This window comes from Lutibacter sp. HS1-25, from assembly GCF_004121075.1.
Taxonomy (GTDB): domain Bacteria; phylum Bacteroidota; class Bacteroidia; order Flavobacteriales; family Flavobacteriaceae; genus Lutibacter.
The window spans coordinates 1-115343 of sequence record NZ_RHLN01000004.1 but is presented as its reverse complement, the minus strand read 5'-3'; the positions used below and the strand labels follow the sequence as shown (position 1 = coordinate 115343).

Sequence of the window (115343 nt, the reverse complement as noted above, 5' to 3'; positions counted from 1 at the left end):
CCTAACTCTGGATTGTAACCAATGTAGTTTGTCCAAGTTAATACATTGTTAACAGCTAAACTTAAAGAAACTTTCTCTAAACCTTTTACACTAGCAATAACATCTTTAGGTAAGCTATAGTCTAGTTTAATATATCTTAATTTGATATAATCACCCGATGTAACATAGAAACTATTAGGCGCTTCTCTATTTTGAGTAACTCTTGTTAATCTTGGATAAACTGTAATATCACCTGGGTTTTTCCATGCACCTTCAATACGGTCTGGACCTGGAGTTTCACCTGATGAGTTTAAATCATTTCTACTTTCATCCCATCTTCTATATAAATCATTTCCAAAGTTATAGTCAAAAAGTAAACCTAATCTAAAATTCTTATATCTAAAATCGTTAGAAAAACCACCAAAGTATTTAGCAAGACCATTACCAATAACTTGTCTATCAACAGCAGTAATATCAAAGTTACCATCTACATCTTCCCAAATAATATCACCACCTTGTAGTGTTTGTCCGGCATTTTTCATTTTATTAACAGTACCTGTATATTCTGCACCGTTTAATGTATAATTTACAAAAGTTCCTTCTTCAAAATTAGGTGTTAATCTAACCCCTTCATTTGAATATGCATTTGACTCATCATATTGGTAAATTCCTAAATTTTTAAATCCATATATGTTACCAATTGGTTGTCCTTCTTCAATATAATATGGACCTGATTCAAATGGTGTATGACCATCTAATTTTGTAACTTTATTTTTTAAGAAAGAGATATTAAAACTACTGTTCCAAGAGAAATCTTTAGCTTTAAGAATTGTTCCACTAACTGAAACATCAAGACCTTTATTATCTACAGACCCTACATTTTTACGAATGCTTCCAAAACCAGATTCTTCAGGTAATGGTACATTTGCCAAAAGATCTGTAGTTGTTTTTTGCCAAGCATCTATATTTACATTTAATCTACGTTCAAACATAGATACATCTATACCAATATTTGCTGAAGCTGTATTTTCCCAACTTAAATCTGGGTTTCCTAAACGAACTGGATACACACCATTTACACCATTATAAACAGCACCAGGTAAGAAAGCACCAGTAAAATCATAATCACCAATACGTTCATTACCTGTTACACCGTAACTTGCTCTAATTAATAAGTTGTTAACTAATTGGCTGTTCTCTAAAAATGATTCATTACTCATTCTCCACCCAATAGTTGCAGATGGAAAATATCCGTATTTGTTATTTTCACCAAATCTTGATGAACCATCTCTACGCATAGTACCTCCTACCAAATATTTATTTTTATAATCGTAGTTAAAACCACCAAATAATGAAAATAATGAATTTGAGCTATTTGTACCGTTTACAATAATTAAAGTAGTTGGATCAATATTGTTAAAAGTATGAATATCATCAGAAACAAAATCGGCTCTTGAATCAAATCTTTCATCATCGTATTTTTGAACTTGCATACCTCCAAACGCTGCAAAAGTATGGTCTCCCCAAGTATTTGCATAGTTCATGAAAGTTTCTTGTTGAATATCATACGACAATGTAAATCTTTCACGTCCTGTTGGACCACTACTTGGATTTACAGTAATTTTTGGGTTAAACTCGTTGTATTTATTTAATCTAAAGTTAACACCTAATGTAGCTTTAATTGTAAGCTTAGGTACTATCTCAAACTGAAGATAACTAAATGATTGTGCTCTGTAATCTCTAGTTTTGCGTGTAGCTGTTGTTTCTGCTAATGGATTTTGTCTTCCACCATACTCTGGAGAATAATCTCCATTAGGCTCAAAAGCAGGATAATATGGTATACGTTCTACCAACTGTTGAAAAACCTGAGATTCACTTAATCCTCTTTGATCTTCAAAAGTTGCATTCAATTTGGTTCCTGCAGTAAATTTTTTAGAAAATTTAGCATCAATTTTAAGCAACGAGTTAAATCTCTTATAACTACTATTTAAAACAAGACCACTTTCATCAAAATATCCAGTATTCCAGTAAAAGTTACCTTTTTCTCCACCACCACTAAGTGATAAGTTTATTTGCTGTCTTATACCACTTTTTGTGATTAAATCTTGTAAATCATACGAGTTTTTATTAAGTAAACTCAAAGAATCTCTTTCTTGAGCCGTTAAGTTACCTGTATTATCTTGACGCAATTTTTCGTATAAAATTCTTTGACGTGTATTTGCTACACGTAAATCACCAACAAGCGATGTATAACCTGTAACGCTACTAACATCAACCTTAAGCTCTCCTGCTTTACCAGATTTAGTAGTAATTAAAACAACACCATTTGCTGCTTTAGAACCATAGATAGCTGCAGTAGCACCATCTTTTAAAACCTCCATAGATTCAATGTCATTAGGATCTAAGTTGTCAATATCATCTAATTGTTGACCATCAACAACATATAATGGCGCTGTTCCACCACCAAAAGTTGACACCCCTCTAACTCTAATATCAAATCCTCCACCAGGACCACCGTTTGTTAAAATCTGAACACCCGACATTTTACCTTGAATACCATCAAGAGCACTAGTTGGTGTCGCTTGCTCAAGTGCATCAGATTTTACTGTTGCCATTGCACCCAATACTTTCTCTCTAGCGACTGGTGCATAACCAATAACCACTACTTCTTGTAAACTTTCAACATCAACATCTAAAACCACATTGATTTTAGTTTGCTTATTAACCGCGATTTCTTTTGTTTTAAATCCTACATAAGAAAACACCAAGTTTTTTTGACCTGAAGTTAACGTAATTGCATAGTTACCATCAAAATCGGTAACCGCCCCTTTACTTGTTCCTTTTTGCAACACAGATACACCAGGTAATGGAACCCCATCTGTACCAGATACTACTCCTGTAATCGTTTCTTGAGCATTCATAGCTGTAAAACTAGAAAACAGAATTGCCAGTATTAACACCATTCCTGAGAAAGTGCCTTTTCTTTCAAATTTTTGTTTCATCTTGAGTTTTAATTTTAACATATAAATTAATTTTAAGTTCGTTTGATACTACTAAAAAAAAAATTCTATAGCTTTTCAAACTTAGAGCAATTTTGAAAACATTAGAACCAAATATTAGTAATATGATAACAACTTTACGACATAAAAAAAATCTCAGTATCCTGCACAATACTGCATTTTATTTGAAAACATAATATTTCTTATAATCATAACATTAAAAGGAAGAATAAGGTAATTAAAACGCTGTAATTCAAGATATTAAGTTTTTTATTTTTTTTACAAAACAACAGGCAAAAACTTGATTTTAGACGCTATATTTATTTTCTGAATTTTGAAAAAAAAATATACAATTGCTAACTAAAAATTGAATATTCTAATAATAATTTTAAAAAAGATATCCATTTACATTTTAACTTGATTTTAATGCAAAATTTATGTTTTTAACAATGAGCTTAAAACAAAAATTAACACCTCTTAAAATAACTTACAAAGCATAAATTAAAATTAAAATTTGATCTGAATTTGGAAAAACAGATGCAATTATTATGTGAAAAATTCATTCGTATAAATTAAATTTAACATCCTAGTCCGTTAAATGATCACAAAAAACAAAAAAGTTAATGCTAAAAATTATTGAATTTTAAAAAATCAACTACTTGTGTTGCTCATGAAATTCATGATTCTTAAAATTAAGATTGATAAAAAAGGGAGGATTGCTAATTTCAATTTAAAAAAAGCTACATAACTTTAATAAAAAAATATACAATTACAGATGCAACATTATCCATTTTAAGAAACCTTCTGAATAGACTTTTTATTTTCCAGTAAATTTCACCTTAGAAATCAGACTTTTTCACCAAAAAAGAACAATTATTTTTAGTATTTATCTAAAGAACAAAATATTTCAGTAAATTTGGAAGAATCCGTTAAAAGCTAAAATATTATTTAAACAGTTGCAATACAGTATTTTAAAACACAAAAACACACCTATTCAACCTTGTTAAAATTATCTTTTTTAGGATCAACTAACGTTAGTTATTAAAAGTGTACATAAAATAACACACAATTACAACTGAAAAATATCTAAATGGTTATTGAAAGTTATTTTGAATTGATTTTACTTATGGCAGGGGTTTTATCCTTTTTACTGTCTATGTATCTGATTTTTTACCCTGGGAATTTTTTTCCGAATAGAATTTTAGGCGCTTTGGTATTATCATGGACCATTACAGTTTTTGTTTTTATACTTTATTCAACAGATTTTTATACAAAGTATGTGCATTTATATGCAGTGCTCGATGTTTTTACCCTCACTTTTTTTCCGTTGATGTATTTGTATTTAAGAAATTACCTATACCGAGATATTAAAAATCCAGCACGGCAGTTTTTACATTTTATACCAGCAATACTATACTTATTAGTATTAACTCCATTTTTTATCAAGTCTGGAGATGTAAAACTTAAAATGATACAAGATGGTTTTCCGTTATGGTATAGAGTTACACAATCTGTTTTTAATATTATAATTATTCTTCAAGGGGTATTTTACAGTATTTTTTGTTTAAGTACCATTCACCGTTTTCAATATTTTCGCAAAAAGCATCTTTCAAAATTTCAATTATCTACGCTTGTGTGGTTAAGAACATTTGTTTTTATAAATGTAATTCTTTGGATGTTTGGTACAACCGGAGCTATTTTAGATTTAATGGGAATTAGCTTATTTATAGACCTTTTTAAAATATTTTATGCAGGTTTAAGTTTGTTTACAATTGTACTTGCAATTTTTACAATAAAAAGACCAGAGTTATTTTCAGAATCTGAAGACATTATCAACTTGGTTCGCTTTAACAAAACACCAGAACAAAAAACCATATCCGATCAAAATAATGAAGATTTTGAAATTATATCTCAGTTTATTGAACGCGAAAAACCATATTTAAAAAATGATCTTAAAATGCAAGATCTTGTAGATTCAACAGGTATCACTTACAAAAGAATTTCAGAAGTCTTCAACAAAAATTTCAACAAGACCTTTTATGAAGTTATGAATGAATACAGATTGGAAGAAGCCAAGGTTTTAATTAATAACGGATTTCATAGAGAGTATACCATAAGTCATTTAGCCGAAAAAGCAGGATTCAATTCTAAAACGACTTTTAATAGAATTTTTAAAAAATATACCGACCAAACTCCAAGTGATTATATCAAAGATTTAGATGAAACTTCAATCTAAAATATAGTACCTGCTTTTTATTTTTCATTTTATATATATCGTTTTTACATATAATTTCAATTAAATGTTTTCTAATTTGGGTTTCATTAAATTCATATTTACCTATAACAGCCCAATTACAAACCCTATCTAATTTCATTTTTTTTAATCAAAACGCCTTTTTCTTACAAATAACCCAAACATTCTTTAAGTCTCTATCATTCAATTCATTGTTACGGTTCTTTCATTAAGAACTTCGTATCAATACATGCAATGATACCTATAAATACTTAACGGTACTTTAAAATTTAAGTAAATAATTAATTATGCAGAAGCGAATAATATTTTTAACAAAAAATTAAATAATAATTAACTTAAATCTTAGAAATTATGAGAATTAAAACCTTATCCGGTTTAATGTTAGCAGGGATGTTAACTTTTAGTAGTTGTGTTAACAATGGAGATATTGACGAATTACAAGATCAAATAGACAACTTGAATTCTACAGTAGAAGCCCTTAAAAAAACACAACAAGAAGCTTTATTAGCAGCAATTGCTAATTTAGAAGCAGACTTAGCAGGCTTAGAAGCTAGTTTAGGTGATTTAGAAACTGATTTAGGTGGTTTAGGAGCTGATTACGATGCTTTATTTGCAGATTTGGGTATGTTAGATCAAGAAGTAAAAAACAATGCAAATACTGTTTATTATGGTAACGTAATAACTGAAGCAGATTATACTGCGTTTGCTGCACAAGAAGGTGCTACTATTATTACTGGTAGAGTTGTTGTTAGTGGTAACGCACATGTTTCTGCACTTGCTAACATTAAATTAATTGGTAAAAGCCTTGAAATTAAAGGTGGTTCTACAATTACTTTCCCTGCTTTAAAAAGTGTTGGTGAAAACTTAATGGTTTCAGATTTAAGCTCTACTGCTACTCTAAACTTAGCTTCATTAGCTTCAATTGGTGGAGATGTAAAAGTTATGAATAATGAAGGACTTACCGAATTTATAGCTAATGAGCTATTGTTAATAGGTGGAGGTTTAAGTACTAAAGAAAATTCAACTTTAGCTACTTTAAGTTTTGCTAAACTAGACCAGGTAAGTGAAATTAATATTGATGAATTTTTAGCTAATGATCCAAATTATACAAATATAGGAAAGTTAACTACATTAAATTTATCTGGTGCAAATGTTAATGGCGATGTATTTATGACTCGTGTAGGTGATGTTGATATGCTTTCTTTAGGAAATATCAAAGGTGGCTTTACATTAACATATACATATATAAAAAACATTTCTATAAATGGTGAGTCTATTGGAGATGACTTTACAGTACAATACAATGCCAAATTGCAAACTATTGAAACGCCTAACTTAACTAGAATTGAAGGTGGTATAGATATTTCTGGAAATGTTGGTGATTCTTTTGCAGGATTTACTTCATTAACAGTTTTACCTTCTTTCTCAGCTTTAAAATATATTGGAGGAGATCTTACTATTCAAAGTAATAGTGATTTAACTTCTGCAGACTCTTTTAATGCTGTTACTGAAATTACTGGTAATATGATTAATATTACTGGAAACGGAAATTTTGAAAGTATGACTATCTTAAATGCTTTAACCAATGTTTATCACAATTACAACTATGCCTCAGTTAATTTAAGTGTTAAAACCAATTGGTTTAATGGGTTTGGAGAAGTAACACAATTGAACAATGTTAATGTTGAAATTAACACGCTATCAACAGATGATGGTGGTTTTGGAGGGTGGTCTTCAACAAATTCAGCTGCTAGTACTTTAGGTGATGTTGTGAAATTAGAAGGTTTTGGTAAATTAACTCAATCATATACGCTTCAATTACGTTTAGAAGACGTAACAGATTTTAGTGCTTTTGCATCTTATACAAATTTTACAGACTGGCAAGAAGGTTTATATATTCAAATGCCTGTTAATGGTGTAGGTTTGTGTTCAATGGCTGCATTTTTAACAAAAGTTAAAACAGGTGGAAATTTTGATAATAAACCAGTGAAGTTTGAAGAAATGGTACCTAATGAATGGGGATTTTCTAGCCCTGTAGAAGTAGATAGAGATACTGCTGTTGATCAATTACTTGCTCCTTGTGCAGTATAATTTAAAATCTAATTAAAATAGATTTATAAAAATCAATTTTTTAGCACCCCTATTATGGGGTGCTGAAAAATTAATTACACTTATGCCTTCATAATTAGAAGGTAATCCAACACAATTATAACATTATATTAATTCAATAAAGAATGAAAAGACTAAAAGGCTGCCTTATTTTATTGTTCCTTATGGGGGTAAATTTCACCTTTGCCCAGTCAATAACGGTAGAAGGCAATGTGAATGATGAAAACGGACAACCATTACCAGGGGTAACAATTGTTGTAGCAGGAACTAGCCAGGGATCATTAACAGATTTTAATGGTTACTATACAATTTCTGCACCTAGCGGAAATGCAAAGCTTGTCTTTTCGTATATCGGAATGCAAACGCTAACAGTGCCAATTAACAATAAGTTGGTTGTAAATGCTGTATTACGAGAAAATTTAGAGCAATTAGAAACCGTTATGATTGTTGCTTACGGTACTACAACAAAAGAAGCTTACACAGGAGCTGCTGCCATTGTAGATAATGAAATTATTGAAGACCGACCAGTTAGTTCGTTTGAAAAAGCGTTACAAGGTACAACTCCGGGACTTATGGTATCAAACAGTTCTGGGCAACCAGGTGCTGAAGCTACGGTAAGAATTAGAGGAATTGGTTCTTTAAGTGCAGGAAGTGCACCTTTATATGTTCTTGACGGAGTACCAATGTCAGGATCAATTTCAGATATCAATCCAAATGATATTGAAAGTGTTACAGTTCTAAAAGATGCAGCCGCATCATCACTATATGGTTCTAGAGCAGCCAATGGTGTGATCCTTATTACTACAAAACAAGGAAAAACGGGCTTTACTAAAATTAGTTTTAGTAGCCAATTGGGAGTTTCCCAAAGAATTTCAAAAGGGTATGATTTAATGAATTCAACCCAATTTTATGAACAATCTTGGATGGGACTTTACAATCAAGCAATCCTAGATGGTAAAACAGTAAATCAAGCGCAAGATTATGCGCACGAATCAGTTAAAGAAGTTGTAGGTTACAATCCGTTTGGTGTTGAAAACCCTTTAGACAGCAATGGTAAATTAATACCAGGCACTCAGGTGGTTACAAATACAGACTGGAGAGATGAAATCTACAAAACTGGTATCATTCAAACTTACAATTTAAATATTTCTGGAGGTTCAGAATCTACCAAAGTATTTATGTCTTTAGGTTATTTTAACGACTCAGGAACTACATTAGGATCTGATTTCTCGAGAATTACAAACAAAATAAATGTATCTCATAAAATAAACAACTTTTTAAACGCAGGTATCAATTCTCATTTATCTTATTCAAAAACAAACGCACCTCCAGGTGGTTCAGGTGGTGCCAATCCGGTAAGATCTGCTGAAGTAATTAACGCAGCATCTCCAGTTTATGACGGTGCAGGAAATTACGATTGGGGTAACAAAGCTATTTTTGACTTTAACCCAGTAGGTTTGGCTGCTTTAGATAAATATATTTATAAAACTAAAAGAGCCGTCGTAAATATTTATTTAGATGTGGATATTTCTCCATCTTTTAAATTCCGCACATCAGCAGGTATTGATGATAGTTTTGATGAAGGATTGAATTATTACAATCCAGACCATGGAAATGGTGCTGGTGTTAACGGGCGTAGTTCTGCCTCAAGATCAGACAATTTAGCTTGGAATATTTCAAATATTTTAACTTATTCTCATTCAAATGACATATCATTATTTGAAGTTTTAGTTGGACAAGAAGCTTTAGGTTCAGATTATTCGGTATTGTCTGCAGGTGTAACAGATTTTTCTGTTCCAGGTAAACCAGAATTGGTATGGGGAGCAAAACCAGAACAACCAGGAAGTCTTATTTCTTCATGGAATATGGCATCTTACTTATCACAAATAAAATACGATTATGATAGTCGTATTTATTTATCTGCAAGTGCACGTTTAGACGGTAGTTCACGTTTTGGAAAAAACAACAAATATGGTTTGTTTTATTCTGTTGGTGCCGGATGGAAATTATCAAGCGAAAGCTGGATGCCACAATGGTCTTGGCTTAACAACGCAAAGTTAAGAGCTAGTTATGGTACATCTGGTAATAATAATATTGGAAATTATGCTTCTTTAGGTTTGTACGGAAGTGGTGCAAACTACGGTGGGTTTCCAGGTCTTACACCTGTTCAATTAGCCAATGAAGATTTAAGTTGGGAAAAAATTCAAAGTTCAAACATTGGTTTAGATTTGACACTTTTTTCAAAATTAACAACTTCATTTGAATTTTATAACCGCAATTCTGATGGTTTGCTATTTGCAAGACCTTTATCAGCAGGTACAGGAATTGGCACAATTTTATCTAACCTAGGAGCGATGAAAAACATGGGTATTGAAGCTTCATTTAAATATAATTTAATTGATAATGATAACTTCTACAGTTCAATAGGATTGAATATTTCTACCAATTCAAATAGAATTTTAAAATTAACAACCGAAAAAATTGTATCTGGAACCAAATTATTAGAAGAAGGAAGCAGTATTTATCAATTTTATATGCGCGAATGGGCTGGTGTAAATCCAGATAATGGTAAACCAATGTGGTTTGTAAATGCAGACTCAGACGATAAAGATGAAAATACATTACCTGATTCGGCTTTTGAAGATCCTTTAGGTTCTGGAAAACAAGTTACCAGTGAATATACTGATGCTGAAAGAAAACGATTAGGAAACTCGCTTCCTAAAGTTTATGGTGGACTTAACTATGATTTAAGCTATAAAGATTTTGACCTTAACTTTTATTTATATTACAGTTATGGTGGTAAAGCATACAACGGTGATTATGTTGCAAATATGCACGACGGAACACAGTCTGGAACTAACTTAGCTGTAGATGCAGCAAATGCTTGGACTCCAAACAACAGGTATACAGATGTGCCAAGATATGTAATAAACAACACAGATCAGTCTGAACAAATGTCTTCAAGATTTATTGAAGATGCTTCATATATAAGATTGAAAAATATCAACTTTTCTTATCAGTTACCACAAAACATATGTGATTCATGGAAATTAAGTAGCCTTAGAGCCTATGTTTCTGCAGAAAACATATTAACATTTACAAAGTTCAAAGGATTTGATCCTGAAGTAGCTATCAACGGAACAACAAATAACAACATTCCAGGTGTTAAAGTTGTAACAGTAGGATTTAAAATAGAGTTATAGAAAAATGAAAATATTTGAAATGAAGACAAAATTAATAAATCTAATAAACGCTGCTTTTCTAGTATTGGTTTTAGCAGGATGTAGTAAAGACTTTTTAGACCTAGAACCAACAGATTCTATTTCTGAAGACGAAGTTTTCGGTTCTTATGTAACTGCTAATTCGGCATTAATGGGTGCTTACGACCAACTAAGTAGTTTTAGTTTTGGTGGACTTTACAACCCAATTATGGCTGATATTATGGGAGAAGATGTCATGATTAATTCAGTTAATAACTGGAATTGGTTTATTCCTGTTTACCAAATGAATGTATTGCCAAATTACACATATATTGACTCTCCTTGGTGGGCTGGATACAAATTAATTTATGATGCAAACAAAATCATCAACAACTCAATTTATATACCAGACGCAACACCTGAACAAATTACTAATTTAGTAGGACAAGCTCAAGTATTACGTGCTTATGCTATGTTAAAATTGGCAGAAATGTACAGTCCTGCTTATGCTAAAAATCCTGAAGCGCCTTCCATTTTATTAAATACAGATTCTGATAATTTAGACCTAGATTCGGGTTATAAACGTGCAAAATTATCGGAAGTGTATGCGCAAATTGAAAGTGATTTAATTGCAGCTGCAAGTCAGCTTAAAGAAAATGACGATAAAGGTTTTTTTGACAGCCGCTCTGCAAATGCACTTTTAGCCAGATTGTATTTAAATATGGGTAAATGGGAATTGGCAAGAGACCACGCAAAATTAGCAGCAAAAGACATAACTCTTATGGATGTAAATGGTTTGTTTACAGGTTTTAGCACAAGAAATTCTGAGACTATTTATGCCATTGCATATACGCAAGAAGATAACAATACATACTTATCATTACCTTCATTTTACTGGCCTGTTGGTGGTTATAGTTCAATGCGTGCAGATAAAGATTTTGTAAATAAATTTTCAAGATCAGATGCAAGAAAATCCCTTTTTCTAAAATTAGATGAAATAGATAAAGACCGCTACCTTATTGTAAAATTTGGACATAATAACGCAGTAGGAAACGCTGAAAGAATTTGTATTCGTGCTTCTGAAATGGTTTTAATTGAAGCTGAATGTGAAGCTGAATTAGGAAATTATACTGAAGCGCAAGATGCATTATATTTAATTCAAAAAAGAGCAAATCCAGGTGCTTCTAAAAGTACTGCTACAGATCAGGCATTAATCAATGAAGTTTTACTTGAAAGAAGAAAAGAGCTATTTGGCGAAGGCTTTAGATGGCAAGATATTAAAAGAAGACAATTGCCTTTTGTTAGAAATGGAGATCACTGGGTAAAGTTTTCGTTTACTGCTCAAGATCCAGATTATTTTAGATTAACATTTCCTATACCACAATCTGAAATTGATGCAAACCCTGCATTAACTAATTCAGATCAAAATATTGGGTACTAATACATATTAGAAAATGCTAAAAAATATAATAAAATATAAAATAACTAAAGAAATACCAAACTGGGGAATGCTGCTTTTGGTTGTGTTATTTCTTGCGCAAGCCTGCTCAAAAGACGAGGATGAGCCATTGAAGTTATTCCCCAATGCCGGACCTAGTTTTATAGATATTGAGAACGATGGTTATGTGGTGCAATTAAATGCAGTTCCTGTTAAGGCTCCGCTTATTGGAACTTGGCGAATTTATAATGGCGAAAATGGTTCTTTTGAAAATATAAATGACCCAAAAACAAAATTTTATGGTGAACCTGGAGAAACTTATACTTTAGGTTGGGAAATTGGCAATGGTAAAGATTATGGTGCAGCAAGTATCACGGTTTCTTTCATACCTCTTAATCCAATAATAGTAGCACCTACTGCTGCCGTAGATACCTTAAAAAAAAATGTATCAGCATACCTAAAAGCTGTAAAACCAAAATTTGGCGCAACAGGTAAATGGGAAATTGTGAGTGGAAACAACGGTAGAATTGAAAATAGCGACAATTTTAAAGCCGAATTTATAGGTAAAGAAAAATCGGAATACAAATTACGTTGGACACTTAAATATGGCTCAAAAGCTGTTTTTAAAGAAATTTCATTTGTTACGGATGTTTTAAATGCTGATGCTGGTCCAGATCAATTGGATGTGAAAAATCAAAAAGAAACAGTAGATAAATACTTTACTTTAGAAGCTTATTTACCTGCTGGAGCTTCTGCAAAATGGGAAGTTGTGGCAAATCAATCTTCAGCAACTATTTACGACAATAACAACCCTAATTCATTAATAAAAGGAATTGAAGATACCACTTATACCCTTACATGGAAAGTTGTTTTAGATGATTATACTTCAACAGATAGTGTAGACATTAGATTTAGAGGTAAATGGGGTGTTTGGAAAGATAGCAGAGACAACCAAACGTATAAGTTTACTGAAATGAATGGATTGGAATGGATGTCTGAAAATTACAACTATGCTGAAGCTCCAGGAGATGGTTCATGGTATTATGGAAGTGCTTATAGAAGTATTATTGAAGATGGTTATCCTTTAGAAACTGCTGAAGATCGCAAAAAATATGGGCGTGTTTATACCCAACAAACTGCAGCAAATTATGCTCCAGAAGGATGGAGATTACCTACAAGCAACGAAGTCTATGATTTAATTATTTCACAGGGTGGTTCATTGTATGCAAAAGATAAATTAACAACTGGTGGAAAAACAGGGTTTGACCTTAGTTTTCCGGGATATTTAGAATTTTCAAGTGGTTCAGATCCTGCTTTCAGAAATGTTTTTAGAGGGCAAGATATAACAGCTCAATACTGGACAAGCGATTATAATCCATCAAATGATGGTAGTATAGCATATGTAGCATCTGCAAATGGCGAGTCTATAGACTTAATTGTTTTATTTTCAAGTTACTACGCATTACCTGTACGTTATGTTAGAGCAATTCAAAAGTAATATTTCAATTTGTGTGATGCTAGATTAAAAAAATGACAAAAATGAAAAAAATAAAAATATACATGTTTCTTTTGGTGGGAATTCTTCACTTTGGTATTTTAAATGCCCAAGTTACAGATAACCCTGAAGATGATTTTGTTAAAGGTAAAATAAGACTTAAATTTAAGCAAGAATCTCTTATCAAAGCCAAAGGTGTAAAAGTTGTTGAAGGTAAAACTGAAACCAAAGAAGTTGGGTTGCAAAATGTAGATAAAGTTAGCAATCAAATTGGTATTTATAAAATAAAAAGGGTATTTCCTTTTTCTCCTAAATTTGAAGCAAAACATAGAAAATATGGACTTCATTTATGGTATGAAGTAGAGTTTGACAGCACCAAATCTGCAAACGAAGTTATGCGTCAGTATGAAGGTTTAAATGAAATAGAAATCATAAAACCTATTTACAAAAAAACAAGAATAGACGGCAATAAAAAACCCGTTATTTTTAAACCTGAACCTAAAAAAAACAGTGTAAATAATAGTCAAACCCTTTTAGAAACAGATGATCCTTATTTAAAAGATCAATGGCATTATGAGAGTAACGACCGTTTTGGAGAATTTAGTTCTGACATCAATTTATTTGAAGCTTGGGAAACAACAACAGGAAGTTCAAATATTATTGTTGCAGTTGTAGATCAAGGTATCGATTTTAACCACGAAGATTTAAAAGCCAATATGTGGACTAACGATGCTGAAATTAACGGTGAAGAAGGTGTTGATGATGATCAAAATGGCTATATAGACGATTTTTACGGAACAAATTTCAATGTTCCAGGTCCACTTACTCCTGGAGATCACGGTACGCACGTTGCAGGTACCGTTGGTGCTGTTGGTAATAACGGCATAGGTGTTTCGGGTGTTGCTGGTGGTGATGGTTCAGGAAATGGCGTTAAATTAATGTCTACTCAGGTATTTGATTATAGAAGTAGTGGTGGATTAAATTTTGCCGAAGCTATTGTTTATGGCGCAGATAATGGTGCCGTAATCTCTCAAAACTCTTGGGGATACAATAGAGATAATTACTATGAGCCTGAAGTACTTGATGCAATTAGATATTTTATAAAAGAAGCTGGTCAATATCCTGGTAGCCCTATGAAAGGTGGAATACTTTTTTTTGCTACTGGAAATGATGGTATAGAATCAACTCGTTACCCAGGTGCTTTTGAAGAAGTTATTGCGGTATCTTCAACTGGCCCTACAGGTTTACCTGCACCTTACACCAATTTTGGAGATTGGGTAGATATTGCTGCTCCGGGTGGTGATATGACAAACTTTGGAGAAGAAGGCGGAATTTTAAGTACGCTTACAGACAATCAGTATGGTTATATGGAAGGAACTTCAATGGCTTGTCCGCATGTTTCTGGGGTTGCAGCTTTAATTCTTTCTAAAATTGGAAATGAAAACCTTACTCCAGATGATTTAAGAAGAATCATTTTAAACTCTACAACACCTTTTAGATTTATACACAATAGCAAATATGGTAAAGGTATTTTAAATGCTGAAAAAGCACTTATTGATGACAACCGAATTCCGCCAGATGCTGTAACCGATTTAAGAGCTAGTGAAAATTTTCATAATGAAATTCGCTTGGCATGGACAGTACCAAATGATGAAGATGGTTTTAGCCCAAGTAGCTATTATTTGGCCATAGGTGAAGAACCTATAACTGCATCAAATTTTGAAAATCAAGGATTATTTTTAATTGATAATAACGTAGAAACTGGCGAAACTTTTAAAATTAATATTGGTGGCTTAATAAAAGAAACCAATTATTGGTTTGCAGTTAAATCTTTAGATCAGTTCGAAAATGTTTCAGATATTTCTAATGTGCTTGCTGTAACCACTTCTAAAGAACCTCATTTTATGGAATCAACTAGAAGTATTGAGTTAACAATCAATGTAAATGACAATCCGTTAGCCAATGTTCCTGTAACATTTTCAAATATTTCAGAAGGGATTATTTACTGGGAAAGTTTAATTTCAAACGAAACCTACTATAGAGAGCTTGAAGCAACTTCAACCGTTGCAAAATTAGATTACAAATCATTAAATCCTGAAACACCTTCAAACAATACCGATTTAGGTACTCCTTTTGAAGCGGTTAGATATTTAACAGATGCTGAATTGGCCGGAAGCTCAATATTGGCTAATGAACATTGGGAAAATGACACTACCGAATATGTAGCTGGTTTATCTTATGAAAATGAAACAGTTCCTGCATTTTTAGCTGGTACTGGTAACTCTAACGCTGGATTAATCTTTGCGACTAGATTTGACATTCCTTACGATTATTCATTTAATTTAACGCATCTTGAAGTTGCATTGTTGCCTGAAACAAAAGAATTTCATATTACAATTGAAGTTAAAAAGGGTTCTAGAAATGATATGCTAAAAGCCGAAACGGTTTATTTTCAAGAGTATTATCCTGATACAATTAATCAATTAAAATATTATAGAATTCCAGTTTACAAACCTCAAAAATTTCTGGATAACGAATCTTTTTGGGTCGTACTGCATTTTCCTAAAGAAATGCAAACACCTTTGTTGATGCAATTTGATAGCGGTGAATTTAATGATAGGTTTATCATGTCAAGAGACAACGGAAGAAGCTATGAACAAGCTGTAAATTTAGCACTTAGATCTGTTGTTCCAATGCTTAGAGCTTTTAGTACTGGAGAAGATGGTTCTTATGCTTTTTTAGATCCTAATAATGGTGAAATTCCCGAAAAATCAAATCAAAATGTAAATATAACTGTTGATGCAAATAATTTAACAAACGGAAATCATTTGGCTTCAATAGGTATTGTTACTAACGATATTCATAAACCAGTTGTAAATATTGAATTAAAATTAAAGGTTGAAGGACAAATTGCTGTTGTAGATAATACCACTTTAACCGAATTTGATGCATTTGCAAATGAAGAAAATAACTTAGAATTGGCAGTTAAAAATACAGGATTGGCAAACTTTGAAGTTTATGGATACACTGTTTTAAATGCTGGTAATACAGAAATATACACAGATACCTTAGTTGTAAAACCTACAGATTTTGGAAATATTCCATTTAAATATACTCCAAGTACTGAAGGAACTTTAAATGATAAGGTTGTACTAAATACCAATATTGGCGATTTACCATTTTCACTGCGTATTATTAGTGAAAAAAGTCCTAGTATGGACCTAAGTTTATCTTCAGCAAATATAACTGTAAATTATGGCGATAAAATCCCTGTTACTTTAACCATTGCTAACAATACTGATGGTGCTGCTTTAAACTATAACCTAAATCATTATAGTTTGGTTAACAAAGGAACTGGACTGCTTCCTAAAAAAATAAATTACACAATTAGTTCTTCTTTAGATCTAGGTGGACCAATTGCAAATGCTTGGGAAGATATTTCAACATTTGGAACTACAATCTCTAGAGAATCTTTAGGAAACACCATTCAACTTGGAATGAAATTTCCTTTTTTCAACCAGCTAATAGCATCTTTAAATATTGATTTACTGGGTAATATTGAATTGTATGGTTATAGAGCAATGACACCGCTTATTATACAAGGAGAGCCTTTAAACGTAAAAGAACTTACCTATCATACTTTTGGAGATAGAATGGTGTTTACTTTTAATTGTGATCTTTATAAATCTGGCTCAAAAGGCTTTGCTACCTATGGCGAAAGTGTAAAATATCAGGTGGTTTTATTTAAAGATGGAACTGTAGAATATCGTTATAAAGATGTCAATGTTTTAGCCAATGGAAAAGATTACAAAATCTTTATGCAAGGTATTGAAACTGCGGATAGTCTTATTTTTAGAGATTATGGTGACGCCCTTCAAATAAACAATGGATTTGTTGTGAGATTTACACCAGATCGTTCTATTTCTATGATTAGCGAAGCAAGTAAATTAAATGGTATTATTTTAAGTAACAATGCTGAAACGGTTAAATTAAATATTGACCCTAAATCATTTGGTTTTACAGCAGGAACTTATAAAGACACTATTTTGGTTTACAACAATACAATAAGCAAATCAAAAAGCATCCCATTAACTATCAATGTTTTAGGATCTTCTGAAATTACAGTTAAAGATTCTTTAAACTTTAAAGAACCTGTATTTATTGGACAATCTGAAACAAGGTATTTAAAAATTGAAAATAAAGGTGCAGAGACTATTAATTTAACTTCAGCTTCAGTGAATTTATCACAATTTACCGTAGATAATTCTTTGTTTCCAATAGCGGTAAAAGGCATATCTAATGTTATGATTCCTGTAAAATTTACACCTACTGCTTCCAATGAATTACTTGGTCAAATTTCTGTTGTTTTTCAAGATGGATCACTTTACAAAGCAATTGTTACTGCAAAAGGTTTAGAAGATGCTAAATATACGCTTGATTTAACGTTGCCAATTGCTGTAAATTTAGCTGGTGGAGAAAAAACAACAATTCCGTTTAACATAACCAATACAAGTAATACTGTTGGCTTAGAATATGTTTTTAAAAATAGCAAACACATTGCAGCTTCAAATAATGAATTTGGCTTAGCTATTGGAGAAAACAACAAAAAAGCCATTGATAATTATGGCTACACTTGGTCACTTAGTGATGCTTTAAAAATATTTCACAAATGGGAGGTTTTAAATTTAGAAGAAGGCAGATTAGAGTTAGCGCAAAACAAATACACTTCTGTTAAATTACCATTTGAGTTTCCTTATTACGGCAAGTCTTACAATACCATTTGGATTTCTTCAAAAGGATATATTTCAGTAATAGAACCAAAAAATGAACCTTTAGAATTTGAATTTAGGGTAGATGATAAATTTTATGGCGTTATAGCTCCTTTATGGTCAAGTATAAAAACCAACGACAATGGAGATGGTATTAACTATGAGATAAAAGACAATAAATTGATTGTTCAATGGTATGAAATGAAAGGACAAAATTCAAGTTCAGAACCTGGAACTTTATCATTTCAGGTTGAAATTGATGCAGATGGTTATATTAAATTTCATTACGGAGACATTGAAACTTGGGGCGGCTTGATAAAATATGGTATTAAAAGTCCAGATGGAACCGAGTTTATTGAAGAGCAAAAGGCTAATATAATGATGTGGGCAAATATTAAAAATAATACCTCAATTATAATAGCACCACCGCAACATGGAAATATTGAGACCACAAAAAAAACGGCTTTTAATTTAACGCTTTCTGCTGAAGATATTTTTTATCCAGGTAAATATCAAGATACTTTAATGCTTGTTACCAACAGTAAAAATCAAAAAACATTAGAAATTCCTGTTGAATTAAATGTTACTGGCACACCTGTTTTAGTTGCTACCGACACAATAGCTTGGAATGAAATTGTTTTTAGAACTAATTTAAAACTAAGAGAAAAAATTAGTTTATCAAACAAAGGGTATGCTAATTTACAAATAGCAACTATCAATGCTGAAGGATTAGAAAGTTTAACGTTATTTGATGAAGCTGGAAATAAAATTATACGTAACAGCTCGGGTGTATTGCTAAGTAAAATAAGTATTGATCCTTGGGATACATATACTATTTATGCCGAAATAACTGTTTCTGAAAATAAAAATCAAAACGGTGTAATAAACTTTATTGGAAATTTCCAAAGTATTAAAACTGTTGTTGAGGCTACAATTGTAGATTCTCCAGTTTTTAGTTGGGATGCACAAAATCAAGAATATACTTTAACAAATATTGAAAAAGAAGTTTATACTTTTAATATTGAAAACAAAGGCGAAACAAATCTACGTTATACTTTAGCACCTGCAACAGTACCTTATATAGATCCTACACCAGCACCTGTTTATATTTCAGATAAGGTTGGAGAGTACGAATTTGAAGATAGAGTTACTGTAGATTCACTAGCATTAGATACTAAAAATATAGGCGATGGTGTTTTTACACCTTGGACTTCAGGAACTGATTTGGCTTTTTCAAATAAATTTACTGCACCAGCAGGAGGTTTTAGCCTTACCCATATTAAAAGCTATTCGTATTTTGATAAAAAAGAAGAAATAATAACCATTATGGTTTATAAAGGTGGTGAACTGCCTCAAGATGGAGAAAAAGTTTATGAGCAACAATTTGTAATAAACAAAAAAGTAGATGAAGAGTGGATTTATTTTCCTTTAGAAAAACCATTTTTTATTCCTGAAGGAGAAGATTTCTATATCATCATAACACATCCTGTTACTAATAAATATTTAGGTTTTGATAATTCATATGATGAAAATATTTTAAAAAACTGTTTTAGTGGTGTTTATACCGGTAACGGTAATTACTACTGGTACCCAGGCTATACGCAAAGTGAATTTATGATATGGAAAATACGACCATTAACAGCTTCGGGCAAAAACCAATGGTTAACGCTAGACTCATTAGAAGGTGTAATACCAGCAGGTGCTACTGTAGCTGTAAATGCAACTATCAATCCTGAAATTGCAGGAAAAGGAACGCATATTGGAAAGATTATTGCAAAATCAAACGACATCAACAATTCAAAAGAAGAAGTTGCAATAACTTTAAACGTAAATGGAGCTCCAGAATTTAAGTTTTATCCTAATATTTATAATGATACTTTAAATATTGTTGAAACCGAATCTAAAGTTTTCAATTATTTATTTGAAGATATTGAAGGTGATGAAATAACGATTTCAATAGAAGAAAATATAAAGGGTATTGAATACGAGTTAACTCAAATTGGAAAAAATACAGCGCAAGTTTCGGTAAATACAGATTATGAAAGTGAAGGTTTTTATAAAATTCCGGTAGCGCTTAAAGATGCTGTTGGAAATATTACTAACGATACCATTGCCATTAAAGTGCTTAATAAAAATAGAGCGCCTGTATTTAATACAAAATACGAAGTAATTACACTTAATATGGCTTCCTCTAATAGTACTGTAACCATTGACCCGTTTGACATGTTTAATGATCCAGATGGTGATGCAATACAAGTATTGGCAGGTAATTACAATCCTGAAATTGTAGATATGGCATTGGGTAGCAATTATATCAATATCAATCCGCTAAAAGTAGGAACTGGTCAGTTAGTTTTTGGAGCCGATGATGGTAAAGAAGATGGTTTTGTAATATATCTAGTTTATGTAAATGTTATAGACGATTCAGAAACTGCAAGCGGGGTTCCAAATGGATTTTTCAATAAAATTAAATTCGATGATGCTGAAGTACCAGCAATATTTGCACCTAACCCTGTTGTAAATAATTCGGCAAAACTATATTACAAAATAGAGGAGCAAGCGAATGTTAATATTCAAATATTCAATTCATTTGGTCAATTACAATTTACAACAAGCAAGTCTAATGTAAAAGCAGGTGAACATGTTGAAGAATTGTCGTTTGAGCAAATGATACCAGGCTTTTATATCTGTGTTTTAAACGTAGATGACAAACCATATAAAAGTTTTAAAATAATTGTAAAATAATGTGGTAAAATAGATAGCCAGCGCAATATAAAAGCGCTGGCATTTCTAAAAATTAGGAATTAAATTTTCAACAAACAATTAACAACACATCAAACCGTATCTAATTTATGTCTTGGGATAATTTAAAAATAATAAGGAATATAATAAACTCTAATTCAATTTCATCTGATGATTTGAATAAGGAAGAGTATGATATCACCTGTGCTGAAGCCAAACTTTGTGATGGAGAAAATAAGATAAAAGGCGAATTAACAATTACAAATAAACGCATTGTTTTTTCAGCTAAAAACAGAGAAGACATTTCATTAGAATTGGATGAAATTGAACTGGTAAAATCCAACAAACACATTTTTTCAATTAAAGATAAACTTACAATTGTTGGTAAAAATAAAGAAAACGTATTTAGTTTAAATTATTCTGAAGATTGGGTTTCATTAATAGAACAGTTGTTAAAAACAAACACAAAGGGTTAAAAAATTATGAGTTTGATTATCCAAAATCTCATACTTATTAAAATGAATTTTATAAATCAATAAATTTCTTAGTGTTTTTTATTTTATTAATTCCTGTACACCATTTTCTGTTTGAATGACCTTTTTCATAGTACCGTCATTATTGTAATACAAGTAATCAACACAAACATTCCGTCTATAACCTCGCCCTTCTTCACCTAATTTATTTGTGTAATCTCCAACGTGATAAAAATAATACCATTGATTTTTAAATTCAATAATTGAATGATGATCCTGAGCTCCAGGAGCTTTAGCATTCACAGCCCCTTTGTATTTAAAAGGCCCATATGGGCTATTACCCATAGCATAATAACCTTGATCTACTTTATCTTTCCAGTCGGTCCAAGAATAGTAATAAACGTCCTCTCTTTTATGCATATAAGGTCCTTCTCTAAAATTGTCATGTCCATAATCAATTTTACGTGGCTCTTCGGCTAATGTTAACATATCATCAGAGAGTTTGGCAACCAGGGCATCTCCAAAATACAAATATGCCTGTCCGTCATCATCAATAAAACACATAGGGTCTATGCCACTTGTACCTTCCATATAAGTTGGTTCTGCAACAAAAGGACCTTGCGGATTTTTACTTGTAGCGACTCCAATTTTCCAAACCATTTCTTTATTCATACTTGGAAAATATAAATAGTAAATTCCGTTTTTATATGTAGCGCCAGGTGCCCACATCCAACCTCCATCATCACATCCCCAAGGCACATCCTTAGAGTGTAAAATCTCACCATAATCGGTCCAATCAACCATATTTTCAGTTGAAAACACATGGTATCCATCCATTTTAGAATAACCGTGACCTACCTTAGCTTTGGTCTCTGGATCAGAATCGTGATCTTGCGAGGTATATACCCAAAGTTTTCCATCTTTCCAAACATGACAATCTGGGTCAGCAGTTCGTATGTGTGTAAAAATTGGGTTACTTTCAGCCTTGAAAATATAAGGGTAAGTTATTTTATTAATTTCATTTTTGGTTTGAGCGCAAACAAAAGTGATTTGTATGACACATAAGAATATTGAGATATAATTAAGATTTTTCATTTATTGAAATGAATTTAAATTGAATGTATTTATAAATTTTTAAATAAAAAAAACGATGATTTCTTATGGATTTCCATCCAATTTACGAACCCAAATATTTCGATATTCTATTGGATCTCCGTGATATTGTAAAAAAATTGGTCCTTTTTCTGGATGTTCATTTGGGTAAGACGTAACTTCTTTATATTTAGTTGGCCCCTCAAATTCCTGATTATTTTGAACAACAATACCATTGTGTAAAACTGTAGCTGAAGCTTTCTCAATTAAAGTACCTTTAATGTAAACTGGTGCTTTAAAAATAATGTCGTAACTATTCCATTGTCCTTGAGGCAGAGAAGCATTTACTAAGGGTGGAAATTGACCATAAATTGCACCAGCCTGCCCATCGGCATAAGTTTCATTTAAATGACTTTCTAAAATTTGAATTTCATACAAATTCATTAAAAAAACGCCACTATTAACACCTTTTTGACCGTTAGCAATTAACGTATCGTTTATTTTCCACTCTAAATGCAACTGAATATCTCTAAATTTTTCTTTTGAAGTAAGCCCTCCTTTTTGAACAACAATATGATTATTATCTAACCTAAAATCACCTTCCCAAGCATCAAGATTAGTACCATTAAATAGCACTATTGCATCTGATGGTGGATCAATTGAAATACAACTTTTAGTCGTTATTTTTTTTGGTTTCACCCGCTCCAAACTATGAATACTATCTTTAAAGTAAACCCTCTTAACACTTTGTCCAACAATTACTTTATTGAACCCAACAACTACCAAAATCAATAAAAAATATCTGCTCATAAATTAATTTTGTAAATCTCCCAATTCTAAATAGTTTCCTCTATCTAATAACTCATAAAGTTGCGTTCTTTCTTTTTGGCCATTATTAGGTTGATGTAAGGCTATCATTAATTTTCCTTCAAAAGTTTTAAAAATCATTCCGTGCCCGCCATTTTCTTTAAAAATGAGTTTATCTATTTGTTTCCACGGCCCTTTTACACTTCCAGATTCTGAAATTAATTGACCTAATCCATAACCATTTTCTCCAAAGCTAGACCAAATCATTAATAATTTTCCAGTATTGGTTTTGTATATAAAACACCCATCGGTTACATACCCGTGGTATTTAAATCCAGTTGAAGATAAACTTTTTACCCATTTTGCATCGGTAGCATTAAAAAGAGTTTGTGGTTCTCCAACTGATTCAGACAAGTCATTTTTTAGTTCAATAATTTCCATTGTGCCGTCTTCTATTTGTGCCCATTCATGGCAAAATATCATATATGGAATTCCCTCTTCAACCCATAATGTTCCATCTAAACTCATCCAATTACCGGGTGTAGTTGGTTTATTTGAAAATGGTTCAAAAGGTCCTTCTGGATTGTTAGCAACTAAAATTTGAGTTCCTCTTTGATATTGTTCTGGTTTATTTGCTTCTTTTTCCTGCATTTCATCACCTGTAAAAGTTACAAACAAATAATACTTATTGTTGTAATAATGAACTTCGGGAGCCCAAATCATTCGCTTACCCCAATGATTTTCTGATGCTGAAAAAACTGTTTTTGGCCCCGTCCAATCCTTTAAATTTTTACTTTCATAAACTTCAACACCTTTAATAGTATCATTATCATCTAATCTATTTGCTGTTTGCACATATAAATAATACTTTTTGGCATTTACATCAGCTAAAATATAGGGATCTCTAACTCTAATTTCATCTAAAAATTTACTCTGTGCTTTACACGAAATGGTTACACTTAAAACTACTAGATATAGGTAAAAATATTTTTTCATAATGTCTTTATGAATAAAAAACCCGTAAGCTATAAATACAATAAACTAACGGGCTTTTAACTGAAAATCAAACTACATTTATTAACTTAAAACACAAACTATTCTATTATACTGGTTAGGCGAAATATTTTTGCTCCATGACTTTCGATTTTTGCAGAAAGTTCATCTTTTACAACACCAACATCTTTTTTCTCCCATAAATCACGGACTTTAAAACTACCTCTTAATGCTTCATCTTCTAATCGAAATTTTACATCGCGCTCTTTTTCACTTAAATTAAAAAGAGCTACAAATTTATCTCCATTTGCAGGGTCTGTAGCAATCCATATTGCCTGTCCATTTTCTTTCTTTACTTGTCTATTATCTACACTTTGTTGATTTACATAAAGTACTTCTTCATTTTTTAAAAACTGCATAGTACTTTCAGGAGTTGTTAATAAATCACCCCCCATCATTAAAGGTGATTTTGCAATTGACCATAAACTCATTAATGTGTAGTGTTCTGGAACTGTAAAATTTGACATTCTTTCAACACCATGCGGCCTGTCTTGAAGTGAAATTTTCCCAATAGGTAGCATATCGCCATCTGGCCAATGACCTTTACCAATAAAAGGAGACCAAGAATTTAATAAGTCGAAATTATGTTCTAAAGATTCCCAATTATCCCAAAAATCTCCCGAAACTCTCCACATATTTGAATTTTCAACCAAATGATCTGCTCTTGACAATGGTGCTTCTCCACAAGACAAACTTAAGACCATAGGTCTACCACACTGTGCTATTGCTTTGTGAATCATTTCAATTTCACCTGCATGGTACGGGTGAAACATTGTATCATCAGCTTTTATAAAATCCACTCCCCATTGAGCATATAAATTGAATAGTGAATTATAATATTCTTGTGCACCGTCTTTTGTTGCATCAACTCCATACATATGATTGCACCAGCCACAAGTATCAAAAGGTTCTGCAATGTCTTTTGCTGTAGCTGTACTTCCCATAATTTTAGTATCATTAAAAGTTGCTACTCTATGTATTCCACGCATAATATGAATCCCGAATTTCAATCCTTTTGCATGTACATAGTCAGAAATAGGTTTGAATCCTTTCCCCCCTGCTGCAGAAGGGAAACGCTCAACCGAAGGCAATAAACGACCATATTCATCCATAGTTGTATATTCTGGATATAATGGACTACCGTCTTCATTAAATCTAATATTTGGGTGTCCTTTTCTTCGTGGGGTATCCCAATTTCCAGGCTCTGGATGCCACCATATATAATCTATTACTGCATATTCCCAACCGTACTCTAACAGATTTTCTGCCATATAATCAACTGTAGCCTTAAATTCTTGCTCATTAATTCTGCAATCATAAGCATCAAAACTATTCCAACCCATTGGTGGTGTTTGCGCTACTAGTTCAAGAACATTTTGCTCATCGACTTTTACAGTACTTGATTCTGCTTGACTTGGCTTTGTATTACAGGATATAACAGTTAAGCATACAAAAGCATGTATTATTTTAGCTATTTTCATTATTCTTGAAATTTTGATTCGGCACTGATCTCATCAGAAAAAAGAGACAACATACGATGTTCTGTATGAGCATTTTCCATAGCTCTACTTAATTCTGTAACTTTTTCAGGATTTTCCTTAATAACATTATTAGTTTCTGAAGGATCTAATTTTATATTGTATAATTCTTCAACAACATCAACTGTATGGTCTCTTACATTTAATTTAATATACTTCCAATCACCAACTCTAATTGCCTGTCTTCCTCCTTGCTCATAGAATGCCCAATATAGGTACTCATGTTCTTTTTGCTCTTCAGTATTTCCTAACAGGGTAGGTAAAAATGAAACTCCATCTGTATTTTCAGGTGTATCTAAACCAACAACTTCAGCAAAAGTTGACATAAAATCCCATGTAGCTACCGGATTATTAGCAACACTTCCTGGTTTAATTTTTCCAGGCCATTTTACAATTAAAGGCACTCTAATTCCTCCTTCGTATAAATCTCTTTTATCACCACGATATATTCCGTTACTATCAAAGAATTTAGATACATGGCCACCTTCATTGTGAGGACCATTATCACTTACAAAAACAACAATTGTATTTTCTGCAATACCCAATTCATTTAATTTAGCTTCAATTTCGGCAACACTATTATCAATTATTCTAATGGTTGAAGCAAAACCTTTTTCTGGATTTGGCCAATCTTTGCTTTCGAACTCACCATAACTAGGTACTTCCATACCATCTCCTGTAAAATATCCTGCTTCATTATTTGCGTGTGGTATATTTAAACAGTAATATAAAAAGAAAGGATTGCTTTTATTATCTGCTATAAATTTTAATGCATCTTCTTGCAATTTATCAATTGCATAGGTTTCTTTAACTTTAGCTACACCAGTACCTTCTTTCATACCTTTTTCGTAATCATAAGACCAGTCTGTTTTATTTCCTTTTAGAATTTCTTTTACACCATCTCTATATAAAAATTCAGGATAGAAATTGTGCGCATGCCACATATTAACATAACCATAAGCATGTTCAAAACCATTACGAGCAGGATCATTTGGTTCTGGATGATTTCCAACACCCCATTTTCCAATTACAGCACTTTTATAACCTTCTGTATTCAACATTTTTGCAATTGTTATTTCATCATCTTCTAACAATTGTCCTTCAGGCTCATTTCCTCTTACAGAAGTATGTCCTGTATGTTTTCCTGTTAACAATGACGCTCTAGATGGAGCACAAACTGTAGATCCGGCATAATGCTGTGTAAACCGCATTCCTTCAGCCGCTAGCTTATCAATATTTGGAGTTGTTAGTGTTTCTTGACCATAACAACCTAAATCACCATACCCCATATCATCTACAAGAATAAAAACGATATTTGGTTTTTCATTAGCAGCTTCTTTTAAAGCAACTTCTTTCTTTGGATTTTCTTTACAACCTACCAATACTAAAAGTACAATAACGGCTGCTTTCATAAAATTTTGATATTTCATATTTAATGGATTCTTAATTTTGTTTCAAAAATAAAGATTGCTTGCGCAAAAAAACTTCTGATTTGTTCTTTATTGTTGCTCATTTATATAAAATCAACAGAAAAATGCTCAATTCTACTTTATTTTAATGTTTGACGTTGTTTTTTTGTCTACAATTAAAAAGTCATTTTCAATCAACATCTTTTTGCCATTTATTGTAATATTTTCAAAAGTTATATTATAAACAGGATGCTTTACATCGTGTCCCATTAGTAAGCTTGGTATCTTTTGCTCACCATAATATGTTATATTTTTAAATGTAAAATTGGAAAGAGAACCTAAATTTTGATCCCATTTACCCCACCTATTTGGACGCGTTACTAAATGAAACATGCGCCAATTAGCATTGTCTATTCTTACATCTTTTACTAAAAAATTACTAATATGTGCTTTACTTCCATGTATGGCTGCAAACACCGCTAAATTTTCGTTATCCCAATGATGTTCAACCCTAATAATATCAATATTTTGCACTTTAACATTACCAAAATTGGCACTTCCATTCCAGCTTATCATAAAAGCCGCTCCATTTTCTAATTGCCAAATAACACAATTTTTCACCTCCATATTGTTTCTGTATAACTTAACAGCATCATCATTTACTTTAAAAAAACAATTTTCAATTAAACTATTTTCACCTGATGAAATACCATCTGTACTAAACCACCAACCCATCATTTTTATATGATGAAAGTGATGTTTTATTCCACTAGAAGAAATCATATATCTTGGCGCATGGATAATTGTAACCCCTTCAATTTCAATATTTTCAGAATCATCAACACGAATCATGTGATTGTGAGTTCTTGCTTTATAAGCTTCGCCCGATAAAATTCCACGTCCTTTGATTTTGATGTTTTCAGCATTCTCAGCAAAAAATTGTCCTTTTAAATAGGCACCTCCTTCTAAATAGACTGTTTTATTTGAAGGAATCATATATTTATCTCCTATTTCGTGATATCCAGCTTCAAAATAAATAACGTTGGGATCATTTTTTTTGGGAACATCCTTTTCTAAAGGATTTGCAAAAATGAGCAAGGGGTGTTCTATAAAAATTCCTTTTTCAAATTCAACCGAATAATATCCATCTTTTGAAATTTCAAATTCAATTGAATTTTCTCCAATAATAGCAACGCTGATATTTGCCTTTCTCGGCAATACTTGTGCAAAATCAACATTTTTTTTCAAAACCGTAACTTTTACTTTTATGGTTCCTTCAAAAGAAAAATTAACCCAAGAAGTTGATTTAGAATTATTTGTAATATGCATTGCATTCATTGCATACACAAAAACATCTTTAATTTCATTATTCTGACTTATTTGAACTTTATAATATGGTGAAGAAAATATATAGGGATTATCATTACTTATATTTGAACTTGGTTGATAAGTGACTATTTGAGCATTTACAAAAAAACACCTTAGAATTATTACCAAAAAAATTAAAACTCTAATCATTTAAACTTATTTTTTGTTGTATATCTTTTGCTGTTGGAATCAACAATTTTTCATTTTCAATTGAAACAGGTTCAACACATAAATAAGGCTCTGAATATTTTTCAGAACTGTGATACGCAATAAAATACTGTCCAAACTCCCCTTTAAATAACTGATTACTAAAAACCACCTGTGTAGGCGGAGCATAACCGTGAGGTGTTGGATATTTATTTTTCACCACCTCATCAGCTTCCTCTTCTAAAAATGTATAGATCGGATTATTTGTATCCCAATGCCAAGTCTCAGTAGGGTGCTTGGCTGTCATATGATATATTTTCACTACATACCCACCATAAAATTGAGAAAACATCAAATGATAGGTATCGCCTATTTTTGTAATTTGAGGTGCATCTAAATATTTAAAGTTATCCTGAAGTGTTTCTGGCCCTAAAAACTCTATTGGTTTGCTTTTTAAATTTCCTTGTTCCAAATCAACTTCAGCTATATAAAATCGACTATCCATTTCGTACACAACAAAAACTTCATCTTCGTTTTCACCAACAACCAAACTCCCGTGATTACTTAAAACTATAGGCGCATTTTTATTTATTATATCATATTCTCCCTTTAACGAATCGCTAACTGCAATTCCAAAACCTAATTTTTGATATGGGTTTTCGGCGTTATTTCTGTTATTAAATGTAAAATAATACTTGTTTTTTATTTTCACTATTTCTGGGGCAAACCAACCATCTTTATACCAGGCATTTTCGGGAATTAGATTTGTATTTATTAGTTTAAAATCTGTACTCCAACTACTTAAATTATCTGATTTATATAAATTTGGCCCTAAATATCCTTTAAAAGGATCAGCATATTCTGTACCTACTAAATAAAAGGTTTCATCTTCATAAAAAATAAAGAAATCTTTCATCCCATATTTATTTATGCCATTAGAAATTGGATTTACCCATTTTAATTCTGAAACGGATTTTTGCTTGGTGTCACAGGCTAAAAAAATGCTCAAAACAAGCAAAGGCCTCAACAATGTTATCAGTCTTTTATTCATGCAAAAGATGTTTTTACAAAAAAAATAAACACTTACAAGAACCCATTGCTTTTTAATGCAAACTCTTAGCTAAAAAGTACATTTTGCTATTAATTACAACCAAACAGTACTAGAATTTTACAAAAAAACCAAAACTATACCCATTTAAGCAACTTCAAAAACAGTTGTAGAACTAATTTTGATGTACTAATTATTTTTTAAGATGAACAATTTATATAAAACCGCATTAATTATTTTAATAATTAACATTGTAGGCTGTAGCAACGCAAATAAAAACGTTAAAACAGTTGAAAACAAATCTAAACAACCAAACATTTTATGGATTGTTGTTGAAGATTTAAATCCTGTTTTTAGCTGTTATGGAGAAACTATCAACCCTACTCCAACTTTAGACAATTTGGCTAAAAGTGGTGTTTTGTTTAAAAATGCTTACACCCCAGCCCCTGTTTGCTCCGCTGCCCGTTCAGCATTTATTACCAGCACTATGCCTACTACTTTTGGCCTTCACAATCACCATTCATCAAGAACCGTTGAAGATGCCATTTTTTTACCTGAGGGTGTAAAAACCATTCCTGAAGTTTTTAAAGAAAATGGTTATCAAACTTTTAACCATGGTAAAGATGATTACAATTTTATTTACGACCGCAAAAAATTATATGAAGACGATATCCAAACTGATTTTTGGTATACTTTTTCAGGAACAGGTGATTGGTTAGGAAAATTATCACCAGACCAGCCATTTTTTGGACAAATTCAACTCGAAGGAGGTAAATTAGGATTGATACAGGTTTATGATAAAATTAAAGATAAAATCACACCAATAGATAGAAGTTTGGTTCAATTACCTCCATATTATCCAAATATTCCTTCAGTTCACGAAGATTTTGCTCGTCATTATGATGCTGCACGCGCAACAGATCTTGAAGTTGAAGAAATTATAAATCAACTTAAAGAAAAAGGATTGCTAAACAATACCTATGTGTTCTTTTTTGCTGATCACGGTTACAAAGGCATTCGTCACAAACAATTTTTATATGATGGCGGTATTCAAATTCCTTTAATTGTTGCCTATTTTGGTGAAGATTCTCAAATTAAACAACAAACAGTTCGTGAAGATTTGGTAAGTGGTATTGATATTGGCACCTCGTCATTGGCCTTGGCTGGTATAAATATTCCTAAATATATGGAAGGTCAAAATATGTTTGACAGCAATTTTAAAAGGGATTTTATTATTGCTACCCGCGACCGTTGTGATTTTTCTATAGACCGAATTAGAGCTGTAAGAACTGATAAATACAAATACATTAAAAATTATATGCCAAACCGCTCTTACACGCAGCCTGCTTATAGAGACAGGAGAGCTGAATTTGTAGATATTAAAAAAATGTTTGATGAAGGGAAATTAAATGACGTTCAGGCAAAATACTGGTTACCAACAAAACCCGAAGAAGAATTGTACGATTTAGAAAACGATCCGTTTGAAATCAACAACTTAGCGTACGATGCTAATTATAGCTCTGAAATAAATAAACTACGAACCATATTAAACAATTGGGCAGAAACCTATGGTGATAAAGGAAGTGAACCACAAAACATATATTCATTAAAGTTTATGTATGAACGTTGGGGAGAACGTTGTGTAAATGAAGAATTTGATACGGTTAAAAATATGGAAATTCACAATGCTCCAAAGGTTGCTATTAAAAAGTAAAAAATGAAAAAATATTTAACCTTCATATTCATCGTATTTCTTACATGTAACATCGGTTTTTCACAAGTTGTAATTAAAAAAGTAAATGCCTTTGGCTACAACAATTGTATTGAATTAAGCAACCCAATTGTAAAAGTTATTTTAGACCCAAATGTTGGAGGTAGAATTTTAAGTTATGAATTAAATGGCAAAAATATTTTGTTTGAAAACCCTTTATTAAATGGTATAACTTGGGAACCTGGAATGGATAAGTTTGAAGTAAGTGGTGGCCGATTTGACATTGGCCCTGCTCAAACAACACCCAACAGAAACAGTTTTCACAATAAATGGAATGGTGAAATCACGGGTAAAAATTCAGCTAGATTAACAAGTCAGATAGATACTTTATTGGAAGTGCAATTAATTAGAGATTTTATTTTAGCTGAAGATTCTTCACATTTAAAATGTATTCAACATATAAAAAACACAAGTAAAACAATTCAGACATACGCCCACTGGAGCAGAACTTTTGCCAAAGGTGGTGGTATTTGTTTGGTACCATTAAACCCTAATAGCAGATTGCCAAAAGGTTATGCAATGTATCAACACCAAACAACATTTATAGATTTCAACCCAAAAGAAGAAGAAAATTTAAGAGTTCGTGATGGTATTTTAGAAATGTTGGGAACTCCTAGTCAGCCAAAATTTGTAATGGATAGCAACCAAGGTTGGTTGGCGTATAATTCAACCGATGACTTGCTTTTTATTAAAAAATTTGAGGCTGATAAAAATGTGAATTATGGAGATGTTTTAAGCAATCAGGTATCTATTTGGTATTATAAAAATGAAAAATGTGAGATTGAACCAATAGGCCCAATAGAAACTATTTTGCCAGGAGAAATTGTAAGTTTTACTGAAGATTGGTGGCTTTTGAAAAATGCATATCCAAAAGATAAAAAATTAGACTTAAACAACATAAAAACAATTGTTAAAAACTTAAAATGAATAAATTAACTTTAATATTTTTCCTCTCCATTTTTTGTGTAAGTGTATCCTTTTCTCAAAAGAAAAATACAAACACAAAACCTTATCCTTACGGAAACCCTGTGATTACGCATATGTACACTGCTGATGCGGCTCCAAAAGTAATGCCCGACGGGCGATTATGGATGGTGACTTCAGTTGACCATGAAAATGGTGGTGGTTATGCAACCATGCATGCTATACATGCATTTTCAACCGACGATATGGTTACTTGGATAGATCACGGTGAAATTTTAGGAATTGATGATTTTGATGTACCTAAAAATGAAGATTGGGCTATATGGGCTCCAGACATTGTTTATAGAAATGGTGTTTATTACTTATATTTTCCAATGCGCAATGTTTTGTCTGACGGCTCCATAGACCGCTATGTTGCAGTAGCAGAAAGTGATAGTATGTACAAACGATTTAAAATTACCAATCCTCGTATGACTGGTGTTGAAAAAGCTGGTCTAGATCCTGCCGTTTTTATTGATGATGATGGTATCGCCTATTTATATTGGAACCAACAATTAATGGGTGTTCTAGAAGCTAATATGCGCGAAATAAAAGGCAACATGTTTAAACTTGATATTGGTGCTAATAATTTTATGGAAGCCGCTTGGATGCATAAACGCAAAGGTGTGTATTACTTTAATTACCACACAAAATATAACAATGTGGTCTCTCCAGAAAACCCTAACGATCCTAATCGTTTAAAATCAAATCTTGATTACAGCATTGGTACTTCACCAAAAGGTCCGTTAACCTATCAAGGAACTATGAATTTTGAATTGGGTTCTAATGTTGTAAATGGTCCAAAATTAAAAGATCATAATTATGTTCCTTGGAGATTGACACAATCTAACCACGGAGGCGTTGTTGAGTATCACGGACAAGAATACCTTTTTTACCATACTTCAGCACTATCATCATGGAGACAAGATGAATTTAATGGTGAAGGAACTTGGACACAAAGATCGGTTTGTATTGATGCATTAAATTACAATGAAGATGGAACTATTATACCTGTTCAACAAACTATTGAAGGGGTTAAAAAAATTACTATCAATCAGCCTTTCAGCATTCAACTTAAACCAAAAAAAGCTTTTCATGTTGAAGGCTTAAAAACTTCAAAAGAAAAAATTATTTCAATTAAAAACACCAGTTCCATTTCATTTAAAAATATCGACTTAGGATCAGGTTATTATTATTTTGGTGTAAAATTATTAAAAACTCCTTCAAAAGGAAAAATAGAAATTAGAAAAGATAGTGTAAATGGCTATTTAATGGGCACCATACTTTTAGACAATAATAACAGCACATTAAACAAAGGATATGCTGATACTTTTTTAAGAGAAGCAAATGGCATACATCATATTGTATTAGTCTTTATAAATGAAAACTCTGAACAAACAATCATTTCCGAACCTCATTTTTTAGCCGGTTCACCTAAAAAAATCGAACACCAATAATAACTTTAAAAAAACAACAAAATGCGTTATTCAAAAATAATATCCACTATTTTTTGTATCTTGATTTCAATTGCTGCTTTTTCTCAAATCAAGCCAAATATCAATACAAAGCCTTATCCATATGGAAATCCAGTAATAAAACATATGTACACCGCTGATGCCTCACCACACGTAATGCCCGATGGTCGTGTTTGGATGGTAACATCGGTTGACCACGAAGACGGAGGCGGCTATAGTACTATGCATAAATACCATACATTTTCTTCAAAAGATATGGTTAACTGGACCGATCACGGAGAAGTTTTAAACATTTATGATGTCATAGGCTCTAATGTTGAACCAGAAGGTGAAGATTGGGCGCTATGGGCTCCAGATATGGTTTATTATGAAGGCAAATACTATTTGTATTTTCCTGTAAGAATATTGTACAAAGAAGGTGGTTACGACGAAAAAACCAGAAAAACAATCGCTTACACCGGAGTTGCTGTTAGCGACGCTCCAGACAAAAAATTCACAGTAATTAACCCTAAAATTAAAGGCACTCAAGGTATAGATCCTGCTGTTTTTATAGATGATGATGGAGAAAAATATTTATACTACGGAACTCATTACGGCGCAAAATTAAAAGATAATATGATGGAATTGGATGGTGAGCCAATTAAAATGGAAGTAGATGATGAGCGTTTTATGGAAGCTATTTGGATGGATAAAAAAGACAATAAATACTACCTTTCTTATCACTCTCATTACGACAAACCAATAGATCCTGAAAACCCTGATGATTTACACCGTAAAAAATCGAGATTGGATTATGGTGTAAGCGATCATCCGCTTGGTCCTTTTGAATATAAAGGAATTTTAAATTACGAACTGGGTGTAAATGTAAATGAAGGACCTAAATTACCTGGTAAAAATTATGTTCCTTGGCGCTTGTACCAATCAAACCATGGTGGAATAGTTGAATACCACGGAAACGATTATTTATTTTACCATACTTCTGCCCTCTCATCTTGGCGACAAGACGAATTTAAAGGCCCAGGAACTTGGACACAACGCTCTGTTTGTGTAGATCAAATTTCCTATGATGAATCGGGTATTATTAGACCTGTACAACAAACTTTAACCGGTGTAGAACCCGTAATAGTAGACCAACCTTTTGAAATTAACTTAGCTCTTAAAGATACAGAAGTAACAAATTCAACCTTAAAATTTGAAAATATCAATTTAGGAACCGGATATTATTATGCTGCCATTGAAATGAAAGGGATTAAAGAACCTTTAAAATGCGAAATTAGATTAGACAAACCAAACGGAGCATTAGTTGGAACTTTTGTTATTAAAAAAGATGGACTTACTGAAACATTATTAAGAAATGCAAAAGGAACTCACTCGATTTATTTAAAATTTAGTGATGAATTACCTACAAAATCAAGCATAAAATCAGTTAAAATATTTGCTGGTTCACCAAAATAAGTTTTTTGTTGTTTTGAATGTAAAAGTCAAGTTTATCATTTTAAACTTGGCTTTTTTTTTAGATAAACCAACTACCAATCAACATATTAAACAAGAACTAAACCCTTTGAATAAAATATCTATTACAAGTTAAATTATTTAGTTAGAACAAATGAGCAACACAAAAGCACATTATAGCTATTTGTAGTTGAAAAGGTGAAGTATACTTGCAATAGTTTAAATATTTGATAACATGAAACATAAATTATTCTTTTTACTTTTTATAGCCACAACAACAATTTTTGGTCAACTTACACATTACGATTGGCCAAATGCCGACGGTCAGGCTTTAATTTCAGACAAGTACGATGTATTTGTAAAAAATGGAAATGATGAAGAAATTAAACTGGAAGTCTTAATGTCTAATGCTATTTACGAAAATGATCACCAAGCAAATCAGTTAATGGGCAGAACATTTTCTTTCGCATCCGTTTCATTTGATAAATTAAGCGGTTCTAATTTAACTTTTAGAGTTGTAAAAAAGTTTGGAAATCCAACTACAGATATTGAGATTTCGCCTAAAAGCTATGGTATTACACCAACCATTTCTAGCAATGAAGTTAGTTTTAGCATAAACGATAGTGGTAAATATATTTCAGTAAATTTTGTGGATGCTGAAAATAAAACATCTCCTTCAAACTGGATAAAACACATGCTTACTATTTTTGTGGATCCACCTGAAGAAAACGCACCAAACAAAACAGATCCAGGTGTTGTAGTATATTCAAATTCAACAACTCCAACAGAACTTGACAACGCCAGTATTATCTATTTTGAGCCAGGTTATCATAATTTAAAAAATTATCAATACGCAGGAATCATAGATGATAGTGGATTAATTTCATTAAAAAACGGTCAAAAAATGTATTTAGCTGGTGGTGCTTTTGTTGAAGGGCGCGTTGGCCGTCAGGATTACAACAATACCTATCAAAAAATTTACGGTCGCGGCATTTTATCTGGCAGACAATATGAATGGCAAGATGCTAATGGAAACAAGCCTTATGGAAACATTGTTGAACTTGGCAAATATGCTGAAGTTAATGGAATTATGATTATGGAATCTCCTCAACATGGCATTGTAGCGCCTAACAATGCGACCATTACAAACTTAAAATTTTTAGGATGGCACGCAAATAATGATGCCATTAGAGTTGGAGCAGAAAGTGAAATAAAAAATAGTTTTATTAGAGCTGTTGATGATTTCTTTTACAATTTTAATGTTTATGTTCATGATTGTATACTATGGGCTGGTCACAATGGTGCTATTTTAACTTATGGTTGGGGTAGCTATAATGCAGGAGCTTCAACTCTTGACAATATTGACATTATCAATCCGGAATGGACAGGTTTAGGAAACAACAACGGTTTGGTTGCATCTCAAAACGCACTTGATTTTAAACCTTATAGTTACAATGCAGGATACACAACAACAACTATAAAAAACATTAGAATTGAAGGTCGTATACCTGGTATTGTAAATTTAAAACCACGTTCATCAAGTAACGGGGTAATTGATGATTTGCCAGTAACTGAAGAAAGTTTGGGTTACTTGGGTGATTTAGTTCTAGAAAATATAACTATTAATAAGCAGTTTGACAAAAACAGAATTAAAGGAAAAGAAAATGCAACCATTACAGGAAACAAAACTTTCTTTACTAAAAATGTTACATTTAAAAATATTACCATTGACGGTACAAAACTAAACGACAAAAACAGCTCTATTTATTTTGATATAGAGACAAGTACTACAGAAAACATTGTTTTTGACAAAGGTAGCGATGCAGATAACTCGGAAATAGAAATTGAAACATTTTCTAATAATGTTCAAATAACGCACCTAACACAAAACGCGCTTACATCGGTAAATAAAGGAATCGTTCAAAATGATATAAAAGATATAAAACCAGGTGGTGGACAATGGTTTGCTGCAGGTTATTCGACTGAGGGAGAATTTGCCATTCAATCAACAGGAGGCAATCAAGATGAACATGTAGTCAGAACATCAGATGTACAGTATGCCAGAGGGTTTGCTTATGTTTATAACAATAAAAACCAAGATGCCTTTGGGGTACTAAATATGTCGTTTGATTATTTTTGGAAGTCTCCGCTAACAGGTGACCGAATTTCCTATAGAGTTTGGGGTATTAAAGATCCTGAGCAAAATGGCATTGATGGTTATGTTAGACTAACAGGAGGTTCTGGTGCTTTTGGTGATAACGATGCCACAAACTATTTAGAAGGCATTGATGGTACCCAATTAGCAGGGTCAACAGAATTAGGTGTTGCCGAAGAATGGACAAAAATAGAATACACTATAAGCGCAAGTAATTTTGATTATATTGTAATCGTATTTTCTGGTGCATTTGGTACTATTCAAGCATCACCAACTACTATTTTTGGTATAGACAATGTGAGTATTCCGAAAACAAACCCAAGTATATATGATGATAAAATACAAATTCCATCTTTAGTTCAGGCGGAAGATTTTACAGGAAACAACGAAACAACAAGTGAGATAACTGCTGATGTGGATGGAGATAAAAATATAAACTTTACTGCAGCAAGTAATTGGGTTGACTACGAAGTTTATGTTTCAAATACTGACACCTACAAAACTGAATTTAGAATTGCTGCAGCTTCTAATTGGTCTATTGATATCATGAGCAATTCAAAAGTACTTAAAACAATTACTGGTGAAAGTACAGGAGGATTACAAAATTGGGAAACTGTAAGAGCCGATATTGAGATCTCAAAAGGGCTTCAAACCTTAAGAATAGCCAATTCTGCTACACCTTTAAATCTTAACTGGGTAAAATTTTCTACCATTGATGATGACAAAGATGGTATAGAAAATGATTTAGATCAATGTCCAGACACACCTATTGGAACAGCTGTTGACGAAAAAGGTTGTCCAATTTTTAAAATAGATAGTTCTAACTTTACAATTACAGCTACAAGTGAGACCTGTCCTTCAAAATCTAATGGTAAAATTTCCATTTCTGCCAAAGAATCATATGATTATGTTGCAATTGTAAATAATGTAAATTACAATTTCACAGATAATAACTTAACAATTTCAGACTTAGCTCCCGGAGATTATGATATATGTATAGGTATTACTGGTAAGACTTATAAACAATGCTACATAATAACTGTAAATGCTGGAAATACAATTGCTGCTAAAACAAGTGTTAAAGGAAATAAAGTTTATGTTGATATGGAACAAGGAACGGCTCCTTTTGAAGTACTTATTAACGATGAGTTAAAATTAACAACTCAAAATACTACTTTCGAATTAGACGTCAAAAATGGAGATAAAATAAACATTAAAACGGCCGTAACCTGCGAGGGAGTTTTCAATAAATCTGTTGAACTAACCAATGGTATTTATGTATATCCAAACCCAAGCAATGGCATTTTCAATGTATTTGTTGAAGGTTTAAACATCAACCAAAAAGTGACCTTACAATTAATAAACACTACAGGGAAAAATGTTTATTCGCAACAAGTTGAATCGTTACAAAAACCAATAAATGTAACTGGAATTAATTCAGGAGTTTACTTTTTAAAAGTAATTACTGTTGATGAAATTTTAATTAAAAAAATAATTATTAAATAACATACTTCAATTATGAAAAAATATATAGCTGGGTTTTTAATGAGTTTTATGCTATGCTCTTGTGGCGGAGGCGGTAGTGATGATACGCCACCACAACCAGATGAAAAATTAAATACAGAACCATCAACCCCATTATTATTAGAGCCAACAAATAATAAATTATGCATAGACAATACGGTTGCTTTTAAATGGGATGTTGCAACAGATCCTGAAAAGGATAAAATAACCTATCAAATTCAGATTTCAAAAGACAATCAATTTACCAAAATAGAAGAAACATCTTCAACTGAATCTACTACCAAATCTATAGCATTAGAAAAAGGCGTAGCTTATTATTGGAGGGTTAAAGCTGTTGACAGTAAAAATTTATCAGGCAATTATTCTTCAACTTATAGTTTTTATACTGAAGGAACAGGGACTGTCAACCATATCCCTTTTTCACCTGAGTTGATTGCGCCAATTACATCAAGCGTTATCAAAACGGCAACAACTACATTAGAATGGAATGCCAGTGATGTAGATGTAAATGATGTTTTAACTTATGATGTATATCTTGGAACAGAAAATCCACCAACCACTAAAGTTTTAGAAAATCAAAGTGCTAAAACTTATAACGCAACCTTAGAAGCCTCAAAAAACTATTACTGGAAAGTTGTTGTAAAAGACGGAAAAGGCGGTGTCACTGTTGGTCAGGTTTGGAATTTCAAAACTGATTAAATAAAAAAACTTCGTACTATACTTTTTACATTTCAAAATAATAATTTAACAAAATGCACCTTAAGTAGGTGCATTTTTCATGTAAAAGCTAAATGTTTTGAAAGAAAACACAAATAATTCCAAACCTAATTTGTTTTTTAAAACCTCTTATATACAATTAACAAACTGTTGATTCTTATCAGCTTGTATAAAATCAAATGAGCAATAAAAATGGTCATTTTAACCAACCAAACTATACTTACATCTATAATTTTAAACCATTAATAATTTATAAAACTTTTAAAACATGAAAAAAATTACATTTATGATTGCAACTTTATTTTCATTAGTTGCTTATTCTCAATCAACTTTTACTGAAGATTTTTCTTCAGAAATTTTAGTTACTGTACCACAAGACGCATCAAATCCGGGGTTAGATAATAGTTATATAAGCGCTATTGCTGCTGGTGATGGAAAGTGGTTTAGCATTGCAGGTTTTGGCACTAAAGACTTTGATATTCAAACTACAGGCGGAAATTCTGGCGCATATGTTAGTAGAGTTAGTGAAACCCAATTCGCCAGAGCTTTTGCTTATGTTTACAATAACAGCGATAATTCTGTATCAGGAGCTTACGATTTAAATTTTGATTACTTTTTCAATACATCGTTTGACAATGCTTCTACAACAAATGATAGATTTGGGTACAAAATCTATGGTATGACTGATGCTACAGTAGCAGGTAGTTTTGTTATGACAAGTGGTAGTGGTGATTTTGGTGACAACAATGCGGCTAATTACAATGATATCGATTTTGTACAATTAAAAGCATATACACATTTACCTCATTCAGATAGCTGGGCTAATTCTGGAAGTATCAATGTTGACTTTGGTGCTTCTGGTACTTACAAATACATTGTAATTGTTTGGGCGCAAGTTTTTGGAACTGCTCAAACAGGTAATCCTGTAGCAAGCTATTTTGGTGTTGATAACGTTAAATTACCTACACAATCTAACCCTCAACCAACATCTACATTGTCAACAAAAGACATAGACGAATCTTTATTTTCAATAGCTCCTAATCCTGCAACATCTTATGTTACAATAAACAACTTAGTTGGTAATTTCTCTTATAAAATTTATAATGTAACTGGTAAACTTGTTAAATCTGTAAATACTCAAGTTGAAAAAACAATCAATATTAGCGATTTAATTTCTGGAGTTTACATCTTGGAAATCACAAATGAAGACAATGTTAGAGGTGTACAAAAACTAATTAAATTATAAAATTCTCAAATACATTAGAAATAGTTTACACTTAAAAACCAATATCATGAGAATGGTATTGGTTTTTTCTATTATTAATTGGTTTAAATAACTAATCAAATAGTTAAAAATTTCAAATTTTATAAGCATTAAGTTCTTTTAAATACTAAAAGCCCCTTTTAAACAATTCAAACAACTGCTTAACTTTTATTAAAAAATTCAAAAAAAAATGAAGTTCCATACCTACCTAGTGTTATTTGCAATTTGCTCAATGTTAAATTTACAAGCACAAGTTATTAATTACAATTGGCCAACTACGGCTCCAAAATCGTCACTTTATGAAATAAAGGTCACACAAGATGGGCAAACGTATAATATTTACCCTCACCTATCAACTCCTTATAAAGAATCTAATTTTTACTGGCCAGATAGAGATTTAAGCGATGGAAACAACAATGGTTTAATTGGTTATATCACAGATCGAACTATGACTTTTGGCACATTTGCTTTTGAAGGAGAAATAACCATTGAAGTGACAAAACTTTATGGACAACCAGCTTCTAGAGTTGAAATTGCACCTAAATCATTTGGTGTAAATCCAACAAGCTTTGATGGAAATACAGTACGCTTTAATATTAACCATGATATGAGTGCGATTGCAAAATATATAGCTGTTGATTTTATTTCTGATGACAATCTAGATTCCGATTCAAACAATGGGTTTCACGTAAAAAACAGTGTCATGATTTTTGCAGATAAACCAGAAACTGGTGCTCCAAACCCTAACGACAGTAATGTAAAAGTTTTTGGTGAAGATACTGGTTATGAAACTGCAGATATTATTTACTTTAGAAAAGGCGATTATAACATTCATGATTACTACAATGCCGTTTATGGTGAAGACGGTCAAATGCCTTTTACAAAAAACAACCAAACTATTTATTTAGAGCCCGGTACCTTTATAAGAGGGGCATTTCATGGCAAAGGATATGATGACATAACTTTAAAAGGTAGAGCTATAGTTACTGGTCAAAATTACCCATACCATTGGTTTAGAGACCAAAATGATAAAAAATCAGCCTTTATTAATTTTATAGGTTGTGATAATGTACATGTTGAAGGTATTATTATAGAAAACCCTTCGCACCATACCATTCCCTCCTCAAAAAATACGGTACATAAAAATATCAAAATTATTGGGTGGTCTTATAATCAAGACGGAATTAGGCCAAGCAGCGGAGGTTTATCTGATCAGATATTTATTAAAAGTCAAGATGATTATGATTATGCTCGAGATCCACATGTGGTTCAAAACTCGGTTTTTTGGCCAACCCATAATGGCGCTTGCGGTATGATTGGATGGAACAATTTAGGTACTGGATATGCTGAATATAAAAACATGGCATATATAAATAGTGAAACCAAGTCGTTTAATAAAAACAATACCGGGATTATAGGCTCACAAGCCGATGACGGTATAAAACTTACCAATAATTATCTTGAAGATTTGGTAATTGAAGATGACCATGCGTATTTAGTTAATGTAACACTTAGTCAAAATGGCGCATTAGATGCTGGTTACTTAAACAATTTTACTTTTAAAAATATTACCACCGAATATCCGTTCAGACTTTCAAATAAACAAAAAGCTATTCAACGAATGAATGGATTGCCAAATAACTGGCTTGACGGATGGAATTTTATAAACGTTATTATTGATGGTGTTTTATTAACTTTTGACAATCACCAAGATTATTTTAATATGAATTTACAAGGAGTTAATGGTGGTAATTTTGACAATGATAATTATGTAAGTAATGTTACTTTTGGTACAGAGGGCAACATCTATGAAATTGCTACTACAGTTGGTGCAGGCGGGTCTGTTCACCCATCTGGAGTCAATGGTAAAATTGCTTGTATTGGCGGAAAAGATCAAGCAATATCTATAGTTCCAAACAATGGTTATAGAATAAAAAGCATTACTATTGATGGTGTTGAAAAATATGTTTACGGAAGTGCTACAAAAACAGCAAGAATGCAATCTGTAAGGTTTAGTCAAGTATCTGATAATCATTCTATAGCTGTTACTTTTGAAGCAGGAGACGATTATTTTAATCAAACTACTCTGGGAGTAGATGATACTAATTTAAATAAATCAACAATAAAATTGTATCCAAACCCGGTAAAAAATCTGCTTCATATTACAAATGTTTCTACGGATGTAAAACTTGAAATATTCGATACTTTAGGAAGAAAAGTTTTATCAGGTTTAGGTAATCAAATAAATGTTTCGAACCTAAAGAAGGGACTCTATTTTATGAAAGTTGATACTTCCCCTATTGGCAAGTTTGTAAAAAATTAAACCATTAGTGTACGAATTACCTCATCTTTAACTTGATAAATTATCAAACAAAAAATGGAAACATTGAAATTTCAAGGTTTCCATTTTTTAAATCAAAAATTCATAAAATGAACTTCAAATATTGTTTTTAAAACTCTTCAATAAAAATATTTCGATAATAAAGCTCTGCTCCTTCAGCCTGAATTAATATTTTACCCGAAGTTAACGGCTCGTAAATCCCTAATTCTTCATTATACTTTTGCATGTCAATAACTTCATTAACTACATGACCATTTAATGTGTATTTAGCACAATCGCCTTTCACTTCAATTTCCAAGGTATTCCATCCCGGAATTTCCCAATCGTACGATCTATGAAAACGTTGAAATTTTTCTTTTGGAGTTCCGCGCGTTACCAATTCTCCATTTGGATCGTAATTTCTAATGACTCTACTTACTTTTGAAGTAACTTTGGCTCCAATAGCCCAAATATCACCTGTATCACCTTCTTGAATTTGACATTCAACACCAGTTGGCCAAATAACATCGGGTCCAAATTGATGAAAAATGACACCCGCATCTCTCACAAAATTATCACGAGGTGCAAACTTTTTAACGCCCCACTTGTACTGTAAAGTAAGCTTGTAATTGCTATATACTTTATTGGTCATTAACCCTGCATAGGTTTGAATTGAATTATGTTCTTGTGTTGGATACACGTGAATTGTACCATCTTCAATTGCAAATAAATCTTCTTTTTCACCAGAAAACGATGAATCTTTTACAACCAAATACCAAGTGTCTAAATTTTCTCCATTGAATAGTGGAATTCCTTTAAAATCTATTATATCTTCAGTTAAATCATTACTAACATTAATTGCCGTTTCAACCTTATCTTTACATGAACTTGTAACTATTATTAAAAATACAAATATGATTTTCTTTAAACTTCTCATAATTTAGTAAATTAAAAAGGCTTGTATTCAAAGCAATCAAAACTAGCTTTATTTGTTGATTTTTTACTGTTACTTGATGCATACATTCCTATATAAGCACCAATAAAACCACCTGCAACACTTGATGATATTACTGAAGCATCTTGGTCTGCACCTACTTGAACCAAACTATTTTCAGTTTCACCAGCATAAAAACGAAGGGTCATTAAATCGTTTTCAACTTTTAAAACCACCGTCTCTTTTTTATAAGGAATAACGGCTATTTTTTGAATCGTTTGTATTTTTCTATCAGCATTATACACTTTAATTAACTCAATGGTTTTATTTGTTTTTAGCAATTGATATTGAAAATTTTCATTTTGAAGGGTTACCAATCCTGCCACTTCATTTTCTTTAGAAGTTTTAAAATTCATTTTTGTAATGGCACTACTTTTAAGATATTCTAATCTGCGACCAATAAAAGAAGGATTGTTTTTATCTGTTATTTTTTCAGGTCGAAGTTTTATTTCAAGATTTCCTTTTTTTAAGTTGTACCATTTGTCAAGAGGCGTTCTAATAAAATTCCATTCAAAGCCTAATTTTTCATCTTCAAAGTCATCTATTGTCTTTTTATTAAAAGGATGCCAAGTTAAATCTGGACGCTTATCTTCTAATAGTACTTGACCAATTCCTTCATTAAAAATTGGTATGACACCTTCAAATTTAACCGGTGTTAAAAAAGTTTCTCGACCTAAATAATACTTACCTTCAATTGGTCTGCAAGCCAACATTACCGACCACCAATCTCCATTTTGCGTTTGAACCAAATCGGCGTGTCCAACTGTGGTAATTGGAAAATTATTACCTAAATGCCTATGTGTTAAAACCGGATTTACTTGTGTTGGTTTATAAGGTCCAGTTACCTTATCGGCTTCAAAAGTTGTAATGGCGTGGTTATTCCAAGTACCACCTTCAGAAATCATTAACAAATATTTATTTTTTATTTTATAAATATGAGGCCCTTCAGCAAATTTGGCATTGGTTGCATGACCTGTTGTTAATAAAATGGGTTCAGAAATTAATTTACCTGTTTTTAAATCAATTTCACTAATGTAAATTCTGTCTTGCGAATCCCATTCTTGAGGGCCGCCAATGTCATGTGTAGAACCTACATAATATGTTTTACCATCATCATCCCAAAAAATTGTAGGATCAATGCCATGAGAAGTATCTACCCAAATTGGATTGGACCACGGGCCTTTAGGATCTTTAGCTGTCACATAAAAATTGTCACCACAGCCACAATCATTAATACATTGTTTACAAGTTACAATAACATAATACAAACCGTCATGATACCTTATGGTTGGCGCCCAAATACCACCACCATTTCCCGGCGTTTTCATCAACAATTGCTCTGGTCTATCTAATACATTTCCTATTTGTTGCCAGTTTACCAAGTCTTTACTATGAAAAATAGGAATCCCAGGAAACATATTAAATGATGAATTCACCAAATAATAGTCGTCTCCAACTCTCGTAATTGAAGGATCTGGATGAAAACCAGGAATGATTGGGTTTTGAAAGGTTTCTGGTGCGTTTTGCGCATGTATTATAGAGACCATTACTATGGCAACTATAATTAAGTTTAATCTTTTCATTATATTATTAATTTTTATTTTGAGTTTGATAACTAAACCTATCTAAATCTGCATAATTGTTATTTTGTTCATCTTTTAAAATAAAAAAACACTACCGTTTGAGCGTAAAATGGCCAGTGAATTTTCTGTCATCAGCAATAACAACACACCAATAATCGTCTGATGGTAATTTATGACCTAAATAGGTACCGTCCCATAAAAACGGGGCGTTTTTGGAACTTTTTAATAGTTTTCCAAACCGATCGAAAATTAAAACTTGTGATGTTTTAAAAAGTTCAAGACCATTTAATTCAAAAAAATCATTGATACCATCTCCATTTGGTGTAAAAAATGACGGTATATAAAAATGTATAAATTGTGTTGTTACAGGCTCATTGCAATTTCTATCTTTAACATAAATTGTATACAAACCTCCTTCAATGTTTGTAAAAACATTGCTAGATTGAAAAATATTACCATCTATAGAATATAGAAAGTTTCCAGGTATGTTTGTTGTAACCACTATATTTTTCCTGTCTGAGATAACACTTTCAAAACTAAAATTAGAAGAAGTAACTGTTATTACTTTTTTTATTACACACCCATTAAAATTTATGTCGACCGAATATATTCCTGGTTCATTTACCGTAATCCCTTCAGTTGTTTCTCCGTTACTCCACAAATAGTTATTGGCGGTAACACCTGCATGAATTGTACTATTTGTGTTCTCACATAATACGATAGTTTCATCTTTAATTTCAGGTGGTTTTATATAATCTACTTTTACAGCTGTTCTTGATGAAGAACAATTATTACTATAATAAAGCCTTGCCTCTGCATAATAGGTTCCTGAAACTCCTTTTGGGTCAAACTCATTGCTGTTAGCGAGCAATAAATTACCACCTGTGGGGGCATCGTACCAGTCTACAGTTAAGCCATTATCAACAGTTACAGAAACAGTTTTTGAGTCTCCCTCACAAAACGTCAAATCTCCTTTTGGAATAGGAGGCGTTATTGAATCAATTACGCTTACAGCATAAATTTCAGATGGATATTGATATTCTAAATTATTATTACCACATAAAATATTGCCATGGTTCACTATGGCTCTAAAATAAGTTGTTTCGCTTATTGATGGTGTTGTAAAATCACTTCGTGTTTCGCCCACAATATTGCCCCAATTAATACCATCAGAACTTGATTGCCATTGATAATTATGTTGCTTAGCTCCACTATAGTTAGGGGAAGCATTTAGCGTAGTTGAAAAAGGAAAATCACTCTGACAAATTTTAACACTGTTTCTTCCGGTTCTATCACTTAATAACACTTTTTCACCACATGCTTTTAAAGTAATATCATCTATGGCTAGGTAATAAGTACACTCTGTTCCAGATTTAAGTTCAATATAAAATGTTACAGAATTTTGAGTTACTGTTGTAAACCTTATTGAACTCTTTCCCCACCCAGTAGAAAAAATACCATAATAAAAACCATTGCTAATAGAATTATCAATATTAAAATCTGTATTAAAAGTAATGCCCTGATCAATTTTACATACTGTTGGAGAAAAAATATTATAATAAAACTCTAAAGTATAAGTTGTATTAGGACAAAGATTTTCTATTTTTAAACTATAAGGTATACCTGGGTTTTTACCAATTCTCATAATTAAAGCTCGACCATTATCATCGAGTGTATTATCCTCATTAAACCATTCACTTACACTAGACACATGGTAACTACCCGCAGTTGTAAGCTTACCTTGTTCATAGGTATAAGGGCTGGTTCCTTGTGACAATTCTACTGTTTCGCCAATGCCAAAGTTTTCTATAAAAATTGGATCGCTCTTATTGCCATATCCATCTCTACAAAAACCTGTTTGTGATTGGGATTTTAAAGAACATAAAAGTATTACAATATATAATGGTACTTTATTAAACATTTTTTATTTTTTAACTAACTTGACTTGACTTACACCCTTAAACAAACCTCAACATCACATGTTTATATCTTTAAATAACAATACAATATGTCTCCCTCTCTAGTAATTGAAGGGTCTGTATAAAACCCAGGATAATTGGGATTTTAAAATTTATTAGGTTTCTTGAGCTTGAATTTGAATACTCAAAAAACAAAACCATATATGTTACAATAATATTTTTCATATTCTGTTTAATTTTTTCTTATCTGATATTGTAATCAAATTGAAAATATCATTCATTTATCCTTTTCTTCAAGATCTGTTAACTAATTTTTTATAAGGTATCACTCACTCCCTAAAATTTGTTTTTTAACTTTAATAGTTTCGCCAATATCTTCTAATTCATATAACTGTACCCTTGTTTTTGGATAATGAAAATAGCGATGAACACATAATAATAAACGACCTTGAAAATCTTCGAAAATCATTCCGTGTCCTCTATCATCCCAAAGTATAGGCGTGTCATCCATTTTCCAAGGACCTGTTATTTTATCGCTTTCTGATATCGCAGTAGCGGTTGCATATAAATTATTTTCAGACCAACTTGACCAAATCATCACTAATTTTCCGGCTTTTGTTCTATAAAAATAAGCGCCATCTGTTACTGCTCCGGGATATAAAGTACCTTTATAATTGATGTTTTTCTTTGCCCATTTAGCATCACCTGCATCAAGAAGCACTATAGGATCACCTATAGTTTTCGATAAATCCTCAGAAAGTTTAATCGCTTTTATCAATCCGTTACCCAATTGAACCCACTCGTGACAATAAATCATCCAAGGTTGCCCATCTTCAAAATAGAATGTGGCATCAAGTGTCATTTCCCCCTCCGGAGTTGCTGGCTTATTTTCAAAAGGTATGAAAGGCCCTTTTGGTGAATCGGCCACTAATATTTGCGAAGCTCTCCAAGTTAATGGCGGTCTACCTTCTCGCGTATCCATAATTTTATTCCACGCATTAAACGTAGTAAACATATAGTATTTACCCTTGTGACAATGAACTTCAGGTGCCCAAGGTCCAGAATCATCATCTGCCCAAAAATCATCAGGAATAACAAAAGCTGCTTTTGGTCTAGACCACATTTTTAAATCTTTACTTTCTTGATAAAAAACACCCGCTTTTCCTTCTGGAGCACCTTCAACCAAGCCTGGGAATCTATCTGGCGCAAACTTTTCGTAAATAAAATATGATTTGGAGTTTTTATCGGCTAAAATACAAGGGTCGTGTACAATTAAATCATCTATAGAAATAGAGTCCTTGTTTTTTGAATAAACTTCTAATTCGTCTTGAATTTGAGCTTGAGAAACTATGCTTACAAGACTAAAAAAAAGTAGATTTAAAATCGTTGTTTTCATTTTTTTTATAATTTATGATTCATTAGCTTTAGGAGCATTTAACATACCTGGACGCATCACTTTCTTATAATCTCGTGGCACTTCTAATCTACCCCCTAAGGTCGGAACCTATTTTTCTGGTATTTGTTTTTTTAATTCTTCCTTAATTTTTTCAACTTATTTCTCAATAAGAATATTGGCATGTTGAAAAGAATCAAACATAATATACAATACATGAAATTAATATCTCATTTATTCAATTTTTTAGCTATTTAGTTCAATTGAAACTAAAAATATTTTTGATAATTGTTATTTTAAAAAGACAATTTTCATTTAATTAATTTATTGACCTTTTAAAATTGTGATTTTTTGAATTTTTATTTCATAAAGGTAATGGTGTATTTTGCAACAATTACTTGGTTATTATAATAAGGTAATTGAAACGTGCTAAAATCTCGTATTGTATTATAGCCTTTATTGTAAGCTAAATAAAAATCATGTCCATCTTTAAAGTTATAACGTAATCTTGCACTAGTAAAAAATTTATTTGTGAGTGAATTATATTGTGCCGTGATACTACCTGATAGATGCAAATTATAGGCCCAAATTATTCGCATTTGCGGAATGTTAATCCATTCATCAATCTGTCGGGTTTTAAAATTCAAATGGTTAAGCCTCCAAGAACCAATTAAGGAAACATGCTCATTAATATTCCATTCTGGCGAAAATTGAAACTCTAAATTATTACCGTCAAAAAATTCTCCATATTGAATTGAAGTAGTTGCTTTTAATGCACTTCTTTTAGCACTAGTAAATTGACCTTTTAAAAATTTAAAAAAATATTGTCCTTTAGGAATGCTAATGTCATCCGAAAACTTAAGGGGTTGCTCTAAAAACTCATATTGCATGGTTCCTGAAAGTGACACTTCTTCACCCGTAAAAAATCTACCCATATAGCCTGTACTGTTATACCAAGTAAGCACTTTTGATAAATCTGGCGTATAAAACACATCCGAATTTACTAACGTTAGCTTTCTATAATTAAAAATACCATCTACTTTCGTTCTATTAAACTTTCCATTTTCAAGCTCACCATGAATATTGTGATGCTTATTTCGTTTTACAAAACCCATGGCTGGATTATATAAATCTCCTGAATATTCGTAGGCTCCTTTCATAAACCAACCCTCTTGTTTTCTTTGATTAAACTGAAGTGCTAACCTTGAATTATCAAGTAAATTAAAGGATGTATTGCCATAATTTTTACCTTCAAAAGTACTCGATATGGAACCAATCAATAAGTTTTCATGACCCAAATCAAAAACACCATCCAATCCTATAGCCGAATTAAAATAATCATTCCTAACCCTATTTGTAGCCATAAAACCTATAAACGAACGGTTATTAAAAACTTTTCTCCTCAATCTTAACACACTAAAATTTTCAGAGTCTATTGCATTTTGGTTTATCTTAATACCTTCTGTTTGCAGAGTAATAAAACCTACATCCCAATTTCCTAATTCCCCCGTTAATTTAGCTCCTCCAATAATAGGTGTTAACTGTCCGTTGTTTATACCTATGGTTCTGCTATAAAATAATTGAGATTGCAGACCGGTATTAAAAATAAATAGACCTGCTTGCTGTAAAAAAAACTTTCTCCGCTCAGGAAGAAAAATGGAAGATCTATCCAAATTAACAATCTGATTATCAATATCAACTTGTGAGAAATCGGTATTTAACGTGAGATCCAACGTAAGATTTGGGGTCACACCAATGCGAACATCCAAACCAGCGTTCAATTTAGATTTTGATACTTTATTGAATGTTGAATTCTTAGGGTCAATATGATATTCATTATTATTTGACCCTAAAATATAAGGTGTTATTTGTAAATCCTTTTTTGGCAGCAAACCAATAAAACGCACTGGTTTTTTGAGGGAGGGTTGGGCAATTGCACCCGAAATTTCTTGTGGTAATTTTGGATATACCAAAAGTTTGTTATCATAATTTATAGTCCTAACTGCCGAAATACCACCCAACACTTGCCCATTTCTTATTTCGAACCTAAGTACCGACAAAGGAATACGAAATTCCGATTGCCATCCATCTGCATTTATTTGAGATTTACCTTCCCAAATCATATCATATGTAGGACCATCGGAAGACCTTCCCAACGAAACATTATCATTATAAATAGCATGATCCAATCGAGCTCCCGAAGGATATACACTAAACATAAAAGCATTTTTTCCTGTTTGGTTAGGGTCTATGTAAATGGTACTATAATCATCTCCATAATACCCATCCCTAACAAGAGTTCTTTTTATTATTTTTTCTGGATTTGGATCTTTTGCATCGAAACCTACATAAAGATAATTGTCATCAAACGTAACGTATAAAGATGTTAAAACATCTGTTTGCCCCCAACTTGGGCTATATTCAGTAAAATGAAATGGCTTTAAATCTTTCCAAACCTCATCATCCAAATTACCATCCAGAGTAACTAACTTATCTGTTTTATAAATGTCCTCAACAGTATCTAAATAGCTTTGAGAAAAACCATTATGCACCATTAAGTATATAAAGTATATAGAAATAAAATGTTTCATTGAAATAATTTTTTTCAGCGAAACTAAAGGAACCTATACAAACAAAAAATAAAACAGTGGCAAGTTGCGGTGTTTTAATGGTAAGTAGCAACCTAAATTATTGGATAATTAAATGTTGATACGTTCGGCTAAATTTAAGTTCATCTCCACTAATTAATTTTAGGATCCCATCACCATTTTTATTTTTTAAAATACATGCAATATAATTCACATTTACTATAAATGAACGATGAGTTCTAATAAACTGTCTCTCAGGAAGAATATCTTGAAATGATTTTAAACTTTGATATTTTACAAACTTTCCTTTTTCTGTATGAAGAACAATACAGTTATTCGAACTTTCTACATAAATTAAATCTTCTAGATTAATTAAATATTTTGTTCCGGATTTAGATACCAAAATTTTATCATAAATATTAAAGTCATCTTTTTCATCTACAAACTGTTCTTCTTTTTTAGAATTATTCAGAAAATAGAAAACCAATGAAAAATAACATAATAAGTTAACCGCAATATGATTGGTATGACTAGCATTTAAAAAATAATAGTTAAAGGATTCGTATCCTTCGTACATAAAATATCCATATACAAAAATGAACCATTGACCAATAAGCACATTCATTAAAGAAGTCATTATTGCCAAACCAGCATGTATACCCACCATTTTAATATCTTGAAAAATATACCATTTAATGTTCCAAGTTTTAATAATTTTTGCAGTAAAATTCCAAAATAAAAAACTTGAAAAAGCAAATACACCTAGTTCTGCATAGCACAACGAATTAATAGTGTTTTGAAACATTCGTCCAAAAATCAAATTTAAAAATACAAAAACACCTATTAAAATTATTTGTTTATACATAATTCAAATTCATCAATACAATAATGCTACACTTTAACATTTTGATATTTAAATTGTTACTTAAATTTAATTCGAATTTCATTTCAAACATGAATTCATCCAACTAATTTTTAATTTTTAGTTTTATAAAATTAAGATCCATTTGCTTTAGGAGCATTTAACATACCTGGACGCATCACTTTCTTATAATCTCGTGGCACTTCTAATCTACCCCCTAAGGTAGGAGCCCATTTTTCTGGCATTTGTTTTTTTAATTCTTCCTTAATTTTTTCAACATTTTTATCATTAGCAATATTGGTCCATTCATAAGGGTCATTTAATAAATCATATAATTCTTCGGTACCATCGGGGTAATTTAAATAGCGATAACGCTCATTTCTTATTGAAGCATATTTTTCGCCATAGGAAGTAAAAGAAGGATGATTCCATTGTAAATTTGGATTTTTTAGTAATGGAACCAAACTATTACCATCTAATAAATGCGTAGGTTTTTTAACACCAGCATATTCAACCAATGTTGGGTAGATATCTATTAAACTAACGGTTGCTTTGCTTACAGCCCTCTTTTTATTTGGAGTTCTTATAATAAAAGGCACATAATCGGCTTGTTCCCATAAGGTTGCTTTTCCCCAACGCATTTTTTCACCATTGTGAAAACCATTGTCTGAATAGAAAATAACAATCGTGTTTTTTGCATAATTACTTTTATCCAAAGCATTTATGACCTTACCTATATTATCATCGGCAAAACTATAATTGGCTGCATAGGCTTTCAAAAATTTCTTCCATAATGGAATTGATAATTCCTTCTTATCTCTAAATTTAGATAAAGAATCAACTAACATTTGACCTAAAAATGGCACATCCTCAAAATCATTTTCCTTATACCCTTTAGGCAAAGGAAAATCAACACCATCATATTGTTCAAAAAATCGTTTGGGAGCTGTATAAGGCGAATGTGGTCGCCACAACCCATACACCATTAAAAATGGTTTTTCATGATTTTTATTTAAAAAATCTATGGCTGCATTGGCATTTTTCACATCAGGAAAATCGGTATCTGGATCTTCCCAAGGTTTAATTGAAAAAAAATTATTTCCGCCAAACCAATAATCTTTTTCAGGAAATGGTCCAAACCCACCTTGATATACAGGGTAATTATCCCAAGTATTTTTTTCTCTCTCTGGTTCAATTTGATTATGATACAATTTCCCGGCACCCCAAGTTTCATAACCTTGTTCTTTAAAATGTTCAGGGATACTTTTTATAGTTTTTAAAATTTCAGATCGATTCCATCCATCACTTCCATTCATATAGGCACCCGTTGTATGTGGATATAAACCACTAAAAAAAGAAGAACGTGATGGATTGCAAACTGGAGAGTTACACGCAGCGTTTTCAAATAAAATTCCTTCAGAAATTAATTTTTCTAAATTTGGAGTCTGTATTAAAGGATATTGCTTTTTAATTGCATATCCGTTCATATCATCAGCAATAATTAAAATAATGTTAGGTTTAGTTGCTGCTATTTTATTACTTTTTACTGTTGTTTTACAAGATATCAATACAACAATTAAAAAGGAGACTGTACCTAGTTTTAAAAAATAGTTCATTATAATTTAAAATTTAAGTTTTTCTTTTTGAAGGAATAGAAATCCCTTCTTTAGTTGGTTCAACTAGTTGAATTGTACTATCTTCATTAAAATAAATATATTCTGCTCTAATTCTTCGATTGCTTACTTCACTTTCTTTTGGAGCCCATTCGTGGTAAAAAATAATCCAATCATCTTTGTATTTTAAAATTGAATGATGATTATTTCCTCCATAAGGTTTCATAATTTCACCCTTAAACTCAAAAGGCCCTAAAGGTGATTTCCCTGTATAATAAATTAAATTATTCCAATCTCTGGCGATGGTGAAATAATAAATTCCGTGGCGTTTAAAAACATAAGCTGCTTCAAACTTTTTTGGACGGTATTCTAAATTTAAATTGATAGGTTCTTTATTTTCAACACTAATCATATCCTCATTTAAAATATAAACTTTATCCTGAATGTAGAGGTATGATTTTCCATCGTCATCATTAAAAATTGCAGGATCGTGTCCCGGAATCATTCTTTTTCCTAAGGCATCGGTATAAGGGCCTTCAATATTTTTACTGGTAGCAACGCCAACTCCACCAGGCACTTCCTTTCTGTGCTCGCCATTGTGAAAATAATAGTAAAAATAATAAGTACCGTTTTTATAAGTGATGTCTGGTGCCCAAGCATTATCTACACCCCAACCAGACATTGTGGTATTAAAAATAACACCGTGATCTGTCCAAGTTTTTGTGTCTGTAGTAGATAAACAGTGCCATTCTTTTTGGTCACTCCAATCCTTTTTATCATTTGTAGGAAACACAAATAAACGTCCATCTTGGGCTACAATTCCCGAAGGATCAGCTCCCCAAAATAATGGATTTTGACTATAAATTTTTGCACTAAAAAAAAGGCAAACAACTAATAATGTGCTTAGTAATTTTATTTTTATCATCTTCTTATGTTATTTTTATTCTAAACCTTGATACTTAAATTCTTCAAAAATCACTTGGTTGGTTCCATAACTAAACAACCCATATTTATAACTATCGTGAGCTCTTAATGAGCAATCGAATTTTATCCAATTTTCTCCATCTTCACTATAAAACAAGCTCAAATCTTTTTGCATGTTTTTTATTTTTAGCCATACTCCCTTTTTATTTTTTAATGAATAAATTGACTGTCTAACTCTCCAATCTGGACCTTCAGCTAAAAAAACATTTTCGCCATTTGTAGCAATTCCTTCATTTCCTAATCGTAATCCAGATATGGCATTTTTAGATGCTCCATTAATTTTTACAGTTACTTCAAAACTTATATTTGGTGCATAATTATAAATTTCAGAAGCCGTTTTAAATGAATCTCCAGAAGCTTTCATCTTCAATTGTTTATTACCTAATGAAAAATTATTTACTTTCTCATTGTCGTAATACCATTGTATTGCAGGTTCTTTTGAATCAAAATTATCTGATAAAGGCAAGCCATGACCTACATTTTCACCTTTAGGTTTTGGAATTAAAGCATTAGAACTATAACCCATTTTTTGAATTGGCCAGCCATCTTTTGTCCATTCAATTGGCATTAATAATGCAGGGCGTCCCATTTCTGTGAAATTTTTAACACGGCCATGATAAATAGTCCACCAAGTACCATCAGCAGCTTCAAAAACAGTTCCGTGACCTTGATGCCAAAAAGCTTCCTCTTGATTGTTGGTATGGGTTAATGGATTGTATGGTGAATTTTCCCAAGGACCAAGCGGATGTTTGGCTCTGGCAACAACACTCATGTGCGCTGTTGAAGGCCCACTTGTACCACCCTCTGCAGAAACCATATAATAAAACCCATCTTTATAAAATAATTTCGGGCTTTCTAAACATTTACACTCCACCACCCAATCTTTTGGATAGTCCCAACCATCATAAACTATTTTTGGTTTAGAAATGGCTTTGGTACCTTCATCATTCAATTGCATTGCCCAGCCATGATTTACGTACAAATATTTTTCTCCAGTTGGTGTTTGAATAAACCCTGGGTCAATTCCTGAATAGTCGCCATCTGGAATTTCAATATCTAAATTTATAGGTTCAGACCAAGGTCCTTCAGGTTTTTCGGCTGTAATTACAAAATTTCCGAAGGCGCCTTCCTTTTTATTTGGAAAAACCTTAATTGGCATATACACATAAAACTTATTATTAAAATATTGCAAATCAATCGCCCAAACCGTATTAAAGCCTGCTGGTAAACGATGCCTAACAACAGGTTTCCAGTTGACCAAGTCTTTTGAATGCCAAATAATGATGCCATTAGTTCTGCTAAAAGCAACATAATAATCATCCTTTACCCTAACCAATGAAGGATCACCATAATTACCCGGAAAAATTGGATTTTTATAATATCCGTTATTTTTATCAGCCAAAATCTGACCTTCATTTTTTACTTTTTCACTTCTAAAGTTTTGAGAAAAAAGGGATATTGATACAAAAAACAACAAGATAAACTTGATTAATTTCATTTTCTTTAGTTTAGATATTTTAATTCCAAAAAACTAAATCTTTAATTTAAAAATTGTGTATTTGGCTTTGGATGCGTATTTAAAATAGCAATCATTTCCTTTAAAACTTTTGGTTTTAATGATGCATAGTTTTTAGTTTCTAAAGGATCTTCTTGATAATCATACAATTCATAAATCTTTTCGTCATTTCTAATATTTGTCCATTGTACCATACGATAACGCTCAGTACGTATTGCTTGTCCAATAAATTTATCTTTTCCTCTGTTCCTTGGATAGGAATGATATGCATGATTTCTAATGGTAGCTTTTGTATCTTTTAATGCAGGAACTAAACTTAAACCATCAAAAGGTTGTTCAACTTCAGGTTTTGATAAACCTGCTAAATCTGCCAAAGTTGGATAAATGTCAACAGTTTCTGCCAATTGTTGCGTAACACTATTTTTAGAAATTCCTGGCCCTGCAAAAATCAAAGGAATTCTTACAGCTTGTTCAAAATTTGAATGTTTGGTCCAAGAACCGTGATCTCCTAAATGCCAACCGTGATCTCCCCATAGCACAATAATGGTATTATCTAAAATATTCAACCTTTCCAATTCATCTATTACCCTACCTACTTGTGCATCCATATAACTTACGCTAGCATAATATCCGTGTATTAATTTTGTTTTAAGTTCTTTATCAAATATTTCGCCTGTGGTTGGAATTGGTTTAAAATTCTCTATTTCACCTCTCCTTTTTACTGTAAAACCAGGTGCATCTTTTGGAATACCTTCAAATTCAGGCATTGGTAATTTTTCAGGATTATATAAATCCCAATACTTTTTTGGCACTGAAAAAGGAAGGTGCGGTCGCGCAAAACCAACGGCCATAAAAAATGGTTGGTCTGGAGTTGAATTCAGTTTTCTTAATCTATCTATGGCGTGGGTTGCAGTCCTTCCATCTGCATAAGCTTCATCCAAAACATCAGGATCCTCCCAAGCTGCTCCTCTTGGTAATTCCTTAACCGCAGGAACATTTTTTTCATACATTCTAGTATTATTAAAAAAGGCTTCTTCTCTGGTTAATGCTCTTTCCGTACTAATTGGCACGATATATTCAATAACTTTATCCTCATGATGTGGGACACTCCAAGATGCATCATCACCCATATTTCCATGACCAATATGATAAACCTTACCCATAGATTCTGTGTGATATCCAGCATTCATAAAATATTGAGGTAAAGTAATTGCATTGGGATATAAATTTCTAAAATTTCTTCCAAATGAATAAATACCAGAGCTTGTTGAACGCGTTCCTAACATTAAGTTGTATCGAGAAGGCGCACAAACAGCTTGATTAGCATATGCTAAATCAAATCGAATTCCCATCGTTGCCAGTTTATCAATATTTGGACTAACAACCAATGAATCACCATAAGCACCCAATATAGGTTTTAAGTCATCAACCAAAATCATTACAATATTGGGTTTATTTTTAATAGAGATATTTTGGGAAAACCCTGTTGTTTGTATCAAAAAAAAGCTAAATAATATATATGTTATTTGTTTTATCATTGTTATTTGTTATTTGTTGTATAAGTAGATTCATTGGCCTTTTTAACACGTTCTTTATCCATTTTTACTACTTTTCTATCGTAGGTATACAAGCCATTCATTTCATTTTCAACATCCGTCCATTGTGTGTAAACTGATGCACTCAAACCTTCATTTTGAAAACCTTTTATCATTTCAATAAAACGTTCATATTCTTTTGTTGCGGCCTCTTTTCCTTCATAATTATAATGTACCCAAGGTCCGTCTAAGTCCCACACATGACCTTCAACATTGTAACCAATAGCTCCGTATTCACCATTAACAACAGCTCTTTTATTGGAGGCAAAAGGCACAGACGGCGGACGATAAGAGTGGTTGTCTTTTATATGCCCAACTTCATAATCGATATCTGGTTTTCCGGCATCAATTCCGCTATTTCCAATAACCAATCGAGAAGGATCCAATGCCATCGTATACTCTGTCAATCTATTAACATCATACAATCCCCAATGTTCATTAAACACCACCCAAACAATAATTGAAGGATGATTTGCATTGTTACGTACCATATTTGTCAACTCTGTTTCAAACTGTGTTTTTTCTGCTTCTGAACGCTTTTTAAAGGTACTTGGCATATCTTGCCAGACTAAAACACCTAATTTATCAGCCCAATAATACCACCTTTGCGGTTCAATTTTAATGTGTTTACGAATCATATTAAAGCCCCAATCCTTGATGTTTTCAATATCCCATTTTAAGGCCTCATCGGTTGGTGCTGTATAAATTCCATCGGGCCAATAACCTTGATCTAAAGGTCCCATTTGAAATAAAAACTCGTTATTCAACATTATTTTTTGAAGATTCCCTACCAATTGAATTGAAATTTTTCGCATACCTGTATAGGAAGTTACTTCGTCTAAAACCTGTGTACTATCTTTTAATTTTATAATTACATCGTATAAAAACGGACTGTCTGGTGACCATAACTTAGGATTAGGAACCTTTACTTGAAAAGGAATATTCAAACCTCCTTCACCTTTACTTACAATATCACTCCCCTCTTTTACAAGTACTTCAACAGATTGATTTGGTCCAGAGTTCTGTGCATTTACTAAAACGTCAATTAATTGTGCATCAATATTAGGTGTAATTGTAAAATTTGTAATATGTGCTTTTGGAACAGGCTCTATCCAAACAGTTTGCCATATTCCAGAACAAGGTGTATATGCATATCGCTGCGGATTGCTAAAACTTTCATTTGATTGTTTTCCATAAGCAATACCAGCTTCACTTCCCGGATCAAAAACCTGAACAGCCAATTCATTATTGCCTGCAATTAGGAAAGGAGAAATATTAAATGAAAAGGCATCATAACCTCCTTTGTGCATTCCCACAAATTTTCCGTTTACAAATACTTTTGCTTCAAAATCTACCGCTCCAAAATGCAATAAAACATCACTACCTTCCCAATCTTTTGGAACTGTAAATGAGCGTTTATACCAGGCTCTTTGTGTTGCTAATTGCTGTTGAATACCAGACAAATGCGATTCCCAAGGAAAAGGCACAACTATTTTGTTTTTTAAGCTTTTTGGAATCGATGATCCTTCAACGGTTTCACCAAATGCCCAAACGCCATTTAAGTTTTTCCACTTTTCACGCACCATTATTGGTCTAGGATATTCTGATAACGGATTGTTTTTATCAAAATTTCCAGCCCAAGGTGTGACCATAGGTTGTTTTCCTTTTACATGAACACCATCAACCTTTTTGCTGTTCTGCGCATATAATTGCACAAAACATAAAACCATTATTATTGTAAAAAAATGTTTCATTTTTATCATTTTATTTTAAAAACTTTTCAATTGGAATGTCTTCGTTAAACTCTTTAATTTTGATGTTTTTATAAAAAACTTCAGCAGTTTCGGCTTGTAAACCAATTGGGCCTTCAGAATGGCTTAAATTAGTGATCACGTTTACTACTTTTCCGTTTAATTTATAAACTGCATATTTATTGCCCATTACAATTACTTCGCATTCATTCCATTGCCCGTCAAGACCATGAAAGGGTGCGTCTTTATGTACTTTATGCTCTCCACCTCTATGTTCTTGTGGTGCACCTCCTTCTTCTGGTGCTAAGTATGTTCTCTGCTTTACGTCTTCATTAGTATTGTCAGCATTCCAGTCAAATTCAGCACCCGAATTCCAAATACAACCTGTATGATTTTCGTTTTTAGTATGATCATATCGTACTTGATATTCAATACCTTTTGGCCAAATAGCAACATCAAAAACATGAAAATACAAACCGGCATCGTACTGAAATTGATTGAAATTATTATATTTTTTTTCGCCCCATTTGTATTCAAATTTAAAGCTGTAACGACTGTACGATTCATTTGTAAAAAACATACAATGTGTTCCTGATTTATTATCAACAAATCCATATTCATCAGGGAAATCTTTAAACACATGCATTTCTCCATTTTCACCAGCCGTAAAAACCTGAGCTGCTAAACCATCTGTCTTATCACGACACATGATATTCCAATTATTCATATCTTTTCCGTTGTAGAGATTTACGTAACCTTCTTTATCTATTGCTCCTAATTCGGTTAACTTACTACCTGATTTTTGAGAAGCACAACTTCCTATTAGAAATGCTGCAACCACTATTAATCCACTTGAAAAATATTTCATATTTATTTTTTTGAAATTATTATTAACCAATCTTGTTGTTTTTTATTTGGTGACTGCCCTAATTCAACTGAAGACCCACCTTTTACTTTTTTAATTTTAGTTTGAAGTAATGCGCCCCCTTTTTTAGGGTTAAACCAATAAACTTGAAAATCTCCGTTTGCCTCTCTTAAATCTAAAGAAGCTGTTTCAACTGAGTTTAGATACACCAAATACGTATCATTTTCTTTTGCGAAACAATACACCGTATTTTCATTTGCGGAATTACCTACCAATTCATTTTTGTTTTCCATTTCCCAAAAAGGAATCTTATTCTCTTTGAAAAAATTCAATGCAATAACACCTTGATTCCAAAATAAATCTCTAGATCTGTAATCTTCACAAGTTAAATCTGAATGGTCATGTTTATACCCAAAATACCATTCGGTTCCCCAGCCACCTGCCATAAATGTAGACCAAAGACCATTTCGTCTAGCCAAATCGTGATCAGGATCATCGGCATCAGGCATTAGAGCATGTTGTGCATCTCCAGGTTCATCAACAGCAACGGCCCATTGTTTTCCTGCTTTTTTCGAAGCCTCTATCCAATGTAAAACCTCTTTATGAATCAATCTAAAATCGGCATGATGCGTTTGAATTGAAGGGCCTGTATATTTACTATTTGGACCTAATAAATCGGTAAACGGATTTCCATTATGAATAACCACATGGTGTTTATATGGATCGTGTTCATTAAAATAAGCTGCCATAGACAAACGTTCTTGCGTAAATTGCGGAGGTGTTGGGTGGTTTTTTACCCAATCACCATTTTCCTCACCAGTATTCCAGTTCAAAGCTAAATGATGACCAAAGCGTGCAATTAATTCTCGGTAATATAATTTACTATTTGCACCTACACCTCCATTATCTAACAAACCTTGATTTTCCATTTCCAAGGTTTTAAAATGTAGAAACATTCCCAATTTATCGGCATGTTCAAAAACAATTTCCCATTGATCTAATTTTGAAACATCAAAACGATCCCAGTTATCATAATCTACATACGGAAACACATTTTGATCATCACCTTTTATATTATTGGTTAAGAATGAAAAAGCATTTAAACCTTTTGAAGCTAAGTAATTTAAGGCACCAATCATTGCTTTTCCCTTTCCGTTTTGCCAAGTTGGGTCGCCATCTTTCCAATCTTGTAAATGAGCAGTCCAAGTTTTTACCATATTATCTTTATGACCATCATTGTGAAATGTTCCATCAAAATCGGCATACGAAAGAAAATTTTCTGGTGCGTCAGAACCCACTTTTAAAAAGTATTCACCAGTTTCAGCAAATTTCAAATAACGTTCACCAACATATTGTAAGCGTCCTTTACCTCTAAAATCTCTTCCTGTTTTATCCGATTTTTCAACAGTAAAACTCCCAGTTGCCCCATCCATAAAACCGCCAGTGTCACCTGGTTTATTTCTATCACTCACAGCAACCCAGCGTCCTTTTCTAAAATCCACCTTATAATTCCACTCTCCAATTTCATCAGGCGCAAAATGAACTCTCCATTTGTTTCCTTTAATTGCTGAAGTTTCACCCGCATTACCATCGGCAGCAAAATATCCTGGAACCACATACTTTTTACCACTTTCATTGTGGGTAAATGTTACATTGAATCGGTAATTAAAGAACGGATTATACTCATCATCTTCGGCAGTTTCAGGACCATCAAATGTCAATGTAACTTTATGCCATTTTTTAAATTCCCCACTTTTTTTAACAACAGTATGTAAAGCCGCTTCAGTTTGAATATTTTGTATAAGGTTTTCACCTTGACCAATAGAAACAATTGCAATACCTATCCATCTTGCGCGACTAAACTCTTTTCCATCTTTACTTCCAATTTCAGCAGTAACAGTTATTTTTTCATTGTTATTTAATTGCACATCAGCAAAAGATTTGGCATAAGCAGGACCTTCTTCAAAAGCACTTGTGCTTAATGGCGGACTAAAATTGCCTTGTATAAAACTATTAACAGAAATGGTATATTTTGACCTTCCATCATTTTCACCTACGGTAAACAAAACCACATCATACAGTCCCGAATTGCCATTAAAAATAGCAGAAGCACTTGCTTCCTTATTTTTATTTGGATTGATTGCCAACCAATTGTTATTTACGTAAAATTTATTCTCTGTATTCTCAAAATCCAAAGCTGAAATCACAATTGCTTCTGGAGACGCTTTTTTAACAAGGTCTAAAAAAGATTCATTATCAACTTTAGTTTCAGTCATTGCATATTTTGGGTCATTTCTTGGATTGAAATCTTTATTGGTAGTCATTAACCATTGATCCATTTCAACACCATCTTCACGCATACTAAATTGAATATCGTGAATTCCTGGCTTTTCAACATCCAAATAAATTTGAAATGGAACTCCGCAATGCACTTCCTTGGTACGCTGTTTACTTTCCCAAAACCAAGATTTTTTACCTTCACACCATTGCATCCTTTTACCAGATTCAGGCCATTCACCATCAATACCAACATGAATACCATTGTCTTCTGTGCCAGTGCTAAAAACTTTTGCCCAAACATAATATCTTCCAGCTGTTTGGAAATTTACTTTATAACTAACAACACCAACTTCCCCAGCTTTATCTGTAAAATTTTCGCCTGAAATTAATTTGTCTGCATGTGTTTTACGCGTATCTGGTAAAATCTTTATATAGGCATTACCACTAGCAGTTTTAGCGTGGGAATCTTCGATATTATCACCTAAAACTGAGGTTGATTTCACAATCTGCCATTTTCTAACTTCTGACTTAGTTTGAGAGGTAAAATCTTCGGCTTCAACTACAATTAAACCATTTTTTTCATTAAAACCTCCTGTTAAAACCTCTACATTTTGTGACTGTAAATTGAAATAGTTTAATAGGAAAAATATACCTACTACAACCCTTTTTAAAATATTATAAATTTTCATAGATTCAATATAAATTAGATTATTTAAGTATTAAAAATAAAGCTAATGACTACAAAACGCAGTCTTATTTGTACTTAAATTTTGTTCATTTAACCAAAAGAACCATATTACAATGTAATATGGTTCTTTATACAAACAAAACTCAAAAAATGAATTTATGGAACCTCAACAACGGTTACACTAAACTCTTCAAATTTAATTTCATCATTTCTAAACACTAAAGTATCTTTAACTTGATGATATACACCTCCATCTTGATACGTATAATCTAAAAACATTGTTTTTCTTGGTTCTCCTCCCCAAGATTCAGCTAATGAATCATCTTTTGAAACAAATTTTCCAATACCATCAGCTGGCAACGAACCTTCAGCATTAGAAATTACGATAGAACCATCTAAAGCTATATCTAAAACTAAGGTATTGTTACTACCTGCATTTATTCCCATTCTATTACTAGTAGAATGGTAAACACTTGATGTTAAAACATCTGTTAATAAATTATCTTCCATATACTTCGTATTGTATATTTCAGAACTCACCACATTTCCATTCATACCGTCTAAAGTATCATCCTGTCCTTTTTGAAGGTATTTTCCATGATATTTATTGATAAATTTAACCCCAAACATGGTGAAATCTTTTGGTAAATATCCAGCTTCCCAATCGGCTGAAACTCTACGATCTGGATCTACAACACCATTTGCAGCTACACCTGTTAAAACACCTGTAGTGTTAGAAGATGTTATAACTAAAGGAATAACATAATTTGTTGTTATTGACATTGGATCTGCAAAGAAATCATCTGTTAAATCTACTCTTACCGTTCCTGTTAAACTACCTTTTGGTATTGTAATTTCAGTTGAGGCAAGTGTATAATAGTTACTTGGCATTAACATTACTGGTTGTGTACCACTAGCGTCTAAATATGCATTTGTAACCAATTCTGGAGCTAAGGCAATACTAACAACTCTATTTTTATCATTAGATCTTAAACCTCCAACAGTAACACCAATGCTAAATGCTCTTTCCAAATCTATGGTATTATCAACTCTACTATCTTCTTGCAAAGAAATAGTTCTTACAGGATATTGAATTGGAAAATACACATTTTGCGTATCAAAATCATCAAACTCATTTTCCGAATTTTCACATCCGTAACTCAAAAACAAAAGTGCGAGTACGTATAATATTCTTATTTTCATAATTCTCATTTAAAATTTAAATTCATTTGTTTTTAAAACTACCATCCCATATTTTGAATTAAAGGATATTTTTGTGTTTCCGATAAAGGAATAGGACCATATATTTGATAGCTACTATAAATTCTTGGACTAACATTAAATGGTGTAAAAGTTGTTTGATCTTCAGAAATTCTCATTCCCATAACATTTTGATTCATTACATCTGTTAAACCCCAACGTCTAATATCCCAAAATCTAAAGCCTTCAAAACTTAGTTCAATTCTTCTTTCATTTCTAATCAAAGTTCTCATATCTTCTTTACTTGAAATACCATCAACATAAACTGTACTATTAATACCTCCTCTTTGTCTAATTGCATTAACAATTTGTTTTGCTGAATATCCAGAAACCATATTGTCTGGTCCTACAGCTTCATTAGCAGCCTCTGCAAAATTTAACAAAGCTTCTGTAAAACGGGCATAAGTATAAAAATGATCTCTACCAGTAATTGATCCAGACGGGTCTAATTTCACATTTTGATCCATAAACTTTTTAATATAATAACCTGTTACTGTTGAAGTTGCCAAATTATTCAAACCATCAATCCCAGAATTTACATATGTTTTAATGGCTTTACCACTAAATATTTGATTATTATAAATAACATATTTTGACAATCTTGGATCTCTTTGGTTGTATGGATTGTTTGGATTGTACGACAATGATTCATTGATTGGTGTTCCATCAGCCATACCAAAGGCATCTACAAAATTTTGAGATGGATTTGTTTCTCCTTTTCCAAATAATGAAGGAGGTAAATTTGCCTCTTCCCAATCTTTCTTATTTGAAATTCTTGTAGATGACCAAAAAATTTCTTTAGATTGAAAATTATCATAGAAAGTAACATCCGAAGATGATAAATTTAAACCACCATTGGCTGTAATCACTTCTGCTGCGTAGGTTGCTGCTTCTTGCCATGTAACAGATCCTGAAGCACTGTATGATGGACTTGCTGCATATAATGCTACTCTTGATTTTAATACCATAGCAGCTAAACCACTAATTCTATTTAAATTTCTTGCTCCTAAAACGGCATCAACTTCAGTATCGCCTTGGTCTTCCCAACGTGCTGGCAGGTTAGAAATTGCAATATTACAATCTGCAATAATAAAATCTACACATTCTTTAAACGTGTTTCTAGGTAACTCTACATTTTCACCTGCTACAATTACATGGTCTACAATTGGAAAACCTAGATATTCTCCATTACTACCTTTTCCTGAGTGATTTTGTAATAAAACAAAATTCCACCAAGCCCTTAAAGCATGTGCCTCACCTTTGATACGATTTCTAAACAAAGCATCTTTAGATTCACTTGAAGGAAACCAAGTAACTTTATCTACATTTTCTAACAATGTATTTAAATACAAGTTCATTTCATAGGCTTTTGACCATTGAGATAAAGGATTTTGGTTAGATGCCCAACCACCATTATTCATAACTTTAATATTAGAACTTACATCGTTTGTAGCTGCATCATCACTTGCCACATCTATATCAAAATTATAGTTTGTAGGTAAGTTTTTATAAGCTTTAAGCAACCATCCTTCTGCAAACACTGGGTTGTTTATAGCGTCTTCATATGTGATTCTATTTTCTAAATCTGGATCTAGAAAATTCTCACAAGAAATCACTAACAAAGAAAGAATTGCAGTAGCACTTATTAGTATTTTATTTATTTTTCTCATAATTAAAAGTTTTTAAAAAGATGTAACTACACCTATGGTTCCACCTCTGCTTACTGGTCTTGATCCAAGACCTAAACGTAAGTCACTTATATCTTTATTCTTATTAACAACAATTAAATCATTTCCTTTTACAAATATTTTAATTGATTTAAATACCTTACCATTCATCCCATCAAAGTTGTAAGACAATTGCATTGTTGGAATTGTAAAATAATTGTTTTTATAAATCCAGAAAGTTGAATTTCTGTAGTTATTATTATTTTTTGAAGAAGATAAACGAGGCATTGAAGCATTTACATCTAAATTATTTGGTCCATAAGCATCCAAAGCAGTTTCAGAATACTTCATTTCTCCATAAGTCCAGAAATAAGCATTATTTCTATATCTATCTTGTCCTGATTGACCTAAGCCTAACATATAAAATTCTAAATTTTTATACGAAAGGTTTACATCAAAACTGTATTGTGTAGTAGCTTGACTATTACCAATAATTGATTGATCATCATCATTAATAACACCATCATTGTTATAATCTACGTACTTAATATCACCAGGTTGAACAGCTCCAAAGGTAGGTGTTGGTAAACCAGCCACTAAAGATCCGTCTGTATTAAAATCAGCTACTCCGTACAAACCATCAGCTGTTAATCCAAACATTGCAGCATTGCTATTACCTGTTCTAATTCTTTGTTGTGCATTATCAGCATAAATTGGCTCATCCATTTTATCAACTTTACCAATACCAACAATAGAATAATAACCTGCTGATATTTTCCAATCGTCACCAAAGCTTTTATTATATTTTACACTATACTCAAACCCAGTATCAATAAATGAATTGTTATTATCAGTAATGGTATAACCTAATAAATCTGGTGTTGAATTATTCATTTCTGTTATTAAATCATAAGCTTTTGAATGAAATAAACTAGCCTCAGCATATATAGATTTTTTCAAAAACAATCCTTCAAAACCAATATTATATTCAAAACGTTTTTGCCATCCTACATTAGATGCTACGTTGTTATAATTTAACTCTGCATTTCTAACAGCATTATTTCCTGTTGTATTTGAATAGTTAAACCAACCACCCGTACTAAAAGAAGTTTGGTTTAGATAATAATCGTTCCAATTGTCATTTTTCAACCAACCAATAGAACCTCTTAATTTAAAATAATCTGCTTTTATGGTATTTTTAAAGAAATCTTCATTGCTTAATAACCAGCCCAAACCTACAGTTGGTGCAAAAGCATATCTATCACCTTTGTTTAATTTTCTAGAACCTAATAAAGCTCCACTAAATTCAGCTACATATTTTTCTTTATACATATAGTTAGCTCTAATCCCATAATTTAAACGTTTAGGATCTTGTAAGGTATTTGGCAACGACAATTCTGTTAAATAAATTAAACCTGTTGCGTTAATTGAATTATCGCCAAAATCCTTTTCGTAATCTACAGTAGTAATTGAACCAAATCTTCTACTAAATCCAGCTTCAGTACTACTTACCGAATTTTGATTAGATGGTACGTCTAAACCTATTTGCATAACGGCAACTTGGTTTAAATCGTTGATAAATGGCTGATAAACTGCATATGATTTATTTTGATTTTCTACTGAAGTATTTAAGAAATCAAATGTTACATTTTCGCTTATAGACAAGCCTTCGGTAATAAAATTTAAATCCCATTTTAAACCTGTGTTTACTTGAAAATAGCTATTGCTTATTTTTTTCTCACCTCTTCTAATCATATCTCCATATGTATTTCTTGGAAACTCAGAAGTACCACCCAACAAATATTTACCATCAACTAAATTTGCACCATCATAACTCAATTCATCTTCAATACTTGAAATAGGTATTAATAATGGGTATGAATTTGGCAAATTAGTTTGTGCTTGCGTCCAAAAGTCTGAAGTTACAACTCCATTATTATCAACATCATATACATCTGGAGTGTTGTAGAAATCAAATAACGCAACAACATCCAAATTCATAGTTAAACTAGGTGTTATGGTATAATTTGTATTGGCTCTTATATTTAAACGATTAGAAACTTCTTTTGTTCCTAAATCTTTCAACCAACCTTCATTATTAGCGTAACCCATATTTAAAAAGTACAATGTTTTTTCATTACCTCCAGATGCTTCCATATTTACATCATAAAAACTTACATTGTCATTTAAAAAAGTATTTCCATAATAATCTGTATTAGGGTGAAATAATGGATCTGTACCATTTGCAGCAGCTTCAATATCACTCTCAGAATATTTTGGCAATTTACCATCGTTGATGTTTGCTTGATTGTAAACACCCATATAATCGGCAGAATTTAAGTATTTTGGCAATTCTCTGGCCGATTGAATACCATAATCTGCTCTAACAGAAAAAATTCTATTTTTGGCATCACCTCTTCTAGTTGTAATTAAAATTACACCTTGATCAGCTTCAGCACCATATAAAACTCTAGAAACGGCGTCTTTTAATACGGTAACTTCTTCAACTTCTGTTAAATTAATATAATCTGGAGATCTAACAATTCCATCAACAACGTATACCGCATTTCCATACCCCAAAATGTTAGTTCCTCCAAAAACACCACCAACTTTACCATAAGTTGCACTTCCAATACCAAGACGTTGATCTTTGGCTAATTCTTCTTTAACATCTACAGCAGATACACTACCTACAATTCTACCTTTTTCTAATTTTCCAAAAGGAATATTTATTTTATCTTGCTCTTCAAAATAAACATTTTCCTTTTGTAAGGTTATCTCAAGATTTTGTATTGTATTTGAAACAACAATATCCTGAGTTTTATAACTATCAAGTGCTACCGTTAATTTTGCAGCCTTATTTACAGAAATTTCAAATTCACCGTTTAAGTTAGAATAAGCCTGACTATTATTACCAGCCTTTATTATAGCTCCAACTAATGGTGCATTAAATTGATCTGTAATTTTTCCTTTTAAAACATAACCATCTTTATCTTGTGCATTTAGTGATACCATCACAAAAAATGCAAAGAATAAAATTAGTTTGTTATATAATTTTTTTATCATTACGTTAGTTTATTCGGTTATTATTAATATTACTACCATCCTGCATTTTGAGGGAACCCGTCATAAGATGATGTTAAGTTTCTTGGAAGTGGCATCCAATAATTTCTATCATCAAAAATAAATGGCTGAATTATTTCTCTGTTGAAATACGTGTAATTTTTATCAAATGACATTTTCCATAAAGTATCATCTGGTTTAATTTTCCAACGTCTCATATCATACCATCTATGCCCTTCAAAGCAAAGTTCAACATCACGTTCATATCTTACCAACGATTGGAAATCATTGTTATAAACGGCTAAACTTGTAACCTGTGCTTGACCAGCTCTTGCTCTAACTTTGTTAACAGCTGCTAAAGCTGTCATACTGTAATTAGATGAAGTTCCTGTTGCATTTTTTGTAGCCTGATAAGCTGCTTCAGCATATATTAAATAAATTTCAGCCAAACGTAAATGTGGTGTAACATATCTAAAGTTATTCCAACCGGCATCCTTTTTATTAACACCTAATGGCCACATTTTATGCACTATATAAGGACTTAAAGTGTTACCACCATTTAGCGTACTACCTCCGTCATATAAATTCATTATTGTAGAAGGGTGTATTCCAGCCATATCACGATCAACATAAATAGCTTTTCTAAATCTAGGATCTCTGTTATTCCATCTTTTGTTATTATCAAAATCGTAACCACCTACATCTGGACCTCCAGGAATGTATTTAGTACCATCGGCCATTTCAAAAATATCTACAAAATTTTGGGTTACAGCTTCAGTAATCGCATTACCCCCAAACAAACTTTGATGTGGCATATACAATCTTCCTAAAAATGTATTTACTTCTCCAGAACCAACATCTCTTTTAATTTTTTGGAAAATTGTTTCCGTAGTTGTTGGAGTTAAACCATCAGTTCTGGCAAACATATCAAGGTAATTGTCAAAAGGTACTAAGGCATATACCCCTTTATCTGCTAATTTTAACACTTCGGCTGCAGCGTTAGCGGCACGACTCATATAACCAGTATCAAAAGTTGCAGAATTTCTTGAAAACTCATTCATTAATGGGCTACCTGCATATAACAATGCTTTTGCCATTAAAGAAAAAGCGGCTCCTTTTGTTGCTCTACCTTCATCTGTACTATCCCATTTTTCTGGTAATAAAGCTGCAGCCTTTTCTAAATCCTCAACTAAATACTCAGTACAAGCTTGGTAATCAAATTTACCTTTATACTCATAAAATCTAGGTAATTGCAAATCACCATCAGCTGCTAGCACAGAATTAATATATGGTATTGAGCCATATGCTCTTAAAATTTCCCAGTGAAAAAATGCTCTAAAAAAATAAGCTTGACCTTCAATAAGGTTTTTCTCTTCGGGAGTTGCATCAATTAATAGATCTAACTTTTCTAAAGCAATGTTTGCTCTTCTAATACCAGCCCAGCCTTCATTCCAAATTCCAAATTTCCCATCTCCATTACCATAATCGTTGAAATTTGAACGTCCATTAACTAAATTCCAGTAATTTCCTGTTGAAGCAGCTTGGGCTGTATTCCACCCTTGAACTGCAATTGTTTCACCAGTAAAATTTTGAGCCACACAAATTTTAGCACTGTTATAATCTATAATATAACGGTACATTTGATCTAAAAACCCTGTAAAGCTATAATAACTACCAAAAACATCATTTTCTGTTATGTCTGCTTCTGGCGGTACATCTAAATAATCTTCACAACTAACTGTTGTAATAGAGATTATAAAAATTGTTACGAATATTCTAAAAATATTTTTCATTTTTTTCATTTTTTAATTAAAACGTAGCTGAAAGTCCAACATTAAATAATTTAGTAACAGGATAATTTCTGTAATTATAATCTTGCCCTTCTATATCCACTGGTAAATCTGACCATAAAATTAGGTTGTTACCATTAACAAACACACGCAGTGCAGTCAAGCCTATTTTACCGATGGCTTTCTGAGGTATGTTATATGCCAATTCTGCAGTTTTTAAACGAAACATTGATCCGTCTTTTTCGTAATAATGACCATTACTTACTCCTCTTCCATAATTTAAAGCTCTAAAAGTTGGATTGCTATTTGCATATTCAGGAGACCAAGTATCATCTAACAGATCTTGATAAATTGCAGGTGAATTAAACCCAAACTCACCTAAATTTACATTTTGAGTTACATTAAATTGTCCGTAAAAATTTAAACTTAAACTAATTCCTTTGTAATCACCTCCAAGTGCCACAAAATAAGTGTTGCGAGGTCTACCAGGATATCCGTAAGGAATAACATCGTTTAAATCAATAACACCATCAGCATTATAGTCAATTAATCTATAATCACCTGGTAATAAATCTACACTTGAAGCACCTAAAGCACCGTTATAAATTTCGTCCCAACTTTGAATAATACTTGATGAAATATAGCTTCTTGTTTGATCAATTGGAAACCCTGCATCTTTTTGATAATCAGGCAATAATTCCGGATCTTCTTTTTGAATAATTTCATCCTCAACCAATGTAAATTGTAAAGAACCCCAATAGTTAAAATCTCGAATATTATTTCTATAGTTTAACTGAAATTCATAACCGTGACTTTCAGTAATACCTATATTTGCTGCAGGTGCAGGTGCACCATAAAAGTCAGGTACATTTCTTAAATTGGCAGTCACCAAAATATCCTCTCTTCTTTCTTTCCAAAAATCAAGTGTAGAAGTAAGTTTATCATCAAAAAATCCTAATTCAATACCAAAGTTTTGTTGATGTGCTGTTTCCCAATGTAAATCTGGATTTCCAATAACACCTTCACTATAAATTTCTGGGCCATTGTATAAAGGACCATCTCCAAAAACTGCTCTATTGCTATTAATTTCATATGATGTAAAATAAGGCCATTGTCCAATATTTTGTGCATTGTCGTTTCCAACATATCCGTCTGAGTATCTTAATTTTAATTTACTCATTACTTTTTTAGCACCTTCAAAAAATTTCTCGTTAGACACAACCCAACCTAAACCTACAGATGGGAAAAACTCAAATTTATATCCGTCTCCAAACTTTTCACTACCATTATAAGCCCCGTTCAATTCAATATTATAACGATTGTCAAAAGCATAGGTTACCCTACCTGCCCAGTCTTCACGTTTTTGAGGCCAACCATTGTAAACACCTGAATATCTTTTTACGTTTTCACGACTAAAAAGTGCTAGACCTGAAACATCATGTTTACCAAAACTTCTATTGTAATTTAAACTAATTCTATACATCAATCTAGAATAATCTGAACTAGCTGCTGCATCCGTAATTCTTTCAGTTTGATAGTCTAAAGGTGCATCTATAAATTCAAAACCATTTGTTGAGTTGATATAATCACCTGGATAAAAATACGCAGTATAATCTTCTATATTAGCATTTGGATCATCAGACGTATAAAAAGCAGGATCAACCCATTTCATTAAAGTACCATCATCACCTATACCTGCTCCAATAGTTCTAAAATAATTATCATAAGCCAATTCACCTGTAATTTTTAAACCTTTGGTAATTACATCTAAATCTTGTTCTAACTTAATATTGGTATTAATTTCTCCTCTGTGATCAATATTAACTCCGTTAAAGTTTAATTCTACAAATTCGTTTTCTCCAAATCTTTCGTAATCTATCCCTTGCCCAAAAGTACCATCTTCGTAACGTAAAATTGGTGTTGTCCAAGGTTTTGAATATACCCCATACCAGAAATTAAAAACTGGTGCTCCAGAACGAGATTGCGAACCGTAATAACCTCCTAAATTAACACCTAATTTGGTTGTTTTTGTAATGGTAAAATCTAAGTTAGTTCTAAAATTAAAACGCTCATATTTAAAATCGGGATCATATCCTTGTCCAACATCAGTTGTTTTTAAAATATCCCCATCATTCACATACCCTAAAGATCCATAATATTTTAAAAATTCTGTACCACCTGAAACGCTCATGTTTAACTTATAGGATAAACCAAAGTCTTCCAACATTTCATTAGCCCAATCTGTATTTGCATATGCATATGGATATTGACCAGTTCTAAAATATTCTAATTCTTCCTCAGATGTATAGTCTGCCCAACCTACTGGATTTACAGACAATCCATTTACAATTGCATAGTTTTTTGCTTTTGTACCAATATAACTATTTAAAGTTTTTGGGATTCTTGATACTTGTTTAAAAGAAGCATTTGCATCAACTTTAAATTTAGCATCACCTACAATACCTCTATTAGTTGTAATTAAAATTACACCATTACCACCTTTTACACCAAAAATTGATGTTGCAGATGCATCTTTTAGAACAGAAATACTTTTTACGTCATTTGGATCAACATCATTCATAGATCTTTCAACACCATCAACCAAAACCAATGGTCCTGCATTATTCCATGTTGATTTTCCACGAATTAGAATTTGTGAATTTTCATAATTACCATCAACAGCACCTCCTGGTATACCAGTACTACTTAATACAGTAACCCCCGGTAAAGTTCCACTTAAAGCATCTGTTAAATTTGTTACAGTTCCTCTTTTGTTCAACTCTTTACCTGCTAATTGACCAATAGCACCTACAACACTTTCTGATTTTTGAATACCGTAACCTACAACAATTACCTCATCTAAAGAGGCAACATCGGCAGTTAAAGTAACATCCATTTTGGTTGATTTTGTTATTTTAATTTTTTTAGTAATGAAACCCAAAAAATTAAAATTAAGTTCATTACCAACACTTACTTCAATAGTAAAATTACCATCAAAGTCTGTTGCAACACCTTTACTAGTTCCTACAACTAAAACTGATACTCCGGGTAAAGGTTGTCCGGATTCATCATAAACAGTACCGCTCACTTTTGCTGTTTGCGCATGTAATACGGATACAAACAAAAACAACAAGAGCGTTGTTAATGATCTCCTAGCTTTAAGAAAAATAAAACATTTTTTTTGCTTACTCATTTTAAATACATTTAAATTAAATTTGGTTACTCAAAATTACTCTTAAGGTCAAAAAATCCTATACTCATTTGAACATTTGTTTGGTTATATTGTTCTAAAATAGCATTTTTAAACCTGTTTTTCTTTTAATATTCTCAATAATTACAACGTTTTCAGGCATTTATTTAACTTTTCTTTAACAGCAGCTAAATCTTACCTATTTGATTACAATTTTACAAATCTAACTGGTTCAAATATCCCTTTAATTTTAATAAAATACACACCAACATTCAATTCTGAAACGTTTAATTCTATGGTTCCATCGGATGACTTAACTCCGAAATTTTTCACAACAACTCCTTGTATGTTGTACACTTTGATTACTTCTTTTTCACTATTTATTTCACTGGTTTTTGGTAATTTAATTGTTAATTTATCGTTTACTGGATTTGGGTATAATTGCAATTTTTGATGTATGACATCTAAGTTTTTTGTAGACAAAGTAATATCACAACCTTTATCGTTTACATTTGTTCCTGGTGGCGTATTAGGACATTCATCTATATCATTGGTTACACCATCTTTATCGTCATCATTTGTAAAATTTTCTAAAAAAACAAGAATTAAACTTTCTCTAGATTTCAATTGGATTGAAGTAACTTGCTCATTGTTATTCTCAGGGTTTAAATAAACTCCATCAACATTACCTACAATACTGTTTATAGTAACACTTTGACTCATATCTGTGTTAAAAGGATTTACAAGTACCAATCCTTTTTCAAATTTTCGAGCATATAAATTGTTTGAACCTACTTTATAATTTGTAAAATTTTTATAATCATATGATTCTGTTGGAACACCTATATCATAGGTAAAAAAGGGTTCAACAACTATATCATAATTACCTGATCCATCATCAGTCATTGGAGAAATACCCATTCTACTAGCAATTTTTTTATTCTCATCAACATGAACACTTAATAAATAAGATGCATAACAGTATTTATTAAAGTCATATCTAATTTCATTGGTTAAATCATAAGCAAACCATTGATTTTTAAAACCTGCATTGATAGTCATCGGTTGGTTTGGTAGTTCTTTTTGAGCCAATAAGGCTATGGCTTTGCAATTATTTATCCAAGTATTACCCATATACCATTCTAAAAAACGACCATTGGCATATTTACTAGACACTCTAAAAATATCGTTGGTTGAAACTGGATTTCCATCATTATCAATCGCCCCGGTATCGTCACTCATATGTCCCCAGCTATTTTCATGACAAAACCCATCCAATGCTCTTGGAAACTCCATTGTTTTTTCCATCATGTACCCACGTGATGAAGTGGTATAATTTTGATCGTACAAAACGTTGTTACCATAAATTGTGGGGTAGTAACCCATTTGAGCGTAAAAGCCTTGATAAATATAATTTAGTGCTACTTTGGTATCATATACAATAGCTTCATTGGTATACACTTCTTCTTTTGAATGGTTCCATAAGGTATAATTACCTCCTGTCATATTTTGACCACCCAGCAATCCTACCAGAATATCAATCCAAATACCATCATGATTATAATTACGTGCGTAGTTAATTGCGTTTTGTTTCAAATTTTCTTTTCGAGGTCCAAATACTGGGTTGAAATATGACAAATTACTATTATTTCCGTTTTGAACTGGAATAACCGTATATAATGGAGCTGTTACAGTACTATTTACGGAATGAGAAGTAGCAATACTTCCATCTAAACCTCGTTCAACAGTTACCGTAATTGGATAACTATTTTTACTACTTACCGAAACCAGCTTCATTAATTCATTATCAATACGAATCCATGTTGTAAAGTTACCTGGTTCACTTGCCACAAGACCTAACCCTTTATTATCCGAAGGCTTACTAATTGCAAAAGAAATATCTGAGGCTCCAATTGAGTTAATTAAATTTCCACATCTATAATATAGTAAATCTGCTTTTTTATTATTGAGTAAGGCACTTTTTTCAGACCAACCACCTTGATAATTAATTACCTGAAAATTGGAATCTTCAGCGTGTAAGTTATTCGCACTAAAATTAGTGTTCTGATTGTTTGTAGCACCACTCACATCGCCTCCACCAATTACATAATCAAAGTTTGATGTTATTTTTTTATTTATTTCAAAAGTATAATCCATACCACTATTCCACAGGTGTGCATAAATTGGATAAGGTGTAGCATTGTCTCCATAAGTTGAAATTTTGGTTTGTACGTCTTTTACTTCAACCAAATCTTGAAGTGCTACATTTACTGTTGTTGTATTACTTTCAACATTTAATGTTGTACTATATATTTGAAAGTAATCTTTTTGAACACTATACTTATACGCATTATTTAACAATAAGGTTAATGAAACTTTCCCAGTTGCATCAGTAAAAACTGGTTCAGGAAAACTTTCAATTTCAATAGCTGCACCTTCAACAGGTTGATTATTTGAATCTTCAACTAAAAAAGTAACTTCGTGTGTATTATTATCTTTTGTTAAGATTACATTATTTACATCTAATTTTGCAACAGCACCCTTTGTACCAATACATATATATATTGCGGTAGCATCTGCTGGCATTGTAATATTGTACGAAAAAGTTTCAGAACCATCTGTCTCGGCAGTACCAGTTAGTCCAGACATTGTTGTCCATTGACCATTGTTATTATTACAAAAATCACGTAAATTTGTTGCTCCAATGGTAAAAACTGGAATAGTTAGCTGTGTTTCTTTCTCTATTGCAAAACCAAATCCTGTAGTTTGCTTTGCAACAATACTTTTAAAATTAATGGAACAGACATATGGTAAACCAGGTATTATATTGGTTATTTTTTGATAAAGAACCCCATTATCTCCATATAAACTTGCAAAGTGATCCCCATTGTCTACCATTAGGGAAGTAGCGGTTGTATACTGCCAACTATTTAAGCTTCCTGCACTCTCTTCAAAATCATTATTTAAAATTACATTTTGTGAATAGACTGAAACACTAAAAAAACAAAGTAGACAAACAATTTTAACAAAGGGTAATGTTTTTTTCATAAAAAAGATATTAGATTATTAAATCAAATATCAATTTATTATAAAGAATTTGTTTTCTGTTTTAATCCTAATTTTAGCGAAATTGTTTTAATTTATAATTAAGTGATGATTAATTTTAATTGTAAAAAAACACAAACAACTGTTTTATAATTAGTTAAAAAAACAACCTCGTTTTTATTTAAAAAAAAGAGTTAAACAAAAAAAAACTCCTTGTTTGGAGTCTTTTTTAATAACAATAATAAACTTAAAACTAATTTGAAGCTGCTTTAGAACGTCTCAACAATTCATCATGAATGCTTTTAGAGTACAATTTAAATTTAGCTTCATTTTGCTGTTCTACTTCTATAAAATTTGTTCCATTACTGGTTATATCCATTAAACTAACACCCCAATTGCCCAACAACACCCAATAAGTTGCAGCATCAGAGTGGTCAACAGAATTAAATACAAACTTACCTTCTGCAAATATTTTTCCTAAATTACTTGTTTTGAATTGATTGTAATATTCCTGTCCTTTAGGACTTCCGCTAACAATACCGTGTTGTCCATTGGCGCCACATTCATAGAATTTAATAAAACCATTTAAAGCTTTCTCTTTTAAATATTCACAAGCTGATCTGTCTTCGTTACAATTTGCTACTTTCCAAGGTTGTTCTACAGTACCCTGATGCAATGACGAATTGGTCCAATGTGCAATAAATCTAATTTTATTTAAAATATCCATTCTGTTATTTGCCAAACAATAATTTACCAATATTGCAGGTTCTGTTAAAGAGCCCCAGCATAAAACATTCATTATATCATCTTCTTTTTCAACAGCATCAACAAGCGTTTGAACTGTATTGTAATTTTCTAATGTTTTATATGATTTTTCTGAATTAAATCTTTCTGCTGTTTCTTTGATACAAGATTGAACAAATTCAATTGATTCTGGAAACCCACCTATGTTTTTATTTAAATTTACTACATCTTTTTTATAGGCTTCTCCAAAAAAAATATTAGCCCAATCTGCTTGATTTCCAGATGTTTTATGTTCGCTTCTATGCGTACTTGCAATAACTATTCCTTTGGTATCAAACATATTTGACAATAATAGATAACCAGCCATTGCCGAAATATCATCTGGATCATTGGCTGTGTTGTGATCTTTCCCTGGAATTGATTTATCAGACATATCAGAATAAATCCAAACTTTTGGTTTTTGGGCTTGCACTAGAGAAGTCATTAAAACCAATACTAATAATAGTACTTTTTTCATCTTTATTTATTTAAATACTGTTTATCATTTTTTTTGAACCATTCTATTGTTTTTGTTTTCAACAATTCAGATAGCTCTTTATGTTGTTCGTAAATATTTGTTGTTTCATTAGGATCTGTTTTTAAATCGTACAATTCTACTTCAGTCCCATTTATATTTGTATAAAATTTATAGTTTTTATGTCTTGTTGCTAGTTGTAAACTTCTGTCGTATTTCTCAGGAAAATTATAGTGCTCATTTCTACCATATTCCCAAAACAACTCATTTTTTCTTTTCACCATTTTTGAGGTTAAAAAAGCTTCACTTACATCTTCTCCATCAATTTTATATGAATTTGAAAAGGTTGCTTTTGCCAGTTTACTTATTGTTGGTAATATGTCAATTGCTGAAATAATTGATGTAGAATCTATTTGGCCCGATTTAATTTTCCCTGGCCAATAAGCAATAAAAGGCATTTTAATACCGCCTTCATATAAACTATTTTTAACCCCACGTAATCCGTTAGTGCGTAACTTATTAAAACCTGGAGCCGGCCCATTATCACTAGTAAAAATGATTAAAGTTTTTTCACTTAAACCCATTCTTTTAATTCCTTCAACCAACCTCCCTATTTCAATATCAAAAGCATCAATAACAGGTTGAAGGTTTTTTAAATGACTAAACTCCTTCTTTTCAGCTTGTTCTGACTCTAAATTTGGAACCCATGGTGTATGAACATCATCGGGCCACAAGTTTATAAAACAAGGTTTCTCTTTATTTTCTTTTAAAAATCGCAATGTTTTATCTACAAAATAAGCGGTTCTTTCCCATCGTTTTATACTATCAGTAGCAGCCCAAATCCAATTAGTAGAAGTTAATAATGGATCCGGATCTGGACTTTCATAAGTTGAATTGAATACATCAAAACCATACTCTGCAATTGATGGAGCATCTTTTACATCTCTTCCACCACCCATATGCCATTTTCCAAAATGCGCGGTTTTATAACCTGCATTTTTTAAAATGTGCGCCATTGACGGTGCTTTAACATCTAAAAAGTTGGATTGTTCGCATTTTTGATTGAATTTTTTATGACTCAAAAACGTATTTATATTCCAGCGAATAGGATACATTCCTGTGGTTAATCCCACTCGAGAAGGTGAACAAACAGGAGCGCTTGTATAGTAATTAGTAAACACTTTTCCTTCTTTTGCCAACTTATCTATATTAGGTGTTTTTTGAACATTCCCATTTGTATATGACGCATCACCTATACCCATATCATCAACATACACTATAATAATATTTGGCTGTATCTCCTTATTTTCTGAAATTGACTTTGAATTATGGCAACTTATAAGTACAAATACAAAAGTAATAACGCATCCTATTTTAATATTTCTCATTTTATTAATAGTTAAAAAAAGGAATTATTTGTTTTTTGTCAATTTCTTAAATATTTCAATTTCATCCTTATTATAAGGAGTACCATCAAATCTTAACAAATCATGAAACCAAACTTTTGGTTCTGGAAATTCTTCACCAGGTTTTACAACATTTCCTTCTGCGCGCTCTTTTTCAACATCTCTACCTTTTAAACTACTCCAAGCCCAAATAGTACCCGATTTACCAGCCACAAACCCCCAGTTTACTGCTCCTATTTTTGCTTCTTTTAACCTTGGAAGCATATTTTCTACGGTGCTCCCATTGTTTCTTGCCAACCATTCTGTTAACAATATTGGCCTACCATCTTTTAAATATGGATCTATCGTATTTTTTTTGACTTTCTCCCAATTACTATAACTATGCAACGAATGTAAGTCGGAGTTAACTCTGTTAATTTTTATATTAATTTCTCCTACACTTCCTTCTGTTGTTGAAGTAATAGGTTGTGACGGGTTTATTTCTCTAGCCCAAATCCAAGAATCATACACTAATTGTTTAGACTTATCTCCAAACGATCCTCTTAATCTATTATCTCTGCCAGGTTCATTATACAACTCCCATAATAAAATTCGTTTGTCATTTTTAAATCGTTTCATGGTATTTTGTATATAACCTTTTAATCTACTTACTTCATCTTTAGTAGCTTTACCATCAGCATACCTTTCAGCCAATTCTCTTGCTGGACTATTGTTCCATCCTGAATTATGATATGCTTTTACAGGTAAGGGTTGTACACCTAATTTTGGATTTGGGTGATGGCAATCATCAAAAAAAACAAACCAAGGTTTAATTTTATGTTTTTTACAAATTTTTAAAAACTCATCCATTCTTTTGTACAACCCCTCTTCATCATCATCCCAAACTAAATCGTGTAAAAACACCCTTAATGTATTTATACCAATTTCTTCAGCCCACGATAATTCCAAATCAATTCTTTTTGGATCCCAAGTAGATGCTTGCCACATTTCAATTTGATTAATGGCCGTTGCTGGTAAATAATTACAACCTACTAACCAAGGTTGTTTATCATACCATTTATTTATTTTTTCTTTACTCCATTGTCCCGGTACTGGAATAGAATCATTTATTTTATTTTGTGCTGAAACCAACACAAAACTTAACATACAGCATATTATCGCTATTTTTTTCATCATAAATATTATTTATTTTCTTTATATATAAACCAATCAAAATTAGCCTTAGATTTTGATTTCACACCATTACTAGTTGCGTACATTCCAACAAAAGGGCCACTAAAACCTCCAGCAACCTCATCAGAAACAATACTTAAATCTTGTGTATCACCAATCGTTTTATAATCGTTTTCAGAAGTCCCATAGCTAAATGTAGCCCTAATATTATCACCTTCTATTTTGAAATAAACCTCTTTTCCTTTAAAAGGAACGCGTGCCATTTCTTTTCGATTGCCTTTTTTTGTAGCTATCAATACCAATTCGTTTTTCTCTTTGACCAATTGAATATGATTGGTGCTATTTCTATACACAACCAAACCAGCTTGCTCATTTGATTTTTTTGAATTGAATACCATTTTTGTTGAAGCTTCAAATTTGTGATGTTGAATTCTACGAACAATTAGTGATGGATTTACCAAACTATCCAATACTTCAGGTCGCACATCAATAGTTAAGCTTCCTTTTTCTAAAGTGTACCATTTTGAATAAGGTGTTCTTAAAAAATTCCATTCCAACCCTAATTCGCTATTTACAAACTCATCTTTTTCTTCAACTTTTTTCACAGGTGACCAAGGTAAATTTGGACGTTTTTGTTCAAAAGACAAATGCCCTATTCCCGGATTAAAAACTGGTAAAGGATAACCTTCTTCACTTTCAAACTTTACAGGTGTTAAAAATGTTTCACGAGCTAATAGCGAAAAGTCTTCCTTTTTTCTTTTCCCCAACATTACTGCCCACCATTCGTTATTTTGAGTTTCAATTAAATCGGCATGACCTACTGAGTGTACAGGGAAATCTTTTCCTAATTGTCTATGAGACATTACAGGATTTGAATGAAAAGGAACATAAGGTCCCCAAACACTATCACTATGGTGCATTGTTACAGAATGTTGAAAACCAGTACCTCCTTCAGCAACCAATAACAAATATTTTCCATCTTTTTTATAAATATGAGGTCCTTCTGTCCAACGCGCATTTGCTGCATGTCCGTGCGTAATTTGTTTTGCTTGACCAATTAATTTTCCTTGTTTGGTATCTAATTCTTGAATCCAAGCACCATTTTTATCTGGCCAATCATTTAAACCTGAAATATTGGCGTGACCAACATAATAGCATTTACCATCATCATCCCAAAAAAGTGATGGGTCAATTCCACGAGAACCTAACCAAACGGGATCAGACCAAGGTCCTGCCGGATTTTTAGCAGTTACATAAAAATTTCCATCGCAATTAACACAGGTCGTAATTAAATAAAATACGCCATCATGGTGTCTAATGGTCACCGCATAAATTCCTCTTGAATCTTTCAATCCTTTTGGCAATTCTACTTGATTTGGACGTGTAATTCCATATCCGATTAATTCCCAGTTCACTAAATCTTTACTATGGTGAATTGGCATTCCAGGAAACCACTCAAAACTTGAGTTTACCATATAATAATCGTCTCCAACCCTACAAATTGAAGGATCGGGATAAAATCCTGAAAGGATTGGATTTTCAAATGTTTCTGGTGCTGTTTGTGCAATTATTTGTGTTGCTACCAGCAACAACATGACTTTTAATATTTTTTTCATTATATCTATTTTAATTCTTTAACTCTCTAATTTCTATATCTTTAAACCATATTTTATTTTGCGAATTCATATGACATTGTAATGCTACAAACCCTTTAGTTCCAACTTTGTGCTTTTTATGAGCCTTGTCATTTATAATACCTTGGCCATCATAATTTGAAACTTCTACATTATTTACAATGGTTTTAATGGTGTTTCCTTTACAAATAATGGTCATATCATTCCAGCCAGTTCCTTCATTTTCATTATAATAAATTACTTTTTTTGGTGCATAAATTTCCTTTTCAATTTTCCAATCCTTTAAACTTGGATTAATCCATCGTTTGTATTCACGGGTTTCATCATAAATCAGTCCGTTTCTCCAAGGATCATTAGGGTTGATATCTACCTGTGGACCTTCCATCCAACCTTCAATACTATTTCCATTGATTTCAATTTTTGCAGTTTCATCAAATCTGCTTCTCACCTGAACACCACTATTTCCTTTATTTTCGTTGGAAGCTTTAAATTTTAGTCGCAATTCAAAATTTTCAAATTCTTGGGTACTTTGAAGCCAAACATGACCGTGTTGTTCACTGTTTATAGAATTTGAAAGTATTGCACCATTGTCCACTTTCCAAAAGTTTTTTGCAATGTCTCTTTCTGAACCTTTAATATCCCAACCTTCTAAATTCTCACCATTAAATAATGAAATCCAATGGTTATTCAATGAAAAAACTTCCATAGAATTTAAATTTCCACCACCTTTATTTGGACTTCCTGCAACTGTATAAATTTTACCTTCAAAAACAACGGTTCCACCACCATGACGACCCGTATTTAAAGGTGCTAACTGTGACCATTTATTGGTTTCTAAATCTAAACATTGGGTTGTATTATAAGCTTGCTTCCACTCGCCTTCACCCCCAGCATATATAATTTTATTATTGAAATAAACCAATCCACCGGCTGCCGTTGGAAATGGTAATTTTTCTTTCATTGTATGCCATTCTCCATTTTCAAAATTATACACATCTACATAAGGCATTGTTTCTTCAAAAAATGCTCCAAAACGATCAGGATAATGAAAACTGGTATTTCTACCACCAATGCAATACAAATTATCACCAACAATTATGGTTGAAAAATGATCACGAATATGTGGTGCTTTGGTGAGTGTTTTCCATTCACCAGTAATAAAATTATAACTATTAAAATTATTATTGGTGCCGCTTGTATGCCCAAAGTCAATACCACAAGTTAAATACAGTTTATCTTTATAAACTGAGGCTCCTGCTCCACCTCTTCGAATATTGGCTGGAATTTCGGGTCCTTTTTCCCAAGCATCTTTTTCGGGATAATAAATCCAAATATTTTCAACAGGAATTTCTTTTGGGTAGTGAGAAGTCATTGCGCCAACAACGTATATGGCATCTTGATAGGAAACTGCCTGAAAATGGTGCATTTCAAAAGGTGTTTTTCCTTTAACTTCCCATGTATTTGTTTTTGGGTCGAATACATTTACAGGATTCAATCCTCGACCTCCAATCAAATAAAATTTGTCTTTGTATGCAACCATTGAACTTTCATGGCGCGCCGTAATTTCACCTTTAGTTTCTAACGTTGTCCATCTAAAAGATTCTAAATTTTGTGAATTCAAACTAAATCCTACAAAAAATAAAATCATACAAATACTTGCTGTTTTTCTTAATTTAAAATTCATAATTATAACTTTTATTCATAAAATGGAATGACATTGATATGATCTAACCTAAAAACACTTCCTGCCTTTAAATGAATAGTATTATTTCCTTTTATTAACTTTACAACTAACCTATCCCAAACCCAGTTGTTTTCACCTCCAGTTGCATAACATTGTAAAGAATTTTGCTCTTTATTATTTATTAAAATAGGAATATCCTGCTGTTTTACCCAAGCTTTCATACCATATCTAATTTCTACAATATAATAACCATCATTTGGTGCTTCATAATTTAAAGTTACTTGAGGTTTTTCAACATAACCGCTGCCCGTGAAGTTTTTGATTTCAGTGTTTATTGTACCTTCTTCTACAATTCCTTGTTCTGCTTCTAATATAGTTCCGCCTTTTGTTATCGGAAAGTTAAACGGATTTATAGCACTACCTGTAACTGTTAAATCGTATAAAACACCTTTTGAAAATTGATCTTTCCAATCAACGTAACCAACCCTGTTTGTCCATAATGGATTGCTATTTACGGCACTTGCTGTTGACGCGTATAGTCTCCAATAATATACAGCTTCGTTTAAAATCTTTTCAACTTTTTTTTTATTTTCAAGATTTCCTGTTTCTAAAAATAACTGCCAATCAATTGCGGCTTGTATTTTTAAACCGTAATAATTACCTAAATAACCAATGGTAAGAATGTCATTAATTGTTAGTGCTAACTCTTTATCACCATTTGTCGGCATGGTTTCTACAGCTTTTATAGCACTGTTTGAATAGGCTAAAATTTTATTGTACACCTCAACAGGTGTTATACCGTTCATTTCTTTATTTGAAAGCAATGATTTTACATAATTTGGTATAGAAATATTGTTACTTTCAGGGTGCGGAGGCAGCGAAATAAAACGGTTTATATCATGAAATCCCGATGGTGTATTGGCTGCACCTGAAATACTTTGACAAGCTTCAATATACCATTGAAAATCTAACGCCCCCCAATGAAAACCAGTTGTAAGTGGATAAATCAAAGAGACATCTTGCCAAGCATCAAACAATTGTTTTGCGTTTACATTTGGATATTTTATTGAAATTATTTCTGTAAAACGTGTATTATCCAAATTAGGATTGTAGCCTAACCTTCCCCAAAGCATCCATTGATACCAATGTTTTACAATTTCAATTTGGCGAGGTGTTTCGGGAACTAAACTTAAAAATTCTCGTCCCCAAACATATTGATCAGAGCCATAATAATAACCCAACGATACATCATAAGGTATATTTTTTATAAATTCTCTAACAAAATTTGGTGAGCCCCATTTAAAGTAAAAAATATCATCATTTCTTAAAGTCCATATTGTTTTTAAATCACCTCTATCCTTTATGTCACTTACAAAATTCTCGTGATAATTCTGTTTGGTTGAACTATAAACATGTGCTTTTGCATATTTAAAACTATAAATAAAATTGATATTCTCATTATCAATTAATGGCTTAAATTTATCAGCAATGTCTAAAGCTCCTGTTTGGTGCTGACGGTGTATAAACGTAATTTTTCTATCTGGCTGTTTTTCTAAAGCATCCAAAACTCCTTTAGCATACGTATTATAAGCCCAATCTTCTCTTTGAACAAAATTAGCCTCGTTAAAATTTTCTCCTGTAGTTAAGCCTACACCTGCTAAATCTGGGTATGTTAACACAAGTTGTTCAACACTTTTTCTGAAATAATCAGTAGTGATTTCATTGTCAAAATGATCAGTAATCCCGTATTTTCCGAAAGTCCCGTTTGTGAAAATATTCCAAGTAACAATATAAAAATCTACATTTCTGCTTTTACCATACGCCATTACTTTTCTCCAAAAATCAATTTTCTCATCAATCGTAATTGATTTTAGTATTTTCACATTATCAAGAATCTCAGGAGCGTCATACCCATTTCCTGTAAGCGGGTACATTTCTTTAAATTGGGTTGTTGATTGTTGCACATCATTCAAAGCAACTTCTGAATATTTAGGTACTTTTACCATAGATGGAAACGGATGTAAATTCCATAATGAAATATAATTATATCGGTAACGCGCCAAATTATCAATGTATTCTTTCCAAAAATCCATATTCCACATTTCAGCAATATTTTGCTGTGCAGTATCAGACATATCGGTATAGCTTGGCGTTCGAACATCCAACGGAATATTGAATTTTGTTCCCCTCATTTCCATATAAGGATTTTGAGTTACAGGTTTTACATTGTTAATTCCAACTATTGAAATTTGCTCAGCCAATTCTAAACCTCCATATAACAAACCTGCGGCATCGTTTGCTACAACGCAACTTGCATTTGACATTACTTGTAAACTAAATCCTTCATCTTTTAAATTCTCCAATGCTGAATTATTGTCTAATTTTAGTTGTTGAAGTAAAAAAGTATCTTCTTTCAGAAATAAAAAAATCGAGTTTCCTCTTAATTTTGAAGGTATTTGATTGTATGAAAAACGTTTTAAAACATGCCCTTGCTTGGTTAATGCTATCTCAATTTCATTCACAGCAAATTCAACCTGAGATAGGTTTTTATTGTAGTATATTTTAATTTCATTTGCTAAACAAGTATCGAAAAAACCAACTAAAATAGCTATAAAAAGTACTTTCTTCATTGTTAATTTATGTTATTGTTTTACTTCTTTTTCTTTTTCAAAATCCCAAATTATAATACCATGACCAATTCCTGTAGTTTCTCCAACTACTGAATATTGAAAAGCCATAAATTTGCCATCATCGCTTACAACAGGATTGGTGGCTTTGTATTTTAAATCTTTATTAAAATAGGTAATTCGTTCCATCTTACCACTTCCATCTAAAGCCAATTTATAAAGATCAATATAATCCCAAGTAGTATGACCTTCTGCTCTTTTTGGATGATGCCTTGTACTTTCGACCAAAATATGCTTACCATCTGGAAAAATTCCTTCAGGTTCGTCGTAACAATCTGGACGTTGTGAATAATTTACTATGTTTTTGGTTTTCAAGTTTATCCCCATAACCTCTGCTTCATATTCAATGGAAGGATAATGTGCATTAAAAATCAATTCTTCATCAAATGGAGGTCTAAAATTTTGCGTTTCCAAACGCCAATTTTTCACTTCTTTTGGTAAATCTTGTGAACGAACTATCGTATCAATTTGTTTGAGTCTAGGAACCCCATTTTCATAAACAATGTCCGATATATAAATATCATCTACTGTCCAAGCTATTTTCAACTGTTTTCTTGATGCCGTTGGCCCTTCTTTACAAAAAACGCCCAACGGAGTTGGAGGTCCTGACAAATCGCGTTTTAACACCCACAATTCCGCATTATCAGGATGTCTACTTTTCCAAGGATCTTTAGCGTCAAAGGTTTTGGAACCTGACAGTAAAATATCGCCATTTGAAAGATAAAGCGCTCGTGTATAACCTTCATGAAAATAATGATGTGTTAAGGGTGTTAATTCTCCCGTGGCTACTTCAACTTCATACACGTCTCCAAATGTTTTTTCTAAAAAAATAAGTTTTTTACCATCTAAAGACCAGTCGCAACGTTGCCCAAACGTAGTTATTTGCGTTAAATAGGGTGCTTTCATATCATCAGGAAGTGCTAAGTTCGTTTTCATTTGAGCATTGGTTAGAATTGAACTTAAAACTATAGTAATAACTACTAGGTTTTTAATATATATATTCATTTTTAAAATTTTATTATTAATTTATTGATAGCATAAGCATACGTTATATTAATAATATTCAAATGTCCAATTAGTATTGTCATTCTCATTCTTTAAGGTTAAAGGGTAATTATCTTTGTCGAACGTATAAGTAAGTCCTTCTGATAATCTTATATTTGGACTTATGGCATTTAAGCCAAACAAATGTTCTAGGTACAGAATACTTTCATAACGTTTTTTAAATGATTGATAAAAGGGGTTATTCCCGTTTCCATATTCAAACACCTCTTCATAAATTCTTTCAATTAAATCAGCTCCTTTTGTTTTAATAACTCTTTTAATAATGTTCCCCCTATCATCGTAGGCATATTCGTAAGTATAATATACTTCATGAAACCATTGCGTTTTTATTACCCTTCCCAATTGATCTGTGAAATGTACCCAACCGTCATTACCCAATTGCCCATCTGATTTATAAATTATATTTGTAACTTTATTATCTTCATAAGCTAAATCTCTATACATTTTTCTATCAATATCAAGTTGCTTTATGAGCCTCCCTTGTGAATCATATTGATATTCATAATTGGCATAGAATCCATTTAATTTTGAAACAGGTTCTGAATAAGTACTTGACGCAATAATCTTCCCTGTTTTATCATAGGTGTAAGTTTCAACAACATCGTTTTTTTTGTACTTTGTTAAAAATCCTCTTTCATATTCAAAACTGTAATTATATGTAAATCCACCTGTCGTTGTGTCACCAGAAAGAGACTTTAATAATTTTGTTTTATTAACAGTTTCTAATGGCTCATTAGAACAGTTTACAAAAAACATACTTATAATAAGTAAACAAAAAAAATTAGTTGTTTTCATTTCTTATTAATTTTATTAGTGTCCATTTTTAACTATTTCAATATCCTTTTCAACATCTTTGGTTAAAGCATTCCAATCAATAGTTCTGGTTTTTGCCAAAAATTGTGGTTTATAATTTCTAGAAGCTGCTTCAGCATATAATTTCCACATTTTTAATGCGGTTTCTAAACTTTTAATTGATTTCTCTTTATTTTCAAGACCTAAACCTTGTTTATAAGTCTCTAGATAAAAAGCGCCTCTAATTTTATTGGCATAATAGTTACCCATATAGGCCCAAGCTTTTAAATCGTATAGCAATTCTGAATAAGAGCTAGATACATCTACAATTTGCTGTTTTTCTGTAAAATCTAACACCATTGTAGCTTTAGCTTCTAAAACATCTGCCAATTGCAATGGTGTAGTTTCATTTGTTGCTACAGGATTATTCGTTTGAATTCTTTTTAAATATGCTGGAATGCTCAGCACTCCTGTAAAATCCATCGTTGGATTGTTTATAAAATCTTCCACCGTATGAAAACCTTTACGCAAATCTAAACAGCCTTCAACAGCCCACATAAAATCCCAACTATTCCAATGAAATTTTGTTACTAAACTTGGTATTTCAGAAGCAGTTACCCAGACTTTTTGAAGTTCTTCGACATTCACATTTGGGTATTTTTCAGCTAACATTCCTAAGATTAAATCGTTGGATAAATTTGGATTGTATCCCATTCTGCCCCATAACATAAAGTTATACCAATGCTTATCAATTTCCAATTCTCGCGGTTGCTTCGGGTGTTTGCTGATAAATTCTCTTCCCCAAACATACCCATCTGAACCCATAAAATAACCTGCGGTAAATTCTTCTGAAGGAAGGTTTTTAATGAATGCTGAAGTATAAGTTGGATTTCCCCAACGGAAATAGAAAATATCATCGTTTCTAATGTTCCACCAACTTTTTAAATTGTATTTTTTTAGTTCTTCAATATATTCATTTGCCCATTGCGGTTTTGCAGTAGCATACATTCTGGCACGTGCATATTTAAAACTTAAATCAATTTTATCAGGGTATTTATCAATAAAATCAGCCTTCATTTTACCAACATCACTTTGCCAATAGCGATGTATAAACTTCACTTCTCTTTCAGGTTGTTCTTTTTTAGCATCTTCTACACCTTGACCGTAAGTATTCCACAACCATTTTTCACGATCAAATTCATCATCCCTATCTTCCATATTTTCTCCAGCAGTTAAACCAATTCCTGCCAAATCTGGATAGGTTAAAATAAACTCTTTAACAGCTTGTCTCAAATAAGCGATTGTTTTAGGGTTGGTTTGGTCATTATTGATTCCATACTTCCCTTCGTTTCCTTTTAAATTTTCTTGACTTCTATACCACCCTGAAGGAGCTAAACTATTCATCCAAATATTCCAAGTAATAAAATAAACATCAACACCTCTATTTTTTGCATAAGACATTACTTCACGCCAAAAAGTAATTTTTTCATTGATGGTCATTTCTTTTAACACCAATAAATTATCTAGTACTTCTTGCGAAACACCGCAACCAGCAATAAACTTTGCATTAGGCTCATCAATTCTATCAGTATCTAAAGGAAAAGAAGTTCCGCAAACATTATCTAGTGCAACATAAGGATATTCTTCTAATTTTATCATAGAAGGAAACGGATGTGGATTCCAAAGTGTTAATACGTTATACCGATTGCGTGCCATCATATCTAAATATGCTTTCCAAAAATCCATATCCCACATTTCGGCAATATTTTGTTGGGCCGAATCTCCAGCATCTTGGTAACTTGGCGTACGAATATCTAAAGGTATATTGAATTTTAAACCACGTTGTTTTATATATGGCTTACCAATAATAGGTGTCTTTAAATAAGGAAATTGTTTTTTAAACGTAATCATTTCAGCCAATTCTAAACCACCATACATTAAACCTATGGGGTCACCGGCCGAAATAATTATATGCTTTTTTGAAATAGAAGTAATTATATAATTCTCTTTAGAGAGTAAGCTATCTATCTTGAATTTAACGGAAATACTAGATTTTGAGGGCAATAAATTAAGAGACTTCTTAATATTGTTAGATGCAAATAAAACGGATTCATTTTCAACAAAACCATCTACTATATACTCTTCGTAGCACGAAAAATTTAGAAACACCAACAATATTAAAAAAGTCTTCTTAAACATACTTAACTTAAACCTAATAATATAAATCAATGTGTTTAAAGTCCGTTTTAAAACAAACATTACATTGACTAAACAATATTACTTATAATATTATGCGAAGACTTGCTAAATTGAACTTAAAAGTTGCTGAAACAATTAAAAGTGTTAAAAAATGGAAATTTCTACTTCTTAAACTTTTCCATTTCAGCACTTAATTCTTTTACAATTTCAGGATATTTGTCATACAAATTTGTAGCCTCAGAAATATCACTTTTAAGATTAAATAATTCTGGTTTTTTAGTTGAATCAGCATTTCTATTACCACTAAATGGTAAATATTTCCAATCACCTTTCCTTATCCCAAATATTTCTGTTCCATTTAAATATAGTTTACAATCTCTATTTAGATCTTTACCGCTCTCAATTAAATTGGCAATATTTACGCCGTCAATTGGTATGTTTGGCAATTGGGCTGTTGCGTAATGAGCTATTGTTGGTAAAAAATCAACAGTTGAAACAATTGCATTGCTAGTTTTACCTGATTCAATTTTCCCAGGCCAATACATAATACAAGGCACTCTTACTCCCCCTTCGTAATTGGTGAATTTACCATCGCGTAAAGGCAATGCACTACCTGCCAATTCTTTATATCCTAACCAAGGCCCATTGTCTGAAGCAAAAATAACCAGCGTGTTTTTATCCAATCCTTTTTCTTTTAAATGTTGAAGTAAGTTTCCTACATAAAAATCAATTTCTTCAATTACATCACCATATAAACCACGATCACTTGTTCCTTTAAATTTTTTGGAAGCATACAAAGGCACATGGGGCATTGCAGGTGTTATGTACAAAAAAAATGGGCTATCTTTTGCTTGATCTATAAAATCAATAGCTTTATTAAAATAACGCTTAGTTAACGTAGTTTGGTCACAAGGATATTCTATAATTTCATTATTCAAAAATAATGGTGACAACTCTTTAATTCCTCTTTGCTTAATTTTATCCTTGCTATTATTTTTTACAAAAAGTTGATCTTGTTTCGCTTTTTCTAGTGTATAACCATTTTTAAAAACAACATTTTTAGAAAATTTTTGAGTAGCTCCAATATACATATCATTGCTATACGGAATTCCGAAATAGGTATCAAAACCTTGACTGGTTGGTAAATTTTCTTCAAAATCTCCCAAATGCCATTTACCAAAACAGGCGGTTTTATATCCTGCAGGCTTTAAAACTTCAGCAATGGTAATTTCATTGGTATCCATTCCTTTAGCATCTGGAAAGAAAACACCACCTACACCATTTCGATAAGAATACCTACCTGTTAATAAAGCAGCTCTTGAAGCACTACATACAGAATTTGACACATAAAAATCTGTAAATCGAATTCCATCTTGTGCCATTTTATCAAGATTTGGCGTTTTAATTTTTGGAGATCCAAAACAACCCAAATCTTGATACCCTTGATCATCTGTAAAAATAATGATCACATTGGGTTTTTGATTTGCTATTAGTTGCGCATTAATTTTGAAGGTAATAATTGTTAAAAAATAAACGAATCCTAAAATTAGCTGTTTCATATCTTATTTTTTACTTTTTAAGTTTGTTACATAAGCTCTTAATTCGTTTTTAATAGCCTCCGTTCCATTTTTGTTAATGATATTCGTATATTCAAAAGGATCAGAAGTATGATTATATAATTCTTCCGTATTGTTTTTATATTGAATAAAATTCCACTCATTTTTACGAACACTTATGTTTCCTTCTTCAAAAGTAACAATTGCGGGCTCTACTCTATTATAACTTAAATTTTCCATAAATGGAGTTAATGAAACACCTTCTAAATCTGTTGGTTTTTCAATTGCAAGTAAATCCATCATCGTAGGATATAAATCTAATAACGAGACTGGTATATCTACCCTTTTTGAAACAAACTCTTTTTTAGGATGTTTAATAATTAAAGGTGAATTGGTTGCCATGTCCCAAAGTGAAAATTTCTCCCATCTATTCTTCTGTCCCAATTGCCAACCATGATCTGTCCAAAGTACCACAATTGTATTGTTTTTGTTTGGGCCATTTTCTAAACCTTTTAAAATTTCACCAATGCAAGCATCTGCAAAACTAACTGAAGCCAAATAGCCTTGCATAGCTTTTTTTAATTGATTTTTTTCTTTTACATGCCCTACAAATTCTGAAGAAAAATTAGTTCTAATATGTTCTGGTATATCCAACATATCATCCTCTGGTAATTCTGGCGTTTTAACACTTTCTAAAGGATACATATCAAAAAATTCTTGCGGAGCTAATTGTGGCGAATGTGGTCTAAAAATACCACAAGCCAAAAAGAAAGGTTTTTCATGAGTTTTAGCTAAATATTCTGAACTAAATACTGCATTTTTCCAATCGGCTGTTTCTTCCTTTTTTTCAGGAGTTACTCCCCAAACACCAAACTTACTAATATAGGCTTCACCTGTTCCACCAGCACCATAACTTGCCATTGCACCTTCTAACCATGCCGCTTGATTATTCTTATCTAAATACAAATCATGCCCTTTTGTACCAACCCCATTTTTGTGTTGATAATCCCAAGAAATATCATCAGAAAGTTCTGCCGGTTCTTCAGCAGCACCTCTTGGATGGTGGAATAATTTACCTGCAGCAACGGTTTCATATCCGTTCTTTTGCAAATACTGAGGCATTGTTAACCGTTCAGCATTTCCTGGTTTATCTCTAAAATTTCCAGCGTTTGTAAATTGTCCTGTAGTTTCGGGTCTTAATCCTGTAAAAACTGCAACTCTAGATGGATTACAAGCTGGCACCACACATTGCGCATTGGTAAACAGCATACCTTGGGCAGTCAATTTATCAATATTTGGTGTTTTTGCTTGTCCGCCCATAACACCAACCCAACGATTTAAATCGTCTACAGCAATATAAACAACATTCAACTTTTCAGTATTTTGTTTTGTTTGATTGGTCTTCTTTGAATTACAAGAAACCAATAATACTAGTACAGGTAATACAAAACACTTTACAATTTTAAACATTTAATTTATTTTTTAAGTTCTAAAATTGAAGCTCTTAATTCATTTTTAATTTCCTCGTTACCTGCTTCATTAATGATATTATTGAACTCATGAGGATCTTTTAAATTATTATAAAATTCTTCTTCTCCGTTTACATACTGAATCAAATTCCACTCGTTTTTATGAGCACTAATATTACCTTCTTCATAGGTAATTAAAATAGGTTCTTCTCTAACATAATTAGTATCCTCCAATAAAGGTTTTAATGAAGTTCCTTCTAAAAAGTCTGGCTTTTCAATACCACTTAAATCTAAAACTGTAGGGAATAAATCTAATAATGAAACTGCTTGATTTGAAGTAATTCCTCTATTTTTCATGTTTGGATATTTAATTACTAAAGGTGCATGCGTAGATTGTGTCCACAAACTAAACTTTTCCCATCGGTTTTTATGAGCCAATTGCCAACCGTGATCACTCCATAACACTATGATAGTATTGTCTTTATTTGGTCCATTTTCTATACCTTCCAACACTTTACCAACACAAGCATCAACAAAACTCATAGATGCTAAATAGCCTTGTGTCGCTTTTTGAATTTGATTTTTTGCTTTCACTTGCTCAACAAATTCAGATGTGAAATTTCTTTTTGCTATTTGAGGTATATCATCCATGTCATCTTCTGGCAATTCAGGAATTACAACATTTTCTAAAGGATACATGTCAAAAAACTCTTGTGGTGCTATTTGTGGAGAATGAGGCCTCATAAATCCAACAGATAAAAAGAATGGTTTTTCATGAGCTTGACTTAAATATTCAGCTGAATAAGCAGCATTTTCCCAATCGGCAGTTTCTTCTTTCTTTTCTGGTGTTACCCCCCAAACTCCAAACTTAGTCAAATATTCAGGTTTCTCAATATCCATTCCTTCTTTATACATGGCACCTTCTAACCATTTTGCTTGGTTATTTTCATCTAATAAAGCTTGATGACCTTTTGTACCAATATCATTTTTATATTGAAAACTCCATGATTGTGGGTCTGATTGTGGATCAGCTATTTCTCCCTTACCAGCTTGTTTATGAAAAATTTTACCAATACCTATTGACTCGTAACCTAGATCTTTCAAATATTTTGGCAATGTCACTAAATCAGCATTCCCTGGTTTATCTCTAAAGTTACCAGGATTTGTAAATTGACCAGTAGTTTCTGGTCTTAATCCGGTTAAAATTGCAACTCTTGAAGGATTACAAGCTGGTACAACGCAATGCGCATTTGCAAATAATTTACCTTCGCTCGCTAACTTATCTATATTTGGTGTTTTTGCCTGACCTCCCATAGCACTTATCCAGGTATTCATATCATCAATGGCTATAAACACAATATTTGTTTTTTTAGCAGGCAATACATTTTTTTGATTTTTAGATTGACAATAACTTATTTGTGCAAGTACAAATAGGAATATAAAGATTTTTACTTTTGTCTTAATTTGATTCATTTCTTTTAATTTAAACTTATTTATTTTTTGAGTAATACCGAAAGGCATATTACTTTTGTTTTCTTTAATTTTTTAATTACCTCCGAAAATGTGTATCATTTATTTTCAAAAAATTTTTAAAAATCTTTTGAAATTTCTTTTCCTTCGGTGTCAAAAATTTTCAATTCATCATTTCCTTTTAATTGATTTGAATAGCGTCTAATATTTGATATCTGAACATTTTTTAAAGTTCCTTTTACTGTTTTTTCATAAACCCCATCATTGTTATCATCAAATAGATTGACCATTGATGCTGTTGGGTTGTCTATAATTAAACCATCAATATTTAACGTAACAGCATATTTACCAGTTCTCCCGCAAATTATTGGATTACTTTGATCAGGATTACCTCTACCGCTATCTCCAATTATTTTTAGATTTTTAAAAGTACCAACAGCTCCATCAGAATAATTACCCCAGCCAAGCTGAATTGGCACTGCATTTTGAACCATTTTAATGGTTGTATTTGTAACTGTAATATCACTATACACTTTTATAACATCGTCTCCTGTCTCAAAATAACAATTATCTACAGTAGATCCATCTCCAGCAGCAATACCATCACTGTGATTATGATGTCCACCTCGATTATCAATAAAATCAGCATCTTTAAGATGAATAGCCCCAGCATTTCCACGAACGTGAAATGATCGTGGATTTAACGAGGTTAAATTTGATACTGTTAATGTTCCATTATGACATTCAATGGAACTAATTTTATACGCTGTTAAATTATTATTGTTTGCCCAAGCTTGCTCTTCGAGGCCATAAAGAATTGAAGTTTTTCTATTTTCCCCAGAAATAGTACAATCTGAAAATGTATGAAATGCCCCATCGACAGTAACATTTTCTTTTATGATTATTTGTTTTACTTTGGTAGGTACATTCCAAATAAAACCAATCAATCCCTCACTTGGGAAAAATATTTTTCCAGAAGTCATAAAGGTTACAGTTCCAGTAGCTTTATCCCATTTTATTTCACCACTATAAAAATCTTCCAGCCCAATTTTTTGAACAATTTCTTCAATAGGTTCGTCATCATTAATAATATCTGTCCCAAATTCTTCACCATCACTATTTTCAGCGCAAGAAACTACCAAAAACAAAAAACATACAATACTTAAAATCCTACTACTTACTTTCATTATTTTACTTTTTTATGAATTAAAAGTCCTTTGATATTTTACTCCCGGTTGTATCAAAAAGCTCTAATTCGTCAATTCCATTTTGTTGTACTGAGTATCTTTTTATATTTTTAACTTCAACATTTTTAAGAGTTCCTTTCAACGTTTTCTCAAAAATGCCATCGTTTTTATCATCAAAAAGATTTATTATTGAAGCTGATGGATTATCAATGGTTAGCCCATCAATATTAATGGTTACTGTATACTTTCCACTCCTTCCTACAATAATTGCATTGCTACCATTTGGATTTCCACGACCGCTATTTCCAATTATGGTAAGGTTTTTAAAAGTACCAACTGCACCATCAGGATAATCACCCCAACCTAATTGAATTGGCACCGCATTTTGAACCATGTTAATTGTGGTATTGGTCACTGTAATATCATTATACACTTTAATTACATCATCTCCCGTTTCAAAATAACAGTTATCAACTGTTGATCCATCACCTGCAGCAATACCATCACTATGATTTCCACTACCGCCACGGGTATCAATAAAGTCAGCATCTTTTAAATGAACCACAGCACTCAAGCCACGAACATGAAATGACCGTGGATTTAAACTTGTTATATTTTGAATAATTAAAGTGCCATTGTGCGCTTCAAATGAACTAATAGTTGCTGCCTTAATGTTATTTTTTTGCGGCCAACTTTGTATTTCAGTTCCATAAACCACAGATGTTTTTCTGTTTTCACCCGAAATTATGCAATCATCTTGGGTGTGAAAACCTCCGTTTACGGTTGTATTTTTAGCAATTATAATTTCTTTCACTTCTGAAGGAACATCCCAAATAAAATATTTAGTCCCTTTTTCTTCAAAATTAATTTCTCCTGAAGTATCAAATTTCAATATCCCTTTTGAAGCCTCCCAGTTAAATTTTCCACTGTATTTTTTTTGAAGATCTTGAACAGACTGCCCATAAAAAACATTCGTAAAAAACAAACCAAAAGCTATTAAAAAAAAGTTTAAGAATCTCATTTTCAATTAACTTACTTATTTAAAATAGCATCCATTCTTTTAGCCATTTCGGATTTTACAGCTGCATACTCTGGCTTATTCGCTAGGTTTACCCATTCTAATTCATCATTTTCATGGTCGTATAATTCTTCTGAATTATCGTCATATCTTATATATCTCCATTTTTCAGTTCTAATGGTATTTCTACCTTCACCCATTTGTGTTAATGATGGATAATCCCATTCTAAAGTTGGATTTTTCAATAGCGGCACAATGCTTATACCTTCGTTTTTATTATTTTTTGGTAAGCCTGTTAAATCTGTTAAGGTTGGGTATAAATCTAATAAGTTTACTGTTCTTCCACTTCTACTTCCTGCAGAAGTAACATTTGGAGCTTTAATAATTAAAGGAACTCTACAAGCTTCTTCCCAAAGTGTGAATTTTTTATAACGTAACTTTTCACCCAAATGCCATCCGTGATCTCCCCATAAAACTACAATGGTATTGTCTTTGTATTTACTTTTATTTAAAGCATCTAAAAGCACACCTATGCAATAATCGGCATAATTAACACTAGCCAAGTAGGCTTGCACAGCTTCTTTTTGCTTATTGTATTTTTTAATGGCAATATATTCTTTAGTAGGTTTTGTATTATCACCTACATCATCTAAATCATTTTCTAAAACCATAGGTAATACAATATCTTCAATAGGAAATTTATCATAAAATTCTTGCGGTACATTCCACTCTAAATGAGGCCTAAAAATTCCACAAGCCATAAAAAAGGGTTTATCAAAACCTTTCTCTAATAATTCTGCTGCCCATAAGGCATTTAAATAATCAGGTGTTTCTTCGGTTTTTTGATTGGTTGCTGTCCAATCCATATTATTAGACATTTCACCATCAGGAATGCCGTTGCTCATATAACCTGCTACTTTTGGCTTTACACCATAACTTCCAGACACATTATCCCAATTATCCCAAGTTTGTTTCCCTGTACTTGGAGTATGATAAATTTTTCCTCGTGAATAGGTTTCATAGCCATATTTTGAAAAATATTGTGAAAGCATTAATGAATTTTGAAAAATTGGCAATTCAAATACCTCATCTCCATTTCCATAAACCCCTGTTGTAGAAGGCTTATAACCCGACATAATTGCCGCCCTTGAAGGATTACAAACCGATGCAGCGCAATAAGCACGATCAAAAACCATTGCTTGGCTAGCCAATTTATCCATATTTGGTGTAATTGTTTGAGGATTTCCATCCATAAATCCAACCCAATCATTTAAATCGTCTACAGCTATAAAAATAACATTGTACTTTTGGTTGACTGCCTTTTCTTGTCCGTATGAATAAAATTCGATAAAAAACAAGAAAAATAAAATAGGCAATAGTTTGGTTTTCATACAAATAAATTAGTTTAATTTCACTTTTTGCTCAGTATAAGATGGTCCATCAGATTTCACATTGCCTTCCTCATCAAACCAAATTGGATCTATAACTAAAAAAGGTTTTTCGTCATTTTGACTTGGTATAATACCATGACAAGACAACCAAAATCTTCCATCAGGACCTACAAAAATTTCGTTATGTCCAACCTGATTAAATGGATTGTTAGGGTCTCCATTATATTCAAATCCATTTTTTTCACAAGCTTGTTTACTTTGAGCACCGTAAAACGGATTAGATTCACTTTTAACCCAAGGCCCTTCAATATTTTTAGCGGTTGCATAGCCAATTTCATATCCACGTGTCCAACTTGAATAAAATAAATAGTAGGTGCCATTATTTTCAATCACATAAGCGCCTTCAATACCAATAGCATCCCAATCGTGGTATTTTTTTACTTTTGGAATTGGTCTCCCATCATATCCTGGTACATTTAACAAAATACCTTTATCATCATATTCATAATCTACTTCACTTGGTTTTATGGCACTTTTAGGTGCTGTTAAAAAAGTTCCATTATCCAAATCAATTTGAGCAAAACCTATCCCAAATTCTCTACCTTGATTCCAAAACGCCCAAACTTTACCATCTTTATCTTCAAAAAAAGTAAGATCGTTTCCATTTGTTAACGGACTTTCTTCAGTTACTACAGTATAAGGTCCTTCAATATTATCTGCAACAGCATATCCTGGATGTTGCCCCACATACCCTAAATCATCATTTCGACAATTAAATAAAGCGTAATATTTACCTTTTATTTTTTGAATTTCTGGTGCCCAAAAACGTTTGTGATACCATTTAGTTTTATCACCTGCTTTAACAATATAATCAACAAATTCCCAATTATTAAGGTCTTTAGATTTGTATAACACAACACCTTTATTCAACTTACCATTAACTTCTTGGCGGTCCCAATGCGGATAAGATGTTCCTGTTAAATACCACCAATCTCCATCTTTTAAAACTTGACAATCTCTTAACCCATTTTCATCAATTCCATTTTTAATTGGGTTTTGATACGTAAAAAATTGCTCTTTAACTTGTGCTTCTGTCAGTTTTTCAGATTTTGGGGTTGTATTAGTACACGCAACTGTTGAACCAACTAACACAATTGCACTAAATAGATATTTTAAAAAATTCATTGTTTATTTATTAGATAATTACTTGCTTTTTTCCCAAGGCATAAGCTCCATTTTATTTGGTCTATATTTTTTAATTTCTTGACCTGTTTCTTTTGCTTTCTTGACTTTATTTTTAAAAATTTCTTGTGTATCTCCTGGATTCCAATACCATTCACTTGGAATATGCTCTGAGTCCATCAATTGTTTTAATTCTTCAACTTTTTTAGGATATACGGATGCGTAATTAAATTTTATTTCTTGATCTTCTTCAATTAAATACAACTCAACTTCTTTATTTGGATGCTCTCTATAGGCAAACCAAGGTCCTTGACGAATGGCCTGTTCATTTTGCTTGTAGAAATACATAAAACGATTTGAAGGGATTGCATTTTTATCTCCTGCCATTAAAGGCAATAAATTAAATCCATCTAATTTTTCATCAAGAGGATATTGTACAACCGATGCAAAAGTTGGAAATAAATCTACCAGCCAAACAGGCTCACTTATAATTTTAGCTTCATTTTGATGTGGCATCCGTATAAAAAAAGGAATACGCATTCCGCCTTCAAACACACCAAATTTACCTCCTTTAAATGGTCCTTTATTTGCTAAATCTTTATCGTCTAACCAAACACGTTCACCTGATTTTACTGTTTTAGGACTGTGCATGGAATATCCATTATCTGATGCAAAGACAATCATTGTATTATCATAAATACCTTCTTCTTTTAATTTATCAATTATTTTACCTACTGAAATATCTAAACGTTGTACCATTGCGCCCCATTCGCGAGCATAAATATCCACATCATTTCTATCCTTCAACTGTCTGAAATCATCAACAATTGTAGGGCCGTGAGGCAAATTAGTAGTGAAATACAAAAGAAAAGGATTGTTTTTATTGGTAGTTATAAATTCTGATGCTTTTTTATCAAATAAGTCTGGTGCATAGGCTGCCTTTTCCATGTCCATATAAATCAATTTCCCATCTTCATTATAATGCTTCTCAAATTTTGAATTGTCGCCATATTCATTTTTTGAATACATCTGTTCTATATCAAATGAATCGTTTTGGGGATAATAAATTTCTTTATTGTTTTCATACAAAACCAACGGAAAATAAGAATGCGCTTCATAATGTGTTAAAAAACCAAAATGATAATCAAACCCTTGTTTTAATGGATTTCCTGAGGTATCGCTATAGCCTAAACCCCATTTTCCAACAACACCAGTTTTATAACCCGCTTGTTGCAACATTTTAGCAAATGTATTGGTGTTTTCAGGTAGTGGTTCAAAACCACGCGCACTACTATTTAAACGAATAACCTGATGACCAACATGTTTACCTGTTAATAAAGTTCCTCTTGAAGGCGCACACTCTGGAGCGCCTGCGTAAGCTTGTGTAAAACGGATAGATTGCTCTATTAAACCATCAATTCTAGGTGTTGTATAATTCTTTTGACCATAAGCACTGATATCTCTAAAACTTAAATCGTCTGAAAAAATAAATACGATATTTGGTTTAGATAAATCTTTGGGAATAGAAGTCTCTTTTGGGGCTTTTTTACAACTTACAATACTTAAAAAAGCTAAAATTAATATGAAAAGTTTTTTTATCATTATTCATTAAAATTTTGAATTTCTTCTTTCCCTGGAAAAGCATAATCAGCATCTTTCACAATTACTTTTACATCACCATTTACCATTTTAAATTCAATAGGAACTAAAGTTAATCCTTGTTTATTAATTGTGTAAGCGGTATCACTTAAGTCTAAATTCTTAGCTTCTTCACCTGTTAAAGCAGGTTTATTGGCATTGTAAAAAGCTGTACACCACCAGTTGCCATTTTTATCTTTAAATGGCGTCCCATGACCTAAAAAACGACCAGCAAATTTTCTTTCATTGTAAGGTCCTGTAATTTTATCTGCAGTTGCGTAATATAAATTATAGGTTCCATGGCGCATTTTATCTGTACTCCACGCAGTTCCAAACAGCACGTACTTATTTTTGAATTTCACAATATACGCACCCTCATGACCCATTTTTCTATCTGAAGGCCCAATATTTATTGATTCTCCATCAAAGCCACTAAAATCTTTTTTTAAAGGCGTTACTTGAGCTATTTTATCTACTAACCAAGGTTGATCACCATCCATAAAAATAGTTGGATCATGATGACTTCCAAAATCCGTTCCAAATGGCTCTAAAAATGGTCCTTTCAAATCTGCTCCTTCAGTTAACATTAAGTTTGCAGCACCTTGATTAGATGTGTATAAAACCACCCATTTACCATTTATAAAATGACTTTCAGGTGCCCAAATCATCGCTTCTTTCACGTCGTGTTTATTTTCTGGAGAAACAGCTCTTGCTTCCATTTTTTTCCCCCATTCTGATTGACTAGTATTCCAAATTACCCCTAACGATTCCCAAGTAACTAAATCAATACTTCTAAATACTTCTATTCCGCCTTTTGGCTTTTGCAATCCTAAATTGCTATTTTGTCGCGTACACGACAAGTAATAATAGCCGTCAGGAGCCAATTCGATAAATGGATCACGCATCCAAACATCTTCCATTAAATAAACTGTTTTATGATGCGCTTTAATTGCTTCAACGTTTGAAATTATAGAATTTGTTTTTAATACCGTATTATTACCATTTTGACTTTTACAACCAAAAAAAGTTCCTATAAGCAACGCCTGAATAAGGATAAGTCTTCTCATTTATTATTAAATAATTTAAGTTTTTATTTTGATTAAATCATCTAAGCTTATTGCTCATTTTTTTTCAACAACGCTTGCCAATAAAATCACAATCAAAAATAGTTATTGTACAATGAAGGTTTATTCTGTTTTGAACATGAAAATTGCTCATTTATCCTAAAAAAGAGAATTTATGAACTAAGAAGATTTTTTTTATTTTAACAACAAATTAGATATCAGAAAACAAAAAAACTAAATCACTGACTTTTAGCAGTTATCGAAGTTAATCAATCTTCCTTACAACAGGTTCTAAATTTTCACCATCATTGCTAATAAAAGTAGGTTCATAATCGTTAGGATCTGCCCATTTTAAATTATCAACCTCTCCATTCATATAGTTTTCGTAGTAATTTCTATATTGAGTAAAAGGAAATTTCTCGTATAAATGTCCGTAACCTTGCATTCTTAAATCATCTTGTGAAATTAGTTTTTGAACCATTAAATACTCCAATTCTATAAGTTGTTTGCTATAGTTTTTATCTGAAGCCAAATTATTCAAGCAATATGGATCTTTTACTATATCATACAATTCTGTAGTAGGACGTTTTCCAAAACTTAACATCCAATACTTTGTGTCAATGCCACTCCTTCTTAAATTTATTAACAACGATTTTGTTGGACTTTTATCAACGTTTAAATAACCTGTTTCAGGATTTCCCGCTGGCCATCTATCCGTTTCATAATTGCGTAGAAACAACAAATTATCTTTATAAATTCCGCGAATTGGATAACCTTCATCATTAGGTCGCCCGTGGTCGTGACGTTCTTTTCCAACCAACACAAAATTGCGATCTTTATCTATTTGCCCTGATTGGGTTGAATTAAAGATGTTTACTAAACTTTTTCCCGGACTTGGATACATACCCGATTGTTGCCAGTTAATACCCGCAATTTCTAATAAAGTTGGCGCAATATCAATAAAACTAACATAGTCATCAACACTTCTATTTGGATTTAAAATTTTTCCTTTCCACATTATAGCCATTGGCACATGGTTTGATGTTTCATATTGGTTTCCTTTTACTCGTGGAAATGGCATTCCGTGGTCGGAAGTATAAATTATAATGGTATTTTCTAATTGTTTTTTTTGAATTAATTCTTCGAGAATCTTTGTTACATGCGAATCGGCATATTCCAATTCCATAGCATAATCTAATAAGTCATTACGTACAGTTGAAGAATCTGGATAATATTTTGGAACTTCTTTAATCATTTCCAGCTTTTTACCACCTTTTTTAACACCCGATTGGTATTCATAAGCACGATGTGGCTCGTTAAAACCAACCCAAAAACTCCAAGGTGTTTTTGTAGGCACTTCAGATAAAAACGTTTTAAAATTACCGCTATAATCGTTCACTGAGATTTCAGTTGTAGGCGATTTCAACTTTTTAGTATCAAACGATTTTCCGGTTAAATTTCTTTCTTCACCAGTAGCTGTAAGTGCAATACCTGGCGACCAACCTTTACCTGTACAGCCTGTAAAATAACCGTTCTCACCTAAAACTTCAGGAAATGTTTTAAATTTTGAAGGAAAATATATAAAATGATTTGCAACAGCATCTAATTGCCATGAGTTTCTACCTGTTAAAATACTAGCTCTTGAAGGTGCACATTTTGCATTAGGCGTATAAGCTCTATTAAATAAAATACCTTCACTTGCTAATTTATCAAATGCTGGTGTATTTACATACGAACTTCCATAAGCACTCATATCTAAACCAGCATCATCTAACATAATAATTAAAATGTTAGGCTGTTTTTGATTTGATTTTTGAACTTGTCCAAAACTTGAAAAGCCTATTAAACCAAGAACTAAAATGCCAATTACTTTTTTCATAATACTATATTATTTACAATCGTAATGATTTGTATGTTCTAATGAATTACAAATAGTTAAATTATTTGTGCCAGAATTACGTCTATCTGTATATTTTTTAACGTTTATTTTTGCATTGGTAATGTTTCCATTTAATGTCATGGTATCTTCCCACAAACTAACCATCACCGCATTGGGGTTTTCAATTTCTAGTCCATCAATATTGATAGTTACGTCATATTTACCCGTTCTTCCTGAAATAACTGCATTGTCTGAACTCCACCTTCCTGAATTCCCAATTACTTTTAAATTTTTAAATGTACACACAGCTCCGTTGGAATAATTTCCCCAACCCAATTGAATAGGGACGGAATTATCAACCATATTTATAGTGCAGTTGGTAACCGTATAGTTAAAATAAGCTTTAAAAACATCGTCTCCACTTTCAAAATAGCAATCGTCAACAGTTGAACCGTTTCCTCCACAAAAACCATCACTATGATTGTGGTGACCTCCACGATTGTCAATAAAATCGACACTTTTTACGTGAACAACTGGACCAAAACCTCTTACAAAATAAGAAAACGGATTTAGAATTGTTAAATTTTGAATGGTTAATACACCGCTGCTATTGTCAAATTGCGAATAATACCACTCTTTTAAATCTTGTTTTCCTGGATTGTTTTTATCTGTCCACGTTTGTAAATCTGTACCAAACACCACTGATGTTTTTCTATCTTCACCTGCTATAAAAATATCTGAACTTGTATGAAAAGCTCCTGTAACTGTTACATTTTTACCAATTATAATTTTTTTAACATCTTTTGGCACCACCCAAAAATGATTTTTTTGATCGTTAGCTAAATCTTGACCAATACCTGTTTTATTTTTAAAAAAAATGGTTCCAGTAGATTCAAAACGAACAGTCTTTGTTTTATTGTTCCATTTTAATTTACCCGAATAACTCGATTTCAGTTCAGCAACTGTTTGCGACCAACCGTATGAAATTCCTAAAAGGAATAAAACAATACAACTTATTTTTTTCATAATATCTAATTACTTTTTAATCATTTTAAATGTTTTTACTCCGTGTGCAGGAATTTGCGTAGCTGTGAATTCTTCAGAAAAAACACCCATATTCTCTTTTGACCACAAATCAACAATTTCATAAGTTCCATCCCAATATTCCCAATGAAAGTAAAATTGTAAATCTCTGGGCTGTTCACCTAAATTAAAAAAAGCTATATACTTCTCGTTTCCATCTTTAGACTCTGCCAACCAAATTCTATCTTCTCTCCCCATTCCTTCGTATACAAAATTGGCAGCTTGTCTATTCCCTGTACTTGTCTGGTTGATATGGATTAAATTTTTATTAGAAATCATTTCAAAATCTTCTGAATTGCTTGAAAGTGGATCACCACCCCAAATCAAAGGTGATTTAGCAAAACACCAAAGTGTTATCAATGTTTTTTGTTCTTCTTTATTTAATCTTGAAAAATGTTGTGTTTTATCACCACTTTCTTCTTGTAAAGGATAATCGGTTAAACATAAATTTCCGATAGGAATCATATCTAAATCTGGATAAGTACCTCTATTAATTAAAGGTTGCCAAGCATAGGCCAAATCGAACATATGTGCTACTTTTTCCCATTTATCCCAAAAATCTATGGAAATACGATACATATTAGCATTAGCCTCAAGATGATTTGAATAACTAACAAAAGTTTCACCACAAGATAAACTCAACACCATTGGGCGACCCGAGTTATCAATAGCTTTGCGAATCAATTCAATTTCTTTTGAATGGTACGTTGGTGCCGAAATATCATCAACCTTAACAAAATCTACTCCCCATTCAGCATACAATTCAAATAAAGAATTGTAATATTCTTGAGCTCCGGGTTTAAATGGGTCAACGCCATACATATTATTATTCCACTTGCAAGTATCTTGTAATTTTGCAATGTCTTTAGCAAAATATTTTGTGTTTTTAATAGGTGTATTTTGAATGACTGCTTGGCGCGCAATACCACGCATAATATGAATTCCGAATTTCATTTTTTTACTATGAACATAATCTCCAATAGCTTTAAATCCAACTCCATTGGCAGCAGAAGGAAATCTGTTTTCTGAAGGTAACAATCGTCCAAATTCATCCATTGTAAGTGTTGGTGTTAAATTGCCTTCAGAATCTTTAGATTGCTTTACAGGAAAGGTTGTCCAATTGTCAGGATTCCAACCTTCTGGCCCAGGATTGAACCAACAAAAATCGATTGTAGCCAAATCATAGCCAACTGGCAATAATTTTTTTTCTAAAGTATCTACAGCTTGTAAAAATTGTTTTTCGGTAACTGCGCCGTGATAAGCATCATAACTATTCCAGCCCATAGGTGGCGTTGTTGCCCACGATTTGAAGTTTGATATATCTTCAACATTAACAACTTTATTCGCTTCTTTTTTACAAGAAACTAAGCCAATTAAAAAAACGACAATTACAATTTTACAAAACTGTTTCATAATTACTTATTTTATATACTTTATAAAAAAACAATAACTATCCAATTAAAACTTAAGACACAACTACGCATTTCATTTTAATCGAATAGTTATTTAACAAACTACACTTGATATTTAAAACCCTTTATTTATTGCATAAGCTGCATCATTCCAAAGTAATTCTTGTTTGAAACGATATAAATCAGTTTTTTCATCAATCAATAAATATTCAATATCCATCATTTCAGCAAAATCTTGCATTTGCTCAGCTGATATATTTTGGCTATAACCTGTATGGTGTGCACCACCCGCTAAAATCCAAGCTGATGCTGCTGTTTTCAAATCTGGTTTTGCATCCCAAAGTACACGAGCAACAGGAAGTTTAGGCATGTCGTTTTCAATTTCTAATGCCTCAACTTTGTTTACCAACAACCTAAAACGATTACCCATATCAACTACTGAAGCATTTAAAGCGCTACCGGCACCTGCGTTAAATACCAAGCGTGCAGGATCTTCTTTTCCTCCAATTCCTAATGGATGTACCTCAACTTTTACTTCACCTTTAGCTATTGATGGGCAAACCTCAAGCATATGCGACCCTAATACAGCCGTGTTTTTTGGATCAAAATGATAGGTATAATCTTCCATAAAACTATTCCCACCTTCTAGTCCAGCACCCATAACTTTCATTGTACGAACTAAAGCTGCAGTTTTCCAATCACCTTCACCACCATAACCAAAGCCACTATCCATTAATCTTTGAGTTGCAATACCTGGCAATTGTTTCATTCCATGTAAATTCTCAAATGTATTGGTAAAGGCCGTAAAACCACCATCGGTTAAAAATGCTCTTAGCCCTATTTCAATTTGAGCTGAATCTCTTAACGAAAAGTGCTTTTCAGCACCAACAACAATGTCTTTTGCTAAGGTATAAGTATCTGCATATTCCTTAATTAAAGCATCTACTTCTTTATCTGTAACTTGGTCTATGAATTTAGTTAAATCACCCAATCCAAATCCATTTACTTCATATCCAAATTTGATTTGCGCAGAAACTTTATTCCCTTCAGTCACAGCAACTTGACGCATATTATCACCTAAACGCGCAACTTTCATTTTTTTAGAATCTGCTACTGCAACAGCTACTCTGCACCAACTGTCAACTTGTTTTATTACATCGGTATTTTCCCAATGACCAACCACAACTTTACGATTTATACGCATTCTTGAAGCAATAAACCCAAATTCACGTCCACCATGAGCCGACTGATTTAAGTTCATAAAATCCATATCAATAGTTCCCCAAGGAATATCTCTATTAAACTGCGTATGCAAGTGTAAAAATGGTTTAGCCAAAGCCTGTAAACCTGCAATCCACATTTTTGCTGGAGAAAAAGTATGCATCCAAGTAATTAAACCAATACAAGCATCATTGTTATTTGCTTCCTTACAAACTTGGTGAATTTCATCAGCAGTTTTCACTACTGGTTTAAATACAACACTCACAGATATTGCTGCATTATTATTGTATTCTTTAGCTATTTGCTGAGAATGTTCAGCAACTTGTCTTAAGGTTTCTGGACCGTATAAATGTTGACTTCCAGTTACAAACCAAACTTCATATTTTTTTAAATCTATCATTTTATATTTGTTTTAAGCTTCACCCGTAAATGAAACCATGATTATTATTACTAATACTACTACCAATACTGAAGCTGCAATATCTTTCCAGTCGTAACTATTTTTATTTGCTGCTTTTTGTTCTTCTGTAATGGTTCCAAATGTTAATCCTGCCAATTGTTCTTCTGAAGGTTTTTCAGTTAATAAACTAACCAATACAGCCACACAACAGCACATTAAGAAAAAGTATACTCCGAATGTTAGGAAGTTAATACTACCAAATGTGTGAATAAATGTTCCTGGAACCAAACTATCTTTCGATAATTCTAATATAATTCGAATAGTTGCAACGACTAAACCAAATACCAATGTTGAAATAGCTCCTTTTGAATTGATTCTTTTAAAGAAGATTCCTAACAAGAAAACCGCAGTAATTGGAGGGGCAATATATGCTTGTACACTTTGCAAATATTCATATAAAACTCCTGAAATATTTTGCATAATAGGAATCCATAAAATACCAGCAATCACTACAATTATTGTTGCAATTCTTCCTACTCTTAATAGTTTTTTTTCTGGAGCATCAGGTTTCAATTTCTTATAAATATCAACTGTAAACAATGTTGAACAAGAATTAAATACCGAAGCTAAAGAACTCATTAATGCAGCCAATAAACCTGCAGCTACTAAACCTCTTAATCCTGAAGGTAATAAGTTGGTCATTAATACTGGAAACGCTTGATCTGGAGTATCCCAGTGAAGTTCGCCTTTCATTTTTAAAGCTAAAGCCACTACACCTGGAATTAAGAATAAGAAAACCGGCATTAGCTTTAGTAAACCACCAAAAATAGCACCTCTTCTACCTTCTTTTACATTTTTAGCAGTTAACGTACGTTGAACAATATACTGATCTGTACACCAATACCAAATACCAACAATTGAACTGGTTATAAATAAACTTGGCCAAGGAAAATCTGGATCAGTTGCTGGTCGCCACATATTAAAATAATCTGGACCAACAGTTTCTGTTAAACCATTCCAGCCACCTACAGCATCCAACCCTAAATAGGTTAAAGTTCCTGCTCCAATAATTAATATAACAGACTGTAACGTTTCAGTATAAACCACTGCTTTCATCCCACCAAAAATGGTATAAACTCCTGTTAAAATTACCGTTGCTAAAGCACCTGTCCAAAAATCAATTCCTAATAATGCGGCAACAACAATACCACCTGCATAAATAGTTACTGAAATTTTTGTTAATACATATGCTGCTAAAGAAAACACAGATAAAAACCATCTAGACTTTGAATCAAAACGTTTTTCTAAAAATTCGGGCATTGTAAAAACACCACTTCGAGCATAAAAGGGTAGAAAAATCCAACCGAGCATTAGTACTATCCAAGCTTGAACTTCATAAATAAGCAAAGGCATTTTATTATCTGCTCCTGCTCCTGCTAAACCAACTACGTGCTCCGACCCAATGTTTGACGCAAAAATAGATGCTCCAACAACAAACCACCCAATATTTCTACCTGCTAAAAAATAGTCTTCCGTGTTTTTTGTTTTTTGAAGAATAACCCACAAGGCAACACCTCCTAAAACCAGAAAGTAAATACCAATTACAATCCAATCAATATAATCTAAACTCTTCATAAAATTATTGTTTATTATTTATTATTAGTTTTGACCATAGTAAGAATCCTTACCATGCTTACGTTCATAGTGTTTTTTTATCAATGAGTCTTTCAATCGCGGTGCATTTGGATTGATTTGCAGTGTTAAATACGCCATTTGAGCGACAGTTTCTAAAACTTTGCTGTTATAAACAGCTTTTGCAGCATCTTTACCCCAAGTAAAAGGCCCGTGATTTCCTATTAAAATCATTTCAACCTCTTTGTGCGAAATATTTTTATCTTTAAAACAGTCTAATATTTGAATACCCGTATTGTGCTCATAATTTCCTTTTATGAGTTCATCGCTCATTGGCGGCGCACAAGGAATATCAGCCGTTAAATGATCGGCATGTGTGGTTCCGAAAATTGGAATATCCAATTGAGACTGCGCCCAAGACACAGAATACATAGCGTGTGTATGTGCAATTCCACCAATATCATCCCAGTTTTTATACAAATAAGCGTGTGTTTTTGTGTCGGAAGATGGTCTCATAGTCCCTTCAATAATATTGTTATCAAAATCTACAATAACAATATCTTCAGGCTTTAATTCTTCATAAGCTACACCACTTGGTTTTATAGCGAAAACACCATTTTCTCTATCTACTGCACTTACGTTTCCAAAAGTATAAATCACCAATCCTAGTGCATTTAACTCCATATTGGCTTCATAACATTCCTGTTTTAATGCTTTATATTTACTCATCTTATAAGTTTTTCATAATATGTTTTTCAATAGTAACACCTAAACTGATGTAACGTTTATATACTTCTTGGTAAGCTGAAACGTTCTCTGGTTTTGGCTCATAAACCTTTTCAAAAGGACTTCCCATAGCATCCATAGCTGCCTCAGTATTTTCATAAATAGTTGCTGCTACAGCACCAAAAATGGCTGCTCCTAAGGCACACGCTTGTTCTGATTTTACCACTTTAATAGGCATATTTAATACGTCGGACATCATTTGCATAATAAATGGTGATTTTTGAGCGATCCCTCCAATGGCTATAACTCCTTTAATTGGAATGCCTTCACTTATAAATCTATCAGCAATTGTTTTTGCTCCAAAACAAGAAGCTTCAACCAATGCTCTAAAAACTTTTGGTGCTGTACTCCCTAAATTGATTCCTGAAATAACTCCTTTCAAGTTTTGATTGGCATCAGGAGTTCTTCTTCCATTCATCCAATCCAACGCTAATTCTCCTGAAGCTCCAATTGGTTCTTTTGCGGCTGCTTCATTTAACTTTGGTAGTATATTTCCAATGGCTTCATCAATTAATTTTGCTTTTGTTGCCTCATCTAACAAATCGCTTTGCCCTATAATTTCTTTTATTGGCCAAGACAACAAACGCTCATACCAGGCATAAATATCTCCAAAAGCCGATTGCCCAGCTTCTAACCCTAACATTCCTGGCACTACTGAACCATCTACTTGTCCACAAATTCCTTTTACTAAATGCTCGGTTTCTTGCTTTGGAGCTACCAAAATATCACAGGTTGAAGTTCCCATAACTTTGGTTAAATAATAAGGCTCAATGTTTACTCCAACTGCTCCCATATGGCAATCAAAAGCACCAACTGCAACTTGTACAGAAGTTGATAAACCTAAGCGATTTGCCCATTCTTGAGTTAGAGTTCCTGCCGATATATCAGAAGTATATGTTTCTGAAAATAATCTATCTGTTAAACCATCTAGCATTGGATCTAAGGCTACAAAAAATTCATTTGGAGGCAATCCACCAAAAGACTCATGCCATAATGCTTTATGACCTGCAGCACAACGACTACGTTTCATATCTTCAACATTGGTTCCTCCTGTTAATAAAAACGGAATCCAATCGCAGTGCTCAACCCAAGAATAAGCAGCATCCAGCACTTGTTTATCAGCCCTTGAAACATGTAAAATTTTTGACCAAAACCATTCCGAAGAATAAATACCACCTTCATATTTTGAATAATCAATAGCCCATTTACTACATAAATCATTTATTTCATCGGCTTCTTTAATTCCAGTATGGTCTTTCCATAAAACAAACATGGCATTTGGGTTTTCTTCAAAACCCGGTAATAATGCTAATGGAGTTCCTGCCTTATCAACTGCAACTGGTGTTGAACCTGTTGTGTCTATACCAATTCCAACAATGTTATTTTTAACACTTTCATCTACTTGTGATAACACTGATTTTATGGTATTCTCAACACCTTCTATGTAGTCTAATGGATGTTGTCTAAATTTATTTTTTGAAGGTTCACAATATTTTCCCTGCTTCCAACGTGCATAATAATGGACTGAAGTTGCTAGCTCTTCACCTGTACCAACATTTACAAGTAATGCACGCACAGAGTCCGATCCAAAATCTAATCCAATAGTATATTTATTAGTACTCATAGTTGACTTTTTATTGGTTTCCTTTACTATAATCAGCTAAAAATTGTGCTAAACCACTATCTGTTAATGGGTGTTTTAACAATCCTGTAATTGAACTTAATGGTCCTGTCATTACATCACTTCCAATTTTTGCACAATTAATTACGTGCATAGTGTTACGAACTGAAGCCGATAATATTTGCGTTTCAAATCCGTAGTTGTCGTAAATCTGTCTGATTTCTGAAATTAAATGCAATCCATCTGTTGAAATATCATCCAAACGTCCTAAGAATGGAGAAACATAAGTCGCTCCTGCTTTTGCAGCTAACAATGCTTGTCCGGCTGAAAATACCAAAGTTACATTGGTTCTAATTCCTTTGTCTGAAAAGTATTTACACGCTTTTACGCCGTCTGCAATCATTGGTAATTTTACCACAATTTGAGGATGTAAAGCGGCCAATTCTTCACCTTGCTGAACCATACCTTCAAAATCTGTTGCAATAACTTCTGCTGAAACATCTCCATCTACAGCATTACAGATATCTAAGTAATGTTGTAAAATATTTTCGGCTCCTGTAATTCCTTCTTTTGCCATTAATGATGGGTTTGTGGTAACGCCATCTAAAACACCTAAGGCTTGTGCTTCTTTAATTTGCTCTAAATTTGCTGTATCTATAAAAAATTTCATCTTCCTATTTTGTTATTTTAATAATTCTGTAACTTGGTTAAACACGTTTTCGCCTGTAAATCCGAATTTCTCATCCAATACGGTGGCTGGTGCTGAGTATCCAAAATGATCTAAACCAAATACTTTTCCGTTGTTTCCAACCAAGCCTTCTAAGTTTACAGGTAAACCTGCTGTTAAACCAAATGCTGGTTTGTTTGATGGAATGATACTTTCTTGGTATGCTTTTGATTGCAATCTGAAAATTCCTTCTGAAGGAACTGATACGACTTTTGCTTTTATGTTTGCTCTTTCTTGAAGTAATTGTGCTCCTTCAATTAAAGTTGCTACTTCTGATCCGTTTGCGATTAAAACTACAGCTGGATTTTCTGCTTCTATAACAGTATAACCACCCTTTTCTGCTGCTAATGCTTCTTTGTATCTTGAAGTTGCTGCTGGAAGGTCTTTTATTCCTTGACGAGATAAAATAAGTCCTGTTGGTGTTTTATCATTTTCCATTGCCATTTTCCAAGCTACATTGGTTTCTGCTGAATCTGCAGGGCGCAATGCCATAAAACAAGGA

General features: G+C 32.3%; 68 protein-coding genes and 1 pseudogene (1 of these 69 running past the window's edge). 15 read left to right on the top strand and 54 right to left on the bottom strand.

Annotated features, from left to right (window positions below):
- A protein-coding gene (locus tag EC396_RS03215; protein WP_164975193.1) for a TonB-dependent receptor crosses the window boundary here: on the bottom strand, positions 1-2981 show its 5' portion. The gene continues 94 nt to the left of window position 1, outside the view; only the first 2981 of its 3075 coding nucleotides appear in the window; its start codon is at positions 2979-2981; its stop codon lies off the left edge, out of view.
- A gap of 1087 nt (positions 2982-4068) precedes the next feature.
- Between EC396_RS03215 and EC396_RS03210 the strand changes: the two genes are divergently transcribed.
- From EC396_RS03210 to EC396_RS03180, 7 genes are all read left to right on the top strand, one after another.
- On the top strand, positions 4069-5214 hold the full coding sequence (locus EC396_RS03210; RefSeq protein ID WP_129365262.1) for an AraC family transcriptional regulator: 1146 nt from the start codon (positions 4069-4071) through the stop codon (positions 5212-5214).
- Between the two features lie 369 nt (positions 5215-5583).
- Positions 5584-7323, top strand: coding sequence for a hypothetical protein (locus tag EC396_RS03205; RefSeq protein ID WP_129365261.1), 1740 nt, complete (start codon positions 5584-5586; stop codon positions 7321-7323).
- A gap of 143 nt (positions 7324-7466) precedes the next feature.
- Entirely contained in the window at positions 7467-10544 is a 3078-nt protein-coding gene (locus EC396_RS03200; RefSeq protein ID WP_129365260.1) for a TonB-dependent receptor, read from the top strand.
- Positions 10545-10563: 19 nt separating this feature from the next.
- On the top strand, positions 10564-11982 hold the full coding sequence (locus EC396_RS03195; RefSeq protein ID WP_164975192.1) for a RagB/SusD family nutrient uptake outer membrane protein: 1419 nt from the start codon (positions 10564-10566) through the stop codon (positions 11980-11982).
- Between the two features lie 13 nt (positions 11983-11995).
- A complete protein-coding gene (locus EC396_RS03190) occupies positions 11996-13477 on the top strand; it encodes an FISUMP domain-containing protein (protein ID WP_129365258.1) in 1482 nt (493 codons plus the stop codon).
- A gap of 41 nt (positions 13478-13518) precedes the next feature.
- Positions 13519-20988: a S8 family serine peptidase gene (locus tag EC396_RS03185; protein WP_164975191.1), complete on the top strand. Its 7470-nt coding sequence runs from the start codon at positions 13519-13521 to the stop codon at positions 20986-20988.
- A gap of 107 nt (positions 20989-21095) precedes the next feature.
- Complete coding sequence (locus EC396_RS03180) at positions 21096-21461, top strand: hypothetical protein (RefSeq protein WP_129365256.1); 366 nt, start codon at positions 21096-21098, stop codon at positions 21459-21461.
- A 78-nt stretch (positions 21462-21539) separates the two neighbouring features.
- Here the strand turns inward: EC396_RS03180 and EC396_RS03175 are convergent, their stop codons facing one another.
- The 7 genes from EC396_RS03175 to EC396_RS03145 all read right to left on the bottom strand — a co-directional run bounded on the left by EC396_RS03175 (position 21540) and on the right by EC396_RS03145 (position 29923).
- Positions 21540-22553 (bottom strand): family 43 glycosylhydrolase, encoded by a 1014-nt coding sequence (locus EC396_RS03175; protein WP_129365255.1) that lies wholly within the window; start codon positions 22551-22553, stop codon positions 21540-21542.
- A gap of 63 nt (positions 22554-22616) precedes the next feature.
- Positions 22617-23360: a DUF1080 domain-containing protein gene (locus EC396_RS03170; protein WP_129365254.1), complete on the bottom strand. Its 744-nt coding sequence runs from the start codon at positions 23358-23360 to the stop codon at positions 22617-22619.
- Between the two features lie 3 nt (positions 23361-23363).
- Positions 23364-24353 carry a glycoside hydrolase family 43 protein gene (locus EC396_RS03165; RefSeq protein WP_129365253.1) on the bottom strand — a complete coding sequence of 330 codons (990 nt, stop codon included), beginning with the start codon at positions 24351-24353 and terminating at the stop codon, positions 23364-23366.
- A gap of 98 nt (positions 24354-24451) precedes the next feature.
- Entirely contained in the window at positions 24452-25891 is a 1440-nt protein-coding gene (locus EC396_RS03160; protein WP_129365252.1) for a glycoside hydrolase family 27 protein, read from the bottom strand.
- On the bottom strand, positions 25891-27378 hold the full coding sequence (locus EC396_RS03155) for an arylsulfatase (RefSeq protein WP_129365251.1): 1488 nt from the start codon (positions 27376-27378) through the stop codon (positions 25891-25893). The genes EC396_RS03160 and EC396_RS03155 overlap by 1 nt, the downstream gene beginning before the upstream one ends.
- A gap of 114 nt (positions 27379-27492) precedes the next feature.
- A complete protein-coding gene (locus EC396_RS03150) occupies positions 27493-28875 on the bottom strand; it encodes a hypothetical protein (protein WP_129365250.1) in 1383 nt (460 codons plus the stop codon).
- Entirely contained in the window at positions 28868-29923 is a 1056-nt protein-coding gene (locus EC396_RS03145) for a family 43 glycosylhydrolase (RefSeq protein ID WP_129365249.1), read from the bottom strand. Before EC396_RS03145 ends, EC396_RS03150 begins: the two co-directional genes overlap by 8 nt.
- Before the next feature lie 202 nt (positions 29924-30125).
- Here EC396_RS03145 and EC396_RS03140 point away from each other — a divergent pair, with 202 nt between their 5' ends.
- The 8 genes from EC396_RS03140 to EC396_RS03105 all read left to right on the top strand — a co-directional run bounded on the left by EC396_RS03140 (position 30126) and on the right by EC396_RS03105 (position 43564).
- A complete protein-coding gene (locus EC396_RS03140) occupies positions 30126-31634 on the top strand; it encodes a sulfatase (protein ID WP_129365248.1) in 1509 nt (502 codons plus the stop codon).
- Between the two features lie 3 nt (positions 31635-31637).
- The gene (locus tag EC396_RS03135; protein ID WP_129365247.1) at positions 31638-32618 is read left to right on the top strand and encodes a hypothetical protein; all 981 of its coding nucleotides are present in this window, start codon (positions 31638-31640) and stop codon (positions 32616-32618) included.
- Positions 32615-34111 carry a family 43 glycosylhydrolase gene (locus tag EC396_RS03130; protein WP_129365246.1) on the top strand — a complete coding sequence of 499 codons (1497 nt, stop codon included), beginning with the start codon at positions 32615-32617 and terminating at the stop codon, positions 34109-34111. The genes EC396_RS03135 and EC396_RS03130 overlap by 4 nt, the downstream gene beginning before the upstream one ends.
- Positions 34112-34132: 21 nt before the next feature.
- A complete protein-coding gene (locus EC396_RS03125; protein WP_129365245.1) occupies positions 34133-35584 on the top strand; it encodes a family 43 glycosylhydrolase in 1452 nt (483 codons plus the stop codon).
- A 232-nt stretch (positions 35585-35816) separates the two neighbouring features.
- On the top strand, positions 35817-39242 hold the full coding sequence (locus EC396_RS03120) for a carbohydrate-binding protein (protein WP_129365244.1): 3426 nt from the start codon (positions 35817-35819) through the stop codon (positions 39240-39242).
- A gap of 12 nt (positions 39243-39254) precedes the next feature.
- Positions 39255-39959, top strand: a complete 705-nt coding sequence (locus tag EC396_RS03115) for a hypothetical protein (RefSeq protein WP_129365243.1) — start codon at positions 39255-39257, stop codon at positions 39957-39959.
- 286 nt (positions 39960-40245) lie between these two features.
- Positions 40246-41223 carry a T9SS type A sorting domain-containing protein gene (locus EC396_RS03110; protein ID WP_129365242.1) on the top strand — a complete coding sequence of 326 codons (978 nt, stop codon included), beginning with the start codon at positions 40246-40248 and terminating at the stop codon, positions 41221-41223.
- A gap of 250 nt (positions 41224-41473) precedes the next feature.
- A complete protein-coding gene (locus EC396_RS03105) occupies positions 41474-43564 on the top strand; it encodes a T9SS type A sorting domain-containing protein (protein ID WP_164975190.1) in 2091 nt (696 codons plus the stop codon).
- Between the two features lie 127 nt (positions 43565-43691).
- Here the strand turns inward: EC396_RS03105 and EC396_RS03100 are convergent, their stop codons facing one another.
- From EC396_RS03100 to EC396_RS02870, 46 genes and pseudogenes are all read right to left on the bottom strand, one after another.
- A complete protein-coding gene (locus EC396_RS03100; RefSeq protein WP_129365240.1) occupies positions 43692-44498 on the bottom strand; it encodes a DUF1080 domain-containing protein in 807 nt (268 codons plus the stop codon).
- Between the two features lie 11 nt (positions 44499-44509).
- Positions 44510-46138, bottom strand: coding sequence for a glycoside hydrolase family 43 protein (locus tag EC396_RS03095; RefSeq protein ID WP_129365239.1), 1629 nt, complete (start codon positions 46136-46138; stop codon positions 44510-44512).
- A 91-nt stretch (positions 46139-46229) separates the two neighbouring features.
- Positions 46230-48059, bottom strand: a complete 1830-nt coding sequence (locus EC396_RS03090; RefSeq protein ID WP_129365238.1) for a T9SS type B sorting domain-containing protein — start codon at positions 48057-48059, stop codon at positions 46230-46232.
- Positions 48060-48382: 323 nt separating this feature from the next.
- Complete coding sequence (locus EC396_RS03085; RefSeq protein ID WP_129365237.1) at positions 48383-49453, bottom strand: glycoside hydrolase family 43 protein; 1071 nt, start codon at positions 49451-49453, stop codon at positions 48383-48385.
- Positions 49454-49809: 356 nt separating this feature from the next.
- Positions 49810-52041, bottom strand: a complete 2232-nt coding sequence (locus EC396_RS03080; protein WP_129365236.1) for a DUF5916 domain-containing protein — start codon at positions 52039-52041, stop codon at positions 49810-49812.
- Between the two features lie 97 nt (positions 52042-52138).
- Positions 52139-52903 (bottom strand): LytTR family DNA-binding domain-containing protein, encoded by a 765-nt coding sequence (locus tag EC396_RS03075; RefSeq protein ID WP_129365235.1) that lies wholly within the window; start codon positions 52901-52903, stop codon positions 52139-52141.
- A gap of 131 nt (positions 52904-53034) precedes the next feature.
- Positions 53035-54516 (bottom strand): sulfatase, encoded by a 1482-nt coding sequence (locus EC396_RS03070; protein WP_129365234.1) that lies wholly within the window; start codon positions 54514-54516, stop codon positions 53035-53037.
- Between the two features lie 13 nt (positions 54517-54529).
- Positions 54530-55438, bottom strand: a complete 909-nt coding sequence (locus tag EC396_RS03065) for a family 43 glycosylhydrolase (RefSeq protein ID WP_129365233.1) — start codon at positions 55436-55438, stop codon at positions 54530-54532.
- 15 nt (positions 55439-55453) lie between these two features.
- Positions 55454-56995: a family 43 glycosylhydrolase gene (locus EC396_RS03060; RefSeq protein ID WP_129365232.1), complete on the bottom strand. Its 1542-nt coding sequence runs from the start codon at positions 56993-56995 to the stop codon at positions 55454-55456.
- Positions 56996-57036: 41 nt separating this feature from the next.
- The gene (locus EC396_RS03055; protein ID WP_129365231.1) at positions 57037-58551 is read right to left on the bottom strand and encodes a sulfatase; all 1515 of its coding nucleotides are present in this window, start codon (positions 58549-58551) and stop codon (positions 57037-57039) included.
- Positions 58552-58553: 2 nt separating this feature from the next.
- Positions 58554-60362 carry a glycoside hydrolase family 2 protein gene (locus EC396_RS03050; protein ID WP_205757901.1) on the bottom strand — a complete coding sequence of 603 codons (1809 nt, stop codon included), beginning with the start codon at positions 60360-60362 and terminating at the stop codon, positions 58554-58556.
- A 10-nt stretch (positions 60363-60372) separates the two neighbouring features.
- Positions 60373-61227: a DUF1080 domain-containing protein gene (locus EC396_RS03045; protein ID WP_129365230.1), complete on the bottom strand. Its 855-nt coding sequence runs from the start codon at positions 61225-61227 to the stop codon at positions 60373-60375.
- A 2-nt stretch (positions 61228-61229) separates the two neighbouring features.
- A complete protein-coding gene (locus EC396_RS03040; protein ID WP_205757900.1) occupies positions 61230-64193 on the bottom strand; it encodes a DUF5060 domain-containing protein in 2964 nt (987 codons plus the stop codon).
- A 155-nt stretch (positions 64194-64348) separates the two neighbouring features.
- Positions 64349-65395: a BT_3987 domain-containing protein gene (locus EC396_RS03030; protein WP_164975189.1), complete on the bottom strand. Its 1047-nt coding sequence runs from the start codon at positions 65393-65395 to the stop codon at positions 64349-64351.
- Between the two features lie 38 nt (positions 65396-65433).
- Entirely contained in the window at positions 65434-67122 is a 1689-nt protein-coding gene (locus EC396_RS03025) for a RagB/SusD family nutrient uptake outer membrane protein (RefSeq protein ID WP_129365228.1), read from the bottom strand.
- A 12-nt stretch (positions 67123-67134) separates the two neighbouring features.
- Positions 67135-70185, bottom strand: coding sequence for a SusC/RagA family TonB-linked outer membrane protein (locus EC396_RS03020; protein ID WP_129365227.1), 3051 nt, complete (start codon positions 70183-70185; stop codon positions 67135-67137).
- 32 nt (positions 70186-70217) lie between these two features.
- Positions 70218-71975: a RagB/SusD family nutrient uptake outer membrane protein gene (locus tag EC396_RS03015; protein WP_164975188.1), complete on the bottom strand. Its 1758-nt coding sequence runs from the start codon at positions 71973-71975 to the stop codon at positions 70218-70220.
- Between the two features lie 16 nt (positions 71976-71991).
- A complete protein-coding gene (locus EC396_RS03010; RefSeq protein ID WP_129365225.1) occupies positions 71992-75165 on the bottom strand; it encodes a TonB-dependent receptor in 3174 nt (1057 codons plus the stop codon).
- A 204-nt stretch (positions 75166-75369) separates the two neighbouring features.
- Positions 75370-78210 carry a T9SS type A sorting domain-containing protein gene (locus EC396_RS03005; protein ID WP_129365224.1) on the bottom strand — a complete coding sequence of 947 codons (2841 nt, stop codon included), beginning with the start codon at positions 78208-78210 and terminating at the stop codon, positions 75370-75372.
- Between the two features lie 250 nt (positions 78211-78460).
- A complete protein-coding gene (locus tag EC396_RS03000) occupies positions 78461-79468 on the bottom strand; it encodes a nucleoside hydrolase-like domain-containing protein (protein ID WP_129365223.1) in 1008 nt (335 codons plus the stop codon).
- Positions 79469-79470: 2 nt separating this feature from the next.
- Positions 79471-80853: a sulfatase gene (locus tag EC396_RS02995; RefSeq protein WP_129365222.1), complete on the bottom strand. Its 1383-nt coding sequence runs from the start codon at positions 80851-80853 to the stop codon at positions 79471-79473.
- A 24-nt stretch (positions 80854-80877) separates the two neighbouring features.
- Entirely contained in the window at positions 80878-82047 is a 1170-nt protein-coding gene (locus EC396_RS02990; RefSeq protein WP_129365221.1) for a cellulase family glycosylhydrolase, read from the bottom strand.
- Positions 82048-82052: 5 nt separating this feature from the next.
- Positions 82053-83660: a glycoside hydrolase family 43 protein gene (locus EC396_RS02985; RefSeq protein WP_129365220.1), complete on the bottom strand. Its 1608-nt coding sequence runs from the start codon at positions 83658-83660 to the stop codon at positions 82053-82055.
- Positions 83661-83670: 10 nt separating this feature from the next.
- The gene (locus EC396_RS02980; protein ID WP_129365219.1) at positions 83671-85362 is read right to left on the bottom strand and encodes a family 16 glycoside hydrolase; all 1692 of its coding nucleotides are present in this window, start codon (positions 85360-85362) and stop codon (positions 83671-83673) included.
- An 11-nt stretch (positions 85363-85373) separates the two neighbouring features.
- Complete coding sequence (locus EC396_RS02975) at positions 85374-87992, bottom strand: carbohydrate-binding family 6 protein (protein WP_129365218.1); 2619 nt, start codon at positions 87990-87992, stop codon at positions 85374-85376.
- A 12-nt stretch (positions 87993-88004) separates the two neighbouring features.
- Positions 88005-89054, bottom strand: a complete 1050-nt coding sequence (locus EC396_RS02970) for a hypothetical protein (RefSeq protein ID WP_164975187.1) — start codon at positions 89052-89054, stop codon at positions 88005-88007.
- Positions 89055-89102: 48 nt separating this feature from the next.
- Positions 89103-89909 carry a hypothetical protein gene (locus tag EC396_RS02965; RefSeq protein ID WP_129365216.1) on the bottom strand — a complete coding sequence of 269 codons (807 nt, stop codon included), beginning with the start codon at positions 89907-89909 and terminating at the stop codon, positions 89103-89105.
- Positions 89910-89924: 15 nt separating this feature from the next.
- The gene (locus EC396_RS02960) at positions 89925-92105 is read right to left on the bottom strand and encodes a carbohydrate-binding family 6 protein (RefSeq protein WP_129365215.1); all 2181 of its coding nucleotides are present in this window, start codon (positions 92103-92105) and stop codon (positions 89925-89927) included.
- Positions 92106-92266: 161 nt separating this feature from the next.
- Complete coding sequence (locus tag EC396_RS02955; protein WP_129365214.1) at positions 92267-93664, bottom strand: sulfatase; 1398 nt, start codon at positions 93662-93664, stop codon at positions 92267-92269.
- A 3-nt stretch (positions 93665-93667) separates the two neighbouring features.
- A complete protein-coding gene (locus EC396_RS02950) occupies positions 93668-95131 on the bottom strand; it encodes a sulfatase (protein ID WP_129365213.1) in 1464 nt (487 codons plus the stop codon).
- Positions 95132-95136: 5 nt separating this feature from the next.
- Positions 95137-96603, bottom strand: coding sequence for a sulfatase (locus EC396_RS02945; RefSeq protein WP_164975186.1), 1467 nt, complete (start codon positions 96601-96603; stop codon positions 95137-95139).
- A 116-nt stretch (positions 96604-96719) separates the two neighbouring features.
- On the bottom strand, positions 96720-97787 hold the full coding sequence (locus EC396_RS02940) for a hypothetical protein (RefSeq protein ID WP_129365211.1): 1068 nt from the start codon (positions 97785-97787) through the stop codon (positions 96720-96722).
- A 19-nt stretch (positions 97788-97806) separates the two neighbouring features.
- A complete protein-coding gene (locus EC396_RS02935) occupies positions 97807-98808 on the bottom strand; it encodes a hypothetical protein (RefSeq protein WP_129365210.1) in 1002 nt (333 codons plus the stop codon).
- An 11-nt stretch (positions 98809-98819) separates the two neighbouring features.
- Positions 98820-100196 carry a sulfatase gene (locus EC396_RS02930; protein WP_129365209.1) on the bottom strand — a complete coding sequence of 459 codons (1377 nt, stop codon included), beginning with the start codon at positions 100194-100196 and terminating at the stop codon, positions 98820-98822.
- A 9-nt stretch (positions 100197-100205) separates the two neighbouring features.
- Positions 100206-101381 (bottom strand): glycoside hydrolase family 43 protein, encoded by a 1176-nt coding sequence (locus EC396_RS02925; RefSeq protein WP_129365208.1) that lies wholly within the window; start codon positions 101379-101381, stop codon positions 100206-100208.
- Positions 101382-101399: 18 nt separating this feature from the next.
- Complete coding sequence (locus tag EC396_RS02920; RefSeq protein ID WP_129365207.1) at positions 101400-102980, bottom strand: sulfatase-like hydrolase/transferase; 1581 nt, start codon at positions 102978-102980, stop codon at positions 101400-101402.
- Positions 102980-104083, bottom strand: coding sequence for a family 43 glycosylhydrolase (locus EC396_RS02915; RefSeq protein WP_129365206.1), 1104 nt, complete (start codon positions 104081-104083; stop codon positions 102980-102982). Before EC396_RS02915 ends, EC396_RS02920 begins: the two co-directional genes overlap by 1 nt.
- A gap of 262 nt (positions 104084-104345) precedes the next feature.
- On the bottom strand, positions 104346-105959 hold the full coding sequence (locus tag EC396_RS02910; protein WP_129365205.1) for a sulfatase: 1614 nt from the start codon (positions 105957-105959) through the stop codon (positions 104346-104348).
- Between the two features lie 9 nt (positions 105960-105968).
- Positions 105969-106985, bottom strand: coding sequence for a hypothetical protein (locus EC396_RS02905; RefSeq protein WP_129365204.1), 1017 nt, complete (start codon positions 106983-106985; stop codon positions 105969-105971).
- A 9-nt stretch (positions 106986-106994) separates the two neighbouring features.
- On the bottom strand, positions 106995-108455 hold the full coding sequence (locus tag EC396_RS02900; protein ID WP_129365203.1) for a glycoside hydrolase family 27 protein: 1461 nt from the start codon (positions 108453-108455) through the stop codon (positions 106995-106997).
- Between the two features lie 114 nt (positions 108456-108569).
- A complete protein-coding gene (gene araA, locus EC396_RS02895; RefSeq protein WP_129365202.1) occupies positions 108570-110075 on the bottom strand; it encodes an L-arabinose isomerase in 1506 nt (501 codons plus the stop codon).
- Positions 110076-110087: 12 nt separating this feature from the next.
- Entirely contained in the window at positions 110088-111710 is a 1623-nt protein-coding gene (locus EC396_RS02890) for a sodium:solute symporter (protein WP_129365201.1), read from the bottom strand.
- Positions 111711-111734: 24 nt separating this feature from the next.
- Positions 111735-112436, bottom strand: a complete 702-nt coding sequence (locus EC396_RS02885) for an L-ribulose-5-phosphate 4-epimerase (protein ID WP_129365200.1) — start codon at positions 112434-112436, stop codon at positions 111735-111737.
- Between the two features lies 1 nt (position 112437).
- The gene (locus EC396_RS02880) at positions 112438-114117 is read right to left on the bottom strand and encodes a ribulokinase (protein ID WP_129365199.1); all 1680 of its coding nucleotides are present in this window, start codon (positions 114115-114117) and stop codon (positions 112438-112440) included.
- Between the two features lie 10 nt (positions 114118-114127).
- A complete protein-coding gene (gene fsa, locus EC396_RS02875) occupies positions 114128-114784 on the bottom strand; it encodes a fructose-6-phosphate aldolase (RefSeq protein ID WP_129365198.1) in 657 nt (218 codons plus the stop codon).
- Positions 114785-114796: 12 nt separating this feature from the next.
- Positions 114797-115343 (bottom strand): annotated as a pseudogene (locus tag EC396_RS02870) (transketolase); the annotation flags it as partial.

Coding starts and splice junctions, on each gene's coding strand:
- EC396_RS02900 (WP_129365203.1), bottom strand. CDS start 108,455: ATGAAACAGTTTTGTAAAATTGTAATTGTCGTTTTTTTAATTGGCTTA.
- EC396_RS02940 (WP_129365211.1), bottom strand. CDS start 97,787: ATGAAAGTAAGTAGTAGGATTTTAAGTATTGTATGTTTTTTGTTTTTG.
- EC396_RS02980 (WP_129365219.1), bottom strand. CDS start 85,362: ATGAATTTTAAATTAAGAAAAACAGCAAGTATTTGTATGATTTTATTT.
- EC396_RS03070 (WP_129365234.1), bottom strand. CDS start 54,516: ATGAACTATTTTTTAAAACTAGGTACAGTCTCCTTTTTAATTGTTGTA.
- EC396_RS02995 (WP_129365222.1), bottom strand. CDS start 80,853: ATGAGAAATATTAAAATAGGATGCGTTATTACTTTTGTATTTGTACTT.
- EC396_RS02970 (WP_164975187.1), bottom strand. CDS start 89,054: ATGAATATATATATTAAAAACCTAGTAGTTATTACTATAGTTTTAAGT.
- EC396_RS02880 (WP_129365199.1), bottom strand. CDS start 114,117: ATGAGTACTAATAAATATACTATTGGATTAGATTTTGGATCGGACTCT.
- EC396_RS03010 (WP_129365225.1), bottom strand. CDS start 75,165: ATGAGTAAGCAAAAAAAATGTTTTATTTTTCTTAAAGCTAGGAGATCA.
- EC396_RS03080 (WP_129365236.1), bottom strand. CDS start 52,041: ATGAAACATTTTATTTCTATATACTTTATATACTTAATGGTGCATAAT.
- EC396_RS03100 (WP_129365240.1), bottom strand. CDS start 44,498: ATGAGAAGTTTAAAGAAAATCATATTTGTATTTTTAATAATAGTTACA.
- EC396_RS02935 (WP_129365210.1), bottom strand. CDS start 98,808: ATGAGATTCTTAAACTTTTTTTTAATAGCTTTTGGTTTGTTTTTTACG.
- EC396_RS03160 (WP_129365252.1), bottom strand. CDS start 25,891: ATGAAAATAGCTAAAATAATACATGCTTTTGTATGCTTAACTGTTATA.
- EC396_RS03075 (WP_129365235.1), bottom strand. CDS start 52,903: ATGTATAAACAAATAATTTTAATAGGTGTTTTTGTATTTTTAAATTTG.
- EC396_RS02960 (WP_129365215.1), bottom strand. CDS start 92,105: ATGTTTAAGAAGACTTTTTTAATATTGTTGGTGTTTCTAAATTTTTCG.
- EC396_RS03175 (WP_129365255.1), bottom strand. CDS start 22,553: ATGAAAAATCTTAATTATATCTCAATATTCTTATGTGTCATACAAATC.
- EC396_RS02885 (WP_129365200.1), bottom strand. CDS start 112,436: ATGAGTAAATATAAAGCATTAAAACAGGAATGTTATGAAGCCAATATG.
- EC396_RS03115 (WP_129365243.1), top strand. CDS start 39,255: ATGAAAAAATATATAGCTGGGTTTTTAATGAGTTTTATGCTATGCTCT.
- EC396_RS02945 (WP_164975186.1), bottom strand. CDS start 96,603: ATGAATCAAATTAAGACAAAAGTAAAAATCTTTATATTCCTATTTGTA.
- EC396_RS02955 (WP_129365214.1), bottom strand. CDS start 93,664: ATGAAACAGCTAATTTTAGGATTCGTTTATTTTTTAACAATTATTACC.
- EC396_RS03205 (WP_129365261.1), top strand. CDS start 5,584: ATGAGAATTAAAACCTTATCCGGTTTAATGTTAGCAGGGATGTTAACT.
- EC396_RS02915 (WP_129365206.1), bottom strand. CDS start 104,083: ATGAGAAGACTTATCCTTATTCAGGCGTTGCTTATAGGAACTTTTTTT.
- EC396_RS02910 (WP_129365205.1), bottom strand. CDS start 105,959: ATGAAAAAAGTAATTGGCATTTTAGTTCTTGGTTTAATAGGCTTTTCA.
- EC396_RS02905 (WP_129365204.1), bottom strand. CDS start 106,985: ATGAAAAAAATAAGTTGTATTGTTTTATTCCTTTTAGGAATTTCATAC.
- EC396_RS03055 (WP_129365231.1), bottom strand. CDS start 58,551: ATGATAAAACAAATAACATATATATTATTTAGCTTTTTTTTGATACAA.
- EC396_RS02925 (WP_129365208.1), bottom strand. CDS start 101,381: ATGAATTTTTTAAAATATCTATTTAGTGCAATTGTGTTAGTTGGTTCA.
- EC396_RS03155 (WP_129365251.1), bottom strand. CDS start 27,378: ATGAAATATCAAAATTTTATGAAAGCAGCCGTTATTGTACTTTTAGTA.
- EC396_RS03185 (WP_164975191.1), top strand. CDS start 13,519: ATGAAAAAAATAAAAATATACATGTTTCTTTTGGTGGGAATTCTTCAC.
- EC396_RS02890 (WP_129365201.1), bottom strand. CDS start 111,710: ATGAAGAGTTTAGATTATATTGATTGGATTGTAATTGGTATTTACTTT.
- EC396_RS03040 (WP_205757900.1), bottom strand. CDS start 64,193: ATGAAAATTTATAATATTTTAAAAAGGGTTGTAGTAGGTATATTTTTC.
- EC396_RS03025 (WP_129365228.1), bottom strand. CDS start 67,122: ATGAGAAAAATAAATAAAATACTAATAAGTGCTACTGCAATTCTTTCT.
- EC396_RS03050 (WP_205757901.1), bottom strand. CDS start 60,362: ATGAAACATTTTTTTACAATAATAATGGTTTTATGTTTTGTGCAATTA.
- EC396_RS03195 (WP_164975192.1), top strand. CDS start 10,564: ATGAAGACAAAATTAATAAATCTAATAAACGCTGCTTTTCTAGTATTG.
- EC396_RS03060 (WP_129365232.1), bottom strand. CDS start 56,995: ATGAAATTAATCAAGTTTATCTTGTTGTTTTTTGTATCAATATCCCTT.
- EC396_RS03170 (WP_129365254.1), bottom strand. CDS start 23,360: ATGAGCAGATATTTTTTATTGATTTTGGTAGTTGTTGGGTTCAATAAA.
- EC396_RS03180 (WP_129365256.1), top strand. CDS start 21,096: ATGTCTTGGGATAATTTAAAAATAATAAGGAATATAATAAACTCTAAT.
- EC396_RS02975 (WP_129365218.1), bottom strand. CDS start 87,992: ATGAAGAAAGTACTTTTTATAGCTATTTTAGTTGGTTTTTTCGATACT.
- EC396_RS03085 (WP_129365237.1), bottom strand. CDS start 49,453: ATGAAAACAACGATTTTAAATCTACTTTTTTTTAGTCTTGTAAGCATA.
- EC396_RS03065 (WP_129365233.1), bottom strand. CDS start 55,438: ATGATAAAAATAAAATTACTAAGCACATTATTAGTTGTTTGCCTTTTT.
- EC396_RS03125 (WP_129365245.1), top strand. CDS start 34,133: ATGCGTTATTCAAAAATAATATCCACTATTTTTTGTATCTTGATTTCA.
- EC396_RS03015 (WP_164975188.1), bottom strand. CDS start 71,975: ATGAAAAATATTTTTAGAATATTCGTAACAATTTTTATAATCTCTATT.
- EC396_RS03200 (WP_129365260.1), top strand. CDS start 7,467: ATGAAAAGACTAAAAGGCTGCCTTATTTTATTGTTCCTTATGGGGGTA.
- EC396_RS03030 (WP_164975189.1), bottom strand. CDS start 65,395: ATGAAAATAAGAATATTATACGTACTCGCACTTTTGTTTTTGAGTTAC.
- EC396_RS02965 (WP_129365216.1), bottom strand. CDS start 89,909: ATGAAAACAACTAATTTTTTTTGTTTACTTATTATAAGTATGTTTTTT.
- EC396_RS03210 (WP_129365262.1), top strand. CDS start 4,069: ATGGTTATTGAAAGTTATTTTGAATTGATTTTACTTATGGCAGGGGTT.
- EC396_RS02930 (WP_129365209.1), bottom strand. CDS start 100,196: ATGAAAACCAAACTATTGCCTATTTTATTTTTCTTGTTTTTTATCGAA.
- fsa (WP_129365198.1), bottom strand. CDS start 114,784: ATGAAATTTTTTATAGATACAGCAAATTTAGAGCAAATTAAAGAAGCA.
- EC396_RS03140 (WP_129365248.1), top strand. CDS start 30,126: ATGAACAATTTATATAAAACCGCATTAATTATTTTAATAATTAACATT.
- EC396_RS03090 (WP_129365238.1), bottom strand. CDS start 48,059: ATGTTTAATAAAGTACCATTATATATTGTAATACTTTTATGTTCTTTA.
- EC396_RS03135 (WP_129365247.1), top strand. CDS start 31,638: ATGAAAAAATATTTAACCTTCATATTCATCGTATTTCTTACATGTAAC.
- EC396_RS03120 (WP_129365244.1), top strand. CDS start 35,817: ATGAAACATAAATTATTCTTTTTACTTTTTATAGCCACAACAACAATT.
- EC396_RS03095 (WP_129365239.1), bottom strand. CDS start 46,138: ATGAAAAGATTAAACTTAATTATAGTTGCCATAGTAATGGTCTCTATA.
- EC396_RS03190 (WP_129365258.1), top strand. CDS start 11,996: ATGCTAAAAAATATAATAAAATATAAAATAACTAAAGAAATACCAAAC.
- araA (WP_129365202.1), bottom strand. CDS start 110,075: ATGATAGATTTAAAAAAATATGAAGTTTGGTTTGTAACTGGAAGTCAA.
- EC396_RS03105 (WP_164975190.1), top strand. CDS start 41,474: ATGTTAAATTTACAAGCACAAGTTATTAATTACAATTGGCCAACTACG.
- EC396_RS03020 (WP_129365227.1), bottom strand. CDS start 70,185: ATGATAAAAAAATTATATAACAAACTAATTTTATTCTTTGCATTTTTT.
- EC396_RS02920 (WP_129365207.1), bottom strand. CDS start 102,980: ATGATAAAAAAACTTTTCATATTAATTTTAGCTTTTTTAAGTATTGTA.
- EC396_RS03045 (WP_129365230.1), bottom strand. CDS start 61,227: ATGAAATATTTTTCAAGTGGATTAATAGTGGTTGCAGCATTTCTAATA.
- EC396_RS03130 (WP_129365246.1), top strand. CDS start 32,615: ATGAATAAATTAACTTTAATATTTTTCCTCTCCATTTTTTGTGTAAGT.
- EC396_RS03110 (WP_129365242.1), top strand. CDS start 40,246: ATGAAAAAAATTACATTTATGATTGCAACTTTATTTTCATTAGTTGCT.
- EC396_RS02990 (WP_129365221.1), bottom strand. CDS start 82,047: ATGATGAAAAAAATAGCGATAATATGCTGTATGTTAAGTTTTGTGTTG.
- EC396_RS02950 (WP_129365213.1), bottom strand. CDS start 95,131: ATGTTTAAAATTGTAAAGTGTTTTGTATTACCTGTACTAGTATTATTG.
- EC396_RS02985 (WP_129365220.1), bottom strand. CDS start 83,660: ATGAAAAAAATATTAAAAGTCATGTTGTTGCTGGTAGCAACACAAATA.
- EC396_RS03005 (WP_129365224.1), bottom strand. CDS start 78,210: ATGAAAAAAACATTACCCTTTGTTAAAATTGTTTGTCTACTTTGTTTT.
- EC396_RS03165 (WP_129365253.1), bottom strand. CDS start 24,353: ATGAAAAAATATTTTTACCTATATCTAGTAGTTTTAAGTGTAACCATT.
- EC396_RS03150 (WP_129365250.1), bottom strand. CDS start 28,875: ATGATTAGAGTTTTAATTTTTTTGGTAATAATTCTAAGGTGTTTTTTT.
- EC396_RS03145 (WP_129365249.1), bottom strand. CDS start 29,923: ATGAATAAAAGACTGATAACATTGTTGAGGCCTTTGCTTGTTTTGAGC.
- EC396_RS03000 (WP_129365223.1), bottom strand. CDS start 79,468: ATGAAAAAAGTACTATTATTAGTATTGGTTTTAATGACTTCTCTAGTG.